This window comes from Mesorhizobium sp. P171375 (assembly GCF_057786075.1).
This window is the reverse complement of the sequence record NZ_JBYNWF010000001.1, coordinates 5120994-5234804: the sequence shown is the minus strand read 5'-3', so window position 1 is coordinate 5234804 and position 113811 is coordinate 5120994. Positions and strand designations below refer to the sequence as shown.

Sequence of the window (113811 nt, the reverse complement as noted above, 5' to 3'; positions counted from 1 at the left end):
GGATTGGTCTCGTCCAGCTCCGCCACGATGTGGGCGCCGCCGTTAAGCGGCAGGTTGTCGAGCGAGACCAGGCCGACCAGCTGCAGCCGGTCGGGCGCGATCAGGCCTTCGCGGTCCATCATCGCCGAGCCGATGAACGGCTTCTTCTTCGATAGCATCCAGTCGAGATGCAGGTCGCGCGCCGTGGTGCGGCCGTCGATCTCGGCGCCGGTGACGTGCCCCTTTTCGATACGCATCGTGCCCAGCGCCTCCAGCCCGTAGGTGACCAGGCCGAACGGCTTGCCGGCTTCGATCAAGGCTTCCCAGACATGTGTGCCGTAGCCTGCGCCGGAATAGACCTCGAAGGCCATCTCGCCGGAGAAAGACAGCCGGCAAATCATCACCGGAACGCCGGCAATCTGTCCATGCACGATGCCCATGAAGGGCAGGGTTGTGTTGTCGACGGCAGTGCCGGTGACGCAGGCGGCGAGGATGGCCCGAGCCTTCGGCCCACCGATCGCGGCACCTGCCCATTCGTCGGTCACCGAGGTGACGTGCACCTTCAGCTCCGGCCAGATGACGTCGAGGAAATATTCCAGATGCTGCATCACCTTGCCGGCATTGGCCGTGGTGGTGGTCATCAGGAAATCCTGTTCGCCCAGCCGCCATGTGGTTCCGTCGTCGAAGGCGAGCCCGTCTTCGCGCAGCATCAGCCCGTAGCGGGCCTTGCCGACGGCAAGCGTGGAAAACATGTTGGTGTAGACGCGGTCGAGGAATTCCGCCGCTTCCGGTCCCTGCACGGCGATCTTGCCCAGCGTCGAGACATCGACGATGCCGGCGCTCTCGCGCGTCGCCTTGGCTTCACGAACATAGGCCTGCTCGATCGTCTCGCCGGCAAGGCCGTAGATCATCGGCCGGAACCAGAGGCCGGCCGAATACATGGTCGCGCCATTGGCGAGGTGCCAGTCATGCATCGGCGTCAGCCGCTCGGGCTTCAGATCGCCGAAACGTTCGGCGGCGAGCGAGCCGATCGACACCGCCGAATAGGGCGGGCGGAAGCGTGTCGTGCCGACTTCGGGGATCGGTTTACCCAACGCCTCGGCCATGATGGCGAGACCGGGCACATTGGAGTTCTTGCCCTGGTCGGTCGCCATGCCGAGCGTGGTGTAGCGCTTCAGGTGCTCGACCGAGACAAAGCCTTCGCGATGCGCCAGCCGCACGTCTTCGGCGGTGACGTCATGCTGGAAGTCGACAAAGCTTTTGCCTTTCGCCTTGATCTCGAACACCGGCGCCGGATTGGGATCCCCAGGGGCTGCTTCGACATCGGGCAAGGCTGCCGGCGCGCTTGCGCCGCCTGCCGAGGACAGGCCGGCGGCGCGGCCCTCAGTGATGGCTTCGACGGTCGAAAAGCTGCCATTGAAAGCGCCCGCACCGATCCAGCGCTGCTGGGTCGGCTTCGGTGGCAGGAAGGCCTGGCGGGCAGGGTTCCATTCGGCCCTCGCGCCGGCCTGGCTGGCCAGGTGGATCGTCGGCGACCAGCCGCCCGACATCAGCAGGCAATCGGCGTGGATGCTGCGGGCGTCACCGCTGAGCAAGCCGGAGTTCATGTCGAAGCGCTGCACCTTGAGGCCGGAGAGCGCCTTGCCGCCCTCGGTGGCGACCACGGCATGGCCGGAGAGGATTTCGGCTTCGGCCTCGGTGGCGAGGCTTCGCATCTCAGAGGAAAGCTCGGGGCGCACGTCGACGATGGCGACAATGGCCGCGCCGGCCTTCTTCAGCGCCAGCGCCGAGCGATAGGCGCTGTCATTGTTGGTGAACAGCGCAATCCTGTCGCCGGGCAGCACGCCATAGTCATTGGCATAGCGCTCGGCCGCATGCGCCAGCATAACGCCCGGCCGGTCATTGCCTGGAAACACCAGCGGCCGCTCAAACGAGCCGGTGGCCAGCACCACCGTTTTGGCGCGGATGGCCCAGTAGCGATGGCGCGGTTCGCCCTTGCCAGGCACTTCCTTGTGATCGGTGACGCGCTCGAGCGCGGCCAGCGTGTTGCCGTCATAATAGCCCCACACCGTGGTGCGCGGCAGCAGGCGGACCGTGTCGTGGCCTTCGAGCTGGCTGACGGTGCGCGCCGCCCAGTCGGCGGCCGGCGCGCCGTCGATGGTCTCGCCCGACCAGTTGGCCGAGCCGCCAAAACGCGGCTCGAGCTCGGCCAGGATGACGCGCGCGCCCTGATCGGCAGCCGTCTTTGCGGCCGACAGGCCGGCCGGGCCGGAGCCGACCACCAGCACGTCGCAAAACGCGTTCATCCGCTCGTAGCGCGAGGTGTCGGCGGCAATGCCGGCCTTGCCGAGACCGGCGGCGCGGCGAATGAAATGCTCGCAGAACATCCAGAAGCGGGTGCCTTTGAGTGGGCCGAAGACCGGACCCATGAAGGTCTTGTAGTAGAAGCCGGCGGCCAGGATCTTGCCGCCGAGCTGGTTGATGGCGTTGACGTCCCAGGCGAGAGAGGGGAAACGGTTCTGGCTGACGGCCACCAGCCCGTCATAAATCTCGACCATGGTCGCGGCGACGTTCGGCTCGCGCACTTCGCCGCGCAGCACCGTCACCAGGGCGTTTGGTTCCTCGACGCCGGCCGACAGCAGGCCGCGCGGGCGGTGGTATTTGAACGAGCGGCCGAACAGCGTAACGCCGTTGGCAAGCAAGGCCGAGGCCAGCGTGTCGCCGGCATGGCCGGTGTAGGGCGTGCCGTCAAATGTGAAGCGGATGGTGCGCAGCCGGTCGATGCGGCCGCCGGTTTCAGTGCGGCGCGGACTCACGACTTGCCCCCCGCCTTGTGCCGGGCGGCGGCATTGTGGTCGCCGCGCGCGAAACCGGTGCTGGAAATCTCATGCGTGACCGTGTTGCGCACCATTCTCAGATGCGTGCGGCAGCCGCCGGAATGCTGCCAGATCTCATTGTGGTCGCCGGCCGGGTTCAGCCGGTCGTAGACATAGGCGTTCCAGGCGTCGAGATCCTGCGAGTTGGGCTGCGGGCGCTCGCGGTTGCCGTCGCCCTGATAGGTGAACTCGATGACGTCGCGCGGGCCGCAATAGGGACAGGTGATAAGCATCTTGTTCTTTCCCTAGTGCAGCCGAGGCGTCGCGCCCTGGCCCTTGTCGTCTATGACGAGGCCACGGTGGAAGCGGTCGAGGGTGAAGGGCGCGTTGAACTCGTGCGGCTCGTCCTTGGCGATGGTGTATGCAAAGCACCAGCCCGAAGCCGGCGTCGCCTTGAAGCCGCCATAGCACCAGCCGCAGTTGAGATACATGCCCGGCAGCGGCCCAGCGGTGATGATCGGCGAACCGTCCATCGACATGTCGCAGACGCCACCCCAGGAGCGCAGCATGCGCACGCGGGCAAGGCCGGGAAACAGCGCCAGCATCTCGCTCATCACCTCGTCGACGATCGGCAGGTTGCCGCGCTGGGCGTAGCTGTTGTAGCCGTCGATGTCGCCGCCATAGACGAGGCCGCCCTTGTCGGACTGTGACATATAGAAATGGCCCATGCCGAAGGTCAGCACCGTGTCGATGAAGGGTTTTAGCGATTCGGTGACGAAGGCCTGCAGCACATGGCTCTCGATCGGCATTCTGTCGACGCCGGCAAGCTGCATCACCCGTCCGGTGCTGCCGGCAACCGCCACGGCGACCTTCTTGCCGCGGATTTCGCCGCGCGTCGTTTGCACGCCGGTGATGCGGTCGCCGTCGCGCAGGAAGCCGGTGACCTCGCAATTCTCGATGATGTCGACGCCGCGCCGGTCGGCGCCGCGTGCATAGCCCCAGGCCACCGCATCGTGGCGGGCGGTGCCGGCGCGCGGCTGCATCAGGCCGCCGACGATGGGAAAGCGCGCCGAGGCCGAAACGTCCAGCGCCGGCACCAGCCGCTTGATCTCGGCGGTGCTCATCAACTCGGCGTCGACGCCGAGATGGCGCATAGCGTTGCCGCGCCGTGCATAGTCGTCGAACTGGGCCGGCGTATGGGCCAGGTTCAGGCAGCCGCGCTGCGAGAACATGACGTTGTAGTTGAGGTCGTGTGACAGGTTCTCCCACATCTTCATCGAATGTTCGTAGAAGCGGGTGTTGGAGGGCAGCAGGTAGTTGGAGCGCACGGCCGTGGTGTTACGGCCGACATTGCCGGAGCCCAGCCAGCCCTTCTCCAGCACCGCGACATTGGTGATGCCGTGCTCCTTGGCCAGATAATAGGCCGTCGACAGGCCATGGCCGCCGCCGCCGATGATGATGACATCATAGGAGGCCTTGGGCTCGGGCTTGCGCCAGGCCGGTTTCCAGTCCTGGTTTCCCTTGAGCGCGTTCGTGAGAAGCGAAAGGGCTGAATACTCCGCCATTCTTCATGCCATCCTTGGTGCGATGCGGCAGACTATAGAGCAGGCGGCGGGCGCAAAGCCAAGATTGCGCCATGGCTTTTCGACTGGCCGACGCCGCGATGCGACGGCTTGCCCCACGATATGGCCGTCTTTATCAAGGACAGGCTTTTTGAATGCCTTTGCCGCCCGTGAGTCACCAATAGTCATGCTTTTGAGATTGCTTCGCCTCATTTTGGTTTTCACGCTGATCATTTCGGCGTCGCCTTCGTTCGAGGCGATGGCGCAGGCGCTGGGCCAGGGCTCCGCCGGCTTGATCACCGATCAGCAGAAGGTCATCAAGGGCCTGACGGCCAAAACCGACGATCTCGAGAAGAAAATACAGCAGGACGGCGAGGACGATGCCTCCCTCGTCGATATCCGTCTGCAGCTGGAGGATTTGTCGCGGGCGGCGCTGACCAGTGCGCTGGCGTTCCGTTCGCGGCTCACCGACATCAACAATCGCATCGAGGTGCTGGGTCCTCCTCCGGCGGCGGGCCAGCCGCAGGAGCCCGACATCGTGACCGGCGAGCGCCAGGCGCTGGCATCGGAAAAGGCCGAGATCAACGCGGTTGTCGCCAGCGCTCAGAACCTGTCGATCCGCATCAGTGGGCTGATCGACAAGATCGGCAATATGCGCAGCGAACTGTTCCGCAACCTGCTGACCAAGCGCTATGTGCTGTCCGACGTGCTGAGCCCGCAGGTTTTTTCCGACGCCCGCGACGAATACGCCAACCTTTTCAGGGCGGTGTCGTCCTGGCTCACCTTTGCCTTCAAGTTCAAGTTCCAGGCGATGCTCGCGGCGACCTTCATGTCGTTGGGGCTGGCCGCGATATTGTTCGTCGGCGGACGCCGCCTGTTCGGGCGTATCTTCGAAGCCGATCCATCGGTCGAGGACCCCACCTATCTCAGCCGCCTGTCGGTGGCGTTCTGGTCGACCTTGCTGCCGACGCTGGCGGTCGGCGCCTTTCTCGCTTCGACGGTCTTCCTGTACAATTATTACAATGTGCTGCGCGGCGACATCGGCCTCTTCCTCAACGCGCTGGCTGGCGTCATCGCCGTCGTTTTCTGCGTCAACCGCCTGACCAATGCGGCGCTGGAACCGCGGCAGCCGAACTGGCGCCTGATCCAGGTTGAGACCGGCCCGGCGCGTTGGCTGGTGCGCCTGACGACAGCCATGGCGATTGTCATCGGCGTCCACTATTTCCTGGCGGTGGTCAACGACAGTATGGGCTCGCCGCTGTCGCTGACGGTCGCCAGAAGTTTTGTCGCCGCCATCATCGTCGGCGTCATCCTGATCCTGATGGCGCTGCTGAGGCCGTACAAAGGCTCCGATGGAAGCTGGCGTCCGTGGCCAACCTGGCTGCGCTATACCGCCATCGCGCTCGGCCTGGCCACCATTGTGGCAGCGCTGTTCGGCTATATCGGCCTGGCCATCTTCGTTTCGGTCCAGGTCGTGGTCACCGGCACCATCCTGGTCACCGCCTATATCGGCTTTCTGTCGGCACGCGAGATCGGCGAGGAGGGCGGTTTCGCCGGCACCTCGATCGGGCGCTGGCTGTCGGCCAATGCCAGCTACGAGGACACCGCGCTCGACCAGCTCGGCCTGGTCGTCAGCGTCGCCATCAACCTGATGATCGTGCTGGTGTTCCTGCCGCTGATCCTGTTTATGTGGGGGTTCCAGCCCGGCGACATCCAGGCCTGGGCCTACAAGCTGGCAACAGGCATCACCATCGGCTCGGTGACGATTTCGGTCACCGGCATCCTCAGCGGCATCGTCGTTTTCATCATCGGCTATTTCCTGACCCGCTGGTTCCAGGGCTGGCTCGACGGTTCGGTGATGGCGCGCGGCAAGGTCGATACCGGCGTGCGCAATTCGATCCGGCTGGCGGTCGGTTATGCCGGCGTCGCGGTCGCCGGTCTCGTCGGCATCTCGGCGGCGGGCATCGACCTCTCCAACCTGGCGCTCGTTGCCGGCGCACTTTCGCTGGGTATCGGTTTTGGCCTGCAGAATGTCGTGTCCAACTTCGTGTCCGGCCTGATCCTGCTGGCCGAGCGGCCATTCAAGGTCGGTGACTGGATCGTCGCCGGCGACACCTCAGGCACGGTCAAGAAGATCAGCGTGCGCGCCACCGAGATCGAGACCTTCCAGCGGCAGTCGGTGATCCTGCCCAACTCGAACCTGATCAACAACGCCGTCGGCAACTGGACGCACCGCAACAAGCTGGGGCGTGTGGAGATCAAGGTCGGCGTCGCCTATGGCAGCGACGTCAAGCGGGTGCACGCCATCCTCTTGGAGATTGCGCGTGGCCATCCGCTGGTCCTGAAGAACCCGGAGCCCTTCGTGCTGTTCACCAATTTCGGTGCGGCGGCACTCGAGTTCGAGATCCGCGTGTTTCTTGCCGATGTGCTGAACGGGGCCATCGTGCAGAACGATATCCGCTTTGCCGTGCTCGATGCTTTTGACGCCGAACATATCGAAATCCCCTCGACGCCGCGCGCCGAAGTCAAGGTCAAGCAGACCGAGGCATGGCCGCTCGACGACGACAAGATCGAAGTCGAATTCGCCGAGAAGCAGCAGGCGGAGGCCGAAGCCGCCGCCGAGAAGGCGCGCCTGGCCAAATCAGGCCGCAAGGCGCGCAAACCCGATCCCAGCTAGGGCCTGGGCTCCTACCAAACCAATTGCGGCATGAATGCGGCATTCAGTTGCGGTTCAGCTTGCATCTCATATAAGCTCACATGCAAAGGCGAGAATGCCTTGCGAAATGCAACAGAGGCGGTGTGGAAACACCGATATTGCAAAATGTGGAAGTCGCTCGTCGTCGCCATCGCTCTTACCGCAGCGAATGGCTCGGCCTTTGCCGCCAGCGCGGTCAACAAGGACGCTGAGACCCGTACGCTGATCGTGACGGAAGGCGGCGGCAAGACGGAGCTGGCGCTGGCCGCCGGCGAAACCGTGGAATTCTGCCCCAACGGCTGTTTCGTCACCTTACCCAATGGTGACCTCGAGGCCCTGACCGGCTCGGAAACGGTCGAAATTTCGGGTGGCGTCGCTCGCATCAAGTAAAGTCGGCGGGCAGCTCTTGCAAAGGCCGGGCAATGCCCGGCCTTTTATTGTTCGTGGTATTGATTGCTTAACAATGACGCGGGAAATATCGTCGCGCCTACCGGCTGCAACCAGGCGTTTTAACGTTCACTACGCCGTTCCGCCGCTATACCCTTGGGAAGACGCCGAAGCAGGGCGCGACGGGTTTATGAGCAGGACAGGACAGACATGGATGCGCGGTCGGACAAGAACGCAATCCCGCTTGCGGTCGACCTCGACGGCACGCTGATTGCGACCGACCTTTTGTGGGAAGGCCTGTTCATCCTTCTCAAGAAGAATCCGCTCTACATCTTCCTGGTTCCGTTCTGGCTGGCCGCCGGCCCGGCGCGGCTGAAGCAAGCCATCGCCGACCGCATCGACATCGATCCGGCCTCGCTACCCTATCGCGAAGCGCTGCTGCAGCGCCTGCGAGCCGACCATGTGGACGGCCGCAAGATCGTGCTGGCGACAGGAACGCCACGCAAGTTCGCCGAGGCGATCGCCGCCCATCTGGGCATCTTCGATTATGTGCTGGCGACCGACGGTCCACACAACATGACCTCGGGCCGCAAGCGCGACGCGCTCATCGCCGCCTATGGCGATGGTGGTTTCGACTATGTCGGCAACAGCCGCCACGATCTCAAGGTTTTCGAAGCCGCGCGCGACGCCATCGTCGTGGCGCCCGACCGCCACGCGAAGCGCTGGCAGGCCGCGCATAGCGCCGAAATGGTGCCGGCGCCAAAAAGGACATTGAAGACATTCGTCAAGATGCTGCGGATGCATCAGTGGCTGAAGAATTCGCTGATCGCGGTGCCGATGGTGCTGTCGCACGAATACTTCAACGCCAACATGATCTGGCAATGCATGCTGGCGTTCGTCTCCTTCAGTGCGGTGGCTTCGGCGATCTACATCCTCAACGATTTCTTCGACCTAGCGCTCGACCGCAAGCACCCGACCAAACGCAACCGGCCGTTCGCCAGCGGCGCGCTGTCGATCCCGTTCGGCCTCGGCGCGATGGCCGGCCTGTTGGCGATCGGCATTGCAGCTGGGTTGCTGTTGCCGATCGAGTTCCTGGGTGTGCTCGCCGGCTACATTGTGGTGACCACGGCCTATTCGCTGTCGTTCAAGCGCATGCTTCTGGTCGACGTGCTGACGCTGGCCGGCCTCTACACGGTGCGCGTGCTGGCAGGCGCCGCGGCAACCGGCGTCGAGGTCTCGTTCTGGCTGCTCGCCTTCTCGATTTTCTTCTTCCTGTCGCTGGCGCTGGTGAAGCGCTATGTCGAACTGCGCACCACGGCCATTCCGGTGGGCGAGCGTATTGCAGGCCGCGGCTACCGCATCGAAGACCAGGAGATCGTCGCCCAGGCGGGCATGGCGTCGGCCTTCTCCTCGGCGCTGGTGCTGGCGCTCTATATGGACAGCGCCGCCGTGCGCGAACTCTATCCGCATCCCTGGCTGGTCTGGCCGCTGGCACCGATCGTGCTGTATTTGACCATGCGCGTCTGGATCCTGGCGCGCCGCGACGAGATGAACGACGATCCGGTCGTCTTCATCATCCGTGACTGGCGCAGCCAGATCATCGTGGCTATCGGCGCAGCACTGCTGGTCGCCGGAGGCTGGTAGCATGGCGGACGAACGGTTCCAGAGTTTCGGCCGCGCCACGCCGGCCGCAAAGCGGACCATCGCGGCCGATACGGCTGTCGAGCTGATGAAAAGCGGCAAGGCGAAGGCAAACGGCTTGCTCGCCTATGGCAACGGTCGCTGCTACGGTGATTCCTGCCAGAACGAGGCGGGCGCGGTCGTCGATATGCGGCCGCTGAACCGTATCGGCGCCTTCGACGCCGAGACCGGCCTGCTTGAGGCCGAAGCCGGCGTACTCCTGTCCGACATCATTGCGCACGCCGCACCCTACGGCTTCTTTCCGGCGGTGGTTCCGGGTACCCAGTTCGTCACCCTTGGCGGCGCCATCGCCAATGACGTTCACGGCAAGAACCATCACCGGCGCGGTACCTTTGGTTGCCACGTCGAATCGCTGACGCTGCTGCGCTCGGACGGTCGAACCTACATTTGCTCGGCAACCGACAATGCCCGGCTGTTTGCGGCGACGATCGGCGGCATGGGGCTGACCGGCCTGATCCTGTCGGCCTCGATCCGGCTGATGCGGGTGCCTTCTCTCGACATCGTCGAGACGGCGACGCGGTTTGCCGATCTCAGTGAATTCTTCGAACTGGCCGAGGCCGCCGACCAGGCCAATGAATATGCCGTCGCCTGGATCGACCAGCTGGCCGGCGGCCATGGCCGCGGGCGCGGCCTGTTGCTGTCGGGCAATCACGCCGAGCATGGCTCGCATGCGGCGTCTCGTGCCGGCTCCCGCCTTTCGGTACCGATTCAGCCGCCGTTCAACGTGCTCAACCGGCCGTTCCTGACTGCTTTCAACGCCGCCTACCGGTGGAAGAAAGGGCGCTCGGCGGCGCCGCACCAAACCGGCTATCAGGGCTTTTTCTTTCCGCTGGACGGTGTCGGTGACTGGAACCGGCTCTATGGCCCAAAAGGTCTCTACCAGCACCAGAGCGTGGTGCCGGAAAATGTCGCGCGCCAGGCTGTGCCGTCGCTGCTCGACGCGGCGCGGCGGGCCGGGCAGGGCTCCTTCCTCACCGTGCTGAAACGCTTCGGGTCGATCCGCTCACCGGGTCTGCTGTCCTTTCCGCGGCCCGGCTTCACGCTGACGCTCGATTTCCCCAATCGCGGCGGCAGGACGCTGGCACTGCTTGGCGAACTCGACCGCATCACGGTCGCGGCCGGCGGCGCGGTCAATCCCTACAAGGATGCGCGGATGGGGCCTGAGACTTTCGAGGCATCCTTCCCGCAGTGGCAGCGGCTGGAGGCGCTGCGCGACCCTGCGTTCATGTCCAGTTTCTGGCTGCGAACAGCGAAAAAGCTCGGCATGAGGCCGGGGCGCGTCGAGGCGGCGGAATAGGTAGAGTTCGAATAGTTTATGGTAAATAGACCGTAAATCCCAGGGTAGTTCAAACATTGTCGTGGCTTCACGAAATGTTTGCAGGTTAGTAGTAGGACCGTCGCAAGCGGCGGGTGGAAAATATGAAATATATCGTCTTCATTCTGTTCACAGTCATGACCAATGCCGCGGCGCAGCTGATGCTGAAGCAAGGCATGATGTCGCTCGGCCCGATTTCGTTCGAAGGCACCAACCCGCTTCTGAAGCTCCTGCAGATCGTCTTCAGCCCATGGGTGTTCCTCGGCCTGTGCACCTTCGTCATCTCGATGGCCTCGCATCTCTATGTGCTGTCCAAGGTCGAGCTCAGCTTTGCCTATCCGTTCCTCAGCCTTGCCTATGTCGCGGTGGCGATCTTCGCCTATTTCATCTTCCGCGAGGACCTCAACGCCTGGCGCATCGCCGGCATCGCCTTCATCTGTGTCGGCACCGTGCTGATCGCGCAAAGCGGGCGCGGACATGACAACCAGACGGCTTCCATTGACCCCGACAAGATCCAGACAAACGAGATCGTTCGATGAGACATATAATTTTCGGCGGTGACGGCTTCGTCGGCCGTCATCTTGCCCCGAAGCTTGTGGCCGACGGCGAAGAGATTGTCGTTGCCGACATCGTCAAGAGCGACCTGCCGCATTATCGTTCGGTCCGTTTCGTCACCTGCGATGTCACCGATCCGGCCTCGGTGGCCAAGGTCGGTTTGAAGGCCGATGACATGGTCTACAATCTGTCGGCCAAGATGCTGTCGCCGATCCAGGTGCGGGCCAAGCGCCACGACTTCTTCTTCCCGGTGAATTTCCACGGCACCGAACACATCATGCAGGCCATGGGCAAGGCCGGCGCACCGAAGCTCGTCCACTACACCACCGACATGATCTACGGCCACACGGTGACCCAGCCGATGACCGAGGAGCATCCGGTCGCGCCGCTCGGCGAATATGGCTGGTCGAAGCAGAAGACCGAGGAGCTCGCTGCCGAATGGCGCAAGCGCGGCATGTCGATTTCGCTGTTCCGGCCGCGCCTGATCATCGGTCCCGGCCGTCTCGGCATATTGGAAAAACTGTTCAAGCTGATCGACTGGAACCTTCCAGTGCCGATGATCGGTTCAGGCAAGAACCCATATCAGTTCATTTCTGTTTTCGATTGTGCGGAAGCTGCGCGCGCAGCCTGGAAGGCCGGCGTGCCCAACGAGGCCTATAATCTGGGCTCGCTCAATCCGCCGCCGGTGAAGAAATTGCTCGGCGACCTGATCAAGCACGCCGGGTCGAAATCGCTGCTGATCCCGACGCCGGGCTGGGCGGTCAAACGCACGCTCGACCTGCTCGATCTCATGAACATGCCGATCATGGATCCGGAACAATATCTGATCGCCGATGAGGAGTGCGTTCTCGACGTGTCCAAGGCCGAGCGCCAGCTTGGCTGGGTGCCGCAATATCGCGACGAGGACATGCTGATCGCCGCCTACAGCGAATACCGCGCCAAGAAGGACGGCCTTGCCGTCACCGCCAATCATGTCCCCGCTGAATAATGGGACGACCAGGAGAACTCCGAGATGACCGTCATGGCCAAGCCTGAGCAGACGAACGGGCGCACCATGGTCAGCGCACCGTCGCTGTCGCCCACCACTATTGCCAAGCCCGATCTGATCAGCGTCGAGCAGGCGAAGTCGATGGATGTCGCGCGCATGACCGACCTGTTCAAGGCGCATCTCAACCCGGGCCAGCTGCATTTCATGAAGCTGCTCGGCTTCCACAAGATCAAGATCGAACGCGCCGAAGGCATGTTCTATATCGACCAGAACGGCCGCAAGATTCTTGACTTCTTCGGCGGCTTCGGTTCGCTCGCCTTCGGCCACAACCATCCGCGCATCCTGGAGGCCCGCCGCAAATTCCAGGAGGAAAAGCGCCAGGAAATCGCCATCGCCTTCATGTCGCAATATGCGGCGGCACTCGCGCACAACATCGCCAAATGCTCGCCCGGCGATCTCGACATGGTGTTCTTGGGCTCGTCCGGCTCGGAAGCTATGGAAGCAGCGGTGAAGCTCGCCGAGCGTGCTGCCGGTCCCAAGCGTCCCAAAATCGTCTATGCCGAGAACTCCTTCCACGGCAAGACCAAGGGCGTGCTGGGCATCACCGATGGCCAACTCTACCGCGCCGACTTCAAGATGGCGGAGAACACGGTTCGCATCCCGTTCGCCGATATCGACGCGGTCGAGCGCCTGTTCCGCTCCGACCCGGAGGTCGGTGTCATCGTGCTGGAAACCATCCAGGGCGGCGGCGGCATCATCCAGGCACCTGCCGAATACTGGCAGAAGCTGCGCGCGCTTTGCGACCAGTTCGGCGTGCTGTGGGTGGCCGACGAAGTGCAGTGCGGTTATGGCCGTTCCGGCCGCTTCTATGCCTTCGAGCATTACGGCGTCGTGCCTGATGTGACCGCGCTGGCCAAGTCGCTTGGCGCCGGCAAGGCGGCGGTCGGCGCTATGATCGCGCGGCGCGAGGTCTATATGAAGGCCTATGGCACGCCGAAGACGGCGATGATCCACGCCATGGCCACTTTCGGCGGCATGGGCGAGGCCTGCATCACGGCGATCGAGGGCATCAACGTGCTCTATGACGAGAGGCTGATCGACAACGCCGCCTCAACCGGCGATTACTTGCTGCAGCGTCTGCAGGCGTTGAAGGAAAAATATCCGAAGATCATCAAGGATGTGCGCGGCAAGGGCTTCATGGTCGGGCTCGAGTTCCACGACTTTTCGCAGACCTTGCCGATGGTGCTGCGGCCGATCGTCAGCGTGCTCGACGACAAGCTGAAGGGTTCGCTGTCGGGTTTCGTCGGCGCGCTTTTGTTGCGCGACTATGACGTGCTCGTCGCCTTCACCGAATACAACCGCAACGTTATCCGTCTCGAGCCGCCACTGATCTGCCAGCGCGAGCATGTCGACCGCTTTGTCGATGCCTTCGACAGCCTGTTGTCGCGCGGCATCGTTTCGATCGTTAAGGATTTCGTCAAAAGCCAAGTCCGTTAAGTCCTGAGCCAGACGATGCTGAGCAAGTCTCCCGCCTCGCAAAACACACTCGACCGGCTGACGGCGGCCGCTCTCGCGTGGGGCGAGGGGGCTTATGCGCGATGGGCGGCGCCGATCGGCGCGATCGCGTTTTCGCTCTACATCCTGCTCACGGCTTTTACCGCCTGGACGATGCCCGACGCCAATTGGGACATGCTGCCCTACCTCGCGATTGCAGAAGAGGACTCCTATCCCGACGGGCAGGCGCTGCATGACTATGCCTACAGCACGGTCCAGGCCGGTGTGTCGGCCGCCGACTACAAGGCGCTGACCGATGATGGTGGCGGCTTCCGCAGCCATATGGCTGAAAATGCCGCTGACTTCCACTCGCTACTTGGCATGTACCGGATCAAGTTTCTCTACGCCGAAATGCTGTCGACGATGAGCGCGGTGATGTCGCCGGTCGAGGCGATGGGGGTGCTGCAGGTCGTCTCGGTGCTGCTGTTCGGGATGATCACACTGTTGTGGCTGCGAATCGAAGGCGCGCTGGCGCTGGCGCCCGTGGTCGGCGCGGTGCTGATCATGGCCGATTTCGGCGGCACGGCACGCGCCTCGACGCCGGATCTGTTGTGCTCGGCGCTGTTCCTCGGCGGTCTGCTCGCCTATGTGCGCGGCCGCGAAGCAGCGACTGCAATCCTGCTCTTCTTCGCCTTCATGGCGCGGCCGGACAATATTGTTTTCCTTGCCATCTTCGCCGTGTTGCTGGTGGTGTTCCGGCAGCGGACATGGGGGGCACTGGTCGGCTTTTCCGCCTCCTTCATCGCCTATTTCGCCATCTCGCACTGGGCGCAACATCCCGGTTGGTGGCCGCATCTGTGGTTCTCCAGCATCGAGCAGCACTACAATATGGATGGTTTCGAGCCGCCGTTTTCGGTTGGCGCGTATCTCAAGGCGTTCGCCGCGTCCTTCCTTCGCGCCATCAGCATCAACAGCTGGGTCGGCGTCTCAGTGCTCGCGCTGGCCGGGTGGTTTGCGCTCAGCCGCGCCGGCTTTAGGCTCGATCGCCGCGCCGGCATTCTGCTGGCAGCACTTGTACTGGGCGTGCTGGCCAAATTCACCGTCTTCCCGATCCACGACACCCGTATCTATTTCCCCAACCTTTTGCCGCCGTTCCTGCTGCTGGTGGGGCCGATCATGGCACTGTGGACGTCGGCAAGCCCAGGTGGAAGGCGGCCCATCGCCTTGCAGGTCATACCAGGAGATAAGCCTTGAGTTCTGTATCCGGCCTGGCTCGCATTGCCCTTTCGCTCGGCCTGCCCGCCGGCCTGCTCGATCGCGGACCGGCGCTGCGCGGCACGAAATTCCTGGCCAAGGCGGCGCTGAAGGCGCGCTTTAGCGGCGGCGGGCAACCGTTCCAGATGGTCAATGTCGGCGCCTGCGACGGCGCGCTGTTCGACGACGTCACGCCGTGGCTGCATCGCATCCCGCGGGCGCGGGCCGTGCTGGTCGAGCCGATCCCGTACAATCAGAAGCGGCTGCGCGCCAACTATCCCGACACGACCCGATTCATCATCGAGCCGGTTGCGGTGACCAAAACCAAGGGCACGATCACCGTCCACACTTTCGATGCAGCAGCGCTCGAGGCCGGCACATTGCCAATCGAGTTCATCGGCTGCTCGTCGGTCACCGACACCAATTTGATGTCGGGCAAGAATGCCTGGGGTGAGGCCGATGCCAATTTCAACAAATTCGCCCCGCACCTCAGGGATATCGAGGTGCCGTCTGAAACGCTGCAGACGCTGCTCGACCGCAACGGCGTCACGCATATCGACGCCTTCCTCGTCGATTGCGAGGGCGCCGACTGGATCGTCTTCGAACAGCTCGACCTCAAGCGTTACCGTCCCGGCATGATCAAGGTCGAGGTCGGTGCGCTGCCGGCCCCGGAAATCGGCCAGGTCGTGGTCAAGCTGAAGACCGCGGGCTACCAGGTCGGCTTCCAGGCAGAGGACATCTGGGCCTTCGCCTGAGACGGATCGCCACTGAAGACACGCGGGCGCGCTGGTCGCGCCGCATCTGCGACGTGTCGCAAACAGGCGGTAGCTCCATCCGCGTCGTCTGCATATTGTGCGCCATTCGAACGGGCGCGGACGCGCCCGCTTTATCCCCTTGGAGTCGCGGGCAATGGCAGAGTTTCCGAAACAGGCGAAGGTCGTCATCGTCGGCCTGGGTGGTATTGTCGGCGCATCGATCGCCCATCACCTGATCGAACGCGGCTGGACCGACATTGTCGGCATCGACAAGTCGGGCATCCCGACCGATATCGGCTCGACCGCGCATGCCTCGGACTTCTGCTACACGACGAGCCATGATTTCCTGTCCTGCTGGACGACGCTCTATTCCATCGATTTCTACGAGAAGATGGGCCATTACGCGCGCATCGGCGGCCTCGAAGTCGCCCGCGTCGGCGACGACAGCCGCATGGACGAGATCAAGCGCAAGATCGCTTCGGCCAAATCCTTCGGCACCCGCGCCCGGCTTATCGAGCCGGCCGAGATCAAGGAAAAATTCCCGCTGATCGAAGAGTCCATGGTGCAGGGCGGCCTGTGGGATCCGGATGCCGGCCTCGTCATTCCGCGCTCGCAGACGGTCGCCGGCAAGCTGGTCGACCAGGCGGAAGCGTCGGGGAAACTCAAATCCTTCGCCAACACGCCGGCCAAATCCCTCATCGTCGAAGAGGGCCGCATCAAGGGCGTCGTCACCGACCGTGGCACCATCATGGCCGACTATGTCGTGGTCTGCGCCGGTATCTGGGGCCGGCTGATCGCCGAGATGGTCGGCGAAGACCTGCCGGTGATGCCGATCGACCATCCGCTGACCTTCTTCGGCCCCTACAACGAGTTTGCCGGCACCGGCATGGAGATCGGCTGGCCGCTGCTGCGCGACCAGGGCAATTCGGCCTATATGCGCGACACCGGCGATCCCAAGACGGCCGAGGGCGGCCAGATCGAGTGGGGCTATTACGAGGAGACCAATCCGCGCCTCTGCCATCCGCGCGACCTCCTGGAAAAGGACCAGGCACGGCTGTCGCCGTCGCAGCGCGACCTCGACATGGAGCAGATCCTGGCGCCGCTGGAACGCGCCATGGAACTGACGCCGATCCTGGGCGAGCTCGGCTACAATGAAAGCCATTCCTTCAACGGCCTCTTGCAGGTGACCGCCGATGGCGGCCCGTCGATGGGCGAGAGCCAGAAGGTGAGGGGCCTGTGGTATGCCGTCGCCATCTGGGTCAAGGACGGGCCCGGCATGGGCAAGCTGATCGCCGACTGGATGACCGACGGCCGCACCGAGATCGACCATCACGCCATAGACTATGCGCGTTTCTACCCGTACCAGACCAAGGAACAGTTCATCTGGGATCGCTGCACCGAAACGGCGATGAAGGTCTACAATCCGGCGGTGCATCCGCGCGAGCCGTTCTCCAAGGGCCGCAACATCCGCCGCTCGCCGTTCTGGGAGCGCGAGAAGGAGCTCGGCGGCTACTTCATGGAGCTGGGCGGCTGGGAGCGCGCGCATGGTTACGCCGCCAACGAGCACCTGCTGGAGAAGTATGGCAACCGGGTTCCCGTGCGCGAGAACGAGTGGGACAACCGCCATTTCTGGCGCGTCTCCAATGCCGAGCACCTGGCGATGAGCGAGGATTGCGGCATCGTCAACCTGTCGCATTTCTCGATGTATGACATTGAGGGTCCCGATCATGTCGCGCTGCTGGAATGGCTATGCGCAGCCAAGATCGGCGGCGACAACAACATCGGCAAGGGCATCTACACCCACTTCCTCGATGAGGAAGGCATGGTGCGTGCCGACTTCACCGTGATCCGCATGTCCGACCGCTGCCGTCTGATCGACGGCGCCGACGCCGGCCCGCGCGACTTCCGCTACATGCAGCGCACCGCGCAGGACAAAGGTTTTGATGTCACCATCACCGACGTGACGGAGAAGTTTGTCACCATCGGCATCTGGGGTCCGAACGCCCGCACGACGCTGCAGAAGGTGGTCGAGAATCCGGACGGCCTGTCGCTCGAGAATTTCCCGTTCGCGGCGATCAAGCCGGTCAGGATCGGCGGCAAGGATGTCACCGCCTTCCGCATCTCCTATGTCGGCGAGCAGGGTTGGGAATTGCATATGCGCTACGAGGACGGTCTCGCCGTCTGGGACGCGCTGCGCTCGACCGGCGTGATGCCGTTCGGCGTCGAGACCTACGCCAACACGCGGCGTATGGAAAAGAGCCTGCGGCTGCAGAACGCCGACCTCCTGACCGAGTACAATCTGCTCGAAGCCGATCTCGCGCGTCCAAAGGTCAAGGAGAACGATTTCTGCGGCAAGGCGAAACACGTGGAGTACCGTGCCCGTGAGCACCAGCCGGCGATCCTGTGCACGCTGGTGATGACCGAGAACGTCGATTCCAAAGGCGTCGCCCGCTATCCCGTCGGCACCATGCCGGTGATGGATCCGAAGACCGGCGAGACGCTGGTCGATGAACTCGGCCGCCGCTCCTTCACCACCTCCGTGGCCTATGGCCCGACCATCGGCAAGAACATCGCGCTCGCCTATCTGCCCCGGGCCTATGCCCAGGAAGGCCGTAAGCTCAGTGTCGAGTATTTTGGCGAGACCTATCCCGTCGAGGTTGCTGGTGTCGGCTACAAGCCGCTCTACGATCCGGAGAATTTGAAGCCGAGAAGTTGAGCGGACGCCGCAATCGCGGAAGTATGAATGCAAAGCCCGGCTCATAGCCGGGCTTTTTCCTTTGTCAGTCGCCGATTCTCGCTTACCTTGGGGCATGTCTGCATTTTCGCGCGCACGACATCTCCTTTCAGGCAGCGCCGGGCTGGCGCTGGTGGTTTGGCTGACACCACCGATTGAGGCCGCCGAGCCGGTCGATGTCGAACTGGTGCTGGCTGTCGATGTGTCACTGTCCATGTCGCCGGGTGAACTCGAAATTCAGCGTCACGGCTATGCGGCTGCGCTGACACACGACAATGTGCTGCAGGCCATTGCCGACGGCGCCTATGGCAAGGTTGCCGTCACCTATGTCGAATGGGCGGGAGCGACCGCGCAGCAAGTCGTCGTGCCGTGGACGGTGATCGCCAGCCGGGCCGACGCCGAGCGGGTGGCGGCGCAGCTTTCCGCCCATCCGCCGGCCAGCGCCCGGCGCACCTCGATTTCCGGCGCGCTCGAATTCGGCAGCGATCTTTTTGCCGAAAGCGGCTTCCGGGGGACAAAGCGCGTCATCGATATTTCCGGCGATGGCCCCAACAATCAGGGCGCGCCCGTCGACATCACCCGCGACGCGGTGGTCAAGCAAGGCATAATCATCAACGGCCTGCCGCTGATGACGCGCGGCGGTGGGTTTGCCGGCGCCTACGACGTCAACAATCTCGATCGCTATTATAGCGACTGCGTCATCGGCGGTCCCGGATCCTTCATGATCCCGGTCAATGACTGGACGCAGTTTCCCGAAGCCATTCGCCGCAAGCTGGTGCTGGAGCTTGCCGGCCCCGCTTCGCCGCAATGGGCTCGGGAGGAAGCCACTCATCCGCCGGCGGTGCTGGCGCAGGACCGGCCCACTGACTGCCAGGTCGGCGAAAAGATGTGGCGCGACCGCAGCTGGATGTTCGACGCTCACTAGGGACTCAGGCGGCCAGCAACTGCTTGCGGTCGACGCGCTCCTGTTGCGGCGAGCGGGCGTAGAGCTCGCGGTAGCATTTGGAGAAGTGCGAGGCCGAGACGAAGCCGCAGGCGACCGCTACCTCGACCACCGGCATCGACGACTGGATCAAGAGGTGCCGGGCGCGGTCGAGGCGGATTTCGAGATAGTAGCGGGCAGGAGACCTGCCCATCTCGGTACGGAACAGGCGCTCGATCTGGCGGCGCGACAGGTCGACATGGTCGGCGATCTCGATCAGCGACAGCGGCTCGGAGAGGTTGCCTTCCATTAGCTCGATGATGGTCAGCACCTTGGAGTTCTGCACGCCGAGGCGGGCGCGCAGCGGCAGGCGCTGGCGGTCGGTCGGGCTGCGCACGCGGTCGGTCAGCACCTGCTCGCAGACGCGGTTGACCAGATTGTCGTCGAAGTCGTCGCCGATCAGCTTCAGCATCATGTCCAGTGCTGCTGTGCCGCCGGCGCAGGTGTAGATGTTCTGGTCGATTTCGAAGAGGTCGGCAAAGACGTTGGCCTTCGGGAAGGCCTCGGAAAAGCCCGGCAGGTTTTCCCAATGGATGGCGCAACGCTTGTTGGAGAGCAGGCCGGCGGCGGCAAGGATATGCGCGCCGGTGCACAGGCCGCCGACGGCGACGCCTCTGTTATACTCCTCGCGCAGCCAGGCGAAGGCCGACCTGTTCTGGTAGCGCTCGACATTCACGCCGCTGCAGACAATGGCCATGTTCGGCCGGTCCGGTCCGGCCATCTTCTTGCGCTCTTCCTCGAGCGAGGTGTTGACCGCGCATTCGACGCCATTGGAGGCGCGCACCGGCTTGCCGTCGATGCTGGCGAGGCGCCAGCGATAGGCCTCATAGCCAAGCATGCGGTTGGCCGAGCGCAGCGGGTCGAGCGCCGTCGCAAAGGCAATCATGGTGAAGTCGGGGACGAGGAAGAATACAAACGATCGCTTGATCGGATGCTTTACGGCGTTCAAGGGAACCTCACGCAGCCATGGCGCGAACAGGATGTCGCGAACAGCATAGCGACATCAGGAAAAACCATTCCTGTCAATCGGCTAGGCGGCCAAGTGGCAACTAAATTTGCGACATGGGTCGCAAATGGGCAATTGTCCGGGATGACGGGCAAAGGCTGCCGCCGGAATGAGCATCGCTATCCCGCAACATCGGCTTCAGAACGAAAAACGCCGCCTCGGTCAAACCGAAGCGGCGCTGTTATCGACTGTCGACAGCGGCAGGGAGCGCTGCGCGGTAGTCGTGATCTCAGGCGACGAAGCCAAGGCGCACCGCGTTCATAGCGCCGGTCTGGCCGGGCATGGTGTTGGCAAGGCGCTGGCGCTCGAGAGCGGTGGTCAGGTTCATTTCGCGGCGGGGGAAAAGGCGGGCAAAAAGCTTCATCATCATCTCCTATCGGTTGCTCAGACGGGTCGCCTTCGCTTGATGGAGTGGGGCAGCTCGTTTGCTGGCACTGATATAGGCTTGTGTGAGCAGAAACTAAATCGCAAATGCGAAGCGCTTGATATGAAAAGCGACATCAATTGCGACATTTTTGGGCAGATTGCCTTGGATTTGTGATTACTTACAAGGCGTTAATGCAGAAATTGGGCCGGTATGCAGCTTGCTCATATGCGCCATGCAAGGGCGACATGGCTCTGAAATTCATTTGAGTGCAAATAAGTTAGAGAAGGTCTGGGCTAAAACAGAGAAGGCCTGCCGGGCTGGTTCTGCGCGGCAGGCCTTCAGCACATGGTACACAATGGTTTACTTTGCTCCAGCCCAGGATCCGACGCCGTAGCGTGCACCGGTCTTGGTGTCGGCAGCTTCAGGCCAGCCGATATCCTTCTGCAGTTCGATCGGCAGCGAGCGGATCGCACGTTCGGTCTGGAAGCGGGCGCGGGCCGCGCTGAACTCGGTCGCAAGCCGACCGATGGATGACAGGATAGACATTTCATTCTCCTTTGGTTGTGGCACGTCCCGCATGAACGCGTTCTGTAACCGGGATATTCCGCATCGAATGCAGTTTTGTGTCAGGAGCGTTTGAAACCGTGGCACGTCCTGCCTTCGATGGAGTTGACTATCCTCCCAATCTGATGTTCAATCAAACGAAATGGAATGATACTTCACATCAGAAAAATTGAAGGTCGATCCCGATGAACGCCCCACTCAATCACCCGCTGCCGCTGCTCGATCTCGACGTTTTGCGCACCTTTGTGGCCATTGCCGAGACCGGCAGCTTCACCACCGCGGCCAATGCGGTTTTCCGCACGCCGTCGGCTGTCTCCATGCAGATCAAGAAGCTCGAGGACATTCTCGGCCGCTCGGTCTTTGCGCGCGATGCGCGCTCGGTGACGCTGACCACCGATGGTGAGATGCTGCTCGGCTATGCCCGCCGGCTGTTGTCGATCAACCGCGAGGTGGTGTCGAAATTCATCATCCCCGAGATCGTCGGCGTGGTGCGGCTCGGATCGCCGGACGATTATGGTGAGCGCGTGCTGCCGCATGTGCTGAAGCGTTTCGCGCAATCGCATCCGTCGATCGCCGTCGACGTCACCATCGACCAGAGCAGCAATCTGCGCCGGCGCATGGACGATCGGGCGCTCGACATCACGCTGTTGACCAATTCCTACAAGACCAGCGCGCGTGGCGCCGAGGTGTTGCTGACCGAGCCGATTGTCTGGGCCGGCGCCAAGGGCGGCAGCGCGCATCTGCGCGAGCCTTTGCCGGTATCGCTGTGGGAAGAGGGCTGTGCCTGGCGGGCCGGCGCGCTCGATGCGCTCAGCCGTGAGGGCCGCAACTACCGCATCGCCTATATGAGTGCGCATACGGCCGGCCAGCGCGCCGCCATCATGTCGGATCTCGCCGTGGCGCCGTTGCCGAAGTCATTCCTTGGCAACGACATGGTCGAGCTCTGCCCGAAGGACGGCATGCCCGATATCGGCACCTACAATCTGGCGATGGTGGTGTCGCCGGACGCCAGCGCGCCGGTCAAGGCCGTCGCCGACCATATCCGCGCGACCTTCGAACTGTTCCGGGAAACCGGCAAGTTCTGAGTTATTCCGCTGCCTCGGCAGGGCGCGCCGCGAAGGCGGTTCGCGCTCTGCGCCGCGCAGTTGCGCGCCGCCTGGCGGGCTCACCTTCAAGGAAGGTGACGATGCTGTTCCTGGCGCGACGCGCCTCCGGCATCTCGATCAGCGGCCAGACGTGGAACATCCCTTCCTCGTAGACGACGTCGATATCGACGCCGGCAGCGCGCGCCTTTTTGGCGAAGATCAGATTGTCGGGGCTGAGCAGGTCGTGTGAGCCGGTCAGAAGCAGGGTCTGCGGCAGCACCGAGAGGTCGCCGTAGAGCGGGCTGATATGCCAGTCGCTGCGATCGATGCCGGCGCTGTACATGCGGATCGCTTCCAGCCCGCCTGATATACCCAGCCACGGATCGTTGCGTTCCGCCTCGAACACTTCCGGGTTGGAAAGCGACATGTCGAGGCCGGGTGAAATCAGCACGTGGCGCGACGGCAAGGGCAGGCCTTCTTCGGCCGCCATCATGGTCAGCACCACGGCCATGTTGCCGCCGGCGGAATCGCCCATGAAAACGATATCTTCGGCGTCCGTCTTGTCCAGCATCTGCCGGTAGACGTCGCCGACCATGCCGAACATGGCGTGGAAATCGTGTTCGGGCGCGATCGGGTAGATAGGTACGGTGATGCCGAAACCCAGCCGTTCGGCCATCTCGCCGATCAGCCCCCAATGATAGGAGGTGATCTGGAAGACATAGGCGCCGCCATGCATGTAGAGGATGCGCCTGCGCTCGCCGGCCTTCGGCGCGATCTCGTAGACGGGGAAACCATCGACGCTACGCTCGGTGATATGGAGGCGCTCGCGCAGCGATGCCGGAGGATGGTGGTCCTCGGTCTTGCGCGCATAGGCGATCCAGCGCTGCAGGTTTTCGGGGCTGGCAAATGCCTTCTTCCGGCTGTGCCGGAGGATGAAGGAAACGACGTGGCTTTTGAAACTGGGCATTCGAATACACAAGCTCGGCAGCAGCCGACTAAGAGAATTCCCCTACTATTTGGAAGATCGCGCCTCCAGCCGAAATGTCAAGAATCTGGACCAACGCAACACGGTTGTTTGATCGACCGAGTTTGCGGTTTTCCCGCCAACGGCCTCAGCGCCGGGGCAGTAGCGCGGCGCGCAGCTTGATGTCAGGCGCAGCCGGGACCACGCGGCGGCCCCGGCGTTTTGTCAGCAATTTGCATTTGTCGGCGAAGGTCATTAGCGGCCCGAGCCCAGGATCAGGCGCGTCAGGTTGGCCTGGGCGTCGATGCGCGGCGACACGGGCCAGCCAATGTCCTTCTGCACTTCAGGCGGCAGGCTGTTCATGGCCCGCACGGACTGGGCATGCTTGATGGCCGCACGAAAACGGCCGAAACTGTCGAACATCGACATCTTCATTCTCCTTTTGAAGCGTTGTGACGGCGCAATAGTCCGGCCCGCCATTCGGTGTCCGTTAAATGCTTCACGTCTGTATCGGGTGGATTGCGCGAAAACAGCGCTTCGGTTTCCAGATCGGAGCGATCTGGAAACATTTGCATACAAACGAAATTGAAGACTGGCGGCCGGCTTACTCGCGGCTGCGCCTGGCCGCGTGGCCTTCGCGCGAACGCCGGCGTGGGGCAGCGTCGCCGGCGACGCCGTCCTCGCTGACGGTCTTGCGTGGTGGTAGCTTTACCGCCGCCGACAGTTTCGGGAACGGATCGACCTTGTTGGGCAGCGCCATGGCGTAGACGAAATGCTCCTGGAATTTCGGTTCCAGCGCGGTCTCGATCTTCTCGATATGGCTGACCGTGTCCTCGATCTCGCGGCGATAGCCGCGGTTGAGCAGCGCCATGCGCGCGCCGGCGCCGGCTGCGTTGCCGACGGCCGAGACCTTGTCGAGGTCGCAATCCGGGATCAGGCCAAGCACCATGGCGTATTTCGGGTCGATGAAGGAGCCGAAGGCGCCGGCGAAATGGATGCGGTCGACGTGCTCGGTGTTCTGCTTTTCCATCAACAGCTTGGTGCCGGCATAAAGGGCCGCCTTGGCGAGCTGGATGGCGCGCACGTCGGTCTGGGTGATGGTGATCTTGGGTTCGCCTTCCTTCAGCACATAGGAGAAGGTGCGGCCATTGGCGGTGACACGCGGCGAACGCTCGGCGAGCGACCCGTCGACAACGCCATCCTCGGAGATGATGCCGGCGAGATACATTTCGGCCACGATCTCGATAATGCCGGAGCCGCAAATGCCGGTGACGCCGGTGGCTTGGACGCTGTCGAGGAAGCCTGGCTCGTCGGACCAAAGTTCCGAACCGATGACACGGTATTTCGGCTCCAGCGTGTCGGGATCGATGCGCACGCGCTCGATCGCGCCGGGCGCTGCGCGCTGGCCGCCGGAGATTTCCGCGCCCTCGAAAGCCGGGCCGGTTGGAGATGAAGCAGCCACGACCCGCGCACGATTGCCGAGCACGATCTCGGCATTGGTGCCGACATCGACGATCAGCATCATTTCATCCTGGCGGTGCGGACCTTCCGACAAAGTCACGGCGGCAGCATCCGCGCCGACATGGCCGGCAATGCAAGGCAGCATGTAGAGACGCGCGCCCTGGTTGAGTTTCAGGCCGATATCGGAGGCTTTGATGCGCACGGCGCCCGAGACGGCGAGCGCGAAGGGTGCGCCGCCGAGCTCGGTCGGATCGATGCCGAGGAACAGGTGGTGCATGATCGGATTGCCGACGAAGACGCTGTCCAGAATGTCATTGCGCTGGACATTGCCTTCGGCGCAGACCTTGTCGACCAGGCCGGAGATCGCCTCGCGCACGGCGACCGTCATCCCTTCGCGGCCGTCCGGGTTCATCATCACATAGGAGACACGGCTCATCAGATCCTCGCCGAAGCGGATCTGCGGATTGGACGTGCCGGACGACGCGGCGACGCGGCCCGACAGCAACGACACCAGATGCATGGCGATGGTGGTCGAGCCGATGTCGCAGGCCAGTCCATAGGCCTCGTTCTTGAGGCCGGGCCAGAGCGCTATGACGCGGGCAATGTCGCTTTCGGCATCCTTGTGGATGGCGGCGGTAGCGGTCCAGTTGCCCTTGCGCAAAATGCCTTGCACCTGCGGCATCAGGTAGAAATCGAATTCGAGGTTTTTGAAGCCCCAATCCTTCATCAGGGCGATCTTCAGGCGGTCGAGATCGCCGAGCGGCTTGTGCATGTCGGGTTCTTCGATCTCGACATAACACATGCGGATTGCCGCATCGCGGGCGATGACGCGGGTGTCGGCATCCTTGCGGATGGTCTGCGCGTTGATGACCGTGTCCTGCGGCACGTCGATGACGAGGTCGCCGAGGATCTGCGCCGAGCAGGAGAGGCGGCGGCGTTCGGGCAGGCCGCGCACGCGCTCGTAGCGCTCTTCCTTGGCGCCCTTCTGCGAAATATGGTCGTTGGAGGAGACGATCTTGTGTTTGGCGAAATTGCCTTCCTGCACCTCGATCTGGCAGCGACCGCAAGTGGCGCGGCCGCCACAGACGCTTTCGACATAGACGCCGAGCTGGCGCGCGGCGTCGAGCACCGATGTGCCAACGGGAAACCGCCCGCGCTTGCCTGACGGCATGAACAGCACGAGCGGATCGGTAATGTTTGCAGGCGAGTTCACGATTGCGCGCTTATCCTCGAGCCATCCGGGCTTCGCGTCCGCCACGGCGGCGGCCACCATTGGCAGCGCCATCGCCCGGCGCGTTGACCTGCGTCGGCGCGGCAACCGCCTGGCCGCCTTCGGCCGGCTTGTAGTCCTTGTAGGTCCTGATCCAGTTGGTGCAGTTCTCGTCAGTGCCGTTCAGCACATTGGCGCCGCGCACGGCTTCCATTTCCTGCGGGCGCACGGGGTTCATGATCGCCGAGGTCATGCCGGCGCCGATCACCATCGGGATGAAGGCGGCGTTGATGCCGTGGCGGTGCGGCAGGCCGAACGAGATGTTGGACAGGCCGCAAGTGGTGTTGACCTTGAGCTCTTCGCGGAGCCGACGCAGCAGCGCAAACACCTGGCGGCCGGCATCGCCCAGCGCGCCGATCGGCATGACCAGCGGATCGACGACGACGTCATGCGCCGGAATGCCGAAATCGGCGCAGCGCTGCACGATCTTCTTGGCGACGGCGAAGCGGACGTCCGGATCCATCGAAATGCCGGTCTCGTCATTGGAGATGGCGACGACCGGTACATTGTACTTCTTGACCAGTGGCAGGATGGCTTCGAGCTTTTCTTCCTCGCCGGTGACGGAGTTGACCAGCGGCCGCCCCTTGGCGACCTTTAATGCGGCTTCGATTGCGGCGCTGACGGAGGAATCGATCGACAGCGGCAGGTCGACCAGACCCTGGACGATCTCCAGCGTCTGCACCAGCAGCGCCGGCTCGGTGGCGTTGGGGTCGACAGCGGTAACGCCGGCATTGACGTCAAGCATGGTGGCGCCGCAGGCGGCCTGTTCCAGCGCATCCTTGATGACGGTCTCGAAATTGCCGGCCACCATCTCGGCGGCCAGCTTCTTGCGACCGGTCGGGTTGATGCGCTCGCCAATCACGCAGAAGGGCTGGTCGAAGCCGATGATGATCTCGCGTGTCGCCGAGGCGACGATGGTCCGGGTCATGAAGTCTCTCCGCCTGATATAAAGTGCTTCTTTATATCGTGTCTGGTTTCGTTCCAGGGTCTGGTGCTTGGCCGGGCTTAGTGCGCGGTCTTTACCATGTCCACCTGCGTTTCGGTAATCTCGTCATGCAATATGTGGTCGAGCCGGTCGGCGACCATCTGGTCGTCGCGGCGGATCTCGCGTTTCCACGGCTGGCGGCCCTTCAGCACGCCCGATTCATCGACGATCTCGGCGACATATTCCTCCTGGCGATAGGCCATCACATGGACGCCGGCGACGCCGGCGATGTCCTTCACCTCGTTGATGATGTCGATGCAGAGCTGCTTGCCTTCCTTCTTCTGGTCCTGGGCGCCTTCCAGCCGCTTGATGATGGCGTCCGGGATATGGATGCCGGGCACGTTGGAGCGGATCCATTTGGCCGTCTTGGCCGAGGCCAGCGGGCCGACGCCGCACAGGATGAAGACCTTTTCGGTATGGCCGAGATCGCGCGCCTTCTGCATGAAGGTTCTGAACATCGGCACGTCGAAACAGTACTGCGTCTGCACGAACTGCGCGCCGGCGGCGATCTTCTTGCCGAGATGGATCGGACGGAAATCGAAGGGCGGCGCAAACGGATTGACGGCGGCACCGAGGAAGATCTGTGGCGGTGTCGTCAGCTTGCGGCCGGACAGGAACTTGCCGTTGTCGCGCATGATGCGGCAGGTTTCGAGCAGCGACATGGAATCCAGATCGAACACCGGCTTGGCGCCGGGCTGGTCGCCGGCCTGCACACCGTCGCCGGTGAGGCAGAGCATGTTGGCGACGCCCATCGCCGCACCACCCAGCACATCGCCCTGGATGGCGATGCGGTTCCTGTCGCGGCAGGCGATCTGCATGATCGGGGCATAGCCCATGCGGGTCAAAAGCGCGCAGATGCCGACCGAGGACATATGGCAGTTGGCGCCGGAGGCATCGACGGCATTGATGGCGTCGACCCAGCCGTCGAAAATCTTCGCTCTGTTGTAGACGTCTTCCGGATCAGCGCTGTCGGGCGGGTTGAGCTCGGTGGTGACAGCGAATTCGCCGCGGCGCAGCACGCGCTCCAGCCGGCCCCGCGAAGAGTGGCCGGGCAGGGGATCGAGCGGCAGATGGATGCCGGCCGGATTCTCGTCGCGCTGGCGGGCGATCATGCGGCGGCTCCGGTCTTGGCATTGGCCGCAGCTTCGCGGGCTGCTGCCGACTGCGCAGTCACCCGCAGCCAGGCTGAGGTTTCCCGCAGCGACTGGTCGACGGGCTTTTGCACGTCGAGGATCTTGTCGCCATGCACCATGTTCTTGGAGCCTTCCCAGGCCTTGACCCAGACGCAAGGCATGTCGGGCTCGACCTCGCAATTGCCATTGGCGCGCACGCCGCCGCAGGGGCCGTTGCGCAACTGCTTCGGGCAGTTCATCGGGCACGACATGCCGGTCGAGGACAACACGCACTGGCCGCACATGCGGCAGTCGAACATGAAGCCTTTGACGCGTTTTTCGACAAACTTGACCGGGGCCTCGACCCGCCCGTAGCCAATGCCTTTCCACAAAGGATGGAGAAGCAGGAACATGTCGGCGAATCTGGAGTAGAACCATTCGAGCAGGCGCGAATGCCGGATCGACCACAGCCTGACTGCAAACGAGCGCTGCACGCGCCGCTGCGGCGACACATCGGCCGGCTTGTAGTCGGATTTCGGCGCTGCCTTCTTGACCAGGGTGGCCTGGGTAACCGCCGGGCCTTCTTTGGCAGGAGTGGTTTCAGACATGTTCTTTCCCGCCCGCCTTGACCAGAGCGACCAGCCGCTCGCGGTCATATTTCGCGTCCATGTCGTTGAATGCCTTCTCGACCTCGGCTTCAAGATCGTCGCCGACCGGAACCGGATCGGCCTTGCGCCACTCGGCGAGATAATCGTCGGTGCCGCCGGCGCCGGTGCGCATGGCGCACATATCGATTGCCTCGGTGAAACGCAGCGGCAGTTCGCGCTTGGCGTTCTGCCGGCCCTTCTTGACGATCACCTGGGCGGGTATGTCGCGCCAGTAGACGACGATCAGATCGGCCATGAATTCTCACTCCCTGCCGAGCGCAGTGCGTCCGCTTGGACGCACGAAGGACGCTCGACCACTCTATTCAGCAGGTGCGAGCATTGCCGGATGCGCAGTGGGGCTGCTTGTTATGGGACGACGCGCGCGCATTCAAAAGCGACGCTATTGGGAGTCGCAAAAAGAAAGGCGAGATTTCGGGGAATTGCCGGCTACCAGACCCGCCTGGTAAGGCCGGTCCAGAGATAGAACCAGATCGTCGGGTGGTACCATTGTTTCGACGGCAGATCCGGCTTGATGGTCGCCAGCTTGCCGTCCAGCGCATCGCGGACCGCCTCGACACAGATGTCGCGCGAGAATGCCGCCTGCCGCAGTGCATAGCTTGAAATGGTGTCGCCGGTCTCCGGCTTGCCGCGCGCCTGTTTCAGCACGCCGCCGGTGTCGACGCCGGCATCGACCAGATGAACGGTGGTGCCGAAATTTTGCAGGTCGCCAGAAGCCAGCGCCCAGTAGCCGCCATTCATGCCGCGGTATTTCGGCGCGATGCCGGCGTGATAGTTGAGCACCGGGCAAGGCATTTTCGCCAGTGTCTGCCGGGACAAGAGCCGGCAGCCGGCGAGCAGCACCACGCCCGGCCGGATATCGGTGATCGCCTGCAGGCAATCCGGCGCGTTGGCCGAAGACACGTGGACGATCTTTTGTTCCGGCTTCGGCTCGGTCTGCAATTTCTGCCCGGCAATCAGCTGCGCCGCATGGCCGGCAAAGAAGCGTTTGCCCAGCCTGGTCAGCACCATCGTACCGAGCTGGCCGATGGCAGAAAACCAGCCTTGGCGGCGGGCGCGGCCGAGCAGCAATTGCTTTTTGGATTCAGGGTTTTCCAGGATGACGCTGAGAGGGCCTAGACGGTCGGCGATGGCGTTGACGATGGCCCAGATGTGCGGGCCGCCTTCCGTGACGACAACGATCGCAGCACTGTTCTTGTCAGCTGAAGCCATGGCGCGCCTTCTTGCCGGCGCGCAACCGTCTTCCCGTGCGCTGCCTGGCTCAATTCTGTGCCAGGCGGGGTTAAATCTTGATGACCGCCCGGCCGGTGAGAGGCCAGCGGGATCAGCGCTTCAATTCCATGATGTCGAGATGCGATTCGTAATAAGGCGCCGGGAATTCGATGCGCCATGCATTGGCGCTGTTGCGGAACGCGTAGCCGACCTGGTCGCTTTCCGGACCGCTGCCATAGCGCTTTGGTTTGTTGTCATTGACATAACCGGAACCGAGATAGATGGCGCGCTTTTCGCCATCATCGAAGAAACGGCCCGTGGTGCGCTGCGAGCCGCTGATCTTTTCCAGCCGCCAGCCGGAGCCGTCGTCGCTCACCTTGCATTTGAACCAGCCATAGATGACCAGCGGGCCGATGCCGCCGACCTTGATGGTGCGGCATTGCCAGTTGCCGGTCAGATCCTTGTCGGAAAAGGCGACCAGCGGCTTGGCCAGAAGTGCGTTGAGCTCACTGACCTCGGCCGGGTCGCCGGCCTTCGCCTCCTCGAGGGCAGCTTTCCGGGTCTCGCCATATTTGTCGAGGCGCACCTTGTCGGCCGGCGTGATGATCTTCTGCACCTCGCCGTCGGCGCGAGCGGGCAGAGAGAGGCAGAGGAGGCCAAGAGCGGCGAACAGGAGGCGAGGGGTCATCCGGACGTTTCCGTGTTCTGATGGCTGAATCAGCCCATTGCTTGGGCGCACAACTTACCCGTTCGCGGCGGTCTGTCATCCATATTTGACAGCATCGCGGGTCAAGAATCGCTTCAGGCGTGTGCTGCCACCCGCGCGAGTTCGCCTGTGAGGTCGCCATAGCCGGTCGAGCGGCGCTCATAGGCGAGACCGAGCAGGGCAGCGGCCTTCTCGGCAACCTTGTCGAGCTCCGGGTCGTCGGTCTGGGCGATGTAGACCAGTTTCTCGTAGTTGCCGAAATAGTCCTTGATCAGCTCCGGATGCTTGTCGAGGCCGAGCGGCTTCATGAAGAAGGCGTCGAACTGGCGGCACAGGAAATCGGTCATGTAGAACGACATCATGTCGTCGTCGGCGACCTTCGCGTAGGCATCCATGCCCTGATAGAAGGCAAAGCAGTGCGGGCCGGCCATGCGCTCGACGCCGTGCTTCTCCAGCACCCGGTCGAGCAGGCCGCCGGTGCCGCAATCGGCATAGCCGACGAAGATATGCTCATAGCCTTCCGCCTTGGCCTTTTCGATTGCCTTGTCCATCGCCGGGGCGATGCGGTCGGGGTAGAAATGGAACTCCGCCGGCAGGCAGGTCAAGTCGAGATGGTCGAGCTTGAGCTGCTCCTTGACGGCCAAAACTTCGCGCGCAATCATTCCGCAGGCGATGACCAGCAGCCTGTCGTCTTGATTCGGTTTCGTTTTTTGTTTCCTGGCCATGGAACCCGGTCTAAGCGGCCTTCGTTGCTGTGGGGCGAATCTATCGAGAGAGGGATAAACCGTCCATGAAACTGTTACGCGTTGCGCCGATTGCAATCCTTGCCTGCGCCCTGGCGCTTACGGCCTGCGCCAACACCGTCCGCGGCATCGGCCGGGATCTCAAATCGACCGCGAAAGCCGTCGACGACACCGTCACCAAACCCTGACACGCGGACCCTCTGTCACCAACATCTGGTAACAAAAAAGCCGCGCTGCAAGGCGCGGCTTTGATTCTGGCCAGACGCCTTGCTGAAGAAAATCAGGCTGAAGCGCGCACGTTGTGCTTGCGCTTCATGAAGTCCTTGGCGGTCTCGACCGCCACCGCCGCGTCGCGGCAATAGGCGTCGGCGCCGACGGCCTTGCCGAATTCCTCGTTGAGCGGCGCACCGCCGACCAGCACGACATAGTCGTCGCGAATGCCCTTTTCCTTCATCGTGTCGATGACGACCTTCATATAAGGCATGGTCGTGGTCAAAAGCGCCGACATGCCGATGATGTCGGGCTGGTGCTGCTCAATGGCGTCGAGATATTTCTCGACCGCATTGTTGATGCCGAGGTCGATGACGTCGAAGCCAGCGCCTTCCATCATCATGCCGACCAGGTTCTTGCCGATGTCGTGGATGTCGCCCTTGACGGTGCCGATGACCATCTTGCCCTGCTTGGGCGCGCCGGTGGCGGCGAGCAGCGGGCGCAGGATGAACATGCCGGCCTTCATGGCGTTGGCCGACAGCAGCACTTCGGGAACGAACAGGATGCCGTCGCGGAAGTCCTCGCCGACGATGCGCATGCCCTCGACCAGCGCCTCGGTCAGCACCTTGTAGGGCGCCCAGCCGCGCTCGAGCAGGATGTTGGTGCCTTCCTCGATTTCTTCCTTCAGCCCGTCATAGAGATCGTCGTGCATCTGCTGCACCAACTCGTCGTCGGAAAGCTCGGAGAGGATGATCTCGTCGTCGGACATTTTTCTCAGGCTCCTTGCCGCGCGGGATGAGATCGCGGCGGCTCAAATTTATCGCGTCAATACCTAACCCGGCGGGGGCGTGTATCCATAGCTGATTTGCGACTTCCCGCAAAAGGAAAGCGACCGCAAATCTATTGGAATTCTTGTCGATTTTGCGACAGGCGTTGGCGCTGGCGGGCCGTTTCGAATAGGGTGCATGGCTACGATCCGGGCGAGAAGCTGCGATATGCGGCCGCAAACGGTTTTTAGGGAAAACGATCATGAGTGAGAACGCGTCAGTCGACCAGGAAGCGTCCAATGCGCGACGCGGGCGTGCGGCCAGCGGCGGCGCGGCGGCAAGGCGCGCGGCGCGCTCGGGCGGCGGACCGGGCACCCAGCTCACCTACATCAAGCGCAAGATCAACATCTATGAGGTCCTCAACGAGGAAGGTCTGGCGATTATCGAAAACAACACCGATACGGTGCTGGAAGAGATCGGCATCATCTTTCGCGACGACGCCGAGGCGCTGCAGCTGTGGAAAGAGGCCGGCGCCGACGTCAAGGGCGAGCGCGTGCATTTTCCCAAGGGTCTCTGCCGTTCGCTGCTCAAGACCGCGCCGCCCATCTACACCCAGCATGCGCGCAACGCCGAGCGTTCGGTGCAGATCGGCGGCAACGCCACCGTCTTCGCGCCCGTCTACGGCCCGCCCTTCGTGCGCGATCTCGACGGCGTCAGGCGCTACGCGACGATCGAGGATTTCCAGAATTTCGTGAAGCTCGCCTACATGGCGCCATCCATCCACCATTCGGGCGGCACGGTGTGCGAGCCGGTCGACGTGCCGGTCAACAAGCGCCATCTCGACATGGTCTATTCGCACATAAAGTATTCCGACAAGCCGTTCATGGGTTCGGTGACGGCGCCGGAGCGGGCTGAAGACACGGTCGCCATGGCCAAGATCGTGTTCGGCGATGATTTCGTCGAAAACAACACCGTGCTGACTAGCCTGATCAACGCCAATTCGCCGATGGTGTTCGACGAAACCATGCTGGGTGCGCTGAAAGTCTATTCGCGCCACAATCAGGCCTGCATCGTCACGCCGTTCATTCTCGCCGGCGCGATGAGCCCGGTGACGGTCGCCGGCACGCTGACGCAGGTTCTGGCCGAGGTGCTGGCCGGCGCGTCGTTCACGCAGCTGATCCGACCCGGCGCGCCGGTGCTGTTCGGCACCTTCGCCTCGTCGATCTCCATGCAGTCGGGTGCGCCGACCTTCGGCACGCCGGAACCGTCGCTGGTCTCGTACGGTGCTGCACAGCTTGCCCGCCGGCTCGGCCTGCCGTTCCGCACCGGCGGCTCGCTCTGTGCCTCCAAGGTTCCGGACGCACAAGCGGCCTATGAGAGCGCCAATACGCTGAACTCGACCATTCTGGCCGGTACCAATTTCGTGCTGCATTCGGCCGGCTGGCTCGAAGGCGGACTGGCATCCTGCTACGAGAAATTCATGATGGATATCGACCAGCTCGGCATGCAGCAGAAGTTCGCCGAGGGTGTCGACCTGTCGGAAAATGGCCAGGCGATGGATGCCATCCGCCAGGTCGGCCCGGGCAGCCACTATCTCGGCTGCGACCACACGCAGGCGAATTTCCAGACCGCCTTCTACCGTTCCAGCATCGCCGACAACAATTCCTACGAGCAGTGGCTGGCCGAGGGCGAAAAGACCGCGCCGCAACGCGCCAACGAGCTCGCCCGCCGCTGGCTGGAAAGCTACGAGGCGCCTTATCTCGATCCGGGCATCGACGACGGGTTGAAGGACTACATCGCGACGAAGAAGGCGTCGATGGCTGACGCCTTCACTTGAAAGGAGCCCGAGTCAGGCGGGGCTAAAGTCGCCAACATCATCCACAAGGAAGTCTGGCGGAGCGCTTTCTCTGACCCGGACCAAAAGGGATGATTGTGCGCGGCACCGCTGACGAGATAGCGGCCGCGCTTTCCGCCAACGGCCTCATCCTGCGCGGCTGCCTCACATTCGCCGAAGCCGAGGAGGCACCCTCTGGCCTTTCGGGTGCTTCCGCCAAATCAGCCATTTTGGTCGGGCAGGCGGGTGCCGAGCCGTGGCCGCATTTCCTGCGTTGGCGCGAACGGCAACCGCAAGCCATTGCCAATCCGCTCGACACCTGGTCACACCAGGTGATCGGTGCGGTGGCGGAAACATTCGGCGCACGGGCGGTTTCGCCATCCGACAGGCCGTATCTGCCGTTCCAGCAATGGGCGATGCAGGCGGAGGGGCTGAAACCGTCGCCGCTCGGCATTCTCATGCATCCGAAGTACGGGCTTTGGCACGCCTATCGCGGCGCTTTGCTTTTCGAGGACGAGATCGGGGTCGAGGCGTCTCAGGCATCGATTCACCTTTGCGACACATGTGTCGAAAAACCCTGCATGAAATCCTGTCCGGTCGACGCCTATTCGAAGGATGGCTTTGCCTATCAATCCTGCCTCGCGCATGTTCGCGGAGCGAACGGCTCGCCTTGCCGGACCGGCGGCTGCCTCGATCGCAACGCCTGTCCCTATGGCACGGCCTATCGCTATCCCCCTGACGTACAGGCCTTTCACATGGCGGCATTCGCGCGCTGAGTTTCCGTTCCAGCGGCCGGGCGATACGGATTTGTGAACGCGGCGCGCCTTCGATTGACTTGCCCAGCCGTCCGTCCCGGATATGTATCGCGCGACACTCAAACGGAGCGGGCCATGGCCAAGCAGGATATCGAGATCAAGACCGCGGACGGCTTGGCCAAAGCAGGGCTGTTTCGCCCGGCTGGCGCCGCCAAGGCCGGCGCGATCCTCTATATGGACGCCTTCGGGCCGCGCCGTGTGCTGGATGCGATGGCTGAGCGGCTCGCCGGTCATGGCTATGCCGTGCTGGTGCCGGACCTGTTCTACCGCAATGCTCCCTACGGCACGTTCGACGTCAAGACGGCTTTTGCCGTGGAGGAGACGAAGGTGGCGCTGATGGCGCTGGTCACCGGCACGACGCAGGACATGACCATCCGCGACAGCGGCGCCTTTCTCGACGCGCTGGCTTCTGAAGGCATCACCGGGCCGGTTGGCGTCGTTGGTTATTGCATGGGCGGCGGCCGAGCGCTGAATGCGGCGGCCACCTATCCCGATCGGATCGCTGCCGCGGCGAGCTTCCATGGCGGCAATCTGGCGAGCGAGGCTCCCGACAGCCCGCACCGCAAGGCGGCCTCGATCAAGGCGCGTGTCTATGTCGGCACAGCCGGCGTCGACCGCAGCTTTCCGCCGGAGCAGTCGGCGCGGCTGGCGGAAGCGCTCAGGGTCGCCGAGGTCGACCACGTCATCGAGAATTATGTCGGCTCCGGCCATGGCTGGTGCATACCGGACCACGGCTCCTATGATGAAGCCGGCGCCGAACGCCACTGGAAGCGGCTGCTGGCGTTCTTTGCCGAAACGCTGGCTTGACTTCTTACCGTTGGTGGCCTGCTAGAACACCGCAGGTCGAGCGGGAACGAACAGCCTGATGCAATCCTATGATGTCGTGGTGATTGGCGCCGGCGCGGCCGGGATGATGTGCGCCATTGAGGCAGGCAAGCGCGGCCGCTCGGTTCTGGTGCTCGATCACGCGGCAAAGCCCGGCGAGAAGATCCGCATCTCGGGCGGTGGGCGCTGCAATTTCACCAACATCCATACCAGCCCGAAGAATTTTCTCTCGGGCAATCCGTATTTCTGCATCTCGGCGCTCAGCCGCTACACGCAGCGCGACTTCATCGCACTCGTGGAACGCCATGGCATCGCTTATCACGAGAAGACGCTGGGGCAGCTGTTTTGCGATGGGTCTGCGCGCCAGATCATCGACATGCTGGTTTCCGAAATGCAGGACCGGGGTGCGGAACTAGCGGTGTCGACCGAGGTGAGGGATGTCAGCCGGACCGCGGAAGGGTTTACCCTGAGCCTCTCCAGCGGCACCGTCGCCTGCCAATCGCTGGTCGTGGCTTGTGGCGGCAAGTCGATCCCCAAGATGGGCGCGACGGGGTTTGGCTACGAGCTTGCGACGCAATTCGGCCTGGCCGTGGTGGAGACGCGGCCGGCGCTGGTGCCGCTCACCTTCGACGCAAGAACGCTCGAGCGGCTGGCGCCCCTGGCCGGCAATGCCGTCGATGCTGAAGTCGGCTGTGGCAAGACACGGTTTTCGGAGGCGATGCTGTTCACGCATCGCGGCTTGAGCGGGCCGTCCATTCTGCAGATATCGTCCTACTGGCGCGAGGGCGATGAGATCCGCATCGCCATGCTGCCTGGGATGGATGTGGCCGAACAGCTGCGCGCCGCCCGGCGCGTCAATGGCAGGCAAGCGGTGCAGACGGTGCTGGCAAACCATCTGCCGAAGCGTCTGGCACAAGCGGTGGCCGAGCGCACCGGGATTGACGGCAATCTCGCTAATTTGACGGATGTTCAGATGAAAACCGTCGAAGCCGCCGTCAACGACTGGCGCATCAAGCCGGCCGGTTCGGAGGGCTATCGCACCGCCGAAGTAACGCTTGGCGGCGTCGATACCAACGGGCTCGACCAGAAGACGATGCAGGCGAAATCCGTGCCGGGACTGTTTTTCATCGGCGAAGTCGTCGATGTCACGGGCTGGCTTGGCGGCTACAATTTCCAGTGGGCGTGGTCGTCCGGTTGGGTGGCAGGACAAGCCGTCTAGCTTCAAAAAGCGCCTGCCTGAAAAAAATCTTTCCATAACCCCAAGGATTGGCCATTAGCCTTCGTCCAACAGGCAAATGATGGCGATGATGCTGGATGAGAGCGAAGCCTCCGACGCCGAATTGATCGGGCGGGCGAAGGGCGGAGACAGGGGTGCCTTCGGCAAATTGCTGGAGCGGCACTACGACTTCGTCTATCGCGCCGCCTATCGCTGGTGCGGAAAAAAGGCCGATGCCGAAGACATCGCCCAGGAAGTCTGTGTCCGTCTCGGCAAGGCGATCCGCGACTATCGCGGCGGCGGCGCGTTCACGACATGGCTCTATTCCGTGACGATGAACGCGGCGCGCGACATGATGCGCAAGACCTCGCGCGAGAACGTCAAGACCGAGGCCTACGGTGCCTACAGCATGATATCGGGCGAGGCCTCGGCCGAACCCGAAGATCCCACGGAGGCGCTCTGGGCAGCGGTGCGGCAATTGCCGGACAAGCAGCGCGATGCAGTACTTCTGGTCTATGGCGAAGGTTTGAGCCATGCGGCCGCCGCCGAGGCGATGGCAATCTCGGAGACGACGGTTTCCTGGCACATCCATGAAGCGAAGAAACGGCTGAAGACGTTGATGCGTTCAGCCGGGGAAGTGTGACCATGGTCGACGACAACGAACTCAACAGGCTGCGCGATGCAGCAGTACCGGCGCCGGGCGAGAGCGCGAAGGCACGCGCCTTCGAAGCCGCCATGCGCGCCTATGATCAGGAAAATATTTCTGCCGCTACCCAAGGATCGGCCGGCGGGCTTCGTCTCACAGAGCGAGCACAAAAGCTCTGGAGCGAGATCATGCAAAAGAAACTCATTGCCACGCCGGCCATTGCCGGGCTCGTCGCCCTGCCGATCGCCGGATACGCCACCTTTCACATGCTGAGGGAACAGCCGTCGCCGTTCGGCGGCGACGAGAAGATCACCGAAACGTTGGCCGACAAACCGGCAACCAGTGGGCCGGCGATCAACGCACCGGGAAAAGACAAGCAGGCGCCCGAAGGCGACCTGAAGAAGGCCGATGCCGACGCAGAAGTGCGGAGCCGCGACGTCACCGATGCGCTTGTTACGCCGACCGCGCCCCCGAAGACCGAGGCTCCGGCGACGGTGAACCAACGCGAGAACGGCACTTTGCAGACTTACCAGCAGGCGCCTGAGCCTGCGCCAAGCACCGAGGCCGCACCATCGGGTGGCAGAGTTACCATGGGATTTTCACCAGCTGCGCCAGCGGCAGATGGCGCACGGGCCAGCCGTGTCCAGGGGACGGCCGAATCCAAACTGATGGCGCCGCAGCAGCCTTCGACGATGCCGGCCGACCAGATTGCGCCGCAGGAGGAAAACCGCGACCGCGTCGAGGATTTCAAGACCAATCCGGTGCATGCAGCACTTCAGGACCCGGTCTCGACCTTCTCGATCGACGTCGACACGGCCTCCTATTCCTTTGTGCGCGGTTCGCTGAAGCAGGGCTACCTGCCGCAGGCCGACACGGTGCGGGTCGAGGAGATGGTCAATTACTTCCCCTATGACTGGAAGGGTCCGGATTCGGCCTCGACGCCGTTCAACTCGACCGTCAGCGTCATGCCGACGCCGTGGAACGGGCACACCAAGCTGATGCACGTCGCCATCAAGGGTTTCGACGTCAAGCCGGTCGAGCAGCCCAAGGCCAATCTGGTGTTCCTGATCGACGTGTCGGGTTCGATGGACGAGCCGGACAAGCTGCCGCTGCTCAAGTCGGCGTTCCGGCTGCTGGTCAGCAAGCTGAAGGCGGACGACACCATCTCGATCGTCACTTATGCCGGTGATGCCGGCACAGTGCTGATGCCGACCAAGGTCACCGAGAAGGACAAGATCCTCAATGCCATCGACAATCTGACGCCCGGAGGCTCGACAGCCGGCGAGGCGGGCATCAAGGAAGCCTACAAGCTTGCCCAGCAATCCTTCGTCAAGGACGGGATCAACCGTGTGATGTTGGCCACAGACGGCGACTTCAATGTCGGCCAGACTGATGACGAGGATCTGAAGCGATTGATCGAGCAGGAGCGCAAGACGGGTGTCTTCTTGTCGGTGTTCGGCTTCGGACGCGGCAATCTGAACGACCAGATGATGCAGACCATCGCCCAGAACGGCAACGGCACCGCCGCCTATATCGACACGCTGGCCGAGGCCGAGAAGGTTCTGGTCGAGGATGCCTCCTCGACGCTGTTCACCATCGCCAAGGACGTCAAGATCCAGGTCGAGTTCAACCCGAACAAGGTCTCGGAATATCGGCTGATCGGCTACGAAACCCGCGCCTTGAACCGCGAGGATTTCAACAACGATCGCGTCGATGCCGGCGATATCGGCTCGGGCCATTCGGTCACCGCCATCTACGAGATCACGCCGAAGGGCAGTGGCGGTGAGACGATGGATCCGCTGCGCTACGGCGAGGCCACCGTCAACAATGGCGGCGTCGCCAATGCCGACGAATATGCCTTCGTGAAGATCCGCTACAAGCTGCCGAACGAAGACGTCTCGAAGCTGATCACCACGCCGGTGACCTCGGCCAACGAGGTCGAGTCCTTCGACCAGGCCAGCACCGACCAGCGCTTCTCCGTCGCTGTCGCCGCCTTCGGCCAGAAGCTGCGCGACGAGGATGCGACCGCGAAGTTCGGTTACGACAAGATCATGGAGATTGCCACCGCCGCCCGAGGAGCCGACCCGTTTGGGTACAGGTCCGAGTTCCTTTCGCTTGTGCGCCTTGCCTCGGCGCTGGGCGGTAACCGGTAGTGGCAATACAGCCGGTTCCTTTCAGACGGGGGTCGTTCTGATACGGGGGAACCGGCTACGGGCGGGTGAGGCAGGCCGGCGAGGGATCTTTCCCTTGCCGGCCTTTTTTCGGGCCTGGTGGTATTTGGGTGAGCGCCTCGAACAAAGGGTGATGTGCCGGATCGTTAAATTGTGCGGCAATTCCGGAACCGGATCGCAATTTCCTCTTGTTACGAAGAGCTAATACAGGGCTTTGGGGGCCGAATTGCAGATCAGATACATTGCGACTTCGATGCCGGCAGCAGGGGACGTTCAGTCGACCGCTTCGCAGGCGCCTTCGGCGGAAAGTCGGCGCATCATGAATGATGTGGCCGCGGCCAGGACCACGGCGATGTCGGCGCTGAACAACGACCGCTTCCGCGTCATGCTGGAGCAGATCACCGATCCCGGCGCATCGGGTACGCTGATGACCATGGGCGGCGGCGCCGGCAGCACCAGCACGGATTTCAAGACGGCGCTGTCGCGCTACACTGAAAACAGCGAATAATTCCAGATCGATATCAGGCTCGGCTGCGGCGACGTTCGCGGCGGGCTTCGCTGGTCTCGGCGGTGTTTTCCGTCGCCACCTTGTTGCGCATCGGGCCGATGCGTTCGACGATTGCCGCGACAGTCGGGCGATCTGCCTTGGTGTGCGCGTCGAGCGCCTTGCGCATGGCGGCAAGGTGCTGGAATGAGGTGCCGCAGCAGCCGCCGACGATCTTGGCGCCGGCATCGACCGCCAGCCTGACATAGTCTGCCATCAGTTCCGGCGTGCCGGAATAGTGGATCTCGGTGCCGCGGAATTCCGGGATGCCGCAATTGCCCTTGACGATGATCGTCGCCTCCGGCTTGGCCTCGGTCATGTCGAGCAGCGACGCCAGGATGTCGGAGGCGCCGACACCGCAATTGGCGCCAACGCCGAGCGGGTTTTGCGACAGCCCATCGACGACGCCATGAATATCCCTGGGCAACAGCCCCATCATGGTGCGGCCGGCAGTGTCGAAGGAGCCGGTATAGGTATAGGGCAGGCCGACGCGGATGGCGGCTTCGGCGGCAGCGCGGATTTCGTCCGGCGCCGACATGGTTTCGATCCAGGCGACTTCGGCGCCGCCTTCCTTGAGACCCTCGATCTGTTCGGCGAAGGCCTCGACCGCCTCGTCATAGGTCATGGCGCCGAGCGGCACCAGAAGCTCGCCGGTCGGGCCGACCGAGCCCGCCACGATGACTTTCCGGCCGGCCTTGTCGGCGACAGCGCGGGCGATCTCGGCGGCGCGCTTGTTCAGCGCATGCACGCGGTCCTGCGCATGATGCAGCTTCAGCCGGTGGCGGGTGCCGCCGAAGGAGTTGGTGAGGATGATGTCGGCGCCGGCATCGACGAAATTCTGGTGCAGGCTGGTGATGGTGTCAGGCGCTGTCTCGTTGAGCAGCTCGGGCGCTTCGCCGGCCTCCAGACCCATGGCGAACAGATTGGTGCCGGTGGCGCCGTCGGCCAGCAGCACGCCCTTTTCGGCCAGCAATGCGTCGATGGGATTGGTCGCGGTCATCGGATCGGCTTTCAAATCTTCGAATGGAATAAGGATATAAAGAAGTCTTTATGTCCAGTCAATGTGTTTGCGGCCCGCGGTCGCCGCGCTGCGAACCTTTCGATAGCGTCTCAGTTTGAATTTCGGCTACTGGCGGAGCGTTGCCATTGGTCTCGCCGATCGGATCGAGCAAGGAGCGCAATTTGCACCGCTTCAGGCAGCGCGTGCTTTCACTCATTCCGCAGGCCTGCCTTGCGCAAGTTCTCGCGAAAATGTTCCAAGTCACTTGAATTCTTGTATGGCGCCATGTCCGAGGTCGTTCTCATCGTGATTGTGGCTCGTGGCTCCAGCCGCAAAACGTTCTTAATGGCTTGGTGCGCTTCGTCTTCACTCCCTAAAGCCGCGTAGCTCGCTGCCAGGTATAAGTGTTGGTATACGGTGTCGAGGGTTCGTAGACCTTCCAACGCCGCAATCGCTTCATGATATCTGCGAACGTCGTAGTAAATCTGGCCAATCTGTAGAATGTACCACTCGGGGCAGTGAGGGTTGAGACGCATGGCTTTTTGCGCCGTCTCAAGGCCTTCCTGTGCCTTCCCGCAATAGCTTAGGCAGGAACCAAAATCCATCAGCACGTCGGCATCATTTGGATTGAGGTCAAGGGCGCGTTGATACTCGATGATAGCGCGTTCGTATTGTCCGCAAAATAGGCAATGCCCTGCGAGCGCATAGTACCCCCATGCCTCGGCGTCGTCGCGTTCGATCGCCAAATTGGCGTATTTCAGGCCATTTGCCAGTGAGACGTCGGCGTTATCGCTCCACCCGTCGTTGGCGTCGATCATGTACGTCCAAGCAAGCTTCGCAAACGCTTTCCCAAACTTCGGATCGAGTTCGCCCGCCTTCTCAAAGAGTTCGCGGGCACGCAAGTTGTCCTCTTTTGTGAAACGGTTGAGAGACTCCATGCCGCGCACGAAATAGTCTAGGGCTTCAAAGTTCCGTGTGCCCGCTGCCTCTGGCCGCTCGCGCCAGACCTTTAACAGTCGCCCGCCATAGGCGGTGGCGAGACTGCCAACAATCCTTTCGGTCACGTCGTCTTGTACGGCAAAGATGTCATTAATGCCCCGGTCATAGCGTTCTGCCCAAAGGTGCCGCCCAGTCTTGCCGTCAATGAGCTGGGCCGTAATCCGGACGCGGTCCTTCGACCTCTGTACGCTGCCCTCAAGGATATAGCGGGCACCCAGCTCTCGGCTGGCATCCTGGATCTTTATGGCTTTGCCCTTGTAGGCGAACGTCGAATTGCTCGCGATGACGAAAAGATCGCGAAACCGCGACAATCCGGTGATGACGTTCTCTGTGATCCCATCCGCAAAGTAGTCCTGCTGACGGTCGTCGCTCATATTGACGAACGGCAGCAAAGCGATGGAGGGCTTGTCAGAAAGCGAGGTCGGCGAAGTGGGGGGCGCGCCGGGGCCGTCGAGACGCACCGCGTAAGCTCGCACGGGGCGCTCAATATTTTTAAGTATCTGCTCACCGTTGTCGTCGAATTGCAGGTCAAGCCGGTTTCCGAGGTGATCTCGCACCGTGCCTGAAACTATGACACCTCCAACGGGAGCGATGCCTTCGAGCCTCGCGGCCACGTTCACGCCATCACCGAACAGATCGTCATCCTCGACGATTACGTCGCCGAGGTTGATCCCAATGCGGAATTGTATCTTTCGGTCCTCGGACAAGTCTGCGTTGCGACCCGACATGGCCCGCTGGATGTCGACGGCACAGGCCACGGCGTTCACGACACTTGGAAACTCGGCGAGGACACCATCGCCCGTCGTTTTGAAAATACGGCCTTTGTGCTCGGCGATCTTCGGGTCGACCAACCCGGCCCGGATTTCCTTCAGTGGGTCAAGCGTGCCGACCTCATCCTTGCCAATGAGCCGAGTGTACCCCGCCACGTCAGCGGCAAAGATGGCCGCGAGGCGGCGTTGGACGCGTCCTTCGGGCATGTAGTGCATTGCCTTCAAGAGCAACAGGACAAGGATTGTACGAGCGACCGCCGACCGAGTCCACGAGCCGGAACGTCGAGTATGGGTCGTCGTATCTGGAATTCAAACTGAGACACTTGCCCCCTTTCCGGGGCGTTGACGATCAGGCAGAACCCGACGGGAACCACGCGCCGGCCAGATTGCGCGCGAAGGCGGCTGCTTCGTGCGGGTTGACGTCGGCGGCGCGGATCAGATTGTCGAAATGCCGGGTCAGCGCCTGCACCGGCTGGGTGGCATTCAGCACCACATACATGTCGCCGACATAGATGGCGGCGCGATAGGGGCCGAAGATGGTCAGCGGGATCGAGTAGCGCATGCGGCCGTCATAGAGAAACAGGCGGAAGGTCGGGTAGAGATCGTCAAGCAGCGTCGCCATATGGGCGAGCTGCTGCCGCCGGTCTGCCTCAGGAAAGCGATCCCAGACGCCGAGGCCGCGGGCAAAAATCTCCAGCGTGTGGCGCGGCATGCAGACCTCCATATCGGTCTCCGGGCGCCTGTTATACTCGATGCGGTACTGGGTCTCGCTGGCCTGCGCTAGACGGCTGCGGTTGGTGATGTTGGCTTCGTAGTCGACCAGCTGGCGTGTGCGCAGGAGGTCGGGAATGCCGGCCGGCACATAGCGGATCTTGGTGCCCGCGGCTTCCGCAAACCATTTGGCCAAGAGCGTGCGGTCGAAACCGTCGGGCGCCTCCTCGATCTCCAGGCTTTCGCGGATTTCGCCGGTGACGCCTTCGTCCTGGCTCAGCCCAAGCAGCCAATCCAGAGACACTTTGAATTCGGCGGCGATGTTGAGCAGCGTTTCGGCGCGCGGCAGCCGCGTCGAAGCGCCGGACATCAGTTGCGACAGCGCCGACCGATCGATGCCGACCGCTGACGCGAAGGCCGACTGGTTAAGGTCGGATCGTGTCAGGAGCAGCTTCAGACGCTCCCGAAAGATGGCTGACAGATCTCGTTTGTCCACTGTTCGTTCTCTAGGCTATTTGAGGAAAAAATTGCGCCAGAGCCGTCGAATCAGGGCTCCAGGCGTAAATGAATCCCTAAGGTTGTTTACAATGTATAACATGTGCGGTCAAAAATGCGCAGTCGCAACATTTTGTACACTTTGTCTCGTTGAGTGGAATCGCTTCTCCTGACACTATGCTGTCAGGAACCAATTGGGGCTCCGGCGACTGAAGGACAGTGGTCGATAGCATGGCAGGCAAGAGCATCAAGCGACGCAACGCAGCGGCCATCGAATGGCCGACCGTGGTCCTCGCTTTCTTCTGTTACGGAACATGGCTTGGCGTCGGTCTGCTGTTCTGGCCCTCTTATCCGATCCTGGCTCTCATTCTCCTCGGCTTCATCCTGGCCCTGCAGTCGTCAATCATGCACGAAGTGCTGCATGGCCATCCGACGCGCAGCGCGCTGATCAATGAAGCCTTCGTCTTCCTGCCGATCGGCCTGGTCTGGCCGTTCCGTCGCTTCAAGACGCTTCACTTGCGCCACCACGCCGACGAGCGACTGACCGATCCGCTCGACGATCCCGAGAGCTATTACCAGGCGCTGTGGATGCATGACGATCTGCCGCCGACGATGAAATTCCTGCTCAAGATCAACAACACCATGGTCGGCCGTTTCTTTCTCGGCCCCTGGCTGTCCTGCATCGGTTTCTTCATCGACGACGCCAAGCACATGATTGCCGGTGACAAGGTGATCGGCAAGGCATGGCTGCTGCATGCGATCGGTCTCGCCATCGTGCTGCCGGTCGTGCAGTTCGGCTTCGGCATCCCCGTATGGCTCTACATCCTGGTGCCGGTCTGGCTCGGCCAGTCGCTGATTGCTGTCCGCACCTTCGCCGAGCATCAGTGGTCCGAGCATCCCGAGGGACGCACGGTGATCATCGAGCGCTCGCCGCTGTCGTTCCTTTTCCTCAACAACAATCTGCACTTCGTCCATCACAAGACCCCGACGGTGGCCTGGTACAAGCTGCCGAAGCTGTTTCGCGACCGCCGCGACGAGTGGCTGCGGATGAACAATGGCTATGCCTACCCGAATTATTTTGCGCTGATCAAAGCCTACGCCTTCAAGGCCAAGGAGCCGATCGTTCACCCGGTGCTGCGCCGCCAGGCCGAGCCGGGCAGGGCGTTCAAGCCGCGCGTCAGGGCGCGCAGTATTAGCGGGCTCGGCAGCGCGCCGGTTCCCGCCGAGCCGCCCAAGGAATAATTTCGGGGCATCCGAGGCGCAGTGTCGGCCAATTCTGATTGGACGCCGCGTTTTTGCGATCCTTTCCTGAGGCATGATGATTGAGTGTCGGCATGAGTGACTTGGTTGCGGCTTTGCCGATGTATGACTGGCCCGAATTGCGCGACGAGGTCGACGCGCAATGGGCCGGGTTGCGCGAGGCTTTCAGGCAAAAAGGCATCGATGCGCCGCAGGCTATCGTGCGCCGCAATGGCGACCTGCCGCAGGTGCCGGGCGGCATCCACGACGCCGAGGGCAGACTGATCGCGCCCGATCCGGTAACGCTGCCGCCGAACGAACTCGACTATCACCAGCTCTGGCTGCATCCGGCGCTGCTGTTCGCGCAGACCTGCTGGGGGCCGATGGAGCTGGGCCTATCCAGGCAGGTGCAGGTGGTCGGGCAGCCGAGCTACGACGCTTACGAGGGCGGTCAGGGCGAACTCTATTCGAGCGCGCTGGTGATGCGGACGGGCGAGGGGCCACAGGTTCGGTCGCCTGCGGACGGCAAAGCCTTGCTGCCGCTCGATCTCATGCGTGGCAAGCGCTTCACCTTCAACAGTCTCGATTCGATGTCGGGCGTCATTGCGCTGATGCGAGACCTGCAAGCGGCCGGCGAAAGTCTCGATATCTTTTCGTCGCGCAGCGAGAGTGGCGGCCATCGCGGTTCGATCGTCGCGGTTGCCGAGGGCAGGGCGGATATCGCCGCGATCGATTGTGAGAGCTGGGCGCTGGCGCAGCGTTTCGAGTCAGCGGCACGCAAGGTCGCTGTTGTCGGCTGGACGGCGCGGCGCAAAGGTTTGCCATACATCACTGCCAGGATGACGCCGAAAAAAACAGTCAGGGCGCTGCGCGAAGCCCTGGCCGGTCTAGCCGAGCAGCCTCGCATCCAACGGGTAGGTTGAAAGCTGCTCGTTGCCGGTCGCGGTGATCAGGATCTGCTCCTCGATCTTGACACCCTCATGGCCGCCAAGCCTGCCGATATAGCTTTCCACGCACAGCACCATGCCCGGCTCCAGCACGCCGTCGGGCGTGCCCGGCGTCCAGTCGCTGGCATGCGGCAGGGTCGGATATTCGTCGGCCAGACCAACGCCGTGATAGAGCACGCCGTATCGGGTCGGGAAGCAATCTCCCGGAGGCACCACGGAGCGTTCGACCAGGTCACGGAAGGAGATGCCGGGCTGCATCAGTTGCGTGTTGTGGGCGATCTGGTCGGCCGCGATGCGGAAGAGGTCACGCTGCTCGTTCGACGGCCTTTCGTCGCCGCAAAGGAAGGTGCGTGAGAGATCGGCGCAGAAGCCGTAGGGGCCGATCAGATCGGTGTCGAAGGCGACGAGGTCACCTGCTTCGATGACGCGTGACGAGCATTCCTGGAACCATGGATTGGTGCGCGGCCCCGACGCGAGCAGCCGGGTTTCGATCCATTCGCCGCCGCGCGCAATGTTGCCGCGATGCAGCTCGGCCCAGAGTTCGTTTTCGGAAATGCCCGGCTTCAGCGCCTTCTCCATCTCGCCCATCGCCGCCTCGCACGCGACGATGGCGCGGCGCATGGCGAGGATCTCGTCGGGCGACTTGATCAGCCGCGCGTTTTCCATCACCGCTTCGCCATTGCCGATGGCAATACCAAGCCGAGCGAGTTCCTCGACGCCTTCCGGATTGATGTGGTCGACGGCGATGCGGCTGTTGCCGCCGCCATGTTCCCTGACCAGATCGGCGATGCCGGCGGCCCAGCGGCGGACCTTCTGTTCGGTCAACTCGCCGCCGTAGAGATACATCCACGACACTGCCGGTCGCACCTCGTCGACGACGCCGGAATGGTCGGAGAGATGCTCGCAGGAGAAATAGTCGAACAGCACCACCGGTCCCTCAGTGGCGACGAAGCAGTGGCGGGTCGGATTGTGCGCCACCCACAGCTGCATGTTGGTCGAATCGGTGGCGTAGCGGATGTTGACGGGGTCGTAGAGCAGGGCGCCGGCATAGCCGCGGCGCTTCAGCTCAGCGCGGATGCGCTCGAGGCGGTATTTACGCATCGCGGGCAGGTCGGGTGCTGCGATGCCTGCCGCTTGCCATTCGGACTCAGCCAGCGCGCCATAGCCCAGCACGTGCTGGTTGAGCGAAGCCGCCTTCTGGCGCGAGGCGTCGCGCAAAGCCTCGACCGAGCCCGGCTCGAACGGCATGATCTTGCGGTGACGACCGAACCCTTGCTTCTCCACCCGAGGCCTCCCTGCCGATGCTATTGTGGCGCCGCGCCTGCCGCGGCCGCCACCTTCTTCAGGCGCGTGACGGTTACAGTGCGGGTGGGCGGGTCGCTGCCGAACAGCATGGGCACGGCCAGCTGCTGCGGCGGGCCATCCGCTGCGTAGCCGGCCTGATCCAGCAATTTGAGGATAGTTTCGACCCCCACCCTGTCGTCTGCCGTGACGAACACCGCCGGCTCTTTCAGCAATTGGCCGAAGTCCGGCAATTCTCCATCGAGGACGACGAGATCGGGGTCGACCAGGCGCAGATTTCCCAACCAGTGCCAGCTCGACACGGTGGTGCGGATCGGTCCGTTTGCCGTCAACTGGCTGTAGAGCGAATTGTAGTCGACGCGCACGATGCTGCCGCGGCTGTCGCCGCCATTGAGGTGCGCGTACCAAGTCACCGGCAGCACCAGGATGGCGAGCGTCGCGCCGACAAAGACGATGATGTCCTGCACTTTCCTACCCTTGTCGCCCCTGGCGTCCATGCGAAGGGCGAGTGCGACAGGCAGCAAGACAAGGATGGGGAGCATCCAGCGATCGCGAAATTCCGTCGCGCCGCTCGCCAGGACGAGCACGATGGTGATGGCAAGGGCAAAGGCGATGGTGCGCCACACCAGTCTTTCGGTCCAGGGGGCCGGTTGCGGGGTCGGCGCGGGCCTCTTCCATGCGATGAGGAAAGCCACTGCGAATATACCGACCGGCAGCAGGGCGAAAAACAGGATCGCCCTGCCCAGTCCGCTTATTCCGTCGAATGCGGTCTGTAACACCCCGCTTTCCCTGGCCGCGCCGAAGAAACCGCCGCTATGCGACAGCAGTTGGTCGGTATGCGTCAGGCTCCAGTAGAGTGTCGGCAGGCAAAGCACCACAGCCACCGCGACACTGATCAAAAACTGGCGATTCAGCACGACGCTGCGTATTTCGCGCAGCGAAAGCGTCGACAGGATCAGCGCGGCGAGGAAAATCACATTGTTGTATTTCGACAGGATCGCGGCAGCGATAGCCACACCGAAAAGCACATAAGCTAAGAGCGATCGGCGTTGCACAAGTTCGACGAGCGCAAGAAACAGCACCACTGAAGAACAGAAGGCGGCAATCGAGTGGGTGAGGGCATGCTGCATCTCCCACACCATCTGCGGAAACAACAACAGGCCGAGCATGGCGGCGGCGCCGGCCCGGCTGGAATAGCCGAGACGGCGGACAGCGATGAAAGCCGACGCCAGCGCCACGCCGATCAGAAGATACTTCACGATCTTGAGCGCAAGTATATTCGTCCCGACCACGCCGGCGACGAGGCGGGCAAGCCACGTATAGAGAGGCGGCTGCGAGCCGCCATAGCCGGCCCAGAGGTAATGCATGTACATCAGCTGTTCGGAATCGTCGACGCCGACGCCGGTTCCAACGATGTGGGACAACAGCGCCATCACCACGATCTGGACAAGGCAATAGACCGCGAGACAGACCAGCGCGGCGTTGAAGGGACCGACCTTGCCTTCGCACAGCCAGTCCGTCCATTTCTCTAGATACTGCAAGGGGATCGTCTTCTCATCGAGGGAAAAGCCTGCGGCCACCGCCGATGGCCCCTTACACGATCTCACACACGCTGTCGCCTTTTTAGGTCCGCATCTTCTCGCCGCTGGGGTCGAAGGGCGCCTCGACATTGATGCGGGCGGAACGCCGATGGCCGAGGATCTCGATCTCGAACAGGCCAGCACTTTCGTCCTCGGCAAGCGCAGCCGGCACATAGCCTTGCGCCATCGATTTCTGCACAGAATGCGCATAGCCGCCCGAGGTGACCCAGCCGACCACCCGCCAGTCGCCATCGACGATGCCGCGCACGGCCGAAGCCCCTTCCGCCGCTTTCGAGCCGCGGACTTCCTTGCCCGCTGTGTCGAAGCGCGGCGCGCCGTAACCATGCGGCTTTTCAACCGTGCCGTAGTCCTTGCTGACCTTGGCCCAGATCGGCTCGTCGCCCATCACATCCGCATCGGTCGCATCGACGATGAACGAGACGCGGCGCAGCTTCGGCCCTTCCGCCTGTTCCTTGGCGGCGGCCTCGCGGCCGATGAAGTCGTTCTTCTCGAGCTTGATGAAGCGGTCCATCGAGCCTTCGAACGGCCCGTAGATCGGGCGCAGCTCGCGGAACCAGGTCGGGAAGTTCTTTTCCAGGCGCATGGAGAGCAAAGCGCGCATACCGAAATCGACCAGGCCGAACTCCTCGCCGGCGTCCTTGATGGCCTTGTAGACCAGACGCTGATAGGCCGGCGCCATCCAGATCTCGTAGCCGAGATCGCCGGTATAGGTGATGCGGTTGACCATGCAAGGCGCGCCGCCGACCGCCATCTCGCGGAAATCCATGAAGCGGAAGGCCTTGGTCGAGATGTCGACATCGACCAGCTTCTGCAAGAGGTCGCGCGATTTTGGACCGGCGATCGAGAGACCGACCAGCGTCTGGTCGAAGCGGTGGATGCGCACCGAACCGTCCTTCGGCAAATGCTTTTCGAACCAGCGCATATGGTATTTCTGCGCGGCGGACGAACCCCAGATCATGAAGCGGTCTTCACCGGCCTTGGCGATGGTGAAGTCGCCGATCAGCTTGCCGAACTCGTTGATCATCGGCGTCAGCACGATGCGGCCGATCTTCGGCATGCGGTTGGTCATCAGCCGGTTGAGGAAATCCTCCGCCGCAGGCCCCGACACTTCGTATTTGGCGAAGTTGGCGATTTCGGTGACGCCGACCTTCTCACGCGTGGCGCGCACCTCCTCGCCGATCGGGCCGAAATCGTTGGAACGGTGGAAGGAGACGATGTCCTTCGGCACCTTGCCCTTCGGCGCGAACCACAGCGGCGTTTCGAGACCCCAGCTATCGCCCATGACGGCGTTGTTGGCGAGCATGGTGTCGTAGAGCGGCGTCGTCTGCGCCGGGCGAGCCGCCGGCAATTCCTCATTGGGGAAGCGAATGGAGAAGCGGCGCGAATAGTTTTCGCGCACCTTGGCGTTGGTGTAGCGCAGGCCGGCCCACTCGCCGAAGCGGGCGACATCCATGCCCCAGACGTCGAAGCCGGGATCGCCATGCACCATCCAGTTGGACAGTGCGAGGCCGACGCCGCCGCCCTGGCTGAAGCCGGCCATGACGGCGCAGGCGCACCAGAAATTGGTCAGGCCCTGCACCGGTCCGACCAGCGGGTTGCCGTCGAGCGCGAAGGTGAAGGGGCCGTTGATGATCTGCTTGATGCCGGCCTTCTCGATGCCGGGGAAATGCTTGAAGCCGATTTCGAGCGATGGCGCGATGCGGTCGAGATCCGGCGGCAGCAGTTCGTGGCCGAAATCCCACGGCGTGTTGACCGGCGACCACGGCTTGCAGGCCTTTTCATAGGTGCCGAGCAGGATACCGTTGCGCTCCTGGCGGGTGTAGATCTCGCCCTTGAAGTCGAGCACGCCGATCATCTCGCGGCCGGTCGACTTGTTGAATTCCTCGACCTCCGGCATCGGCTCGGTGAGCAGGTACATATGCTCCATCGCCAGCACCGGCAGTTCGACGCCGACCATGCGGCCGATCTCGCGCGCCCACAGCCCGCCGCAATTGACGACATGCTCGGCATGCACCGTGCCCTGCTCGGTGACGACGTTCCAGGTGCCGTCGGGTTGCTGCGTCAGATCAACAACGCGGTTGCGCAGCACGATCTCGGCGCCGAGTTTCTTGGCCGCCTTGGAATAGGCGATGGTGGTGCCGGAGGGGTCGAGATGGCCTTCGACCGGATCCCACATGGCGCCGACGAAATTCGTCTCGTCCATCAGCGGGAACATCGCCTTGGCTTCGGACGGGGTGATCAGTTCGGTGTCCATGCCGAGATAGCGGCCCTTGGCATGGGCCAAGCGCAGAAAATCCATGCGCTCGGGCGTATCGGCCATCATCACGCCGCCGGTCAAATGCAGCGAGCAAGACTGGCCGGAGATCTCCTCGATCTCCTTATACAGCTGGACTGTGTAGGCCTGCAGCTTGGCGACGTTCGGGTCACCGTTCAGCGTGTGGAAGCCGCCCGCCGCATGCCAGGACGAGCCGGAGGTCAGCTCCGAACGCTCGATCAGCATGATGTCGGTCCAGCCGGCCTTGGCCAAATGGTAGAGAACCGAGCAGCCGACGACGCCGCCGCCAATGACAACTGCTTTGACGTGAGATTTCATACAGGTAGATCCGTTTTTGCGTAAATTGAATCAGGTGTTGGTCAGCGGCGTGACATACGCCACGCGGTGTGGCGATCAGAAATCGGTTGGCGCGCCGCCTTCGGAGCGGCGCTTTTCGACGAAGTCGTTGAGCTCTTCGCGGATCGCCGGGTCCATATAGGGTTCTTCGTAGGACGCCAGCCGTTCCTTCCAGACTTTGTTGGCCTTTTCCAGTGCGGTCGGCGAGCCGGCTTCCGCCCAGGTTTCGAAATTGCGCCAGTCGGAGAGGATGGGCGAGTAGAAGGCGTTCTTGTAGCGGTCTTGCGTGTGCTGGGTGCCGAAGAAATGGCCGCCGGGGCCGACAGACTGGATGGCGTCGAAGCCGAGCGCCTCTTCGGAGAGGTCGAGCGGGGTCAGGAACTCCGCCACCATCTGCAACAGGTCGATATCGAGAATGGTTTTTTCGTAGGAGCAGCGCAGGCCGCCTTCGAGCCAGCCGGCGCCGTGCATCATCAGATTGCCGCCGCCCTGGATGGCGCCCCACAGCGAAAACACGCTTTCGTAGGCGGCCTGCGCGTCGACCGTGTTGGCGGCGCAGGTGTTGGAGGTGCGGTAGGGGATCTTGTAGCGGCGGGCAAGCTGGCCGCCGACCAGCTGCGCCTTCATGTATTCGGGTGTGCCGAAGGCCGGTGAACCGGACTTCATGTCGACATTGGAGGTGAAGCCGCCATAGCCGACCGGCGCGCCCTTGCGCACCATCTGGGCGAAGGCGATGCCGGACAGTGCCTCGGCATTCTGCTGCACCAGCGCGCCGGCGATGGTGACCGGCGCCATCGCGCCCGACAGCGTGAAGGGCGTGACGACGACGACCTGGCCCTTGCTCGACATCTGGATGATGCCTTCCATCATCGGCACGTCGAGCTTGAGCGGCGAATTGGTGTTGATGATGGTGAAGACGGACGGCTCTTCCAGCATCTGCTCATGGCTGATGCCGCGCGCGATGCGGGTGATCTCGATGCCGTCGACATTGCGTTCCTTGCCGAGCGAATAGATGTGGAACACCTTGTCGGTCAGCGTGGCGAGGTCGCGGATGCATTCGAGGTGGCGCACCGACGGGTGGATGTCGGTCGGCTCGACCGGATAGCCGCCGGTGCAGTTCAGGATGTTGTGCATCTGCGCCAGGCGCAGGAAGTTGCGGTAGTCCTGCTGGTTGCCCGGGCGGCGGCCTCGATCGAGGTCGGAGCAGTTCGGCGCCGAGGCCATCATCGACAGGATCACATTGTTGCCGCCGAAGCGGACATCGTGCGCCGGGTTGCGGGCATGCAGCGTGAATTCCGACGGGCAGTTCGAGATGAGATCGAGGATCATGTCACTGTCGAAGCGCACGCGCTCGCTGCCCGCGGTCACGTCGGCGCCATGTTCCTTCATGATGCGACGGGCTTCGTCATGCAGCACGTCGACGCCGATTTCCCTCAAGACGCGCAGCGAGGCGAGGTGGATCGATTCCAGCTCGTCGTCGGAGACCAGCTTGGTCGGCGTCAGCGGGTTTCTCAATTGCCGGAAAGCCGGCTGTTCGAAGGCGGCCGAGCCGCCGGCGCGCTTGCCCGCACGGCCGCCGCGACGAGCGCGATCGGTTGCCAAAGGCGGTTCGGCTGGGTGCAGGGCGGCGGTCATGATGGTCCTCGTACGATGCGGGTAGCGGGCGGCATAATGGACCGGCCGCTGTCCGGCCATTGCGGAGGCGGCGACCACTAGGACGAGGGAAGCGACATACCGGAACGGCAGTTTGCGACAGATAGGACGCGTCCACTGGCCCTTGGCGCAAGGGGATTTCGGCGGCGGCCCTTCCTTTCGCGAATTCGAACCGCTAGCTCATGGTTTGCCGCTGAATGGTCCGGCAGTTCACTTGGAAAGCAGCATGGCCGCGACCGGTTCGAGCGATGGCGAAGCGGGGACGCAATGGGCAGCGCTTGCCGGTGTCACCGCGGCGCTTGCCATGTTTGGTGCTGCGCAAGGCTTGAGCTACCCGCTGTTTACGCTCTTGATGCAGCGGCAAGGCATGTCGCCGGCGCTGATCGGCCTTTCGGCGGCGATGATGCCGGTCGGCCTTATCCTGTCGGCGTCCTTCGTGCCGGCCGCGGTGCGGCTGTTCGATGGGCGCGGTCGGCTACGGCGTCTACACCATGGCGCTGGTCGAACTCGGCAGCCGCTTCAAGGGAACGGTGCTGGTCGCCGGCAACGCCGCCTTCGCCTTGATGTGGGGCGCTGACGGCATTGTCGGCCCGCCCGGCGCCGGCGCGCTGATGCAATTCATCGGTCCGCTCGGCCTGCCGGTGGTCATCGCCGGCCTCGACGCACTGCTGGTGAGCTTCGCGCTCTACCGATCCTTCAAGCGCCAAAACGCCTGACGGGGGTTGTCTGGAGCAGGGGCTAACCCAATCAGTCTCGATGACCCGACGTCACCATCTTGAATAAAACCGCCTGGGACGCGATGTAGGCAGGGCCGCCCGCCAATAGCTTGGAGACCATGCGTGACCCAATCGACGACAAAACGCCAGACCGAGACCGCCGCCGAGGATAATTTCCTCTGGCTGGAAGATCGGACCAGCAAGCAATCGCTCGACTGGGTGCATCGCCAGAACGAGGTCACGGTCGGCGAACTGCAGGGCGATCCGTCCTATCAGCCGGCGTTCGAGACAGCGCTCGACCTGATGACGGCCGAAGACAACATCGCGGTGGGTGCCGCGCTCAACGGCCATGTCTATAATTTCTGGCAGGACAAGACCAATGTGCTCGGCCTCTGGCGCCGCACGACGGTCGTCTCCTACAAGACCGAAAAGCCGGATTGGGAGACGATCATCGACTTCGACGTGCTGTCGGCCAAGGAGGGCGTGAAGTGGGTGTTCAGCGGCGCCAGCCGGCTCTATCCCGACTTCAATCTATGCCTGGTGGCGATGTCGCCGGATGGCGGCGATGCCAGCGAGATGCGCGAATTCGACATTGAAGCCAAATCCTTCGTCGAGGGCGGCTTCCGGGCTCCCGCCTCCAAATCCGGTTTTTCCTGGCTGGACAAGGATACCGTCCTTGTCTCGGCCGCCATCGAGGAAGAGGACAAAACCCAGTCCGGCTATCCGCGCGTCGTCAAGCTGTGGAAGCGCGGCACCCGCCTGGAAGACGCGACGCCGACCTTCGAGGCGGAGAAGCAGGATCTCGCGGCCGGCGTCGGGGTCGAATATGACGGCGATAGGCAGTATCTGTTTCTGGCCCGCGCGATCGCCTTCTTCTCCTCGCACAGTTTCCTGCGCCTGCCATCGGGCGAAAACCGGCGCATTCCGCTGCCGGACGATGTCACCGATACGGCACTGTTCAAGGGTCGGTTTGTGTTCAGCGTGCGCAGCCCGTGGACGGCGCCTGACGGTACCGAGTGCCAACCTGACGGGCTCTATTCCCTGGATTTCGAACGCTGGATCGACACCGGCGATTTGGGACCTATCGAAACCATGCTTGCGCCGGCGCACCGCGTGTCCATCGCAGGCATTGCCCGCACGCAGGACCGGCTGTTCATCAACCTGATGGACAATGTGCGCGGCAAGGTCATCGTCGCCGAGCGCAGTAGGGAAGGCTGGTCGCTCAAGCCGGTCGCGCTGCCCGAAAACGGCAATGTCGGCATCGCACACGCCGAGCATTTCGGCTCCAGCGTTTCCTTCTCCTTCACCGATTTCCTGACGCCGAGCTCGATCATCTGGTCGGACGACGATGGTGAGACGCTGACCACCGTGAAGTCGCAGCCGGCGCGTTTCGATGCCTCGCCGCTGATTTCCGAACAGTTCGAGGCGCGGTCGAAGGACGGTACCATGATCCCGTATTTCGTCGTCAGGCGCCGCGACCAGAAGGGTCCGGTACCGACGCTGCTTTACGGCTATGGCGGCTTCGAAGTGCCGCTGCTGCCAGGCTATGCCGGCGTGCGCGGCAGGCTGTGGCTGGAAAAGGGCAATGCCTATGTGCAGGCCTGCATCCGCGGCGGCGGCGAGTTCGGACCGGCCTGGCACCAGGCGGCACTGAAGGGCAATCGCCAGACTGCCTTCGACGATTTCGCCGCGGTGGCTAAGGATGTCGTCAAACGCGGCATCGCCACGGCCGGCTCGCTCGGCATCCAGGGCGGTTCGAATGGCGGCTTGCTCACCGGTGTTTCGCTGACGCAGCACCCCGAACTGTTCGGCGCCGTTATCATCGAGGTGCCGCTGCTCGACATGCTGCGCTACACCGACCTGCCGCCCGGTGCCTCGTGGATGGGCGAATATGGCGATCCGTCGAAACCGGAAGAGGCCAGGTGGCTGGGCGCCTATTCACCATACCAGCATGTCTCAGGCGATGCCGCCTATCCGCCGGTGCTGTTGACGACGTCGACCGCCGACGACCGCGTCCATCCCGGCCATGCTCGCAAGATGGCGGCGCGGCTTCAGGAAGCTGGGCACGACAGGACTTTGTTCTTCGAGGAGACCGAGGGCGGCCATGGCGGGCGCGGCGACCGCCGGCCACAGGCTGCACAAACGGCGATGAAATATGTCTTCCTGCAAAGGGCGTTGTCCGCCAAGGCCTAGACCCCTCGTGGGCCAAGCAAAGGGTGGTTCACCTCGACCAGCCTTTGCTCTAAGGTGCGGCCATGGCTCTCGTCAGGATCTTGGTTAGCGCCTTTGGGGCTCGCGTATTTCGGGTCGCGGTGACGCCGTCGCCGCGCACGCTGCGCGCCGAGCTTTTGCGGCTGTGCGCCCGCATCGGTTATTCACCACCTGCCGTCCTCTGACGAATTCGCCCCGGCATCGCCGGAATGATTTCAGAGGAAAGACCCAGACATGACCTATCAGAATTATTCGCTGAAGCAGCTTCAGCAGATCGACGCCGCGCATCATCTGCATCCGTTCACCGACCACAAGGAATTGCGAGAGGCCGGCTCGCGCATCATCACCCATGCCAACGGTCCGTTCATCTACGATGCCGAGGGTACGGAAATCCTCGACGGCATGGCCGGGCTGTGGTGCGTCAATGTCGGCTATGGCCGTGACGAGCTGGCCGACGCTGCTTACGCGCAGATGAAGGAATTGCCCTACTACAACTCCTTCTTCAAATGCTCGACGCCGACGCCGGTGCTGTTGTCGAAGAAGCTGGCCGAACTGGCGCCCAAGGGCGTCGCCCAGGTATTCTACGGCTCCTCTGGCTCGGAGGCCAACGACACGGCGCTGCGGCTCGTGCGCCACTACTGGGCGCTGGAGGGCAAGCCGGAGAAGAACCGCATCATCTCGCGCAAGATGGGCTATCACGGCTCGACAATCGCCGGCACCTCGCTGGGCGGCATGGACCTGATGCACAAGCAGCTCGGTGGGGCCGTTCCCAACATCGTCCATGTGATGATGCCCTATGCCTATGAGCTGGCTCTGCCTGGCGAAAGCGACCATGATTTCGGCCTTCGCGCCGCCAAGGCGGTCGAGGACGCCATCCTCGAAGCCGGCGCCGACAAGGTTGCCGCGTTCATTGGCGAACCGGTGATGGGAGCAGGTGGGGTAAAAATCCCACCGATGAGCTACTGGCCGGAAGTGCAGCGCATCTGCCGCAAATACGATGTGCTGCTGATGCTGGACGAGGTCATCACCGGCTATGGCCGCACCGGCGAATGGTTCGCCGCGCAGACCTTCGGCATCGAGCCCGACACCATCACCACGGCCAAGGCGCTGACGTCGGGGTACCAGCCGCTTTCGGCACTGCTGGTCGGCGACCGCATCGCAGCGACACTGGTCGAAAAGGGCGGCGAGTTCTATCACGGCTATACCTATTCGGGTCACCCGGTGGCCTGCGCGGTGGCGCTGAAGAACCTGGAAATCATGGAGCGGGAAGGTCTGGTCGACCGCGTCAAGAACGACACCGGACCTTACTTCGCCCAGGCGCTGCAGGAGCGCATTGCCGGCCACGAGCTGGTCGGCGAGGTGCGTTCGATCGGGCTGATGGGGGCGATCGAGATCGTCAAGAACAGAGCGACCAAGGAACGCTTCCTGCCGGCGGGCAGTGCCGCCGTTACCGTCCGTGACCACGCCATCGCGCAAGGCATGATGCTGCGCGCCACCGGCGACACAATGATCCTGTCGCCGCCGCTGATCTGGACACGCGAGACGATCGACATGGCTTGCGAACGCATCGCCAGGGCGCTCGATCTGGCGCTGGCGGATTTGCGCAAGAAATAGGCGAATCGATCGCAGGGGCGCGCTGCGATCAGGGCGCCCCTGGCAACTTCGTGATGTCAGGGAACGATAGCCGCCGTCACGCGTAGTGTTCTCAGCCGGCAGGATCGGCTGCAGTTGAGGGGTTCATGAAAAAGATCACGAAGACACTGCGCACGCGAGGAGCGGGCGCCATAAGAGCCGACCTGATGCTGGCGCCATTGGTGATGGCCATGCGCCTGCCTCTGATGGCAGCCGACGCACAAAACGGCAGAGGCCTTGGCTCCGAGACTGCACGCGCCATCAATGAGAAAGCCACGGCTGTTGCCGAAGGTGCATTTGCCGCGCAAATGGCGCTGTTCCAATCGGCGGCGCGCTTCTGGCCGGAGGTTTTTTCCGGCCGCACGCCGTCGCTGTTCAATGGCATAGCCGTGGAACGGTCGATCAGTGCGGCGCTGAAGCCTGCCAGCCGCGCGGTGAAGGCGAATTTTCGTCGCCTTTCGTCAAAGGACTGATTGAGGCTTCGCGCCCGATGACATCTTCTGTCCGATCTGGTGGCGGCGAAAACCGGTTTCCGGTTTTATTGCGCCTACGCTAGACTCCCATGCGGCATATGGCCGATGGGGGGACATGATGGCCGTACAACCGCTCAACCAGCCCGCTGAAATTCCGCCCGAACTCGACCGTTGGAACTGGGGCGCGTTTTTCCTCAACTGGATTTGGGGCATCGCCAACAACACGTTCATCGCGCTGCTGATGTTCGTCCCTCTGGTCAACATCGTCATGCTCTTCGTGCTGGGCGCCAAGGGCAGCCGCTGGGCGTGGCAGAATGTGTCCTGGCGCGATGCCGAGCATTTTCGCAGGGTGCAACGCAACTGGGCGATTGCCGGGCTCAGCCTGTTCGCGGTCTCGCTTGTCAGTATCGCCGCCGTGGCCCTCGTCGTTCCTCGCATGATGAAGAACAGCGACGCCTACCGGCTGACCATGGAGACGGTGCGCGCCGATGACCGCGTCAAGGCCGCGCTGGGTGAAGATATTGACGCCGGCTATTGGGTGGTCGGCAGCGTCCAGGTCGTCGGAGACGGCTCGGGCGACGCCCAGCTCAGCGTTCCCGTCCATGGCAGCTATGGATGGGGCTGGGTGATGTCGCATGCCGTGCGCAGCGCGGGAAAATGGAACCTGCGCCTGCTTGTCGTCATGGCCGGAGGGGCGCCAATCGTGCTGGTTGACGAGGATCACATCGGCAGTCCAGGTGCGGCAACCAAAATATAATCGGACGACGCAGCAATAGTTCCTAGAAACGCAAAAACCGCGCCCCATCGGGAACGCGGCTTTGCCAGATACGCATGGCGTTTCGCCAACAAAACACTTGCGAAACTTACGGGCTCCGGTACGCGAGACCTGATCCGGAGCGCCGGGCGGATGCGATATGTCCGCCTCGCCATCCGTTGTATAGGCACATCGTTACCGTCGGGTTATCGAGAGCTTAAGCAAATCTAAATTTGCAATTTTTCCAATACGAGAAAAATCGATAAAAACGCTGCAAAATTCGAAACTTATAGAGAATTGCCGCGCAGGAAATTTATGATCCCGGAAAAATCGGCGCCGCCATTTCCCTGCGCGTTGAACAGCGCATAAAGCTGGGCTGCTTCGGCCCCCATCGGCGTCACCGCGCCGGCACTTTGGGCAGCCTCCTGCGACAGTTTCAGGTCCTTCAGCATGAGTGCCGCGGCAAAGCCCGGCTTGTAATCCCTGTTGGCCGGCGATGCCGGCACCGGGCCGGGCACCGGGCAGTAGGTGGTCAGCGACCAGCACTGGCCCGACGAGGTCGAGGCGACGTCGAACAGCGCCTGATGCGAGAGGCCCAGTTTTTCGGCCAGCACGAAGGCCTCGGCAACGCCGATCATCGAAATGCCGAGCATCATGTTGTTGCAGATTTTTGCCGCCTGGCCGGCACCGTCGTCGCCGCAATGGACAATGCGGCCGGCCATCGGTTTCAGGATCGGTTCAGCGGCAGCAAAAGCTTCGGTCGACCCGCCGGCCATGAAGGTGAGGGTGCCCGCGGCAGCTCCGCCGGTGCCGCCGGAGACGGGGGCATCGATCGAATGCAGACCGTGCTTCTTTGCAGCGGCATGGGCCTTGCGGGCTGATTCGACGTCGATGGTCGAGGAATCGATGAACAGCGCGCCTTGCTTGGCCTTGGGCGCGATGTCCTCGTAAACCGAGAGCACATGCTTGCCGGCCGGCAACATGGTGATGACGACATCGGCGTCTTTCACCGCGGCAACAGCATTGGCCATGACGGTGACACCATGCTCGCGCGCTACCGCAAGATTCTCCGGCATCAGGTCGAAGCCGTTCACAACATGCCCCGCCTTGACCAGATTGGCGGCCATTGGATTGCCCATATTGCCGAGGCCGATGAAGGCGATCGTCGTCATTATCTCTCTCCCGGTATTGCTGGCTTCAGCGGCCGATCAACGCACGCGCGATGATGACGCGCATGATCTCGTTGGTGCCTTCGAGGATCTGGTGCACGCGCAGGTCGCGCACCAGCTTTTCGATGCCGTAATCGTGCAGATAGCCGTAGCCGCCATGCAGCTGCAGCGCCTCGTTCGCGACGTTGAAGCCGATATCGGTGACGAAGCGCTTGGCCATGGCCGACCATTTGCCGGCATCCGGCGCCTTGCGGTCGAGTCTCGAGGCGGCGGCGTAGAGGAAAATGCGGGCCGCCTGCAGCTCGGTCTCCATGTCGGCCAGCCTGAACTGCAACGCCTGGAACTGGTTGATCTTTGAGCCGAAGGCCTTGCGCTCGGCGGTATAGGCCAGCGCCTTGTCGAGCGCCGACTGCGCGCCGCCGAGCGAGCAGGCGGCAATGTTGAGGCGGCCGCCGTCGAGCCCGGCCATGGCAATGCCGAAACCGGCGCCTTCGCCGGACAGCAGGTCTGCCGCCGGCACCTTGCAGTCTTCAAAAATGACCTGGCGGGTCGACTGCATGTGCCAGCCCATCTTGTGCTCATTGGCGCCGAAGGAAAGGCCGGGCGCATCCTTGGGCATGACGAAGGTGGAAATACCCTTGGGACCGTCGGCGCCGGTGCGCGCCATCACGACATAGAGGTCGCTGTCGCCGGCGCCTGAAATGAACTGCTTGGCGCCGTTCAGCACATAGTCGTCGCCGCTCTTCACCGCGCGCGTTTTCAGCGCCGCCGCGTCGGAACCCGAGCCGGGCTCGGTCAAGCAATAACTTGCCAGCCATTCCATCGAGGTCAGCTTCGGCAGGAAGCGCTGGCGCTGCTCGTCGCTGCCGAAGCGGTCGATCATCGAGGCCGCCATGTTGTGGATGGAGATGAAGGAGGAAAACGCCGGATCGGCGTGCGCCAGAGCCTCGAAGATCAGCACGGCGTCGAGCCGGCCGAGCGCCGAACCGCCGACATCGTCCCTGACATAGATGCCGCCGAGGCCAAGCGGGCCGGTCTCGCGGATCACATCGGCGGGAAAGTGTTTTGCCCGGTCCCATTCGAGTGCATTGGGCGCGACGCGATCGGCGGCGAAGGCCTGCGCCATCTCCTGGATGGCGCGCTGCTCCTCGTTGAGTTCGAACTGGCTGGTGCTCGCATCGACCGCGGCGTCCATGGCGTGCTCCCTGTGTTTCCCCTTGCTGGGGGTTGGCTTGCTGGCCTGTTGTTTTTGGCTTTGCGCGCCGCCCAATCTAGACCAATGATGGCGCCGCGCAACCCGGCCTGCCGCGCAGCCGCTGTGCATGAATGGATCAACGGAGCATTGCGTGCCGACATATCTCAGTGAGCTGCTCGACCGTTTCCACGGCTATCTCCGAGGCGTGGACAATGCACTGGTGCGGGACGCTGTCGCCCGAATCGACTGGACAATGCCGGCCCGTGCGCTCGAACCGCATCCGCTGCCTTGCCTTTCTCAACTCGACCTCATCGCCGAACTGGCGCCGCCGGATGCGCAGCCTCTGGTGCAGCTGCTGGCGGAGCGCCGCAACGATCTGTATTGGGGGCAGACCTACAATGCGGCGGATTTCGGCTCGGCGTTCCTGCAGAAATACGGCTGGCTGGAGGTTTTTGGGCTACGCGGCCATTTCGCCAACGACGAGGTCGCGGCCGGCCTGCTGATCCTCGGACCTGATATCACTTATCCCGATCATCATCACGTTGCCGAGGAGATCTACATTCCGCTTACCGGCGGTACCGAATGGCGCATGGGCGAGGGCGGCTTTCACGTCCGCGAGGCAGGCGAGGTGATCCACCACGCCTCCAATGTCAGCCATGCCATGCGCACCGGCGACGAGCCGCTGCTGGCGCTCTACATCTGGCGCGGCGGGCCGCTGGCGCAGAAGTCGACCATTCCCGGCGCGCAGGGCAGGGGCTGAGCCATGGCCAAAGCGATCATGCTGCAAGGCACGGGCTCGGATGTCGGCAAGACCGTGCTGGTTGCCGGGCTCTGCCGCGCCGCAAAAAAACGCGGACTGAAGGTCAGGCCGTTCAAGCCGCAGAACATGTCGAACAATGCCGCCGTCGCCGACATTCCCGGCGACAACCGCGCCGGCGGCGGCGAGATTGGCCGTGGGCAATGGCTGCAAGCGCTGGCCTGTGGTGTTCAGCCGACCGTGCATATGAATCCGGTGCTGCTCAAACCCCAGAGCGACATCGGTTCGCAGGTGATCGTGCAGGGCAAGGTGTTCGGCGAGGCGCGAGCGCGCGACTACCAGGCGATGAAAGCGGGGCTGATGGACGCCGTACTGGACTCCTGGGGCAAGGTCGGTGAGGGCGCCGATCTGGTCATCGTCGAGGGCGCCGGCTCGCCGGCCGAGATCAATCTGAGAAACCGCGACATCGCCAATATGGGCTTTGCCACGCGCGCCAATGTGCCGGTCATCCTGGTCGGCGACATCGACCGCGGCGGCGTCATCGCTTCGGTCGCCGGCACGCATCTGATCCTGCCGGAAGAGGATCGCCGGATGATCGTCGGCTACCTCATCAACAAGTTTCGCGGCGATGTCTCGCTGTTCGACGACGGCATCAGGGCGATCGACAACTTCACCGGCTGGCGCTGTTTCGGCGTCGTGCCGTGGCTGAAGGCAGCGGCGCGGCTGCCGTCGGAGGATTCGGTTGTGCTCGAACGCCTGGCCTCCGGCGAGAAGCGGGCGTTGAAAGTCGCGGTGCCGATGCTTGGCCGCATCGCCAATTTCGACGATCTCGACCCGCTCAAGGCCGAACCGCAGGTCGAAGTGGTGTTCGTGCCGCCGGGAAAGAAACTGCCGGAAGATGCCGGGCTTGTGGTCATTCCCGGCTCGAAATCGACGATCGGCGACCTCCTGAAATTTCGCGAGAATGGCTGGGATCGCGATCTCCTCGCCCACCGCAAGCGCGGCGGCCACGTCGTCGGCATATGCGGCGGCTTCCAGATGCTGGGTCGCATGGTGCGCGACCCCGCCGGCATCGAAGGCAGCGTGACCGAGGCGGAAGGGCTCGGCCTGCTCGACATCGAGACGGTGATGGAACCGGAAAAGACGGTGCGCAATGTCAGCGCCCGCTCGGTGCCGTTCGGCCTGCCGCTCGAGGGTTACGAAATCCATCTCGGCCGCACCACCGGGCCCGATATGGCGCGGCCATCCGCAGTGATCAACGACATCGATGACGGCGCCATTTCCGCTGACGGCAAGGTGTCGGGCACCTATCTGCACGGCCTGTTTTCCGCCGACGCCTTCCGGGCAAGATTCCTGGAGAGCCTCGGCGTCAAAGGCGGCGGCATCGACTATCGCGCCGAGGTGGAAAAGGCCCTGGACGAGGTCGCAGCTGAGCTGGAGAGGCATCTCGACTGCGATGCCATTTTCGGGCTGGCCCGTTAGCCGGCTTCACCCGCCTTCGGCCAATATGTTCCGAACGACCAGACATTGCCTTCCGGATCGCGGCAGATGAATTCGCGGCTGCCATAGTCGCGGTCGGTCAGTTCCTGAATGATCGTGGCGCCGGCCTTTTTGGCCCTGGCATGGGCGGCATCGGCATCGTCGACGGCGACATAGATCGACTTGCCGCCGCCGGAACCGGGCTCACCGACCATCTTGCCGTAGTCGTCGCTGCGCGCTGTACCCAGCATGATCATCGAGGAGCCGAACACCAACTCGGCATGGTGCACGATGTCGCCCTCGCCATAGCGGGCGCGGACCTCGAAGCCGAAGGCCGCGCACAGCCAGTCGATCATTTTTCCTGCATTCTTGTAGCGCAGCGCGGGGTAGAGCCGGGGTGCTTCAGCGGTGGCTGGCATGAAAATCTCCTTCAATCGGGTTGGTCGATAACCCACTCTGTTCGAAGGCCGCTCGCCCGTCTTGAAGAAATGTTACCTCAGCGCTGTGGGGGGATCGCCGGCGAGTTGGCGAAAGTCGCGCACCAGATGCGCCTGGTCGGCATAGCCGCAATCGGCGGCGATATCGGCCCAGTCGCTTTGGTCCTGCCGAGACAGGCCGAGCGCCCGGTTGAAACGCACGATGCGCGACAGCGTCTTGGGGCCGATGCCGGTCGCATTGGAGAACTTGCCGGCAAGATGTTTGCGGCTCCAGCTCAGTTTCTCGGCGATGGTTGAAATGCGGGTCCGGCCGCCAGATGTGACGATGCGGTCGTAGGCCCAGGCAATTTCAGGCGACGTATCGGCGGCATGCCCGAGACGGGTGGCGACGAAGGCCTCCGCAAGGTCGAAACGCGCCGCCCAGTCCGGCGCGTTGCCAAGCCGTTCACGCAACGCCATGCCCTCGGCGCCAAGCACATCGTCGAGCACGACCATGCTGTCGGTCAGCTCGCTCATCGGGAGGCCGAAGAAGCGGCGGGCGCCGAGCGGGGTGAAGTTGATCTGCACGCAGCAGGCGGCGCCAAAGGATTCGATGATTACAGGGCCGGCAAACAGGCCGGCGGCGAAACTGGCGAAACGGTCATTGTCGCCGGGATTGCGGCCGAGGCCGATGGCGAAGGGTTCGGCGAAGCTGACCACCAGCGGCACAGTCAGCGATGCGTATTCGATGTTGCGGAAATGGCCGGGCGCGGTTTCGCGATAGCCGCAAATGTCCGACACAATGCCCTCGAGCGCGGGCGGCGGAGCCCGCCGGCGCATCTCGAACCGCCCGGCGATGGAGAGGTCCTGTTCCTTGCGGCGCTGCATCTCGATCGGCATTGGCCATCCTTTGCCGATCAAATCTAGCAGACGCCCTGATCTGAATCAAAACGGGCCGAGAGCAAAAGCGCCCGGCTTTTGGCCGGGCGCTTCGGTTGCCTGAGATATGCGTGCTTAGGCGCCGCGCATCATGCAGCCGGCGGCAAGCACGATGTAGGCGATGAGCATAATCCAGACCGATGCCAAGGGAATAAACGCAAGAACGCCAAGTGCGGCGAGAACGCCGATGATGGCGATGACAAGGGAAATAATGAAAATAAGCTGAGTGGGTGCACTAAGATTCATGTGTGGTCCCTCCAACATGATTCGTACGGCTACATTCTATCAGGGCGTGGGCTCATACACCAATTAGCTGGCGTAGTGGGTTTGCCGGATCGGCCAGCAGCTTGATCGCCAGCGCCAGGCAGATGATCACCAGCAGCGGCTTGATCAGCCTTGCGCCGATGCGGATGGCAAGGCTGGCGCCGAGACGCGCGCCAAGGAACTGGGCGACGCCCATCATCAGCCCGATCTTCCAATAGATGACGCCGGCGACGGCAAAGACGATGAAGCCGCCGATGTTGGAGGCAAAATTGAGCAGCTTGGTGTGCGCCGTCGCCTTCAGCACGCCAAAGCCGGCGAGGCTGACGAAGGCGAGCATGTAGAACGAGCCGGCTCCCGGTCCGAACAGGCCGTCATAGAAGCCGACTAAAGGGGCGATGATCAGCCCGAACAGGAAGGGAGACAGGCGCTCAGAGCGGTCGACATCGTTCATGTTGGGTTTCACCGCGAAGTAGAGCGCAATGGCGATCAACAGTAGCGGCAGCAACGCCCGCAAGAGATCGCCGGGCACGAAGGCCGCCAGCAAAGCGCCGACAGCACTGCCGGCAAGGGCGAGAATCGCGGACGGCAGCTGGCGCCGGAGATCGACATGGCCATTCATGGCGTAGTGGATGGTCGCCGAAGCGGTGCCGAAGATGCCCTGCAGTTTGTTGGTTCCAAGTGCTGCGACCGGCGGGAAACCGGCAAGCAGCAGGGCAGGGATGGTGATCAGGCCGCCGCCACCGGCAATCGAATCGACAAAGCCGGCGGCAAAGGCGGCGAAGGCCAGCATGATGACGGTCTGGGTGGCGAGGTCGAACATCGGGATTTTCTGGGTATTCCGGCGGGAAAAGAGATGCCGCGCCTTCGATCATGGCGACCTGGTTTGCGCAAGGCCGAATCCGCGCACCTCTATCCAGGCACGTTGCGCTTGGATTTCCTGTAGTGCATGTCATTATCCCAAAGCCGCTGCGCACTTTTGGGTCATAGGCACCGGGCGGACTAGCAAAAGGGGACGTTGTTGGCGATGGCATTGCTCGATCAGATACGCTCGATCTTCGATGGCGACCCCGGCGTGCGCAAGGTGGCCGACGACCCTGTGCTGTCGGCGGAACTGCTGATGTTGTTTCGCATGATCCTGGCCGACGGCTCGGTGTCGGAGAGCGAGATGGTCGCCTTCCGGCGCATCTGCAAGGAGGCCTTCGGCATCCCGGAAACCAGCATCGACGCGGTCATCGAATACCTCAACGAGTTCGGCTACGAGACCAACGGCTCGCAGGCCATCGCGCTGTTTCGCGATCTCGATGTCGAGCGGCGCAAGCTGCTGGCACGCCACATGGCGGAGATCGCCAAGGCCGATTCAAAACTGGCCGGGAGCGAGGTGCGGCTGCTGCGCCGCACGCTCGACCTGCTCGACATCAGCCCGGTCGATGTGGTGAAGCCGGAAGAGTGAAGCCGGAAGAGTAAGGCAGACCTGCCTGCTCACCCCTGTTCCTGCATGCGCCGTGCGATCGCCCGGTGCAGGTCGGGAGCAGCCGCCACCAGCGCCTTTGCCGCCTCCGACTGGGGATGGTCGAGCACATCACTAGTCTTGCCGCGCTCGACGATCCTGCCGTCATGCATCACCAGCACCTCGTCGGTGATGGCGCGGGCGACGGTCAGATCGTGGGTGATGAAGAGATAGGCGATGCCGAGCTTCTGGTTGAGCTCGGCGAACAGATCGAGGATCTGGGCGCGGATCGAGACGTCGAGTGCCGAGACCGGCTCGTCGGCGACCACCAATTTCGGGCGTGTGATGATGGCGCGGGCGATCGACAGGCGCTGGCGCTGGCCGCCGGAAAATTCATGCGGATATTTGTCCATGTCGCTGGCGCCGAGGCCGACTTCGTGCAGTGCATGCGCCACCATCTCGCGGCGCTCGGCAGGCGTCGGCCTTTTCTCCAGCACATGCAGCGGCTCGGCCACCAGTTTCTCGACCTTCTGGCGCGGGTCGAAGGAACCGTAAGGGTCCTGGAACACCACCTGCATGTCGCGCCGCGCTGGCTTCAGCTCCGCCTCGCTCCTGCCGGTGATGGTTTTGCCGCGAAAGCGGATCGTTCCCGAGGTGGATTTGTCGAGCGCCAGGATCATGCGGGCCAGCGTGGACTTGCCGCAGCCGGAGCGTCCGACCAGCGCCACCGATTGACCGGGCGCCAACGACAGGGAGACGTCATCGACAGCGCGGATTGGCGTCGGGCGTTGGAACAGGGAGGTGCGCCGGCCGGAATAATCCCGCGTCACGCCTTCGACCTCAAGCAGTGGCTTGGCCGATCCCGCGGCATGGGTTTTGGCGCGCGCCGGCACATGCATCGAGGCCAGTGCCAGCTGGCGCGTGTAGGGATGCAGCTGTTCCGACAGGGTGCGTGCGGTGTCGCCGGCCTCCATCACTTCGCCATGGCGCAGGATGGTGATGCGGTCGGCCATCTCTGTCACCACGGCGAGGTCGTGCGAGATCAACAGCAGGCCCATGCGGCTTTCGCTGACAAGGCCGCGCAACAGGTCGAGGATCTGCGCCTGCAGGACGACGTCGAGCGCCGTCGTCGGCTCGTCGGCGATCAACAGTTTTGGCTTCAGCGCGCAAGCGATGGCGATGACGACGCGCTGGCGCTGGCCGCCCGACAGTTCGTGCGGATAGCGCGACAGCGGGAATTTCGCTTCGGGCAGGCCGACGCGGTCGAGTATTTTGCGCGCCCGGTCCTCAGCTTCGGCTCGGCTTGCCTTGGTGTGCCAGCGTATGCCTTCGGCGACTTGCTCGCCGATGGTTTTTACCGGATTGAGCGCCGTCATCGGCTCCTGGAAGACCATGCCGATGTCGTCGCCGCGCAGTGCGCACATTTGGTCCTCGGCGGCCGCAAGGATGTCGATGCCGTCGAAAGAGACGCGGCCGCTAGCGCGCGCGGCGTGCGGCAGAAGCTGCATGATGGTCAGCGCCGTCATCGATTTGCCGGAGCCGGATTCTCCGACCAGCCCCATCACCTCACCGGGCGCGACTGAGAGCTCCACCCCCTTCAGGATCGGCGTGTCGCCGATCGCCAGCGACAGGTTTTCGATCTCCAGCAGGCTCATCGCTGCCGCCGCGATTTCGGGTCGAGTATGTCGGCAATGCCATCGCCCAGCAGGTTGAGGCCGAGCACGGTGATGACGATGGCCATGCCCGGGAAAATCGCCATCCATGGCGCCACCACCATGCGCGTCTGGGCGTCGAACAGCATGCGGCCCCAGCTCGGCATTGGCGGCTGTGCGCCGAGGCCGACATAAGACAACCCGGCTTCGGCGAGGATGCCGAGCGCGAACTGGATGGTGCCTTGCACCAGAAGCAGCGTGGCGATGTTGGGCAGCACGTGTTCGATGCTGATCTGGGTCTTGCTCTTGCCGGCAGCACGCGCGGCGAGGATGAATTCGCGCGGCCAGATCGCCAGCGCGCCGGCGCGGGCGACGCGGGCAAACACCGGAATGTTGAAGATGCCGATGGCGATGATGGCGTTGATCGCGCCCGGCCCGAAGATGGCGGTGATCATGATCGCCGACAGCAGCGCCGGGAAGGCGAAGACGAGATCGTTCAGCCGCATCAGCGCCTCGTCGACAAATCCGCCGCGCGCCGCGGCAAAGGTGCCGAGCGGCACGCCGACGCCCATGCCGATGCCGACCGCGACCAGTGCCACGGCAATCGAATTGCGGGCGCCGACCATGATCATCGACAAGATATCGCGGCCGAAATGATCGGTGCCGAACCAGTGCGCCGAAGAGGGCGCGAGCGTCTTGTCCGAGATCACCAGCTTGGTCACGTCGTAAGGCGTCCAGACGTAAGAGACGAGCGCCATTGCCACCACCAGCACAGTGATGGCGAAGCCGATGAGGAAGGAGCGGTTGCGGAATGCCTTGGCCAGGATGCTGCCAAACGTCTCCTCTGGGATGTCGATGTGCAGCGTCATTGCCGGCCTCGAAGGCGGGGGTCGACGATGGCGTAGGAGACATCGACGACGAGGTTGACTGCAATGACGGCGACGACCAGCAGCATGACGATGCTTTCGACGACAATCAGGTCGCGCTGGGTGATTGCCTGGAACACCAGCCGGCCGAGGCCGGGGAGATAAAAGACGTTTTCGATGATGATGGTGCCGGCGAGCAGGAAGGCGAATTGCAGGCCCAAAATGGTCAGCACAGGGATCATCGCATTGCGCAGCGCGTGCCGCCACAGCACAGCGCGGTAGGGCAGGCCCTTGGCGCGAGCGGTGCGAATATAGTCCTCGTTCAGCACTTCGATCAGCGCCGAGCGGGCGACGCGAGCCAGGATCGCCGCCTGCGGCAGAGCGAGTGCTACGGCCGGCAGCAGCAGCGATTTCAGCGCCGGCCAGACACCGGCACCCCAGCCGGGAAAGCCACCGGCCGGCACTAGCCGCAGCCAGACGGCAAAGAGGTAGATCAGCATCAGCGCGAACCAGAAGTTCGGCACGGCAACGCCGAGTTGGGCCGCGCCCATGGCGATGGTGTCACCGGCCCGGCCGCGCCGGCTGGCGGAATAAAGCCCGACCGGAATGGCAATGATGGTCGACAGCGCCAGCGCGATCAGCGCCAGCGGCAGGGAAACCGCCATGCGTTCGCGCACAAGGTCGATGACCGGCACCGAATAGGTGTAGGAGCGGCCGAAATCGAGGCTGAGCAGGCCGCCCACCCAGTGGAGGTAGCGATAGGCCAGTGGCGCGTTGAGCCCCATCTGGTTGCGCAGCAGCTCGACCTGCTCGGCGCTGGCGTTGAGGCCAAGCATCAACCGTGCCGGATCGCCGGGCAGGATTTCGAGCACGGCGAATACCACCATCGAGGCCAGGATCAAGGTCGCGATGGCGATGGCGAGGCGTTTGAGGAGGTAGGCGGTCAATCCGTCCACTTCACCTTGGTCAGGTCATTCGCCTGGCTCGGCGCGTTCTCCCACAAGCCTTGCAGCTTGGCATCCCAGACGCCGACCTTCGGCAGTTCGTAGAGGAAGCCGACCACGGCATCGTCGGCCAGGATCTTCTGCGCTTCGCCGAGCAGCGTGTTGCGCTTGGCGTCGTCGGAGGTGAGGTTCAGCTCGGCGATGATCTTGTCGAAGGCCGGATTGTCGTAGTTGAAGTAATAATCCTTGCGCGAATAGATATCGATGTCGTTGGGCTCGGTGTGGGAGACGATGGTCAGGTCGTAATCCTTCTTGGTGAACACCTGATCCAGCCACTGCGCCCATTCGACCGGAATGATCTCCAGATCGATGCCGACATCGCGCAGTTGCGAGGCGATGATCTCGCCACCGAGGCGGGCATAGGAGGGCGGAGGCAGTTTCAGCGTCGCCTTGAAGCCGTTCTCAAACCCGGCCTGCTTCAACAGTTCCTTCGCCTTGTCGACATTGTGCGGATAGAGGCCGGTGAGGTCGACATAGGCCTTGCTGGCGGGCGACATGTGCGAGCCTATCGGCACGCCGAGGCCGGCCGAGGCGCCGTCGATGATCGCCTTGCGGTCGAGCGCGAAGGCAATCGCCTGCCGCACCTCGAGCTTGTCGAAAGGCGGCTTCTTGTTGTTGATCGCCAGAATGGTTTCGCCCTCGGTCGAGCCGATCACCACCTTGAAACGCGGGTCATCCTTGACCTGCGCGACGCTGTCGGGATCGAAAAAGGGGAAGGCCTGGATGTCGCCAGAAAGCAGCGCCGGCACGGCAGCCGCGGCATCGGGAACGATGCGGAACTCGGCCTTGTCGAGAGATACCGGAGCGCCCCAGTAATTGTCCGATTTGACCAGCGTGATCGACGAGCCCTTGGCCCAGCTCTGGAACTTGAACGGGCCGGTGCCGATCGGCTTTTCCTTGTTGCTGTCGGCGCTTTCCGGCGCCACGATCACCGCGTCGCCCCAGCCCATATTGTAGAGGAACGACCCTTGCGGGTTCTTCAGCGTGACCTTGACCGTCGCCGGATCGACGACATCGACCGTGTCGATGGCCGCGAACAGGCCCTTTTGCGCGTTGACGGAATTGTCGGCGCGGGCGCGGTCGAGCGAGAATTTCACGTCGCTGGCGTCGAAATCGGTGCCGTCATGGAATTTGACGCCGGTGTGCAGCTTGAAGGTGTAAACCTTGCCGTCGTCCGAGATAGCCCAGCTTTCGGCGAGGTCGGGTAGGACTTCGCCGTTCGGGCCGATGCGGGTCAGGCCCTCGAAGACGTTGGCGTAGAGCACCTCGTCGATCGCCGCGGCGGCACCTGCGGTCGGATCGAGATGCGGCGGTTCGAGCGGAATGCCGATCACGAGGTCGGTGCGCGCGGCAAATGCCTGGCTGCCGGCGGCCAGCGCCAACACCGCCGCGGCAAGAATGGTTTTCCACAATTTCATCGTGCAACTCCCAAATGCTCGAACCCTGGTGTGATAGAAGCGTGATTTCGAGGTGGAGTAAATTGCGTTTCGTGCTCTGCGGCGGCGCCGGGAGGAATGTTTTTTCGGCTGATGTCGACGGATCAGCCAGTAGCCGTTCCTCTGAGCAGCACATTGAGCCCGATCGCCATTACTTTGGCCGACTCCACCATGTCCGATATGCCGACCCATTCGTCGGGCCGGTGGGCGAGATCGAGAATGCCCGGACCATAGGCGATGCAATCGTAGAGGTGGCCAATGCGGGCAATGTGCTTCTGGTCGTAAGTGCCTGGCGAAATAATATAATCCGGCTCGCGGTCGAAGATCGCCATGATGCCTTGCGCCACCGCCTTGACCACCGGCGCATCGCGCTCGGTCATCAGCGGCAGAACCTCCATCAGGTCGCGGATTTCGTAGTCGAACTTTTTGCGCTCGCGCTTAAGCCGGTCGAGGATATCGGTCACTTCGCTTTTGACCGTGGCAAGGTCCTCCTCGAGCAGGAAGCGGCGGTCGATGGTCAGCCGGCAGGCATCCGGCACGTTGGGCGAGGGCAGGCCCGGGCGGAAATCCTCGGTCTGGCCGCCATGGATCGAATTGATGTTCATGGTCGAGCGCTTTGCCCCTTCAGGGACGACAGGCATGCGCGTCACCTTGCGGTCGAGCGCCGGAAACAGCTCGTCCTCGAAGGCCTGCAGCACGGCGCCCATATGGCGCACCGCATTGTCGCCGAGGAACGGCATCGAGCCATGCGCGATCTCGCCCTTGGTCTCGATCTCCGCCCACCAGACACCGCGATGGCCAAGGCAGATGCGGTCCTTGTTCAGCGGCTCGGGAATGATGACGTGATCGACCTTGGGTTTCGAGAAATAGCCAAGTTTCGCCAGGTGAGCGACGCCGCCGAAGCCGCCTGACTCCTCGTCGACGGTGCCCGAGATTTCGATGGCGCCGGGAAAATCGGGGAAAACCTCCATGAACGCTTCGGCCGCGATGATCGAGGCGGCAAGGCCGCCCTTCATGTCGCAGGCGCCGCGGCCGTAGACCCTGCCGTCCTTCACCACGCCGGCGAAGGGATCGACGCTCCAGCCTTCGCCGGCTTCGACGACATCGATATGCGAGTTGAAATGGACGCAGGCGCCGGGCGAGCGGCCGTCGAAGCGGGCGACGACATTGACGCGCGGATAGCGGTCGGTATCGCCGGGCGTGCCCTCGGCGCGGATGAATTCGGTTTCGAAGCCGCGCTTGCTTAGCCGGGCAGCAATATATTCCGCGCAGGGGCGATAGGCTTCACCCGGCGGGTTGATGGTCGGGAAGCGGATCAGGTCGGCGGTAAGCTGGACCAGTTCATCCGAACGGTCGTCGATCGCTTTGAAGAGTCGTTCGTTCATCAGCGGAGTTGAGCAACGAACGGGTGGTTTTTGCAAGTGTCACGCCGCTAGCGCCGAAACTACGTGTTGCAGCGGCAACCATAGCGGGAAAATCGTTCAAATTCGCTGCTTTAGATTGGCCATTTTATCAAGGAGTGTGTGTTAGTTCATTCACCTGCCGTTAAAAAGATGAAAAATCGCGTGATGGCAGAGCAGGCAAGGGCATCAAAGGGGTTTGATCTCATGACTAAAATCGTTCTCATGGCAGCAGCTTTTGCTGCGATGCTGTTCGGCACGTCTATCGAAAGCCGGGCTGCTTCGCTGGTCGCCAGCATCGACGTCTCATCGCAGACCATGACCGTCAGCCAATATGGCCAGGTGCTTTACCGGTGGAACGTCTCCACCGCGCGCAGCGGCTATTTCACACCGCGCGGCACCTATCGGCCACAGCGGACGGCACGGATGTGGTATTCGAAAAAGTACCACATGTCGCCAATGCCTTATTCGGTGTTCTTCCATGGCGGCTACGCCATCCACGGCACCAATGCGGTGAGGCAGCTCGGGCGCCCGGCCTCGCATGGCTGCGTGCGGCTGCATACGGCCAATGCCGCGGCCTTCTATTCGATGGTGCGGGAAGTCGGCTTCGGCAACACCCGGATCGTGGTTACGAACTGACGACCTAAGATTGACGCTGCCGCTGGCCGGCAGCGTCCTTGGACTGTCCGCGCCGGCGGCGACGCCGGCCCGAGATTCCCCACCTCTTGTGGAACCACATCCACTGTCCCGGGTCCTCGCGAACCCAGCGCTCGACGACGTCTGCGAGCAGTTGCGTGGTGGCTGGGACGTCGACACTGCCGCTCTCATTGCGCGGTAGAGTGAGCTTGTCTTCGATCTCGAGCCGGAAGCGATTGCCGGGCAGCCTGACGCAGCGCGCCGGATAGACATCGCAATCATAGTGGCGGGCGAGCATGCCCAGAACCGGATTGCTCTGGCACGGGCGGCCGAAGAAGGTCGTCTCCAGCCCGCTGGAGAATTTCTGGTCGACCAGAACGCCGATATTGCCGCCATTCTCGAGAATGGACGCCAGCGCGAAGGAGGCGCCGGTGGAGGAGGGCAGCAGAGCGCCCATGCTCGAACGGCGGGTCGAGTGGATGTAGTCGGCGAGGTACGGGTTGTTGGGCGGGCGAAACAGCGCCGTGATCTTCATGCCGAAGGTGGCGGCCGCCACAGGCAAAAGCTCGAAATTGCCGAGATGGCCGGTGAACAGGATGTGCGGCTTCTGCTCGGTGGCGATGTGCTTGAAGTGATCGGCGCCACCGACTTCGACGCGCCCGGGCGTCGTCGCGTTCGGGTCATAGTCGAACAGCGCATCGAGGAAGATGTATTCAGTGGCGAGGCGGGCCATGTTGCCCCACATGTCGGAGGCGATGGCTTCGATCTCGGCGTCGCTCTTGTCGGGGTAGGCGAGACGCAGATTGTTGACAGCGACGCGGTGGCGTCCGACCCGCGGGCCGATGCGGCGGGCGGCGCGGTCGGCGAAATTGAGCGCGCTGTCGGCCGGCAGCAGACGCATCAGCGAGATGATCGTCATCGCCGCACGCGCCACCAGCCAGTGCTCCATCTGGCGCAGTCTTCGGCCATAGCGGAACATGAAGTCCCGACGGGCTTTCTTGAACACCTTGCCGACCATTGTCCTAGGAGACGCGCAGGATGATCTTGCCGAACACGTCGCGGCCTTCCATGCGCTTCAGCGCGGCGTCGATCCCATCGAAGTCGACTTCGGTGTCGATGACCGGGGCGACCTGACCCGCCGCCATCTTCTGCATGGCGTTGGCCATGTTCTCCATGCGGCAGCCGAAAGAGCCGAGCAGCTTCAGCTGCTGCTGGAAGAGCTGCATCAGATTGATCTGCGTCGACACGCCCGAGGTCGAGCCGCAGGTGACCAGGCGGCCGCCGCGCTTCAGGCACAGCATCGAGGCGGCAAAGGTGTCGGCGCCGACATGTTCGAAGACGACATCGACGCCCTTCTTCTTGGTCAGCTTGCGCACAACGCCCTCGAAACGGTCGTCGCGGTAGTTGATGACATGATCGGCGCCGAGCGCCTTGGCCTTGTCGATCTTGTCGTTCGAGCCGACCGTGGTGATGATGGTGCAGCCCATGCGCTTGGCCAGCTGGATCGCCGCCGAGCCGATGCCGGAACCGCCGGCATGGACGAGGATCGTCTCGCCCGGCTGCAGCTTCGCATTGTCGAACAGCATGTGCTCGACCGTGCCGAAGGTGACGGGCGCGACCGCCGCTCCGACATCGGTCACGCCGGGCGGGGCAGGGACCAGCAGCCGCGCCGGCAGGTTGATCTTCTCCTGGGCAAAACCGTCGAGATGGAAGCCGTGCACGCCCGATACATGTTCGCAGAGATTGTCGCGGCCTTCGCGACAGGCACGGCAGAGGCCGCAGGTGCGGGCGCCATAGATCGACACCAATTGCCCGGGCAGCAGGCTGGAAACGCCGGGACCGACGGCCTCGACTTCGCCGGAGGCTTCGGCGCCGACGACCAGCGGCAGCTTGCGCTTGGCAAAGGCCATGCCGCGCCAGCCCCAGACGTCGATGTGGTTCAGCGCAACCGCCTTGATGCGCAGCGTGACCTCACCCAGTGCGGGCGGCGGCGGGGGCGGCAGGTCCACCGTTTCAAGACGGCGGTCCTCGATAAGTTGCAGTGCGCGCATAAGGCCTGTCGGTTCTGTTTGAGCGGAAAGCGCTCGCTTAGACCGGTTCCCGCGCCATGACAAGGCAGGTGTTCTGGCCGCCAAAGCCGAAGGAGTTCGACAGAACGCTGCGAACCTCGGCATTGCGCTTCTTGTTCGGCACCACGTCGAGCACGATTGCCGGGTCGGGATTGTCGTAGTTGATGGTCGGCGGAATGACGCTTTCGCGCATGGTCATCAGCGAAAACGCGGCCTCGACGGCACCGGCTGCCGACAGCGTGTGGCCGATCATCGACTTGTTCGACGAGATCGGCATCGAGCCGATCCGCTCGCCGAACACCGTCGACAGCGACAGATGCTCCATCTTGTCGTTTTCCGGCGTGGAGGTGCCGTGGGCGTTGACATAGTCGATCTCGTCCTCGCTCAAACCGGCGTCGGCCAGAGCGGCGCGTACCGCCGCAATCGCCGGCGAACCATCGGGCTTGGAGCGGGTGCGGTGGAAATCGTCGGCCTTTTCGCCGCAGCCACGCAGGATGCCGAGGACGCTGGCGCCACGGGCAAGGGCAGCCTCAAGCGATTCCAGCACCAGCGCGCCGGAGCCTTCGGCCAGCACAAAGCCGTCGCGGTCCTTGGAGAAGGGTTTTGAGGCCTTTTCCGGGATGTCGTTGTGGGTCGACAGCGCCGACAGCAGCGAGAAACGGATCAGCGCCTCGGCGGTTGCAGAGCCATCGGCGCCGATCGACAGTGCCCGGTCGCATTCGCCGCGGCGGATTGCCTCGACGCCCAGCTGGATGGCGGTGGCGCCCGACGCGCAGGCGGTCGACAGCGTTATCGGCAGGCCGCGCGTGCCAAACCGGTCAGCCAGCCGGTCGGCGATGGAGCCGAACTGTGTTGTTTCGAATATGTCCAATTCCTTCAGGCCGCGCGCGACCCTGAGCAGCCTCTCGGCGCCGGCGTCCTTGTTGTCGGAATTGTAGAGCGAGAAGCGATCATGCCAGTCGAGCTCGACCGGCGGCGAGGCAAGGAAGAGCGGCCCGCCGAAATCAGAGGAATCGAGGCCGGATTCGGCCACGGCCTCATTCGCTGCGGTTTCGGCCAGCTCGTAAGTCAGCAGGCTGGCGCCCTTAGAGCTCGAATCGAGGAAGTCGACCATGCCGGAGATGCGGGTGTTGAGGTGGTCGACGGGAAAGCGAGTGATCGGGTGGATGCCCGACTTGCCGGAGGTCAACGCCGCCCAATTGTCTGCCTTGCCGACGCCGAGCGAGGTCACCACGCCGATGCCGGTGACGGCGACGATCGGCCTGCCCATATGATCTCTGAGATTGGCCATCCGGAACCTCTTAACTTTGCAGCATGATCGCGCAGCGCCGCCTTAGGCGGCGTTGACCAGCGCCATGCCCTCGAATTGGTGATAGCCGATCGCCGTTGCAAGCGCGGTTTGCGGAATGCCTTCGAACGGCTTCTCGGTCGCGGCGTCGAAAACGGGGTAGGCGGCCTTGCGGTCAACAGCCAGTGCGGCGAGCGCCACAGCGAACGGAAACTGCGCTTCCTTCATATGCCCGGTCAGCGTCGCGAAACCGCGCGCCGATATCGCCGGATTGGCATCGAGCGCAGCCTTCTCGGCTGATGTTGCCGTATGCGCGCCGGAAGCGCCGGATATGGCAAGCAGCTTACCGTTCGGGAGTGCTGCCTGTTTGAGCAAGGCCGCGATCTCGGCGTCGAGTTCGCCGCGCGAGCGCCGGGCGCGGCCGGAGACGACGGGTCCGAGCTCGGCATAGATCTTGCGGCCACGGCTTGTCGCGTGTTCGCGCTGTTCCAGCACCAGGAAGGCGCCGCCGGAGCCGGAGACCACGCCGCCACCCTCGGCACCCTGTCTTTGCCAGACCGGCTTCCACGGGCCGCGATGCAGATAGCCGGCCAGTTCATAGCCGAGCAGCATGTCGGAATGTTCGGTCTGGAAGGCGCCGCCGACCAGAATATGCGTCGACTGTCCCGAGCGGATACGCGCGGCAGCCGTCTCGACGGCGGCGACACCGGCACCTTCCTCGCCCATGAAGGTCCTCGACGATCCGGTCACCTTGTGGACGATGGAGATGTTGCCGGCGAGCAGATTGGAAAGCTGCGCCAGGAAGAGCGTCGGCCGCAATTCGGTGGTCAGCTTCTCGTTCAGCAGCACGTCGCGGTCGTTGCGGCTTTCGGAAGCGGCGAGGATGGCGGCATCGACCGCCTCGTCGCGCTCGCCGCCGCCGGCGGCGACAACCATGTCCATGGTCGTGCAGAGCTCGTCATTGCCCTTGATGCCGGCATCGTCCAGCGCCAGGCCGGCGGCATAGGTGCCGAGCCGCTGCCAGGTTTCCATCTGCCGCTGGTCGCCGCGCTTGGCGATCTGCAGGTTCCAGTCGATCTCGGGCAGCGGATGCACGGTATAGGGTGCAAAGCGCGCGGCTTCGAGCACCGGCTGCAGGCCTGGCCGCGCCAGCTTCTGCCAGTGGGCGTCAGGGCCTTCTCCCAGCGAAGAGACAAGGCCAATGCCAGTGATGACGACGTCGCGGGGGCTGTTCATGAGCGGCTTTGTGGGTCAGGCGGCGCAGCCCGTCAAGGCCGCGCGCTTGCCCGATATCAGGCGTTCTTGGCGGCGACCAGCGCGTCGATCTTGGCGCACAGGTTCTTCATGACGAAGTAATCGTCGGTCGAGGCCTTGCCGTCATTGACTTCCTGGGTCCACTTTTCCAGCGGCACCTTGATGCCGAATTCCTTGTCGATGGCAAAGACGATGTCGAGGAAATCGAGGCTGTCGATGCCGAGATCGTCGATCGTGTGGCTCTCCGGGGTGATGGTGTCGATATCGATCTCGCTGGTGTCGGCAATGATCTTGGCGACTTTGTCGAACGTGGTGGACAAGGGCTCTTCCTTCGGTTGCGGGCGGAATCTGTCCGCATCTGGTTTGGGCGCTGTCTAATCGGTTTTTCCCGGCAGGAAAAGGCCTGATGCGCCGGGCGCAGATGGGGAGGGGTCTCAAGAAGCGCAAGAAGGGCCGCCGGCTGACCCGGCGGCCCTTTCCCTTTGACGTAACGTCAGCTCAGCTCTCGCGCAGCTTGACGATGTCGTTGAGCAGTCCGCCCGTTCCGTTGTGGACGGTCAGCCGCTCGACCTTGCCGGCGATGGTTTCCAGAGCCTCAAGCTCCTTCAACCGCAGCATTACCGGGTTCTCGGCCATCACCCTGGCTGTGTTGAGGAGCGAACGCGTGGCGTTCGTCTCTTCGCGGCGGCGGATGACGTTGGCCTCGGCCTGCTTTTCGGCCGAAACCACCTGGTTGAGGATTTCGCGCATCTCGCCCGGCAGGATCACATCCTTGAGCGAGATATCGCTGACCTCGACGCCGATCGCGGCCATGTCGGCACGGACCTTGGCCGCCGCCTCCTCGTCGACCGTCACCTTCTTTTCGAGGATCTGGTCGAGCGTCAGCGCGCCAAGCGTCTTGCGGAAGGCGTACTGCAGGGCGCGGTAGAGGGCTTCGGAGAAGTCCTTCACCATGCTCATCGCCTTGACCGGGTCGACGACCTGGTATTCGGCGGCGATGTTGACCCGGATCGTTACCCGATCCTTGGTCAGCACTTCCTGCCCGGCGACATCGAGCGACTGGCGCTTGAGGTCGACGACCTTCACCTGCACCATGCGTCCGACATTCCAGAACGCATGCACGCCCGCCGACAACGTGCGCACCAGTACACCGTCGACGAACAGCAGTCCGGCCTGGCCATCGACGACCGGATGGACGGACATCAATTCCGTCTTCCTGCTTTGGCCGAGCCGGCGCATCAGCGCCGGATCGATGGCAAGATCGACTGCGGTGTCGACCAGCGTCACCTTCCACGGGCCGGCATCCGTCCACAGCACCAGCTTGCGGTCCGGCGCCAGCGCAGCATGCAGATTGCCGTCACGCTCGATGACGGCGACCTCCGTGCGTCCGGTGCGAACCACGGTCAAATGACGCGCGGCCACATCCGGGAGCTTGTCGAACAACGCCTTCTCGTACGCCGAAACGAATTCCGGGTTCTTCAGATCGTGCCTGGACACTTCAAGGTTGCCGCGCCGGTTGGCGAGCGAATGCTCACCCGGCAGCAGGACAGCCTTGATCTCCCCCTTGTAGAGGGTGAGGGCACGTTCGTTTTCCCTTACGAGGACGCGCTCGCGTCCAAGAACCTTGTCGAGAATAGTCGTCATTGTCTTACTCCTGTCGGGCATGGCCCCATGCGAGGCGTCACGTCATGCGTCGATCTTCCCTTCGTTTCTCGTTTCACTTCGTCGTTCCCGGCACGAATGATCCGGGGACCGGTGGCGTCAATCCGTGGCGGGCCTTCGGGAGCGGATCGCGAGGCAGCGAAGCGGGCGCCGGAGGCCGAAGCCTCCATTACCGGCGACACTGCGCCTTGACCATCACCGCGGGCCTGGCCGCAAGTCGATGGCGTCAGACCGTTCGAACCGGCCTTGGCCCGTGGGCTTCGGCGGCTCGTCGGGTCTTCAGCATTCCGGTCCCCGGACCGTTTTTTCCGATAACACCGTGAAAGGGTGGTGGCCTGTCAGCCATTGGAGAAGGATTCGAACCTTCGACCGTCAGATTATGAGTCTGATGCTCTACCCAAACTGAGCTATCCGTGGTGCAGACAGCAGGATTCGAACCTGCGACCTCCGGACCCAAATCCGGCGCTCTCCCCCTGAGCTACATCCGCGATCCCAATCCCCAAAGCGGCGCCGTATACAGGGCGGCAAAGCCGCCTGCACGGGCGGAGACGAAAGCTCCAACCGTTGTGCTCGCTTCGGTTTTCGTGACCGGGAGCGCGCCTATAGACCCTGCGACGGGTTGTCGCAAGTGGCATTGTGGCGGCGAATTTACGGCTTCTTTCGGCGGTGGTATTTCGGCAACAGTGCGCGGGATGGCGGCCTTGTCAGAAAGTGACGCGGCCGAGCACGCGCAGGCCGTCACCTTGCGGCTCGACCACCACCGCTTCGCCTTCGCGCGGCGAGACGCCGGTCAGCGCGACGATGTTTTCGAGATGGGTGACCATGACCAGATTGTCGGAGCCGGAATAGGCACGGATCTCCTTCATGACCGCGTCGAGCTGCGCGGCCTTCTCGGTCGGATCGCTCTTCAGGAGATCGAGCGGTGCAAAAAGCTCCGGCTCTGCTTCGAAGGCGATGCGGGCGGTGTCGAGGCAGCGGCAGTAGCGGCTGGACAGCACGCGCTCCACGGGGGCGGAACGAGCGCCGAACAAGGCGCCAATCTTATTTGCTTGCTGCTTGCCGCGTGCCGACAGATTGACCTGTGTCGCACAGTTTCCGATGTCGAAATTGGCGGGGTCGGTGGTCCCGGTGACCAGCGCATGGCGAAGCAGCACGACACGGCCGCCGTCGCGCAGCAATGCCCAGCCGGCGTCCGTTGCATGGGCGACAGCGGGAACGGCAAGCAGGAACAGCGCCAGTAAAAATCGAATCATCTGTTACCTTCCGAGAGCCGGATGTCGGTCCCGGTCATTCGCATATAGGGATCGGAAAGCCGGCACAAAGACAAGCGAAAGGCGGGCGCTCCGTCCGCAACTTCACTTTTTCGCCATCTGCTTCTTCGCCAGATCGATCTTCTGGTCGGTGAGCGGGATGGGGATCGTATAGCCGGCTTCAGTAAAGCCCTGCTTGGCGTTCTCGAAGAATTCGATCGCCTTGAGATATTCCGGCTTGCCTGCGCCGTAGCTGGCGCGGTTCCAGTGGACGTCGCCGATATTGTTCTGTTCGAAGGCCCACTGCAGTGGCTGGGTTTCACGCGTAAACACCTTCAGCGCCGCCGTGAACGCCGCTTCGGCGTCGTTGAGATATTTGTCGGTCCGCTGGAGATTGCCGAGATTGAGCAGGCTCATACCGATGCCATTTTGAGCATTGGCCCAGTCAACCGGTGCTGCCTCGAGGGTGAGTATTTCGAGCGCTGCCCGCCGCGCCGCAATCGAATCCTGCAGGGTCTTGGGATCGGCATTGCTCATGCTCAACCAGTGCAGCGTCGAGCCCAGGCCGGCCTGGGCCAGTGCCCATTGCTGCGGGTTGGTCTCGCGCTTGTACTCGCGCAACGCATTGCCGTAGGCGTCGACTGCATCGCTATAGTGTTCGGGCTTGTCGGCCACGCCGCCCAGCAGCTGCAGCGTGTTGCCGAGATTGTAGTAGCTCATGGCCCAGTCCTGCGGGAACTTCCGCCTGACATAGACCTGCCGCGCCGCCTGGAAGGCTGCCGCCGACTGTTCCAGCTTGGCCGCATCACGCGTGCGCTGGCCGAGCGTCTGGTAGATCGAGCCGAGATTGTTCTGCGCCGAGGCCCAGTCCATCGGGAAGCGCTGGCGGGTGAACACAGTCAGCGCGTCATCATAGGCGGAAGCTGCTTCCTCAAGCGTAGCCGTGCCCATGTCGAAGCGGGCAACACCGCTCAGTGCATTTCCGAGATTGAGACGACTGGTGGCCCAGGACACCGGAAAGGTTTCCCGGGTTCGCACTTCCAGCGCGGCGCGGAAAGCGTCGGCCGCCTCATTGATCTTGGCCTTGTCGTTGAGCTGGATGCCAAGTGTGACCAGCGTGTTGCCGAGATTGTTCTCGACCATCGCCCATTCCACCGGCGTTTTGGCGCGTGTGTACTCCTCGAGCGCCAGCCGGTAAGCGGCTTCGGCCTGCTTCAGATGCTCGCCGACGGGTTCGCGTTCGGAGAGTGCATAGAGGGCGAGGCCAAGATTGTTGTGCGAAGATGCCCAGTCCAAGGGCAGCTTGTTGCGCGGGCGCTTCTCCAGCGTGGCGCGCATTGCTGCCACCGCATCGTTCAGGCGCTTGGGGTCGCTTTCGCGTTCCCCTATCTTCAGCAGCACATTGGCCAGGTTGTTCTGCGCAGCGGCCCAGTTGCGATCATCTTCCTCGCGCTCGAAGACGACAAGCGAATCGCGAAAGATCTGCGCCGCTTCTTCCAGATGCGCGGTCTCGGTTTCGCGTTCGCCGATGGTTTGCAGCACGACCGCCATATTGTTGCGAGTGATTGCCCAATCGCGGTTCTGTTCACCGTTGGGGATGAAGTTCAGAATGACATGATAGGCCTCGATGGATTGTTGCAGGGCATCGAGGTCGCCCGTGGCGTAGCCATAAGCGTTCAGCGCCTCGGCCTCCTGGTTCTTGTAGTTCCAGCGCAGCTTGTCGTCCCACTTCTCGACCAGCGAGAACGCCTTGGCATAGTCGTTGGCGGCGGATTTGTAGTCGAAGACCAGTGCGGCGGCGTCGGCGCGTTTGGCATAGATGGCGGCGTCGGCGATGCGCTTTTGCCTGACCAGATCCTCGGCCTCGTCGACCGCACCGCTGTTTTGCTCAACCCGGCCGACCGCGTCATCGAGGAATTTGCGCGCCGTCACCATGGCGCCCTGGTTGATGGCTTTGTCGGCGGACGCGACCAGGCGGCTGATCTCGGGATCGTCGGTGCGCAGCGCCGCGCGCTCGGCCATCATCTTCTTCAGGCGCTCGGCCTGGCCGTCCAGCACCTTCTGAAGGTCGTTCGGGTCCTCCGGGATCTTTTCCGTGCCGAGCGCCTTGAGCACGCCGTAGAGCGCGTCGAGCGGCACGCCGTCCTTGAGCGAGGCCAGTTCCACCTGCGCCCGCTTGGGGTCAGGCAGGTCGGAGATGGTCAAAAGCAATTGCCGCCGCTCACCAGTGATCAGCCCATCATCGCCGGTCGGCTCCGGCGGCGCGACACCGAAATAGAGCAGACGGCGCAGGCTCTCGCTGACCCAGGGGCGCTGCTTTGCCTTGGTGTCGAGATAGACCTCTTCGGTCACCATGCGCATGACCGAGCCGAATTCCGTACCCTTCATCGCCGTTAGGTGACGCAGAAGCGCCGCCGCATAGGGGCTGTTTTGGCCTACGGCGCCATCGAGCGCCGGGCGGCCCGGCTCCGCGGCAAAGCCGACCACCGTGCCGAGGCTGGCATCCTCCGCCGTTGCATTGCCGAGCGCCTTGGCGCCACGCACCGGTTCCAGCCCGCCGGCGCCGATGGGCTCGGCGGAAGCCGTCGGCGCCAGGCGTACGACCGCATCGGCCGGAAACGGATTGGTGCGGCAGGCGTCGAGCAGCACGATCGTCACCGGCACGGTCTTCTTCAACTCGTCCATGACGGCCGAAATCGGCACCAGCGCCTCACCGGCATTTTTCAGCGAGGAGACGTCGGCGTCGACCGGCACCAGATAGTTCTCGCCGCCGGCCTCGATGCCATGGCCGGAATAGTAGATGAAGGCGACGTCGGCGCCTTCGGCATCCTCGGTAAACCGCTCCAGGTCGCGCTTCAGCTTGGCGGCATCCCGATCGGTGACGTTGCGGGCATCGAAACCGAGGTCGGTCAGCATCTTGGCCATGTCGCGGGCATCGTTGGCCGGATTGGCCAGGGACGCGATATGGTCGTACTTCGACTGGCCGATGATCAGCGCCACGCCCTTGAGGCTTTCGGTCTCAGTGGCCTGAGCCACCGATACGGCAAGGCAAAGCAGCACGGCGACGAAAGCCGCCAGCCGCCGGACAAGATTGCCTTTCGAGGTGCCGACAAAGGCCATTTGTCGTGTCGTCCGCCCAATGATCCAAACCCTCTATAAGCCTGCCAGCCGACGATGATCAAATTCGGGCGCGATTGCGCCGCGAGCATGGCTCGCTTATCCCTCTGGAAATGTCGCCGCTTACCGAAACCGTCCTCTTCGTCTTCAGCCTTGTCGCGCTCGGATATGTCGCCGGGTGGACCGGCTATCTCCGGCCGGCGAGCGGCGAGGGCATCTCCGAATTCGCCATCAACGTGGCGATGCCGCTGCTGCTGTTCCAGACGATGGTGCGGTCCGACTTCCATGGTGTCGCGCCATGGCCGCTATGGGGCGCTTACTTCGCGGCCGTCGCCATCACCTGGGCCGCCGGCCATCTGGTCACCACCCGTGTCTTCGGCAGGGATTCTCGTGCCGGTGTCGTTGGCGGCGTGTCGTCGGCGTTTTCCAATGTCGTGCTGCTCGGCGTGCCCTTTATCCTCGGCATATTCGGTGCGGATGGCTTCGAGGTGCTGTCTCTGCTGGTCTCCGTGCATCTGCCGACCATGCTGATGGCCTCGATCGTGCTGTTCGAAGTGTTCGGCCGCGGCAGCGGCGAACCCGTGCATCCTTTGCGCGTTATCCGTAGCTTCCTCAGGCGGCTGTTCATGAATCCGTTGATCATCGGGATTCTGGCGGGGCTCGCATGGCGCATCACCGGTGCACCGCTGCCTGATGTCGCCATGCGCCTGGTCGATGCGCTGGCCGCTACGGCAGGGCCGGTGGCGCTGTTCGCCATGGGGCTCAGCCTGCGCCGCTTCGGCATTTCGGGCAATGTCCGGCCGGCGCTGGTGCTTTCGGCGCTGAAACTGTTCCTGATGCCGGCGCTGGTGCTTGTCTTCGTCTGGTTGCTCGGCCTGCCGCCCTTGACGGCCAAGGTGGCGGTGATGGTGGCCGCGATGCCATCCGGCGTCAATTCCTACCTGATCGCCGTGCAGTTCAACACCGGCCAGGCGCTGGCGTCGAACCAGATGACCATCGCCACGGCCTGTGCCGTTCTCACCACCACCTTCTGGCTGACGGTGGTGGTTCACGTCTTCGGCTAGGGCCTACATGACAACTTGCATGCGGCCCTCGTCTTGTGCTGGCCCAACCCCTATATGCCATCTTGCGATTGCTTGCGGGGCTTGCCCTAGGTTAAGAGCAGTGGCTTCAGCGTGCCGGCTCCGCAGCCTTTGCGCACGCTCATCGAAGAGATCCAGAAACCGGCCCGTCAGTGCGCCGAACGGAGGCTAGACCATGCTTCAGAAAACCAGCCATTTCATGCGCCAGGCCAATCTCATCAATGGCGAATGGGTGCAGGCCGATAGCGGCCAGACGGTCGACGTCAACAACCCGGCCACCGGCCTCAAGATCGGCACCGTGCCGAAGTCGGGCAAGGCGGAAACCCGCCGCGCCATCGAAGCCGCCGCCGAAGCCTTCAAGAGCTGGCGCAAGACCACCGCGCTCGAACGCTCGAAGCTCTTGCGCAAGCTGCATGACGCGATGATGGACAATCAGGACGTGCTGGCCGAACTGCTCACCATCGAGCAGGGCAAGTCGCTGGCCGAATCCAAGGGCGAGATCGGCTCGGCCGCCGCCTACATCATGTGGTTCGCCGAGGAAGGCCGCCGCACTTACGGCGATGTCGTGCCGTCGCCGTGGGGCGACCGCCGCATCCTGGTGACCAAGGAGCCGGTCGGCGTCATCGCCGCCATCACGCCGTGGAATTTCCCGTCCTCGATGCTTGCCCGCAAGCTCGGCCCCGCACTTGCCGCCGGCTGCACCGCCGTCGTCAAGCCGGCCTCGCAGACGCCTTACTCGGGTCTCGCCTGGGGCGCGCTTGCCGAGGAAGTCGGCTTCCCCAAGGGCGTCGTCAACATCCTGACCGGCTCGGCCGCCGAGATCGGCGATGAGATCTGCGCCAACCCGCTGATATCGAAAATCACCTTCACCGGCTCGACCGAGATCGGCAAGCTTCTGATCCAGAAGTCGTCGGTCACCGTCAAGAAAGTGTCGATGGAACTCGGCGGCAACGCGCCGTTCCTGGTGTTCGACGACGCCGACCTCGATCGTGCCGTCGCCGGCGCCATCACGGCGAAGTACCGCAATTCCGGGCAGACCTGCGTTTGCACCAACCGCTTCCTGGTTCAGGCCGGCATTTACGACAAGTTTGTCGAGAAGCTGGTCGTCGCCAGCAATGGCCTGAAGGTCGGCTCCGGCCTCGAAGAGGGCGTGCAGCAGGGGCCGCTGATCGATGTGAAGGCGGTGGAGAAGGTCGAGGAATTCATCACCGACGCCACGTCCAAGGGCGGCAAGGTCGTTGCCGGCGGCAAGCGCCACGCGCTTGGCGGCTCGTTCTTCCAGCCGACCGTCATCGCCAATGCCAAGCCTGACATGCGCTTCATGAAGGAAGAGATCTTTGGCCCGATCGCCCCGGTGTTCAAGTTCGAGACCGAGGAAGAGGCCATCGCGCTCGCCAACGACACCGAGTTCGGCCTTGCCGCCTATTTCTATACGGGCGATCTCGGCCGCGCCTTCCGCGTCATGGAAGGCCTGAAATACGGCATGGTCGGCGTCAATGAAGGCCTGATCACCACGCCGGAAGCGCCGTTCGGCGGCGTCAAGGAATCGGGCCTCGGCAAGGAAGGCGGACATCAGGGCATCGAGGATTATCTCGACACCAAATATGTCTGCATTGGCGGCCTCGGCCTCTAAATCACTGGCGGGCAGGGCTGGCCGCGCGCCTGCCCTTGCCAGACGACATTCAGCCGGCCTAGAGCGGTTCACCGTTTCACGGAAACGTCAAACCGCTCTATTTCTTTGTTTGGAGCAATTCCGAGTCGGAAAACCGTTTCACACTTTTCCTGGAATTGCTCTAAGTCCATGGATCAACGAACCGACGTTTGGGCATTGCGATGAAGGACGGCGAAGTCTTCGGCACGACGCAGGCGGGCGAACCCGTCCGCCGGTTCACCATCCGTGGCGGCGGCATCAGCGCCAACATCATCGGGCTCGGCGCCATCATCCAGGATCTGCGGCTCGCCGGCCACGATGCGCCGCTGGTGCTGGGCTATGACCGCTTCGAGCCTTACGAGACAGACCGGGCCTTCTTCGGCGCGGTCGTCGGCCGCTATGCCAACCGCATCCGCGACGGCCGCTTCACCATTGCCGGCCAGCGCTACCAGACGGAGCGCAACTTCCTCGGCAAACACACGCTGCATGGCGGTTCGCGGGGCTTTTTCCACCGGCCGTGGACGGTTTCGCTGCACGGCCGGGATTTTGTCACACTGACGCTGCACGATCCCGACGGTACGATGGGCTTTCCCGGCGCGCTGGACGTCACCTGCACCTACCGGCTGAAGATCCCTGGCACGCTCTCGATGGAGCTGACCGCCACCTGCGAGGAGCCGACGCTGTGCAATCTGGCGCAGCATTCGTACTTCAATCTCGACGATGGCGGCAGCAGTGACATTCTCGACCACCGGCTGATGCTGAATGCCGGCGCCTACACGCCGGTTGATGGCGAGATGATCCCGACCGGCGTGGTCAAGCCTGTCGACGATACCCCGTTTGACTTCCGCCAGGCGCGGCCGCTGCGCATGGAAACGGAAGGCGAGCAGCTCCCCTACGACGTCAATTTCTGCCTTGCGTCCAGCCGTGGTCCGCTTCACCAGGTGGCGTGGGCGCAAGGCGCCAATTCAGGCGTCGAGATGGAGGTCTGGACCACCGAGCCCGGCCTGCAGCTTTACACCGGCCAATATGTCACGCCGACTTCGGGCGGCCTGGGCGGGCGGCGCTACAAGGCGTTTTCCGGCTTTTGCCTCGAAGCACAGGCCTGGCCCGACGCGCCGAACCGTCCCTATTTCCCGCAGGCCACGCTGTGGCCGGGACAAATCTATCATCAGGTCACGGAGTATCGTTTCCGCTTACCCTGAGATTTCCTCAGCTGTTGAAAGCGGTTTTCAGCGTTTCGAACGGCGCCAGCGCGCCGCGCACCTGCACGACGGCGGCGGCGACACGGTGCGCGCGCTGTACGGCCTCGGCCGGCGCATGGCCGGCAAGCCGGGCGGCGAGATAGCCGCCATTGAAGGAATCGCCGGCGCCGGTGGTGTCGACGGGGGTGGCGACGTGCTGGGCCGGGACCGGCTGCAGGGTTCCGCCAGTGGCGATCAATGCCGGCTCCTCGCCATTCTTGACGACGACTTCGCCAACCAGTTTTCCAAACCGCGCTGCGGTCGCTTGCGGCGCGGTGTCGCCGAACAGCATCTGCTCGTCGGGAAAGGTCGGCAGCGCAATGTCGGTGACGGCAAGCGCGTCGAGGATCGCGGCTTGCGCCTCCTCGCGGCTCTGCCACAGCCGCGGCCGGTAGTTGGGGTCGAAGGCGACCAGTGAACCGGCTGCGCGCGCCTTGGCCACTTCTGCCAGCAGCGTCTTGCGCGCGGCGGCGTCCAGAATTGCCAAAGTGATTCCGGAAAAATACACAAGCGCCTGGTTTTCCAGGCTTTTTGCCAGGGCGGCCGGGTCCGACGCAAGCCGCTTTGCAGCCGCATCGCTGCGCCAATAGGTGAAGGCGCGTTCGGCGCCGGTCAAGGTGATGGCATAGAGGCCGGGCCGTGCACCCGGGATGACCGGGCTGGCGCCGATGCCGATGCCGTTTTCGGCGAAGAACGAGATCTGACCCTGCGAGAACGGGTCGTCGCCGAAGGCAGAGACGTAAGTGGCGGGCCTCTCGCCGCTCAGCGCATGCAGCGCCCACAGCGTGTTGAAGGTGTCGCCGGCAAAGCCCATCCGCCAGTTCGGCCCGGCCTGACCGGACAGTTCGAGCATGCACTCACCGATCGAAGCGACGCCGTCTGCTGCCATAACTCTCCCTCAGGGTTTGGTTTCGGTCCTGTAGCTTTTTGCGGCCGGCAGCGCCATGCTTGGCGGCGGCGGATTTTTGCGCCAGAAGCGTTTTCCCACAGAAGCGGCGGGACGCGAATTGCTTCCCGAGACGTTATGGTTGGAAGAGGAACCGGTTTGGCATCGATATGGCGTTATCTTCTTGCGGGCCTTGGTCTGGCCGCCTTGCTGGCTGGCATACTGGCGATCGTCTATCTGACCGCGCCGCAATCGGCGCCGGGTCCCGATATTTCGCGCTCGAAGAAAACCGCGAACGGCTTGTTTGTCGCCAGTTTCCAGCCGGAGCGGGGCGTTATCAAACAAGGCGAGTTGCAATCCTGGTTGCTCACCCTGAAGACGGTCAAGGGCAATCCCGTGGAGGGTGCTGCGATCTCGGTCTCCGGCGGCATGCCGCAGCACAATCACGGCCTGCCGACCAGTCCGCAGGCCACCGATTATCTGGGCGAGGGGCGCTACCGCATCGAGGGGCTGAAGTTCACCATGAGCGGCGTGTGGCAGTTGCGCTTCGCCATTTCAGCCGCGGCCGGTTCCGACAACGTCGTCTTCAACGTGGTGCTGTGAGCCGCCGATGAACCGCGTGTTGCGCCTTCTGGCATTGGCGGCGGTTCTGCTGGTTGCCGGCTGCGGCAAGCCGGATTTTTCCGACGCCGAGAAGAAGACGATTGCGTCACTGGCGCTCAACGCCTTGCCGGCGCTGAAGCCCGACACCACCAACCGCTTCGCCGACGTGCCGGCGGCTGCGGCCCTGGGCTCCACTTTGTTCTTCGACCAGGGCATGAGCCATGACGGCACCGTGTCGTGCTCGACCTGTCACAAGATCGACCGGCAATTCCAGGACGACCTGCCACAGGCCGTCGGCGTCGGCCGCACCAACCGGCGCTCGATGCCGCTGGCCGGTGTGGCGCGCAATCCGTGGTTCTTCTGGGACGGAAGGCGTGACAGCCTGTGGGCGCAGGCGCTGACGCCGCTGGAAAATCCGCTCGAGCAGGCGGGAAACCGCGCCGCCTTCGCGCACTACATCCAGAAGCGCTTCGGCGAGCGCTACGAGCGGATCTTCGGGCCGCTGCCCGACCTTTCCGCCGTTCCCGCCAACGCCAGCCCGCTCGGCAACGAGGCCGAGCAGGCGGCGTGGAAGGCGATGAGCGCGGCCCAGATGGACGACGTCAACCGCGTCTTTTCCAATATCGGCAAGGCGATCGCGGCCTTCGAACGGTCGATCGAACCGGCGCAGACGCGCTTCGACCGTTTCGCCATCGACCTCGCGTCCGGCGCCAAGCCGAAAGCCGACGATGCGTTTTCGCCGGAGGAAGTCCTCGGGCTGAAACTGTTCATCGGCAAGGCCAATTGCGTGACCTGCCATAATGGTCCGCGCTTCACCGACAACTCTTTCCACAATACGGGCGTGCCGCCGGTCAAGGATTTGCCGCTGGATCGCGGCCGCTTCGATGCGGTGGCTCAAGTCCAGGCCGATCCGTTCAATTGCTTCGGCGCCTTTCGCGATGGCGACGCCAGCGCCTGCGGCGAACTGCGCTTCATGGTCAAGGACGCGCCCGAACTCATGCGCGCCTACAAGACGCCGTCGCTGCGGGGCGCGGCGACGCGGCCGCCCTATATGCATGCCGGCCAGTTCTCCTCGCTGGAGGAGGTGGTGGCGCATTATTCGGCGGCACCCGCTGCTGTCGAGGGCACCTCCGAGGTGCACCCGCTGCAGCTGTCGGACCGTGAACGCGCTGCGCTGGTGGCATTCTTGAAGACGCTGTCGGAGTGAGTCAGCGGTCCTTCACCGTCTCCATTGCCACGAAGGTCGAGGTCTGGGCGACGTGCGGGAGCGCCGAGATGCGCTCGCCGAGCACGCGGCGGTAGGCGGCGATGTCGGTGGTGCGGACCTTCAGCAGATAGTCGAAGCTCGACGCCATCATGTGGCATTGCTCGATTTCCGGCACGGCCTGCACCGCGCGGTTGAAAGCGTCGAGGGCGGCCGAGCGCGTATCCGACAGTTTGACCTGGACGAAGGCGACATGGCCTTCGCCCATGCGCTCGCGATCGATGATCGCCTGGTAGCCTCTGATGTAGCCGTCCTTTTCCAAGCGCTTTACCCGCGCCTGCACCGGCGTCTTCGATAGGCCGACCTTGCCGGCCAGTTCCGACATGGACAGCCGCCCGTCGCGCGCCAGGGACGACAGGATGTTTTTATCGATGCGGTCCAATTGGTCTTCTGTCACTGATATTGCAGTCCAATTGATGACAGCGTGAGCACAATGATAGTTCATTCGGCCTGCAATGTCGATTTCTTTGGACCGGTTGAAAATGCGGCTCTGTGCTAGCTTGCGCCATTCGGTCCGGCGACCGCCGGCCCGTTCCCTGATGCTCGCTCCGCAGGACCGCCATGCCGCTCGACACCATCCGCCAGCAGATCCGCGCCAACTACCTGCCCGACGAAGACGCGGCGGTGAAGAGGCTTGCCGAAGCAACCGGGCTTTCCACCGAAGACCGCGATGCGATCTCGGCTCGTGCCGCCGATCTGGTGCGGGCGGTGCGCGGCTCGTCCGACCCGCGGCTGATGGAGGTTTTTCTTTCGGCCTACGGCCTCTCCACCAAGGAAGGCGTGGCGCTGATGTGCCTGGCCGAGGCGCTGCTGCGCGTGCCCGACACCGAGACCATGGACGACCTCATCGCCGACAAGATCGCGCCGCATGACTGGTCGGCGCATTCGGGCGGTTCGAGTTCGATCTTCGTCAATGCCTCGACCTGGGCGCTGATGCTGACCGGCCGCGTGCTCGACGAGGGCGAAGGCGGCATCGAAGGCACGCTGCGCTCGATGGTGCGAAGGCTGGGCGAGCCGGTCATCCGCAAGGCGGTCGCCGCCGCCATGCGCGAAATGGGCGAGCAGTTCGTGCTCGGCCGCACCATTGCCGAGGCGATCAAGCGCGGCCGTCCGATGATCCAGAAAGGCTATCTCTATTCCTTCGATATGCTGGGCGAGGCGGCCCGCACCGAGGCCGACGCGCTGCGCTATCTCAAGGCCTATGCTGACGCCATTTCCTCGCTCGATTCCGGTTCCAACGGCCCGGATATCCGGCAGAACCACGGCATCTCGGTCAAGCTGTCGGCGCTGCATCCGCGCTATGAAGAGGCGCAGAAGGAAAAGATGCTGCCTGTCATGGCTGAGCGGCTGCTGTCGCTGGCGCTGGCCGCACGCCATTCGCGCATGGGCCTCAACATCGACGCCGAGGAAGCCGACCGCCTAGACCTCTCGCTGGATGTGATCGAGCGGGTGCTGGCCGAGCCGGAGCTTGCCGGTTGGAACGGGTTTGGCGTCGTCGTCCAGGCCTACGGTCCGCGCGCGGCCTTCACCATCGACTGGCTCTATGCGCTGGCGAAAAAGTACAACCGCAACATCATGGTGCGGCTGGTCAAGGGCGCCTATTGGGACACCGAGATCAAGCGAGCGCAGACGCTCGGGCTTTCCGGCTACCCCGTCTTCACCCGCAAGGCCAACACCGACGTTTCCTACATGGCCTGCGCCAAGAAGCTGCTTGGCATGACCGACCGCATCTATCCGCAATTCGCCACCCACAATGCCCATACCGTCGCCGCCATCCTGTCGATGGCCGACAATCGCGATGCCTTCGAATTCCAGCGCCTGCACGGCATGGGCGAGGCGCTGCATGAGACGGTGCGCCAGGCCGAAGGCACGCGCTGCCGCATCTATGCGCCGGTCGGCGCGCATTCCGACCTGCTTGCCTATCTGGTTCGTCGTCTGCTGGAAAACGGCGCCAACTCCTCTTTCGTCCATCAGCTGACCGACGAGGATGTCGAGCCGGAAGATATTGCGCGCGATCCGCTCGAAACGGTCGAGAGCCAAGGGCCAGCAGCCAATTCGGCGATCGCTCGCCCGGCGACGATCTTCGGCGCCGGGCGGCGCAACTCGAAGGGGTTCGACATCACCGATCCGGTGACGCTGGCTGCGATCGACAAGGCCAAGGCCGCCTTCGCCGGGCCCGAGCGCTGGCATGCAAAGCCGATCACGCGTGCGGCCGGCTACGGCAAGCAGCGCCCGGTGGTCAATCCGGCCAAGCCTGCCGAAGTCGTCGGCACAGTCGCCGAAGCCGCCGCCAAGCAGGTCGCGACCGCGGTGCGCTTTGCGGTGGAAGCGCAGCCGGCCTGGGCGAAGCGCCCCGTTGCCGAGCGAGCCGCCATTCTCAACCGCGCCGCCGATCTCTATGAGGCCAATGCCGTCGAGTTCTTCGCGCTCGCCACAAGGGAAGCCGGCAAGTCGCTTGCCGACGGCGTGGCTGAAGTGCGCGAAGCCGTTGACTTCCTGCGCTACTACGCCGCCGAAGCGGCCAACAACGAAGCGGGCACCGAGGCGCGCGGCGCCATCGTCTGCATCTCGCCATGGAATTTTCCGCTCGCCATCTTCACCGGTCAGATCGCGGCCGCACTCGTCACCGGCAATTCGGTTATCGCCAAGCCGGCCGAACAGACACCGCTCATCGCCTTCCGCGCCGTCGAACTCTTGCGCGAAGCCGGCGTGCCGGAAGATGTCATCCAGCTTCTGCCCGGCGACGGCCCGTCGGTCGGCGGACCGCTGACCGCGGACCCACGCATTGCCGGCGTCTGCTTCACCGGCTCGACCGAGGTCGCCAAGCTGATCGAAAAGCAGTTGGCCGAGACGGCAGCGCCCGACGCCATGCTGATCGCCGAGACCGGCGGTCTCAATGCCATGATCGTCGATTCCACCGCACTCCCCGAACAGGCGGTGCGCGACATACTGGCGTCTGCCTTCCAGAGTGCCGGCCAGCGCTGCTCGGCGCTGCGCGTGCTCTACGTGCAGAAGGACGTCGAGAAGAAGATGCTGGAGATGCTGAAAGGCGCCATGGAGGCGCTCACCATCGGCGATCCTTGGGCTATTTCGACCGATGTCGGTCCGGTGATCGACGATGAGGCACAGGCTTCGATCCGCGACTATTGCACCACGATGGGCCTGCAGGGCCGCCTGATCGCCAAGCTCGAAGCGCCGAAGGACGGCCGCTTCGTCGCGCCGCATGTGTTCCGGGTCAAGGGTATCGAAGATATGGAGCGCGAAGTGTTTGGCCCGGTACTGCATGTCGCGACCTTCGACGCCGATGGGATCGACGCCGTCATCGCCGCTATCAACCGCAAGGGCTATGGCCTCACCTTCGGCCTGCACACCCGCATCGAGGGCCGCGTCCAGCATTTCGTCGACGGCATCCATGCCGGCAACATCTATGTCAACCGCAACCAAATCGGCGCAGTGGTCGGTTCGCAGCCCTTTGGCGGCGAGGGGCTTTCAGGCACCGGGCCGAAGGCCGGCGGTCCGCATTATCTCCGGCGGTTCCGCAAGGCGCCGGAGGCCGGCACCGAGATTGCGGAGGGCCACAAGGTGACGGCGACCGAACTCGCCGACAATCTGCCCGAGCCGACGCTTGGCGGCTGGTCGACGCGGCCGGACCGCATCGCCATTTTGAGAAAACATCTGCGCGGCAAGGGCGCAGCGGCGATCGGCGCTGCCGCTGCAATCGATTTCGGCCAGGTCGACCTGCCCGGGCCGACCGGCGAGGCCAACACGCTGTCGCTGTCGCCGCGCGGCCGGGTGCTGTGCCTCGGGCCGGACGCCGACACGCTGCTTGCCCAGACGATCCAGGCGCTTGCCGCCGGCAACGCGGTGCTGGCCGTGGCGCCCGGCGCGCCGGCAGCCCTCTCCGCATTGACCGGCAAGGGGCTGCCGTTGGCAGCCATAGATGGCCGGCCCGACCCGGTCGAGGCGCGTTCGCTGCGCGTCGATGTTGTCGCCTTCTCGGGCAAGCCGGAAGCAGCCCGCATCGTGCGCAAGGTCATCGCCAACCGGAGCGGCCCGATCGTGCCGCTGGTCAGCGAAGTGCTCAACCCGGCGGCCTATGCGCATGAACGCGCCGTCTGCGTCGACACCACGGCGGCCGGCGGCAATGCCAGCCTGCTCGCCGCGGCGTAGGGAACTTTTCGCGGCTCGCTTGCCTGTGTCTGGTTGCAAGGATATGCGCTGATAGAGAACAGTAACCCGAGCGGGCGCAGCCGAGCCGATGGAAGACACGTCCCTACCGTTCGAGCTGCCGCGCGTGGCCGTGGTCATCACCTGCTATAATTACCGGTCTTATGTCGAGCGTGCCATACGCTCTGTGCTGGCGCAGACCTACCGGAATTGGGATTGCGTCATCGTTGACGATGCCTCGACCGACGGCTCGGGCGACCATGTCCGGCAGCTTCTCCAGATCATGGACGATCCGCGCCTGCGCCAACTGGTGCGCCAGGACAATGGCGGGCAGATCGCGGGCTTCCGCGATGGCTTTGCCGCGACCGATGCGCCTTTCATCGCATTTCTCGATGCCGATGATGTCTGGCTGCCGGACTTTCTCCTCGCGCATCTGTCGACCCATCTCAACACCACGCATTCGGCCGCGCTGTCCAGCTCCGACGTTTTTCTGGTCGATGGCAACGACACCTTGCTCGCCGGTACTTTCCTTGCGTTGCGCAAACCGCGTTCCGGGCCGGAACGCAATGGCGTCGCCATTGGCCCCGGCGGCCAGCTTTCCGGCATGGCGCCAGGGATCTCCTATGCATCGCAGCATCCCGTAACCTATTTTGCTCCGAACGTGTCGGGCTGGCTGTGGTCGCCGTGCTCGGCCATCCTCTACCGGCGTGGTGCGCTGGAGCCGGTATTGTCCTTCCCTTTCAAGGCCAAAGTGGGGACCGACTACCTGGCGGCAACATGTGCACATATGGCCGGTGGCAGCCTCATCTTGTCCGAATGCCTCGGTCTCTATCGCCTGCACGGGTCCAACCTATCTACCAGCACTGCCTTTGCCGGTGGTCCTGTGCTGCAAACGCCTGGCTTCAGAACCTACAGGAGCGTCCTGGCTGCGGATGTCGTCGATTATGTGCTGGCGAATTCAACCTGGCTCAGCGATGTCAACGGGCGCAATTTCATACCCGCATTCCTGAAGCAGCATGTGCGCCAATTCAGGGAGATCGCCCGCGATCCGCGCCTTGTGCGTTATCTGACCCGCGGACAGCCTTTGCAACGGCTGCGCCTGCACATTGCCGGATGGTTGCGGCGGCTGGGCGGCCGCGGCTCGATGCGATAAATGACAAGAGCGCCTGAGGTTCTCACGCTCGAGTCGCGTCAAGCGCCTTCGACGACCGAGAAGCCTTCGAACTGCGGATGGCCGAGATAGTGCACCTTGGAGGTGCCGGCGTTGCGGTGGGCGGCGCGGAAATTCTCGGATTTGGTCCAGGCGACGAAATCCTCGTGACTTGCCCACACCGTGTGCGAGGCAAACAGCGTGTAGCCCTCGGTCTCGTTGACCGGGCCGCGCAGCAAGTGGAATTCCCTGAAGCCTTTCATCTCCGAGAGGCTGGAATCGCGGTTCTTCCAGACATCCTCGAAGGCGGTCTCCGAGCCGTTCTGGACCTTGAAGCGGTTCATGGCGATGTACATTGGCTTCCTCTTGAATTGGCGGACGACATTTGGCGAAGGTCTACGAGCTGCTTAAAACGGGCCGATCCGCGCCCTGAACACCCAGCTTGACATGCCGGTCTCGGGTGGAATGGGCGGGAACGGGGCCTGCTGGCGTACCAGTTTCAAAGCGAATTGGTCGAGTTCTGCGGATCCTGAACTTTCGGCAAGCTGCAGGTCGCTGATGCTGCCATCGGCCATGACGACGAAAACGACCCTGGCATTGTTGAGAGCCTTTTCCTGAATCTCTTTCGAAACACGGCGGTTGGCGCGGGCAAGCTTGTTCTGAACTTCAACGCTGTAACCGGATTCCATCGCATTGCCGGCTGCGCCCTGTTTTTCACCCTTGCTGGCCGCCGCCAGCGCGTCACGTTCCTCGCCATCTGTCGCGCCAGCGTCTACCGATTCTGATGGGCTAGGCCTCGGGCTCGGGACCGGAGCCTTGGCATCAGGCAAATCAACAGGAGGCTCGTCGGCGGGCGGCGCCTCTGAACTTTGGGGTTGAACGGCTGACGATGTCGGCTTCTCAGCCGCTGGGGCGACACTTTGATCATTCGGGATCGCGGCCGTCAGTGTATCTGGAGCGACGATTGCCTGTTTGGCGGCTTCCGGCGCAGGCTTGGGTGCCGGCGGGTCCTTGACGGGTTGGGCCGCCTCGGTTGACGGCGCGGGTTGAACGGCCTCGGGCTTGGCCGGCTGCGGATCGGCTACCAGGGCAACATCGATCGCGTCAGGCGGCAGGTTTTTCAAAGCGGTGCCGACGACGTCGGCGCCGGATTGTTGGGAGCCTTCGGCTTGTATCGCATCTCCGGTATCGAACGTTCCGGCGGGTGCGACCAGGAAAGCGGCCGCTGCCGCCGCGTGCAGCAGGCAGGAGGCAACGATCGCCCCCGTCCATTTGCGATCGGCCGCCGGCCGCGCAAGCGGCACGGGCGGCGCAATCGCCAGTTCGTTGCCGGCGTCGTCGGGGAGGGGGCTGATGTCCTGCATGTCTCGCGGCGAGACCTGCCGCGAGCCAGGCGGGATTGTCAAATCAAGATCGGTTGCCGGCCATGACGGCGGACCGGAGACAGGCCAAGCCGCGCTGTCCTGCGGAAGGCGGGATGCAGTCCCACCTCAGACGCCGAAAGCGATACCGGTCTTGGTTTCGGTCTTCAGACCGCGCATGCAGGCTCCCGGCTCCACGCCAGTGCCGGCGCATTCGGTGGCGCTGTTGATCAGCACGCGGCTGAGTTTGGTGCAGTTGGTGCCGGCGAGGTCGAAGCGGGTCACCTTGGTCTTGCCGGCGGGCAGATCCTTGAAGTCGAGCACGCTCAGACGGTCGACGACGCCGGCCTCGTTGAACAGCGCGATCTCGAAGGCCGCCTTGGACAGATCGGCGCCGAGCGCATTGTTGACGACGAAAGTCAGGCGGCAACCCTTGTCGGAGGGCTGCGCGGCATTGAGCTCGAGGCTGAGTTGCGGCGTCGGCGCGGACTGAGCCCAGGCCGGCGCCGAGCCAAGCGACATCGCCAGCGTCGCGGTCAACAGACGGAGCGATGTCGTCAAGCTTATCATTGAAGTCAGCCTCCGAAGCGCATGGTTGCGGCCAGCTTCAGCGTGATGCCGGGCTCGTAGATGACGGCGGTCGTGCCGCCGTTCAGCGGGTTGGTGTATTTGACATCGAACAAATTGTCGGCGCGGAAGTCCACCTTCAAATTGTCGGTTGCCTGGTAACTGGCGAAGGCGTTGACCAGCGTATAGTCCTTGGCAACGGGATTGCCCTTCGGCTTGCCGTTGTACTGCACCTCGCCGCCGACGGTCAGCTTGTCCTCGAGGAAACGGAAGCCGAGCTGCCCGGTGACCTGCGAGGACGGGATGGTGGCAAGGTCGGCCCGCTCACCTTCATAGGAGATGGTGTGGCCGTTGATGATCGAGGCCGAGAGCCCGGCATAGCCCCAGCCGGCATCGTAGACGCTTTCCAGTTCGAAGCCGTTGATCTTGGCCTGGGCGAAGTTCTGGTATTGGAAGCAGATCGGAATGCCGGGGCCAAACGGGCAGCCGCTGGTCGGGTCGAACGGCGACAGCGTCACGCCCTCGATGTAGTCGTCGACATTGTTGTGGAAGTAGGCGGCCTTGAGCCGAAATGCGTCGCCGGCCTCGATAACGTCGTTCAGCTTGTAGTTGACGCCGAATTCGGTGGTCTTGCCGGTTTCAGGCCGCAGGTTCGGGTTGGGCAGGAACGGGAAGGTGACGCCGGCCGGATGATTGCCGCTGATCAGCGTTTCGGTCAGCGACGGAGAGCGGTAGCCTTCGGCGTAGGTGCCATAGAATTGCAGGCCAGCCAGGCTGGCGCTTTCGAACGGCGAGAGGCCAACGGTGATGCGCGGCGACAGCCTGTCGCCTGAGGTTTCGTTGTCCGAGTCCTTCAGGCTGTAATTGTCGTAGCGCAGACCGGTGATGATTTCGAGCCAGTTCCAGCTCAGCCTGTCCTGGATGTAGGCGCCCGAGACGTCGCGCTTGCCCGACGGCGTATAAAAACTGTCGCCGCCCGACGTGCCGCCGGTCTCGACATCGTCGCCGACCCAGTCGCCGCCATAAGTCAGCTCATGCGAGATGCCGGCGGTCTCGAAGCGCGACGTGTTCCAGATGTCGATGCCGGTCGTGCCGACATCGAAGGTCGACGTCGAGCCTGCCGGAAGCACGACGGGAAGACCGGTGACCGGATCGAAGCGGTTTTGCGGCACGAGCGTGGTCAGGTCGAGATTGGTCTTGTTGTAGGAGGCGTTGATGTGGAGATCGAGCCAGCTCCTGGCGTCGTCGGTGATGTTGTAGCGGGCGGTAAAAGTGCTCGACTTCAGGTCGACGTCGTTGGCCGGCACGCCGCCGCTGGTTTCCGTCCAGCCGTCGCTCGAACCGACCCAGCCGAGCTTCAATTCGCTGTTTTCACTCGGGCGGATGGTGGTCTTGAGCAGGCCGCTCAGCACGTCGAAGCCGGTGCCGGCGACGGTGTCGCCGCTGCCATTCTTGTAGTCGTCGTAGTCGCGGTAGACGATGTTGCCCAGGACATCCCAGTTTTCGTTGAACTTGTAGGCGCCGGTCGCGCTGGTGGTCCAGCCCTTGCCGTTGCTCTCATAGCGTCCGGTGACGGAGCCGGCCCAGGTCTCACCCGGCCTCAGGAAGTCCTCGGCATCCTTGGTGTCAAAGAAGACGACGCCGCCAATGGCGCCGGAGCCATAGGTGTTGGCGGTGGGACCGCGAATGACGTCGACGGACTTGATGAGTTCGGGATCGACATAGAAGGTCGACTGCGTGCCGTGGTCGGAGCGCTGGAAATTCTGCCTGGCGCCGTCGACGATCACCGCGACGCGGCCGAAATCCTGCAGGCCGCGAATGTTGATGCTGGAACTGACGCGCCGTGCATCGGCCTGCATGGTGACGCCCGGCACGCCGAGCAGCATCTCGTTGGGTGTCGTCGCCATGCGGCGGTCGAGCTGTTCCTGGTCGACATGGCTGGCCGAGGCCAGCGACTCGATCGCCGTCTCGCCGGTGCGGCTGATGACGAGGATCTTGTCGAGCAGCGTCACGCCGGCAGGCGCAGGCTTGGTGTCCTCGGTTTTCTTGCTCGGATCAGTCTGCTGCTGGTCGGTAGCTTGCTGCGCGCCGGCCGGCGGCGTCAACAACGCGATCGCTGCTGCCCCCGCAAGCAAGGCTGCCATTGTCTTTGCCATAGGCCGATGCACCGGATCGGCGTTTGCCAGATCCAGTCGTCCACGATTTGCCAACCCCATTGCCCCAACTCCAAATCCAGGTTCGATGCTGGCTGGCGGCGGCGCTCGCTGGCATTTTTCATTTCGTCCGGCGTCTTAAATGTTGACTCATTTGGTCCGGTAATGCACTGACTAATAAACATGATTATTCGAGTCAAGAAATGAATCGGCATTTTTGCAACGCCTAGCCAGACGCCCGGCACAGGAAAGGGATAGACAGAAATGAACACCCACAATCCCAACGACTTCCGTTACCGCGTCCGCCGTTCCGAGGAGACGCCGACCCGCTTCGACCGGGTGCCGCTGGCGGTGAGGACCTTGTCGTCCAACATGCTGTTCCAGGGCGAGCACGAGATCGGCATCGAGCACCATGGCGCGCTCTACCGGCTCAAGATCACTCGCCAGGGCAAGCTGATCCTCAACAAGTGACGAACCAGACAGGGCAGACAGGTAAGCAGGACATGGACCAGCGCGTAAAACCCGCCCCGCATGAAATCCGGCGGGCGCGGGCAGACAATCCGAAAGCGCGCGAGCGCGATCTTGCCGCCGAACTCGGTATTTCGGAGGCCGAACTGGTCGCCGCGCATTGCGGCGAGGGGGTCGTGCGCGTCGAGCCGCGCGTCAACGATCTGCTGACCGGCCTCGACGCCGTCGGCGAAGTGATGGCGCTGACCCGCAACGAAAGCGCGGTGCACGAGAAGATCGGCGTCTACGACAAGGTCGTGCCGGGCACGCACAATGCCATGGTGCTCGGCGAAAACATCGACCTGCGCATCTTTCCCAAAGTCTGGGCGCATGGTTTTGCCGTGGAAAAGCGCGACGGCGGCGACATCCGCCGCAGCCTGCAATTCTTCGACGCGGCGGGCGATGCGGTGCACAAAGTGCATCTGCGGCCGGCGTCCAATCTTTACGCCTACCAGAAGCTGGTGGCTGGGCTCGAATCGTCGAACCAGGAGCCGACCGTTTCTGTCGCAGGCTTGGCCGAGGACGACGCTGAAACGCCAGGCGTCGCCGCAAGCATCGATGATCTGCGTGACCGCTGGAGCCGGCTGACTGATGTGCATCAGTTCTTCGGCATGCTGAAGGCGCTGAAGCTCAGCCGCCGCCAGGCCGTGCGCATGGTCGGCCAGGACTATGCCTGGCTGCTCGACAATGACGCCGTCAGCGCCATGTTCCATCATGCGGCTGCCGACGGCATGCCGATCATGTGCTTCGTCGGCAACCGCGGCTGCATCCAGATCCATTCCGGCCCGGTCAAGTCGATCAAGCCGATGGGTCCGTGGATCAACGTGCTGGACGAGACTTTCCACCTGCATTTGCGCACCGATCACATCCAGGAGGTCTGGGCGGTGCGCAAGCCGACCAAGGACGGTCATGTCACGTCGCTCGAAGCCTATGGCGCCGACGGCAAGATGATCATCCAGTTCTTCGGCAAGCGCCATGAAGGCGAGGGCGAGCGCGATGATTGGCGGTTCCTCGCCGAAAACCTGCCGCGTATTCCAAGCCCGACCGCTGCCTGAGGATCACGACGATGATTTCACTGTTCAGGCGCCCGACGCTTGCGATGGCGATGGGCCTATCACTGCTTCTTGCGGCACCCGCTCCGGCCACCGAAAACCTCGCCATGTTTGCCGATACGTCGCGGATCGCGGCGATCGGTGGCTCGATCACCGAGATCGTCTACGCGCTTGGCGAAGAGGGCCATCTCGTCGCCCGCGATTCGACCAGCCGTTACCCCGCAGCCGCGATGGCGCTGCCCGACGTCGGCTATATGCGCCAGTTGTCGGCGGAAGGTGTTTTGTCGGTCAATCCGTCCGGCATTCTGGCGCTGCATGGCAGCGGCCCGAGGGAAGCGGTGGACGTGCTGAAAAAGTCGAGCGTTCCATTCATCGACGTGCCCGAACACTACAGCCATGACGGCATTCTGGAAAAGATCCGCATCGTCGGCAAGGCGCTTGGCGTCGACGCCAAGGCCGAGACGCTTGCTGCCGAGACCGACGCCAAGCTGAAGGCGGCCGAAAAACAGACGGCGTCAATCAAGAAGCGCAAGCGCATCCTGTTCGTGCTGTCGATCCAGGGCGGCAAGATTCTGGCCGCCGGCAGCGACACTGCCGGCGACGGCATTATCAAGCTTGCCGGCGCGGTCAATGCGGTCGAGGGTTTTTCCGGCTACAAGCCGATGTCCGACGAGGCCATCGTTACTGCCAGGCCGGACGTGATCCTGGCGATGAAGAATGCCGGACAGCCGGTTAATGAAGACGAGCTGTTCGCCATCCCGTCGATCACCTCGACGCCGGCGGGTGAAGGCCACAAACTGATCCTGATGGATGGCAGCTACCTCCTTGGCTTCGGGCCACGCACGGCCGATGCCATCCACGATCTGGCCGTCTCGCTCTATGGCGGTCAGGTCACGGACTGAGCCGATGGTGGATCAGTCGATCGCCGGCGCGGCGAGCAAGGTGGCGGCCGAGGGCGATCGTTCGGGGCGCGCTCGCCTGGTTATTTTGCTCCTGTGCGTGGTTCTTGCCCTTTCCATGTTCCTGTCGCTGACATCGGGCGCCTCCGATGCATCGGCCGTCGGCGTCATCGGGGACTGGCTAAGCGGCACTGTGCCGGCCGACGCCGCGCTCAGCGCTCGCGACCGGCTGATCGTCTACGACATCCGCATGCCGCGCGTGCTGCTCGGCGTGCTGATCGGGGCGGCACTCGCCGTATCGGGCGCGGTCATGCAGGGCCTGTTTCGCAATCCGCTCGCCGATCCCGGCCTGATCGGGGTGTCCGCCGGATCAAGCTTCGGCGCGGTCGCGGTCATCGTGCTCGGCACGACCTGGCTGGCGCCGCTCACTTTGGCGTTCGGCAGTATGGCCTTGCCGCTCGCCGCCTTTTGCGGTGGCCTGGCGGTGACGCTGGTGCTCTACCGCGTCGCCACGCGGCAGGGGCGCACCTCTGTCGCCACCATGCTGCTTGCGGGCATTGCGCTCGCCGCCCTTGCCATGGCGCTGACCGGCATCCTGATCTTCATGGCCGACGACCGGCAATTGCGCGACCTGACTTTCTGGCAGTTGGGCTCGCTCGGCGGCGCGACCTGGCCGAAGATCGCTTCCGTCGGCCCGATCATCGTTTTGGCGCTGTCGGCAATGCCGTTCATGGCCCGCGGCCTCAATGCGCTGGCGCTCGGCGAGGCGACCGCCGGCCATCTCGGTATCCCGGTGCAGCGGCTGAAATACACCGCGATTGTCAGCGTCTCGGCCGCGGTCGGCGCCTCTGTCGCGGTCAGCGGCGGCATCGGTTTCGTCGGCATCGTCGTGCCGCATCTGCTGCGGCTGCTGATCGGCCCGGACAATCGCTATCTCTTGCCGGCATCGGCACTGCTCGGCGCCTCGATGCTGCTTCTGGCCGACGCAGTCGCCCGCGTCATCGTGGCGCCGGCCGAACTGCCGATCGGCATCGTCACGGCGATCGCCGGCGCGCCGTTCTTCCTCTGGATACTGCTGCGCAAGCGCGGCGTAGTCGACTTGTGAGATTTGAAACCTGTGAGGCGGGCATGATCGAAGCACGCGATGTCTCGGTGGCGATCGGCGGCAAACGCATTGTCACCGACGTCGACTTTACCGCGCGGCCCGGCGAGGTCGCGGCAATCGTCGGGCCCAATGGTTCGGGCAAGACGACTTTCTTGAAGGCCCTGTCGGGCGACCTGGCGTTTACGGGAACTGTTGCTGTCAACGGCCGTGACCTCACGTCGATGAGGCCGGTGGAGGCCGCGATAGTGCGCGCGGTGCTGCCGCAGGCGACGACGCTGTCCTTTCCCTTCACCGTGCGCGAAGTGGTCAGGCTCGGCCTTGTCGGCGGCCGTTCGGGCGTGCTGCCGGGCGAAGACGACAGGCTGCCGGAGCGGGCGCTGGCGCGCGTCGACCTCGACGGCTTTGCCGGCCGTTTCTATCAGGAGCTTTCAGGCGGCGAACAACAGCGCGTGCAGCTGGCGCGGGTGCTGTGCCAGGTCTGGGCGCCGGTGCTCGACGGCAAGCCGCGCTATCTGTTCCTCGACGAGCCGGTTTCCAGCCTCGACATCAAGCACCAGCTGATCATCATGAACATCGCCCGCGACTTCGCCCGGCGCGGCGGCGGCGTGATCGCCATCCTTCACGACCTCAATCTGACGGCCATGTATGCCGACCGGATCTTCGTCATGCATCGCGGTCGGCTCGCGGCTGACGGTTCGCCGCAAGAGGTGCTGAGCGACGATCTGATCGAAAAAGTGTTCGATTGCCGGCTCAAGGTCGGCGTACTGCCGACGGGAAATGTGCCGTTCGTCCTGCCGCAGTCGGCAGCCTAGAAAATTCAGGCGGCCGGGGCTCGCTGCACGAGCATGTCGATGCCGAGCAAATGGCGTACGTTCGGCCGCGCGGCCACCATATCGGCGATCGTGTAGCGGGAAAGTACAGCGAAGAAGGCGTTGAGCGCCTCACGCAGCGCCGAGTTCAGCGCACAGCTGTCGACCAGCGGACATTCGGCGGCGTCGTTCTCGAAGCACTCGGCCATGGCGAAGCTCTCTTCGGTCACCCGCACGACGTCGAACAGGTTGATCTGCTCGGCGGGACGGCCAAGCCTGACACCGCCATTGCGGCCGCGCACCGTCTCGACCAGACCATGCTCGACCAGCGGCTGCAGGATCTTGAACAGGAAAAGCTCCGACACCGAATAAGCGGCCGCGATCTCCGGAATGCGGCTCAGCCGTTCGGTGTTGGCAGCGCAATACATCAGGATGCGCATGGCGTAGTTGGTCTGGCGCGTTAACCGCATTTCATTCCTCACCCAAGTGCTGGCGCATTGGAACTGCACCAGATTTTAGATTTGTGCTGGTGCGGCTTTCTCATCCGGAACTTCGGATTCGCCCCACACTGGCCTAGCCGGAATATGGCCTATACCTTGGAACAATTCCAGACTGGGATTGCATGATAGATGAATATTTTTGTCAACTTTGCTGCGAAATCGGCAATTCCCAGACGAAATCGGCCCATCCGATCATGCTACGGGCCGAAACACTCCCTAAATAGCCCAGACCAGATAGCCAAGAGATCGATGAGGAGCGGCGTATCATGTCCCAATCGGCTTCGTCCCTGGCGTCCGGCGGTTTCGATGCCGAGGCGGGCGCCAAGCTTTTCGCGCTGCGGCGAACAAAGTTCCTCGCCACGGCTGCGCTGGTGCTTTGCGTCGTGGTCTTTGCCGTCGCCAAATCGTTCGAGGGCACTTATCCGTGGCTGGGCTTTGTTGCGGCCTTCGCGGAGGCGGCGACCATAGGCGGGCTGGCCGACTGGTATGCGGTGGTGGCGCTGTTCAAGCGGCCGCTCGGCCTGCCGATCCCGCACACCGCCATCATCCCGGAGAACCAGAACCGCATCGCCGACAATCTCGGCCGCTTCATCGAGGTCAATTTCCTGGCGCCCGGGCCGGTGCGTGAGAAACTCGCCGAGGTCGATTTTGCAGTGCTGGTCGCCGACTGGCTGACTGACGCCGAACGCTCTGCCGGCCTGTCGCGCTTTGTCGTGCGGCTGGTGCCGCAGACGCTTGCGGCCATCGAGCAATCCGGCCTGCGCGGTTTCGTCACCAGCCGCATGCTGGAGCAGATCGACAAGGTGCCGCTGGCGCCTCTGGCGGCCGAACTGTTGTCGGCGCTGACCGACGACCGCCGCCACCAGAAACTGTTCGATGAGTTCACCCGTGTGATCGGCCGGTTTCTGAACGACGAAGAGGCGCTGGCGACCATGCGCGAAAAAATCCGCGAGGAATTGCCGTCGCTGTTCAACCTGTTCAGGGCCGACGCCTATCTGTTGAAGAAGATCGTTGCCTCCGCCGGTTCGCTGCTCGATGAGGTCCGTGCCGATCCCGATCACCCGATGCGCGCTGAGTTCGATCGCTTCGCGCATAGCTTCATCGAGCGGCTCAGGACCTCGAAGCAATATGCCAAGCGGGCCGAGAAGCTGAAGCGCGATTTTCTGGCGCGGCCGGAGGTCAGGGCGCTGGCCGGCGACATGTGGGAGAGTCTGCGCCTGTTCATCGAACAGGACGCCAAGGCGGAGAATTCGATTGTTCGCGACCATCTCGCCAACATGTTCGTCGAGGTCGGCCGCCATCTCTACGGCGATCCGCAGATCCGGGCCGACATGAACCAGGGCTTTGTCGTGGCGCTGGCCTCGTTCGTGGAGAGCCAGAAGAGCGGCGTGTCCAAGTTCATCGCCGACCAGGTCAAGCGCTGGGACCTTGCCCAGCTGACCAGGCTGATCGAGATGAACATCGGCAGGGACCTGCAATATATCCGCTTCAACGGCATGATCATCGGCGGCCTTGCCGGCCTGGTGCTTTACACGGCTGAGCTATTGTTCCTCGCGGGTTGAAGCGGGCGCTTCGCCTTTGCACCGCAAAATTGCGTTGCGCGGGCGAATGGACACGCGGCGCGCGAGTGCTATTGTCCACAACAGGGTTCCAGCATTTGCGCAAACTGGGGAGCAAGCGAGCAATGGCCAAACAACCCGAATCCGATTCGTTCCTGGACATGTTCAGCCGGTTCGGCCGTGATCTGAAGGTGCCCAATGTCGATGTCGAGGCGATCCTTGCGCATCACCGCAAGAACCTCGAGGCGCTGGAGAAATCGGCGCGGGCGGGGGCTGCCGGCGCGACCTCGCTTCTGTCCAGGCAGCGCGAGATGCTGCAGGACACGCTGCGTGAAGTCAGCGACATGGCGCAGAGCTACAGGGCGCCGGGCAATCCCCAGGAGCTGATGTCGAAACAGGCGGAGTTCGCCAAGAAGTCCTTTGAAGCGGCGCTGAAAAATGCCAGCGAAGTGGCCGAGCTGGTCAAGAAATCCGGCACCGAATCCGTCGAAATCCTGCGCGAGCGCATCAAGGAAGCGATGGAGGAAATCCGCTCCGGCTATGAGAAGAGGAAGTGATGTCAGGCACGGCCTGACCGCTGCCCGCTCTCTGTACAGGCGGGCCGTTTGCGGTGCATGGCCATGGACGAGGCGTGCCGTTTGGCGGAAAATGACGGAACGGAATCGCAACAGGCGAATTGACAGGGGCTGTCGGTTCGTGGTCCGAGGCGTTGGGAGCCATCGGGAAAGCAGGAATGACGGAACTACGGCCGAAAACGCCGCCGACCTTTGAGCAGCTAAGGGCGATGGCCGGGCAGGAGCTCGGCGTGTCGGAATGGACGACGATCGACCAGAGCCGCATCAACCAGTTCGCCGAATGCACCGGCGACCATCAGTGGATTCACGTCGATCCGGAGCGCGCGAAGCGGCAGAGCCCATTTCGCACCACGATTGCGCATGGCTATCTGACGCTGTCGATCATCGGCGCATTGGCGCTCGATCTGGGCATCGTGCCCGAAAACACCCAGGCTGCCTTCAATTACGGCTTCGACAAGGTGCGGTTCCTGGCGCCGGTCAGGGTCGGCGCACGCATCAGGCTGCGCTCGACGCTGTTGTCGGTCGAGGACAGGGGGCCGGGCCAATACCTGATGAAGGCCGCCAACACGGTCGAGATCGAGGGCGAGCAGAGGCCGGCTTTGACCGCCGAAACGCTGGTCATGCTGTATGAGCGCCGCAAGCGGGCCGCAACGTAATCTTCCGACCTTCGGTCACGATGACCTGCCGGCGGCGCGGGCCGAGAGCAGCGCCAGGAACAGTGCAGCCACTGCGAGCGCTGTCGCCGTCTGAAAGGTGACCTGCATGCCGTGGGCGGCTGCCGCTGAGGTCAACTGACTTTCCCGCCCTCCGGCCGAGGCAACCGCAAACACCGCCCCCATCAGCGATGCGCCGGTGATCAGGCCGAGATTGCGTGACAGATTGAGCAGGCCGGATACGACGCCGCGCTCGGCCGAGGCGACACCGCTCATCACGGATGCATTGTTGGAGGTCTGGAACAGGGCGTAGCCGAAGCAGGTGACGGTGATCGGCATGACATAACTGGCAATGCCGAGTGCCGTCATGGCGAGTGACAAAAGGAAAGTGCCAATGGCAAGGCTGAACAGTCCGACAACCATCATCCTGTTCGCGCCGAAGCGATCGGTGAGGCGGCCGGCGATCAGCGCCGAGAGCGCCGACACCAGCGGACCTGTCGACAGCGCCACACCGACCATCGCGGCATTGAGCCCAAGCCCACGCGACAGATAGAACGGCGCGACCACCAGGGTCGCCATCATCACCGTGGCGACGACGAGGTTCATGGCGAGGCTGGTGGTGAGCCGGATGTCGTACAACCGGGCAAGCCGGATCAAGGGATTCTTCGCCCTCGTCTGCACAACGCCGAACAGAACGACGCCGGTGCCGGCGGCGGCCAGCAGGCCGATGTTGAGCGGGCCGAAGTTGCCCCGGCCGAGCGTCATGGCCAGCGCATAGGCAGCGAGCGTCAGGGCGAGCAGGGCGGTGCCCAACACATCGAAGCAGCCTCGATCGGCTTCGGCAGCCTTGCCGCGAGCGGGCAGGGCCAGCCAGGCGAGCGCGAAGGTCGCAACGCCCAGCGGGACATTGATGAGGAAGATCGCCCGCCAGCCGAAGCCGGCAATCAGCAAGCCACCAAGCGAGGGGCCGAGCGTCGTGCCGATCGCCGACATGGCGCCGAGCAGGCCCATGGCGCTGCCGGTTCTCTCCTTGCTCACGGTCTCCGCGACAAAGGCCAGCGTCAGCGCCATCATCAACGCCGCGCCAAGTCCTTGCACGGCGCGTGCGGCGATAAGCAGCCACAGCGTCGGCGCCAGGCCGCACAGCACCGAGGCCAGCGTGAACAGAGTAATGCCGCCGAGCAGCAAAGGCCGGCGGCCGAACATGTCGGCCAGTCGTCCGGCGCTGACAATCAGGGCGGTGATGGCGAGCAGATAGGCGAGCACTACCCATTGCACCGACTGGAAGGACGCGTCGAAGGCCTGCGTGAGGGAAGGCAGGCCGACGCTGGCAATGCTGGTTCCGAGCGACGACAGCAGCGTGGCGAGCGACAAGCTTGCCAATGCCAAGACAGGAGATTGGGCCAGAACTGCGGACTGGACCTGCTGCGGCGCCGATGCGCGCTCGTTCTGCTCAGCAATTGCCATGGCGATCTCCTTCTCATCCGTCCGGGGAACGGACCTGTCGGAGATCTAGTCGCCAAGATGATATGGCGGAAGGCGCAGCATTTGCATCTTATTCGTGCGTCAAACGCCATGTTATGTGTTACAACCCGGTGATGACATCGCCTGATCTCAACTTGCTGTTCGCGCTCGACGTCCTTTTGGCCGAAGGCAGCGTGGCGCGCGCCGCCGCCCGGCTGCGGCTCAGCCCTTCGGCGATGAGCCGCACACTGGCGCGGCTGCGGGAAGCGACCGGCGATCCGCTGCTGGTGCGCGCCGGCCGCGGCCTGGTTCCGACGCCGCGGGCGGAGGAACTGCGGCAGCAGGCTGGACGCGTCGTTGGGGATGCCGAGGCGTTGCTGCGCCCTGCCAGGCTTCTCGATCTCGCGAAGCTGGACCGGATCTTCACGTTGCGTACCAATGAAGGGTTCGTCGAGGAGTTTGGACCGCGTCTCGTCGCCCGCATTCAGGCCGAGGCGCCCGGCGTGCGGCTGCGCTTTGCGCCCAAATCCGACAAGGATGTTGCCTCTCTGCGCGACGCGGCGATCGATCTGGAGATCGGCGTTGCCGGCGAGACGGGGCCGGAAGTGCGGATACAGGCGCTGTTTCGCGACCGTTTCGTCGGTGCGGTGCGAACGGGTCATCCCTTGAGCGAGGGTAGGGTTACGCCGGAGCGCTATTCGGCGGGAAGGCACATCAGCGTCTCCCGGCGTGGCCGGGAGAGAGGACCGATCGACGAGGCCCTGACGCAGCTTGGCCTGCAGCGGACCGTGGTGTGCATGGTTTCGGGGTTCTCGGCAGCCCTTGCCATGGCACGGGCCTCCGACCTGATCGCCAGCATCCCCGAACGGCATACAGAGAGCGGACGGGCCGGCATGGTCAGCTTTCCGCTGCCGGTCACCACGGTAGAGGTTACCATCTCGATGCTGTGGCATCCGCGGCTCGACGCCGATCCGGCGCAGCGCTGGCTGCGCGATTGCGTGCGGGAGGTCTGTGCAGCTCGATAGTCTGCGACGTCAGCGCGCCATTGCCGCCTCGAGCACCCTGAAAATCCGCTCGTCCTGGCTCTGGGCAACGTTGAAGCGCAGGAAGCGGCCGGCGGTTCCCGACAGGCTGAACGCGTTGCCGGGCGCCAGCACGATGTTGTCGGCCAGTGCGCGGCGGGCGACGTCGGCGGCATCGACGCCATCGGGCAGGCTGCACCACAGGAACAGTCCGGCGGGCTGGTCGATCCATGGTGTGATGCCGATCGCCTTCAGGCGCGTGCCGGTTTCGCTCATGGCGCGGGCAAGCTTGGCGCGCAGCAGATCCATGTGCTTGCGATAGCTGCCATCCCTGAGCAGCGCCAGCACCAGTTCGGCCGCCAGCCGGCCGCCGCCGAAGGTGGTGGCGATCTTGAGGTCGGTGAGCTGTTCGACCCAGTCGCGCGGTGCTGCGATGAAGCCGCAGCGCACCGAGGCCGACAGCGTCTTGGAAAAGCTGCCGATATGAACGACGCGGTTGAGGCCGTCGAATGCCGCCAGCCGGGGCGCCGGCGCATGTTCGAAATCGGCGAAAATATCGTCCTCGACGATGGTCAGGTCCGACTGGTCGGCGAGCTTCAGCAGCCGATGCGCGGTGACCGGCGACAGGATCGCGCCGGTCGGATTGTGGATGGCGGAATTGGTGATGTAGAGGCGCGGTCTGTGCTCGGTAAGCGCCTGCGCGAACAGCTCGATGTCAGGCCCCGTTTGCGTGTAGGGAACGCTGACGACCTTGGCACGGTGGGCGCGCAGCAGCGCGTGAAAATTGAAATAGCAGGGGTCGTCGACCAGCACGGTATCGCCGGGTTCGATCAGGAAGCGGCACAGCAGATCGATCGCCTGCGTGCCGGATTCCGTCAGCATGATCTGGTCCGGCGAGACCTCGATGCCATGCCCGGCCATGCGCCGTGCCAGCAATTGCCTGAGCGGCGGCAGGCCGAGCGGCGTGCCGTAGTCGGCCAGCGCGACGTCGTCGGCGCGCGCCACTGTCCGCAGCGCCCGGCGCAGAGCGGATTGGGGCATCCACGAGGCCGGCATCCAGCCGCAGCCGGGTTTGAGCATCTCGCCCCCCGCCTCCAGCGACTGGCGCGAGACCCACAGCGGGTCGACTTCACGGTCGAGCCGGGGGCCGATCTCGGCCAGCGACAACGGCGCCAGCGAGCCGGCGGCATAAAAGCCCGAACCCGGCCGGGACCGGATCGCGCCTTCGGCGGCAAGCCGCTCATAGGCTTCGACCACGGTGGATTTCGACACTTGCATGGCTTTGGCGAAGGCGCGGATCGAGGGCAGCCGAGCGCCGGGTGTCAGGCTGCGGGCGGCAATCCGCTGGCGGATGGTCGCCATGACAGTTTCGACAAGCGTGGTACCAGCAAGGGTGGGCGCAGCGTCTGTTTTGAAAGCCAGTTCGGTCATCTGTATTGCTCAATCGGCCATTACAGTTTCGCGAAATTGTACCTCATTGTCTCTGGCAGTTCCATACCCTCCGGCCGATAGAGGGTGAAAGCAATGGAGCCTGGAATGGACAAGAGCGCGAGCGGCTGGGTGAACGGATTCGTCGGCGTGCTGATTTTCAGCGGTTCGCTGCCGGCAACGCGTGTGGCTGTGGCGGATTTCGATCCGACCTTTGACCTCGGCCCGCGCGGCGATTGCCGGACTGCTCGGTCTGGCGATGCTCGTCCTGTTCCGGCAGAAACGCCCTGAGCGCAGCGATTTTCTGTCGCTGGTGATCGTGGCCCTTGGCGTGGTTGTTGGCTTTCCCTTGCTCACCGCGCTGGCGCTCAAGCACGTTACCTCTGCCCATTCCATCATCTTCGTCGGCCTGCTGCCGCTGGCCACCGCGATCTTCGGTGTGCTGCGCGGTGGTGAGCGTCCTCGGCCTGCCTTCTGGCTGTTCTCGTGCATCGGCAGCGCGCTGGTTGCGGGCTTTGCCCTGATGCAAGGCGTGACGGCGTCACCGGTCGGTGACGGCCTGATGCTGGCCGCCATCATCGTCTGCGGACTGGGCTACGCGGAAGGAGCCGCGCTGTCGCGCCGGCTCGGCGGCTGGCAGGTCATTTGCTGGGCGTTGGCGATCTCGCTGCCGATCATGCTGGTGCTGACGTTCGCGACGCTGCCGCAATCCTTTGCCGCCATCGGCTCCGGCGCTTGGGCAGGCTCGCCTATGTCTCGCTGTTCAGCATGCTGATCGGCTTCGTGTTCTGGTACCGCGGCCTTGCGCAAGGCGGAATCGCCGCCGTGGGACAATTGCAGCTGCTGCAGCCTTTCTTCGGCCTCGCTTTGGCGGCGACGCTGCTGCACGAGCAGGTCAGCCCGCTGATGGTGGTCGTCACGCTCGGCGTGGTCGCCTGTGTGTTCGGGGCGAAGAAGTTCGCGCGGTAGAGGGCGGCTCCGCGCCTAAAACTTCGTCACAACCCCGATGCCAATCCCCTCGAAGCCACCCATCGCCATCAGTGCTGCCGGCGCCTCGTCGAGGCTGATCTTCTTGCCCACTAGCAGCTCGGGCTTGAGCTTGCCGGTGCGGATCATCTCCATCATTGCGGGATAGCGGTAGGCCTGCATGCCATGGCTGCCGAGGATTTCGAGCTCGAAGGCAATCACCTTGTCCATCGGCACTTGCGGCCGGGCATGTTCGCCCAGCATCAGGCCGACCTGCACGTGGCGGCCGCGCCGGCGCAGATTGGAAATCGAGTTGAACGACGTGGTGGGGTGGCCGAGCGCATCCAT

At 63.3% G+C, this 113811-nt stretch carries 99 protein-coding genes, 2 tRNA genes and 2 pseudogenes (2 of these 103 running past the window's edge); 49 read left to right on the top strand and 54 right to left on the bottom strand.

Going from position 1 to position 113811, the window contains the following annotated elements; translation table 11 throughout:
* The 3 genes in view from ACYHH6_RS25515 to ACYHH6_RS25505 are tightly spaced (at most 12 nt apart) and all read right to left on the bottom strand, a layout consistent with a single transcriptional unit that may run on beyond the window.
* A protein-coding gene (locus ACYHH6_RS25515; RefSeq protein WP_352587916.1) for a sarcosine oxidase subunit alpha crosses the window boundary here: on the bottom strand, nt 1-2795 show its 5' portion. 202 nt of this gene lie to the left of the window's left edge; the window shows 2795 of its 2997 coding nt (coding positions 1-2795); its start codon is at nt 2793-2795; the stop codon falls past the left edge of the window.
* A complete protein-coding gene (locus ACYHH6_RS25510; protein ID WP_023670367.1) occupies nt 2792-3088 on the bottom strand; it encodes a sarcosine oxidase subunit delta in 297 nt (98 codons plus the stop codon). The genes ACYHH6_RS25515 and ACYHH6_RS25510 overlap by 4 nt, the downstream gene beginning before the upstream one ends.
* A gap of 12 nt (nt 3089-3100) precedes the next feature.
* Nucleotides 3101-4360: a sarcosine oxidase subunit beta gene (locus ACYHH6_RS25505; protein WP_352587919.1), complete on the bottom strand. Its 1260-nt coding sequence runs from the start codon at nt 4358-4360 to the stop codon at nt 3101-3103.
* 184 nt (nt 4361-4544) lie between these two features.
* Here ACYHH6_RS25505 and ACYHH6_RS25500 point away from each other — a divergent pair, with 184 nt between their 5' ends.
* From ACYHH6_RS25500 to ACYHH6_RS25450, 11 genes are all read left to right on the top strand, one after another.
* Complete coding sequence (locus ACYHH6_RS25500) at nt 4545-7034, top strand: mechanosensitive ion channel family protein (RefSeq protein WP_352587921.1); 2490 nt, start codon at nt 4545-4547, stop codon at nt 7032-7034.
* A 144-nt stretch (nt 7035-7178) separates the two neighbouring features.
* Nucleotides 7179-7442 (top strand): hypothetical protein, encoded by a 264-nt coding sequence (locus ACYHH6_RS25495; protein WP_112565226.1) that lies wholly within the window; start codon nt 7179-7181, stop codon nt 7440-7442.
* A gap of 207 nt (nt 7443-7649) precedes the next feature.
* Nucleotides 7650-9083 carry a UbiA family prenyltransferase gene (locus tag ACYHH6_RS25490; protein WP_352587924.1) on the top strand — a complete coding sequence of 478 codons (1434 nt, stop codon included), beginning with the start codon at nt 7650-7652 and terminating at the stop codon, nt 9081-9083.
* Nucleotide 9084: 1 nt separating this feature from the next.
* Nucleotides 9085-10437 (top strand): FAD-binding oxidoreductase, encoded by a 1353-nt coding sequence (locus ACYHH6_RS25485; RefSeq protein WP_352587927.1) that lies wholly within the window; start codon nt 9085-9087, stop codon nt 10435-10437.
* Nucleotides 10438-10559: 122 nt separating this feature from the next.
* Complete coding sequence (locus ACYHH6_RS25480) at nt 10560-10994, top strand: EamA family transporter (protein ID WP_352587930.1); 435 nt, start codon at nt 10560-10562, stop codon at nt 10992-10994.
* On the top strand, nt 10991-11998 hold the full coding sequence (locus ACYHH6_RS25475; protein WP_352587933.1) for an NAD-dependent epimerase/dehydratase family protein: 1008 nt from the start codon (nt 10991-10993) through the stop codon (nt 11996-11998). The genes ACYHH6_RS25480 and ACYHH6_RS25475 overlap by 4 nt, the downstream gene beginning before the upstream one ends.
* Nucleotides 11999-12064: 66 nt before the next feature.
* Nucleotides 12065-13495 carry an aspartate aminotransferase family protein gene (locus ACYHH6_RS25470; RefSeq protein ID WP_352588213.1) on the top strand — a complete coding sequence of 477 codons (1431 nt, stop codon included), beginning with the start codon at nt 12065-12067 and terminating at the stop codon, nt 13493-13495.
* 15 nt (nt 13496-13510) lie between these two features.
* The gene (locus tag ACYHH6_RS25465; protein ID WP_352587936.1) at nt 13511-14746 is read left to right on the top strand and encodes a hypothetical protein; all 1236 of its coding nucleotides are present in this window, start codon (nt 13511-13513) and stop codon (nt 14744-14746) included.
* Nucleotides 14743-15501 carry an FkbM family methyltransferase gene (locus ACYHH6_RS25460; protein WP_352587939.1) on the top strand — a complete coding sequence of 253 codons (759 nt, stop codon included), beginning with the start codon at nt 14743-14745 and terminating at the stop codon, nt 15499-15501. The genes ACYHH6_RS25465 and ACYHH6_RS25460 overlap by 4 nt, the downstream gene beginning before the upstream one ends.
* Before the next feature lie 154 nt (nt 15502-15655).
* A complete protein-coding gene (locus ACYHH6_RS25455; RefSeq protein ID WP_352587942.1) occupies nt 15656-18217 on the top strand; it encodes a GcvT family protein in 2562 nt (853 codons plus the stop codon).
* Nucleotides 18218-18311: 94 nt separating this feature from the next.
* Complete coding sequence (locus tag ACYHH6_RS25450) at nt 18312-19160, top strand: DUF1194 domain-containing protein (RefSeq protein WP_352587945.1); 849 nt, start codon at nt 18312-18314, stop codon at nt 19158-19160.
* Nucleotides 19161-19164: 4 nt separating this feature from the next.
* Here the strand turns inward: ACYHH6_RS25450 and ACYHH6_RS25445 are convergent, their stop codons facing one another.
* Entirely contained in the window at nt 19165-20103 is a 939-nt protein-coding gene (locus tag ACYHH6_RS25445; RefSeq protein ID WP_352560327.1) for a GlxA family transcriptional regulator, read from the bottom strand.
* A gap of 229 nt (nt 20104-20332) precedes the next feature.
* Here ACYHH6_RS25445 and ACYHH6_RS25440 point away from each other — a divergent pair, with 229 nt between their 5' ends.
* On the top strand, nt 20333-20764 hold the full coding sequence (locus tag ACYHH6_RS25440; protein ID WP_352588225.1) for a hypothetical protein: 432 nt from the start codon (nt 20333-20335) through the stop codon (nt 20762-20764).
* Nucleotides 20765-20950: 186 nt separating this feature from the next.
* Here ACYHH6_RS25440 and ACYHH6_RS25435 read toward each other — a convergent pair whose 3' ends face one another.
* Nucleotides 20951-21136 carry a hypothetical protein gene (locus ACYHH6_RS25435; protein ID WP_352587948.1) on the bottom strand — a complete coding sequence of 62 codons (186 nt, stop codon included), beginning with the start codon at nt 21134-21136 and terminating at the stop codon, nt 20951-20953.
* Nucleotides 21137-21339: 203 nt separating this feature from the next.
* On the opposite strand from ACYHH6_RS25435, the gene ACYHH6_RS25430 reads away from it, so the two are divergent.
* The gene (locus ACYHH6_RS25430; RefSeq protein ID WP_352587950.1) at nt 21340-22239 is read left to right on the top strand and encodes a LysR substrate-binding domain-containing protein; all 900 of its coding nucleotides are present in this window, start codon (nt 21340-21342) and stop codon (nt 22237-22239) included.
* A 1-nt stretch (nt 22240) separates the two neighbouring features.
* On the opposite strand, the gene ACYHH6_RS25425 is transcribed toward ACYHH6_RS25430, so the two are convergent.
* The 10 genes from ACYHH6_RS25425 to ACYHH6_RS25380 form a co-directional block, all read right to left on the bottom strand.
* Nucleotides 22241-23206: an alpha/beta hydrolase gene (locus tag ACYHH6_RS25425; protein ID WP_352587952.1), complete on the bottom strand. Its 966-nt coding sequence runs from the start codon at nt 23204-23206 to the stop codon at nt 22241-22243.
* 252 nt (nt 23207-23458) lie between these two features.
* Complete coding sequence (locus ACYHH6_RS25420) at nt 23459-23632, bottom strand: hypothetical protein (RefSeq protein ID WP_352587954.1); 174 nt, start codon at nt 23630-23632, stop codon at nt 23459-23461.
* Nucleotides 23633-23807: 175 nt separating this feature from the next.
* The gene (locus tag ACYHH6_RS25415) at nt 23808-25937 is read right to left on the bottom strand and encodes an ASKHA domain-containing protein (RefSeq protein WP_352588216.1); all 2130 of its coding nucleotides are present in this window, start codon (nt 25935-25937) and stop codon (nt 23808-23810) included.
* Entirely contained in the window at nt 25888-26862 is a 975-nt protein-coding gene (locus ACYHH6_RS25410; protein WP_352587956.1) for a methyltetrahydrofolate cobalamin methyltransferase, read from the bottom strand. The genes ACYHH6_RS25415 and ACYHH6_RS25410 overlap by 50 nt, the downstream gene beginning before the upstream one ends.
* A gap of 77 nt (nt 26863-26939) precedes the next feature.
* Entirely contained in the window at nt 26940-28031 is a 1092-nt protein-coding gene (locus ACYHH6_RS25405) for a methylenetetrahydrofolate reductase (RefSeq protein ID WP_112565255.1), read from the bottom strand.
* Complete coding sequence (locus tag ACYHH6_RS25400; protein WP_352560236.1) at nt 28028-28639, bottom strand: methylenetetrahydrofolate reductase C-terminal domain-containing protein; 612 nt, start codon at nt 28637-28639, stop codon at nt 28028-28030. The genes ACYHH6_RS25405 and ACYHH6_RS25400 overlap by 4 nt, the downstream gene beginning before the upstream one ends.
* On the bottom strand, nt 28632-28934 hold the full coding sequence (locus tag ACYHH6_RS25395; protein WP_352560238.1) for a virulence factor: 303 nt from the start codon (nt 28932-28934) through the stop codon (nt 28632-28634). Before ACYHH6_RS25395 ends, ACYHH6_RS25400 begins: the two co-directional genes overlap by 8 nt.
* 191 nt (nt 28935-29125) lie before the next feature.
* The gene (locus tag ACYHH6_RS25390; RefSeq protein ID WP_352587958.1) at nt 29126-29908 is read right to left on the bottom strand and encodes a formyl transferase; all 783 of its coding nucleotides are present in this window, start codon (nt 29906-29908) and stop codon (nt 29126-29128) included.
* A gap of 112 nt (nt 29909-30020) precedes the next feature.
* A complete protein-coding gene (locus ACYHH6_RS25385; protein ID WP_352587960.1) occupies nt 30021-30596 on the bottom strand; it encodes a DUF4893 domain-containing protein in 576 nt (191 codons plus the stop codon).
* 113 nt (nt 30597-30709) lie between these two features.
* Complete coding sequence (locus ACYHH6_RS25380) at nt 30710-31339, bottom strand: DUF1638 domain-containing protein (protein WP_352587963.1); 630 nt, start codon at nt 31337-31339, stop codon at nt 30710-30712.
* Between the two features lie 65 nt (nt 31340-31404).
* Here ACYHH6_RS25380 and ACYHH6_RS25375 point away from each other — a divergent pair, with 65 nt between their 5' ends.
* A complete protein-coding gene (locus tag ACYHH6_RS25375; RefSeq protein WP_352587966.1) occupies nt 31405-31545 on the top strand; it encodes an EncA/B family entericidin in 141 nt (46 codons plus the stop codon).
* Nucleotides 31546-31637: 92 nt separating this feature from the next.
* Here the strand turns inward: ACYHH6_RS25375 and ACYHH6_RS25370 are convergent, their stop codons facing one another.
* A complete protein-coding gene (locus ACYHH6_RS25370) occupies nt 31638-32336 on the bottom strand; it encodes a corrinoid protein (RefSeq protein WP_013531175.1) in 699 nt (232 codons plus the stop codon).
* 260 nt (nt 32337-32596) lie between these two features.
* On the opposite strand from ACYHH6_RS25370, the gene ACYHH6_RS25365 reads away from it, so the two are divergent.
* The 7 genes from ACYHH6_RS25365 (at nt 32597) to ACYHH6_RS25335 (ending at nt 40349) form a co-directional block, all read left to right on the top strand.
* Nucleotides 32597-34171, top strand: a complete 1575-nt coding sequence (locus ACYHH6_RS25365) for a trimethylamine methyltransferase family protein (protein WP_352587969.1) — start codon at nt 32597-32599, stop codon at nt 34169-34171.
* 89 nt (nt 34172-34260) lie between these two features.
* Nucleotides 34261-34944 carry a hypothetical protein gene (locus ACYHH6_RS25360; protein ID WP_435053380.1) on the top strand — a complete coding sequence of 228 codons (684 nt, stop codon included), beginning with the start codon at nt 34261-34263 and terminating at the stop codon, nt 34942-34944.
* A 114-nt stretch (nt 34945-35058) separates the two neighbouring features.
* Nucleotides 35059-35790 (top strand): dienelactone hydrolase family protein, encoded by a 732-nt coding sequence (locus ACYHH6_RS25355; protein ID WP_352587972.1) that lies wholly within the window; start codon nt 35059-35061, stop codon nt 35788-35790.
* Nucleotides 35791-35848: 58 nt separating this feature from the next.
* Nucleotides 35849-37027: a BaiN/RdsA family NAD(P)/FAD-dependent oxidoreductase gene (locus ACYHH6_RS25350; protein ID WP_352587975.1), complete on the top strand. Its 1179-nt coding sequence runs from the start codon at nt 35849-35851 to the stop codon at nt 37025-37027.
* Between the two features lie 79 nt (nt 37028-37106).
* A complete protein-coding gene (locus ACYHH6_RS25345; RefSeq protein ID WP_352587978.1) occupies nt 37107-37667 on the top strand; it encodes an RNA polymerase sigma factor in 561 nt (186 codons plus the stop codon).
* Nucleotides 37668-37669: 2 nt separating this feature from the next.
* Nucleotides 37670-39823 (top strand): vWA domain-containing protein, encoded by a 2154-nt coding sequence (locus tag ACYHH6_RS25340; RefSeq protein WP_352587981.1) that lies wholly within the window; start codon nt 37670-37672, stop codon nt 39821-39823.
* Between the two features lie 337 nt (nt 39824-40160).
* Nucleotides 40161-40349, top strand: coding sequence for a hypothetical protein (locus tag ACYHH6_RS25335; protein ID WP_352587984.1), 189 nt, complete (start codon nt 40161-40163; stop codon nt 40347-40349).
* Between the two features lie 13 nt (nt 40350-40362).
* On the opposite strand, the gene bmt is transcribed toward ACYHH6_RS25335, so the two are convergent.
* The 3 genes from bmt to ACYHH6_RS25320 form a co-directional block, all read right to left on the bottom strand.
* On the bottom strand, nt 40363-41385 hold the full coding sequence (gene bmt / locus ACYHH6_RS25330; RefSeq protein ID WP_352587987.1) for a betaine--homocysteine S-methyltransferase: 1023 nt from the start codon (nt 41383-41385) through the stop codon (nt 40363-40365).
* Between the two features lie 209 nt (nt 41386-41594).
* On the bottom strand, nt 41595-43361 hold the full coding sequence (locus ACYHH6_RS25325) for an adenylate/guanylate cyclase domain-containing protein (protein ID WP_352587990.1): 1767 nt from the start codon (nt 43359-43361) through the stop codon (nt 41595-41597).
* Nucleotides 43362-43503: 142 nt separating this feature from the next.
* Nucleotides 43504-44361, bottom strand: a complete 858-nt coding sequence (locus ACYHH6_RS25320; RefSeq protein ID WP_352587993.1) for a helix-turn-helix domain-containing protein — start codon at nt 44359-44361, stop codon at nt 43504-43506.
* A 230-nt stretch (nt 44362-44591) separates the two neighbouring features.
* On the opposite strand from ACYHH6_RS25320, the gene ACYHH6_RS25315 reads away from it, so the two are divergent.
* Both ACYHH6_RS25315 and ACYHH6_RS25310 read left to right on the top strand, forming a co-directional pair.
* Entirely contained in the window at nt 44592-45602 is a 1011-nt protein-coding gene (locus tag ACYHH6_RS25315) for a fatty acid desaturase (RefSeq protein WP_352587996.1), read from the top strand.
* Between the two features lie 92 nt (nt 45603-45694).
* Nucleotides 45695-46522, top strand: a complete 828-nt coding sequence (locus ACYHH6_RS25310; protein WP_352587999.1) for a phosphate/phosphite/phosphonate ABC transporter substrate-binding protein — start codon at nt 45695-45697, stop codon at nt 46520-46522.
* Here the strand turns inward: ACYHH6_RS25310 and ACYHH6_RS25305 are convergent.
* The 4 genes from ACYHH6_RS25305 to ACYHH6_RS25290 all read right to left on the bottom strand — a co-directional run bounded on the left by ACYHH6_RS25305 (nt 46487) and on the right by ACYHH6_RS25290 (nt 53695).
* Nucleotides 46487-47794: a M24 family metallopeptidase gene (locus ACYHH6_RS25305; RefSeq protein ID WP_352588222.1), complete on the bottom strand. Its 1308-nt coding sequence runs from the start codon at nt 47792-47794 to the stop codon at nt 46487-46489. The genes ACYHH6_RS25310 and ACYHH6_RS25305 overlap by 36 nt on opposite strands.
* Before the next feature lie 56 nt (nt 47795-47850).
* Complete coding sequence (locus ACYHH6_RS25300) at nt 47851-49428, bottom strand: ArnT family glycosyltransferase (protein WP_352588002.1); 1578 nt, start codon at nt 49426-49428, stop codon at nt 47851-47853.
* Between the two features lie 43 nt (nt 49429-49471).
* Nucleotides 49472-52042 carry a GcvT family protein gene (locus ACYHH6_RS25295; RefSeq protein ID WP_352588005.1) on the bottom strand — a complete coding sequence of 857 codons (2571 nt, stop codon included), beginning with the start codon at nt 52040-52042 and terminating at the stop codon, nt 49472-49474.
* Nucleotides 52043-52117: 75 nt separating this feature from the next.
* Nucleotides 52118-53695 carry a trimethylamine methyltransferase family protein gene (locus ACYHH6_RS25290; RefSeq protein WP_352588008.1) on the bottom strand — a complete coding sequence of 526 codons (1578 nt, stop codon included), beginning with the start codon at nt 53693-53695 and terminating at the stop codon, nt 52118-52120.
* A 244-nt stretch (nt 53696-53939) separates the two neighbouring features.
* Between ACYHH6_RS25290 and ACYHH6_RS25285 the strand changes: the two are divergent.
* The 5 genes and pseudogenes from ACYHH6_RS25285 to ACYHH6_RS25265 all read left to right on the top strand — a co-directional run bounded on the left by ACYHH6_RS25285 (nt 53940) and on the right by ACYHH6_RS25265 (nt 59502).
* Nucleotides 53940-54429: pseudogene (locus ACYHH6_RS25285) on the top strand (hypothetical protein).
* Between the two features lie 123 nt (nt 54430-54552).
* On the top strand, nt 54553-56622 hold the full coding sequence (locus tag ACYHH6_RS25280; protein WP_352588011.1) for a prolyl oligopeptidase family serine peptidase: 2070 nt from the start codon (nt 54553-54555) through the stop codon (nt 56620-56622).
* Between the two features lie 252 nt (nt 56623-56874).
* On the top strand, nt 56875-58254 hold the full coding sequence (locus ACYHH6_RS25275) for an aspartate aminotransferase family protein (RefSeq protein WP_352588013.1): 1380 nt from the start codon (nt 56875-56877) through the stop codon (nt 58252-58254).
* Between the two features lie 125 nt (nt 58255-58379).
* Complete coding sequence (locus tag ACYHH6_RS25270) at nt 58380-58745, top strand: hypothetical protein (protein WP_352588016.1); 366 nt, start codon at nt 58380-58382, stop codon at nt 58743-58745.
* 115 nt (nt 58746-58860) lie between these two features.
* Complete coding sequence (locus ACYHH6_RS25265; protein WP_488500480.1) at nt 58861-59502, top strand: cytochrome c oxidase assembly factor Coa1 family protein; 642 nt, start codon at nt 58861-58863, stop codon at nt 59500-59502.
* Between the two features lie 284 nt (nt 59503-59786).
* On the opposite strand, the gene mmsB is transcribed toward ACYHH6_RS25265, so the two are convergent.
* Both mmsB and ACYHH6_RS25255 read right to left on the bottom strand, forming a co-directional pair.
* Entirely contained in the window at nt 59787-60671 is an 885-nt protein-coding gene (gene mmsB, locus ACYHH6_RS25260; protein ID WP_352588021.1) for a 3-hydroxyisobutyrate dehydrogenase, read from the bottom strand.
* A 25-nt stretch (nt 60672-60696) separates the two neighbouring features.
* Nucleotides 60697-61863, bottom strand: coding sequence for an isobutyryl-CoA dehydrogenase (locus tag ACYHH6_RS25255; RefSeq protein WP_352588023.1), 1167 nt, complete (start codon nt 61861-61863; stop codon nt 60697-60699).
* A 127-nt stretch (nt 61864-61990) separates the two neighbouring features.
* Here ACYHH6_RS25255 and ACYHH6_RS25250 point away from each other — a divergent pair, with 127 nt between their 5' ends.
* On the top strand, nt 61991-62623 hold the full coding sequence (locus ACYHH6_RS25250) for a dimethylsulfonioproprionate lyase family protein (RefSeq protein ID WP_435053383.1): 633 nt from the start codon (nt 61991-61993) through the stop codon (nt 62621-62623).
* 3 nt (nt 62624-62626) lie between these two features.
* Nucleotides 62627-64102 carry a cobyric acid synthase gene (locus tag ACYHH6_RS25245; RefSeq protein WP_352588028.1) on the top strand — a complete coding sequence of 492 codons (1476 nt, stop codon included), beginning with the start codon at nt 62627-62629 and terminating at the stop codon, nt 64100-64102.
* Here the strand turns inward: ACYHH6_RS25245 and ACYHH6_RS25240 are convergent.
* From ACYHH6_RS25240 to ACYHH6_RS25225, 4 genes are all read right to left on the bottom strand, one after another.
* Nucleotides 64099-64518 (bottom strand): VOC family protein, encoded by a 420-nt coding sequence (locus tag ACYHH6_RS25240; protein ID WP_352588031.1) that lies wholly within the window; start codon nt 64516-64518, stop codon nt 64099-64101. The two genes, ACYHH6_RS25245 and ACYHH6_RS25240, sit on opposite strands and share 4 nt — an antisense overlap.
* 72 nt (nt 64519-64590) lie before the next feature.
* Nucleotides 64591-65415 carry a helix-turn-helix domain-containing protein gene (locus ACYHH6_RS25235; protein ID WP_352588033.1) on the bottom strand — a complete coding sequence of 275 codons (825 nt, stop codon included), beginning with the start codon at nt 65413-65415 and terminating at the stop codon, nt 64591-64593.
* Nucleotides 65416-65529: 114 nt separating this feature from the next.
* A complete protein-coding gene (locus ACYHH6_RS25230) occupies nt 65530-65700 on the bottom strand; it encodes a hypothetical protein (RefSeq protein WP_112565466.1) in 171 nt (56 codons plus the stop codon).
* 52 nt (nt 65701-65752) lie between these two features.
* Nucleotides 65753-66538, bottom strand: coding sequence for a TSUP family transporter (locus ACYHH6_RS25225; RefSeq protein WP_352588037.1), 786 nt, complete (start codon nt 66536-66538; stop codon nt 65753-65755).
* A gap of 198 nt (nt 66539-66736) precedes the next feature.
* Between ACYHH6_RS25225 and ACYHH6_RS25220 the strand changes: the two genes are divergently transcribed.
* Complete coding sequence (locus ACYHH6_RS25220) at nt 66737-67168, top strand: TerB family tellurite resistance protein (protein ID WP_352588040.1); 432 nt, start codon at nt 66737-66739, stop codon at nt 67166-67168.
* Between the two features lie 29 nt (nt 67169-67197).
* Here the strand turns inward: ACYHH6_RS25220 and ACYHH6_RS25215 are convergent, their stop codons facing one another.
* The 5 genes from ACYHH6_RS25215 to ACYHH6_RS25195 all read right to left on the bottom strand — a co-directional run bounded on the left by ACYHH6_RS25215 (nt 67198) and on the right by ACYHH6_RS25195 (nt 73508).
* Entirely contained in the window at nt 67198-68820 is a 1623-nt protein-coding gene (locus tag ACYHH6_RS25215; RefSeq protein WP_352588043.1) for an ABC transporter ATP-binding protein, read from the bottom strand.
* Nucleotides 68817-69686 carry an ABC transporter permease gene (locus ACYHH6_RS25210; protein ID WP_192257462.1) on the bottom strand — a complete coding sequence of 290 codons (870 nt, stop codon included), beginning with the start codon at nt 69684-69686 and terminating at the stop codon, nt 68817-68819. Before ACYHH6_RS25210 ends, ACYHH6_RS25215 begins: the two co-directional genes overlap by 4 nt.
* Complete coding sequence (locus ACYHH6_RS25205) at nt 69683-70630, bottom strand: ABC transporter permease (protein WP_112565321.1); 948 nt, start codon at nt 70628-70630, stop codon at nt 69683-69685. The genes ACYHH6_RS25210 and ACYHH6_RS25205 overlap by 4 nt, the downstream gene beginning before the upstream one ends.
* Nucleotides 70627-72105 carry an ABC transporter substrate-binding protein gene (locus ACYHH6_RS25200; RefSeq protein WP_352588047.1) on the bottom strand — a complete coding sequence of 493 codons (1479 nt, stop codon included), beginning with the start codon at nt 72103-72105 and terminating at the stop codon, nt 70627-70629. The genes ACYHH6_RS25205 and ACYHH6_RS25200 overlap by 4 nt, the downstream gene beginning before the upstream one ends.
* Before the next feature lie 122 nt (nt 72106-72227).
* Nucleotides 72228-73508, bottom strand: a complete 1281-nt coding sequence (locus tag ACYHH6_RS25195) for an acetylornithine deacetylase/succinyl-diaminopimelate desuccinylase family protein (protein ID WP_352588050.1) — start codon at nt 73506-73508, stop codon at nt 72228-72230.
* Between the two features lie 222 nt (nt 73509-73730).
* On the opposite strand from ACYHH6_RS25195, the gene ACYHH6_RS25190 reads away from it, so the two are divergent.
* Nucleotides 73731-74162, top strand: coding sequence for a L,D-transpeptidase (locus ACYHH6_RS25190; protein WP_112565327.1), 432 nt, complete (start codon nt 73731-73733; stop codon nt 74160-74162).
* A 4-nt stretch (nt 74163-74166) separates the two neighbouring features.
* On the opposite strand, the gene ACYHH6_RS25185 is transcribed toward ACYHH6_RS25190, so the two are convergent.
* The 10 genes from ACYHH6_RS25185 to ACYHH6_RS25140 form a co-directional block, all read right to left on the bottom strand.
* The gene (locus ACYHH6_RS25185) at nt 74167-75177 is read right to left on the bottom strand and encodes a lipid A biosynthesis lauroyl acyltransferase (RefSeq protein ID WP_352588054.1); all 1011 of its coding nucleotides are present in this window, start codon (nt 75175-75177) and stop codon (nt 74167-74169) included.
* 4 nt (nt 75178-75181) lie between these two features.
* Nucleotides 75182-76210 (bottom strand): zinc-binding dehydrogenase, encoded by a 1029-nt coding sequence (locus ACYHH6_RS25180; RefSeq protein ID WP_352588057.1) that lies wholly within the window; start codon nt 76208-76210, stop codon nt 75182-75184.
* Nucleotides 76211-76247: 37 nt separating this feature from the next.
* Nucleotides 76248-77519 carry a beta-ketoacyl-ACP synthase gene (locus tag ACYHH6_RS25175; protein WP_352588060.1) on the bottom strand — a complete coding sequence of 424 codons (1272 nt, stop codon included), beginning with the start codon at nt 77517-77519 and terminating at the stop codon, nt 76248-76250.
* Between the two features lie 42 nt (nt 77520-77561).
* Nucleotides 77562-78752, bottom strand: a complete 1191-nt coding sequence (locus ACYHH6_RS25170) for a beta-ketoacyl-ACP synthase (RefSeq protein ID WP_352588063.1) — start codon at nt 78750-78752, stop codon at nt 77562-77564.
* A 56-nt stretch (nt 78753-78808) separates the two neighbouring features.
* On the bottom strand, nt 78809-79090 hold the full coding sequence (locus ACYHH6_RS25165; protein ID WP_006335407.1) for an acyl carrier protein: 282 nt from the start codon (nt 79088-79090) through the stop codon (nt 78809-78811).
* A 178-nt stretch (nt 79091-79268) separates the two neighbouring features.
* The gene (locus tag ACYHH6_RS25160) at nt 79269-80414 is read right to left on the bottom strand and encodes a slipin family protein (protein ID WP_352588066.1); all 1146 of its coding nucleotides are present in this window, start codon (nt 80412-80414) and stop codon (nt 79269-79271) included.
* Nucleotides 80415-80778: 364 nt separating this feature from the next.
* Nucleotides 80779-80845 (bottom strand) — tRNA-Met (locus ACYHH6_RS25155).
* Between the two features lies 1 nt (nt 80846).
* A tRNA-OTHER gene (locus ACYHH6_RS25150) sits at nt 80847-80920 on the bottom strand.
* A 216-nt stretch (nt 80921-81136) separates the two neighbouring features.
* A complete protein-coding gene (locus ACYHH6_RS25145; RefSeq protein WP_352588069.1) occupies nt 81137-81685 on the bottom strand; it encodes a histidine phosphatase family protein in 549 nt (182 codons plus the stop codon).
* A gap of 102 nt (nt 81686-81787) precedes the next feature.
* Nucleotides 81788-84802 carry a caspase family protein gene (locus tag ACYHH6_RS25140; RefSeq protein WP_352588072.1) on the bottom strand — a complete coding sequence of 1005 codons (3015 nt, stop codon included), beginning with the start codon at nt 84800-84802 and terminating at the stop codon, nt 81788-81790.
* Nucleotides 84803-84912: 110 nt separating this feature from the next.
* Here ACYHH6_RS25140 and ACYHH6_RS25135 point away from each other — a divergent pair, with 110 nt between their 5' ends.
* The 3 genes from ACYHH6_RS25135 (at nt 84913) to ACYHH6_RS25125 (ending at nt 88734) form a co-directional block, all read left to right on the top strand.
* Nucleotides 84913-85863, top strand: coding sequence for an AEC family transporter (locus ACYHH6_RS25135; protein WP_352588075.1), 951 nt, complete (start codon nt 84913-84915; stop codon nt 85861-85863).
* 193 nt (nt 85864-86056) lie between these two features.
* Nucleotides 86057-87514 carry an NAD-dependent succinate-semialdehyde dehydrogenase gene (locus tag ACYHH6_RS25130; RefSeq protein WP_352588078.1) on the top strand — a complete coding sequence of 486 codons (1458 nt, stop codon included), beginning with the start codon at nt 86057-86059 and terminating at the stop codon, nt 87512-87514.
* A 194-nt stretch (nt 87515-87708) separates the two neighbouring features.
* Nucleotides 87709-88734 (top strand): aldose epimerase family protein, encoded by a 1026-nt coding sequence (locus tag ACYHH6_RS25125; RefSeq protein ID WP_192257688.1) that lies wholly within the window; start codon nt 87709-87711, stop codon nt 88732-88734.
* A gap of 7 nt (nt 88735-88741) precedes the next feature.
* On the opposite strand, the gene ACYHH6_RS25120 is transcribed toward ACYHH6_RS25125, so the two are convergent.
* Complete coding sequence (locus ACYHH6_RS25120; protein ID WP_352588081.1) at nt 88742-89662, bottom strand: sugar kinase; 921 nt, start codon at nt 89660-89662, stop codon at nt 88742-88744.
* A gap of 156 nt (nt 89663-89818) precedes the next feature.
* Between ACYHH6_RS25120 and ACYHH6_RS25115 the strand changes: the two genes are divergently transcribed.
* Both ACYHH6_RS25115 and ACYHH6_RS25110 read left to right on the top strand, forming a co-directional pair.
* Entirely contained in the window at nt 89819-90262 is a 444-nt protein-coding gene (locus ACYHH6_RS25115; protein WP_352588084.1) for a FixH family protein, read from the top strand.
* Between the two features lie 7 nt (nt 90263-90269).
* A complete protein-coding gene (locus ACYHH6_RS25110) occupies nt 90270-91469 on the top strand; it encodes a cytochrome-c peroxidase (protein WP_352588087.1) in 1200 nt (399 codons plus the stop codon).
* Nucleotide 91470: 1 nt separating this feature from the next.
* Here the strand turns inward: ACYHH6_RS25110 and ACYHH6_RS25105 are convergent, their stop codons facing one another.
* Entirely contained in the window at nt 91471-91923 is a 453-nt protein-coding gene (locus ACYHH6_RS25105) for an Lrp/AsnC family transcriptional regulator (RefSeq protein ID WP_112565348.1), read from the bottom strand.
* A gap of 164 nt (nt 91924-92087) precedes the next feature.
* On the opposite strand from ACYHH6_RS25105, the gene putA reads away from it, so the two are divergent.
* Complete coding sequence (putA, locus tag ACYHH6_RS25100) at nt 92088-95696, top strand: bifunctional proline dehydrogenase/L-glutamate gamma-semialdehyde dehydrogenase PutA (RefSeq protein WP_352588090.1); 3609 nt, start codon at nt 92088-92090, stop codon at nt 95694-95696.
* A gap of 88 nt (nt 95697-95784) precedes the next feature.
* The gene (locus ACYHH6_RS25095; RefSeq protein ID WP_352588092.1) at nt 95785-96846 is read left to right on the top strand and encodes a glycosyltransferase; all 1062 of its coding nucleotides are present in this window, start codon (nt 95785-95787) and stop codon (nt 96844-96846) included.
* 38 nt (nt 96847-96884) lie between these two features.
* Here the strand turns inward: ACYHH6_RS25095 and hmuQ are convergent, their stop codons facing one another.
* The 4 genes from hmuQ to ACYHH6_RS25075 form a co-directional block, all read right to left on the bottom strand.
* Nucleotides 96885-97199: a heme-degrading protein HmuQ gene (gene hmuQ, locus ACYHH6_RS25090; RefSeq protein WP_112565354.1), complete on the bottom strand. Its 315-nt coding sequence runs from the start codon at nt 97197-97199 to the stop codon at nt 96885-96887.
* 51 nt (nt 97200-97250) lie between these two features.
* Nucleotides 97251-98207 carry an energy transducer TonB family protein gene (locus tag ACYHH6_RS25085; RefSeq protein WP_352588095.1) on the bottom strand — a complete coding sequence of 319 codons (957 nt, stop codon included), beginning with the start codon at nt 98205-98207 and terminating at the stop codon, nt 97251-97253.
* A gap of 126 nt (nt 98208-98333) precedes the next feature.
* The gene (locus ACYHH6_RS25080; protein ID WP_352588098.1) at nt 98334-98774 is read right to left on the bottom strand and encodes a hypothetical protein; all 441 of its coding nucleotides are present in this window, start codon (nt 98772-98774) and stop codon (nt 98334-98336) included.
* Nucleotides 98775-98779: 5 nt separating this feature from the next.
* Complete coding sequence (locus ACYHH6_RS25075) at nt 98780-100915, bottom strand: TonB-dependent hemoglobin/transferrin/lactoferrin family receptor (protein ID WP_352588101.1); 2136 nt, start codon at nt 100913-100915, stop codon at nt 98780-98782.
* Between the two features lie 273 nt (nt 100916-101188).
* On the opposite strand from ACYHH6_RS25075, the gene hemP reads away from it, so the two are divergent.
* The 5 genes from hemP to ACYHH6_RS25050 are packed head-to-tail and all read left to right on the top strand — an operon-like array spanning nt 101189 to nt 105299.
* Nucleotides 101189-101395 carry a hemin uptake protein HemP gene (hemP, locus tag ACYHH6_RS25070; RefSeq protein ID WP_352588104.1) on the top strand — a complete coding sequence of 69 codons (207 nt, stop codon included), beginning with the start codon at nt 101189-101191 and terminating at the stop codon, nt 101393-101395.
* A gap of 32 nt (nt 101396-101427) precedes the next feature.
* On the top strand, nt 101428-102486 hold the full coding sequence (locus ACYHH6_RS25065; protein ID WP_352588107.1) for a hemin-degrading factor: 1059 nt from the start codon (nt 101428-101430) through the stop codon (nt 102484-102486).
* Nucleotides 102487-102497: 11 nt separating this feature from the next.
* On the top strand, nt 102498-103385 hold the full coding sequence (locus tag ACYHH6_RS25060; protein ID WP_352588110.1) for a heme/hemin ABC transporter substrate-binding protein: 888 nt from the start codon (nt 102498-102500) through the stop codon (nt 103383-103385).
* Nucleotides 103386-103389: 4 nt separating this feature from the next.
* Nucleotides 103390-104487 carry a FecCD family ABC transporter permease gene (locus ACYHH6_RS25055; protein WP_352588113.1) on the top strand — a complete coding sequence of 366 codons (1098 nt, stop codon included), beginning with the start codon at nt 103390-103392 and terminating at the stop codon, nt 104485-104487.
* Nucleotides 104488-104510: 23 nt separating this feature from the next.
* Entirely contained in the window at nt 104511-105299 is a 789-nt protein-coding gene (locus tag ACYHH6_RS25050) for a heme ABC transporter ATP-binding protein (RefSeq protein ID WP_352588116.1), read from the top strand.
* Nucleotides 105300-105304: 5 nt separating this feature from the next.
* Here ACYHH6_RS25050 and rirA read toward each other — a convergent pair whose 3' ends face one another.
* Entirely contained in the window at nt 105305-105766 is a 462-nt protein-coding gene (gene rirA / locus ACYHH6_RS25045) for an iron-responsive transcriptional regulator RirA (protein ID WP_112565484.1), read from the bottom strand.
* Between the two features lie 296 nt (nt 105767-106062).
* Between rirA and ACYHH6_RS25040 the strand changes: the two genes are divergently transcribed.
* From ACYHH6_RS25040 to ACYHH6_RS25030, 3 genes are all read left to right on the top strand, one after another.
* A complete protein-coding gene (locus tag ACYHH6_RS25040) occupies nt 106063-107358 on the top strand; it encodes a DUF445 domain-containing protein (RefSeq protein ID WP_352588119.1) in 1296 nt (431 codons plus the stop codon).
* Nucleotides 107359-107480: 122 nt separating this feature from the next.
* Entirely contained in the window at nt 107481-107912 is a 432-nt protein-coding gene (locus tag ACYHH6_RS25035; protein ID WP_352588122.1) for a phasin family protein, read from the top strand.
* A 176-nt stretch (nt 107913-108088) separates the two neighbouring features.
* Complete coding sequence (locus tag ACYHH6_RS25030; protein WP_352588125.1) at nt 108089-108586, top strand: MaoC family dehydratase; 498 nt, start codon at nt 108089-108091, stop codon at nt 108584-108586.
* A 15-nt stretch (nt 108587-108601) separates the two neighbouring features.
* On the opposite strand, the gene ACYHH6_RS25025 is transcribed toward ACYHH6_RS25030, so the two are convergent.
* A complete protein-coding gene (locus tag ACYHH6_RS25025; RefSeq protein ID WP_352588128.1) occupies nt 108602-110050 on the bottom strand; it encodes an MFS transporter in 1449 nt (482 codons plus the stop codon).
* A gap of 131 nt (nt 110051-110181) precedes the next feature.
* Between ACYHH6_RS25025 and ACYHH6_RS25020 the strand changes: the two genes are divergently transcribed.
* Nucleotides 110182-111072: a LysR family transcriptional regulator gene (locus ACYHH6_RS25020; RefSeq protein WP_352588131.1), complete on the top strand. Its 891-nt coding sequence runs from the start codon at nt 110182-110184 to the stop codon at nt 111070-111072.
* 9 nt (nt 111073-111081) lie between these two features.
* On the opposite strand, the gene ACYHH6_RS25015 is transcribed toward ACYHH6_RS25020, so the two are convergent.
* The gene (locus ACYHH6_RS25015) at nt 111082-112500 is read right to left on the bottom strand and encodes an aminotransferase-like domain-containing protein (protein WP_352588134.1); all 1419 of its coding nucleotides are present in this window, start codon (nt 112498-112500) and stop codon (nt 111082-111084) included.
* Nucleotides 112501-112605: 105 nt separating this feature from the next.
* Here ACYHH6_RS25015 and ACYHH6_RS25010 point away from each other — a divergent pair.
* Nucleotides 112606-113466, top strand: a pseudogene (locus tag ACYHH6_RS25010) (DMT family transporter).
* Nucleotides 113467-113481: 15 nt separating this feature from the next.
* On the opposite strand, the gene ACYHH6_RS25005 reads toward ACYHH6_RS25010, so the two are convergent.
* A protein-coding gene (locus ACYHH6_RS25005) for a zinc-dependent alcohol dehydrogenase family protein (protein ID WP_352588137.1) crosses the window boundary here: on the bottom strand, nt 113482-113811 show its end. 711 nt of this gene lie beyond the right edge of the window; 330 of the gene's 1041 nt are visible here — the last part of the coding sequence; the start codon falls outside the window, past its right edge; it ends in the stop codon at nt 113482-113484.

Coding starts and splice junctions, on each gene's coding strand:
- ACYHH6_RS25510 (WP_023670367.1), bottom strand. CDS start 3,088: ATGCTTATCACCTGTCCCTATTGCGGCCCGCGCGACGTCATCGAGTTC.
- ACYHH6_RS25505 (WP_352587919.1), bottom strand. CDS start 4,360: ATGGCGGAGTATTCAGCCCTTTCGCTTCTCACGAACGCGCTCAAGGGA.
- ACYHH6_RS25500 (WP_352587921.1), top strand. CDS start 4,545: ATGCTTTTGAGATTGCTTCGCCTCATTTTGGTTTTCACGCTGATCATT.
- ACYHH6_RS25495 (WP_112565226.1), top strand. CDS start 7,179: ATGTGGAAGTCGCTCGTCGTCGCCATCGCTCTTACCGCAGCGAATGGC.
- ACYHH6_RS25490 (WP_352587924.1), top strand. CDS start 7,650: ATGGATGCGCGGTCGGACAAGAACGCAATCCCGCTTGCGGTCGACCTC.
- ACYHH6_RS25485 (WP_352587927.1), top strand. CDS start 9,085: ATGGCGGACGAACGGTTCCAGAGTTTCGGCCGCGCCACGCCGGCCGCA.
- ACYHH6_RS25480 (WP_352587930.1), top strand. CDS start 10,560: ATGAAATATATCGTCTTCATTCTGTTCACAGTCATGACCAATGCCGCG.
- ACYHH6_RS25475 (WP_352587933.1), top strand. CDS start 10,991: ATGAGACATATAATTTTCGGCGGTGACGGCTTCGTCGGCCGTCATCTT.
- ACYHH6_RS25470 (WP_352588213.1), top strand. CDS start 12,065: ATGGTCAGCGCACCGTCGCTGTCGCCCACCACTATTGCCAAGCCCGAT.
- ACYHH6_RS25465 (WP_352587936.1), top strand. CDS start 13,511: ATGCTGAGCAAGTCTCCCGCCTCGCAAAACACACTCGACCGGCTGACG.
- ACYHH6_RS25455 (WP_352587942.1), top strand. CDS start 15,656: ATGGCAGAGTTTCCGAAACAGGCGAAGGTCGTCATCGTCGGCCTGGGT.
- ACYHH6_RS25450 (WP_352587945.1), top strand. CDS start 18,312: ATGTCTGCATTTTCGCGCGCACGACATCTCCTTTCAGGCAGCGCCGGG.
- ACYHH6_RS25445 (WP_352560327.1), bottom strand. CDS start 20,103: ATGATTGCCTTTGCGACGGCGCTCGACCCGCTGCGCTCGGCCAACCGC.
- ACYHH6_RS25440 (WP_352588225.1), top strand. CDS start 20,333: ATGAGCATCGCTATCCCGCAACATCGGCTTCAGAACGAAAAACGCCGC.
- ACYHH6_RS25435 (WP_352587948.1), bottom strand. CDS start 21,136: ATGTCTATCCTGTCATCCATCGGTCGGCTTGCGACCGAGTTCAGCGCG.
- ACYHH6_RS25430 (WP_352587950.1), top strand. CDS start 21,340: ATGAACGCCCCACTCAATCACCCGCTGCCGCTGCTCGATCTCGACGTT.
- ACYHH6_RS25425 (WP_352587952.1), bottom strand. CDS start 23,206: ATGCCCAGTTTCAAAAGCCACGTCGTTTCCTTCATCCTCCGGCACAGC.
- ACYHH6_RS25420 (WP_352587954.1), bottom strand. CDS start 23,632: ATGTCGATGTTCGACAGTTTCGGCCGTTTTCGTGCGGCCATCAAGCAT.
- ACYHH6_RS25415 (WP_352588216.1), bottom strand. CDS start 25,937: ATGGTGGCCGCCGCCGTGGCGGACGCGAAGCCCGGATGGCTCGAGGAT.
- ACYHH6_RS25410 (WP_352587956.1), bottom strand. CDS start 26,862: ATGACCCGGACCATCGTCGCCTCGGCGACACGCGAGATCATCATCGGC.
- ACYHH6_RS25405 (WP_112565255.1), bottom strand. CDS start 28,031: ATGATCGCCCGCCAGCGCGACGAGAATCCGGCCGGCATCCATCTGCCG.
- ACYHH6_RS25400 (WP_352560236.1), bottom strand. CDS start 28,639: ATGTCTGAAACCACTCCTGCCAAAGAAGGCCCGGCGGTTACCCAGGCC.
- ACYHH6_RS25395 (WP_352560238.1), bottom strand. CDS start 28,934: ATGGCCGATCTGATCGTCGTCTACTGGCGCGACATACCCGCCCAGGTG.
- ACYHH6_RS25390 (WP_352587958.1), bottom strand. CDS start 29,908: ATGGCTTCAGCTGACAAGAACAGTGCTGCGATCGTTGTCGTCACGGAA.
- ACYHH6_RS25385 (WP_352587960.1), bottom strand. CDS start 30,596: ATGACCCCTCGCCTCCTGTTCGCCGCTCTTGGCCTCCTCTGCCTCTCT.
- ACYHH6_RS25380 (WP_352587963.1), bottom strand. CDS start 31,339: ATGGCCAGGAAACAAAAAACGAAACCGAATCAAGACGACAGGCTGCTG.
- ACYHH6_RS25375 (WP_352587966.1), top strand. CDS start 31,405: ATGAAACTGTTACGCGTTGCGCCGATTGCAATCCTTGCCTGCGCCCTG.
- ACYHH6_RS25370 (WP_013531175.1), bottom strand. CDS start 32,336: ATGTCCGACGACGAGATCATCCTCTCCGAGCTTTCCGACGACGAGTTG.
- ACYHH6_RS25365 (WP_352587969.1), top strand. CDS start 32,597: ATGAGTGAGAACGCGTCAGTCGACCAGGAAGCGTCCAATGCGCGACGC.
- ACYHH6_RS25360 (WP_435053380.1), top strand. CDS start 34,261: ATGATTGTGCGCGGCACCGCTGACGAGATAGCGGCCGCGCTTTCCGCC.
- ACYHH6_RS25355 (WP_352587972.1), top strand. CDS start 35,059: ATGGCCAAGCAGGATATCGAGATCAAGACCGCGGACGGCTTGGCCAAA.
- ACYHH6_RS25350 (WP_352587975.1), top strand. CDS start 35,849: ATGCAATCCTATGATGTCGTGGTGATTGGCGCCGGCGCGGCCGGGATG.
- ACYHH6_RS25345 (WP_352587978.1), top strand. CDS start 37,107: ATGGCGATGATGCTGGATGAGAGCGAAGCCTCCGACGCCGAATTGATC.
- ACYHH6_RS25340 (WP_352587981.1), top strand. CDS start 37,670: ATGGTCGACGACAACGAACTCAACAGGCTGCGCGATGCAGCAGTACCG.
- ACYHH6_RS25335 (WP_352587984.1), top strand. CDS start 40,161: ATGAATGATGTGGCCGCGGCCAGGACCACGGCGATGTCGGCGCTGAAC.
- bmt (WP_352587987.1), bottom strand. CDS start 41,385: ATGACCGCGACCAATCCCATCGACGCATTGCTGGCCGAAAAGGGCGTG.
- ACYHH6_RS25325 (WP_352587990.1), bottom strand. CDS start 43,361: ATGCCCGAAGGACGCGTCCAACGCCGCCTCGCGGCCATCTTTGCCGCT.
- ACYHH6_RS25315 (WP_352587996.1), top strand. CDS start 44,592: ATGGCAGGCAAGAGCATCAAGCGACGCAACGCAGCGGCCATCGAATGG.
- ACYHH6_RS25310 (WP_352587999.1), top strand. CDS start 45,695: ATGAGTGACTTGGTTGCGGCTTTGCCGATGTATGACTGGCCCGAATTG.
- ACYHH6_RS25305 (WP_352588222.1), bottom strand. CDS start 47,794: ATGCCGTTCGAGCCGGGCTCGGTCGAGGCTTTGCGCGACGCCTCGCGC.
- ACYHH6_RS25295 (WP_352588005.1), bottom strand. CDS start 52,042: ATGAAATCTCACGTCAAAGCAGTTGTCATTGGCGGCGGCGTCGTCGGC.
- ACYHH6_RS25290 (WP_352588008.1), bottom strand. CDS start 53,695: ATGACCGCCGCCCTGCACCCAGCCGAACCGCCTTTGGCAACCGATCGC.
- ACYHH6_RS25275 (WP_352588013.1), top strand. CDS start 56,875: ATGACCTATCAGAATTATTCGCTGAAGCAGCTTCAGCAGATCGACGCC.
- ACYHH6_RS25270 (WP_352588016.1), top strand. CDS start 58,380: ATGAAAAAGATCACGAAGACACTGCGCACGCGAGGAGCGGGCGCCATA.
- ACYHH6_RS25265 (WP_488500480.1), top strand. CDS start 58,861: ATGATGGCCGTACAACCGCTCAACCAGCCCGCTGAAATTCCGCCCGAA.
- mmsB (WP_352588021.1), bottom strand. CDS start 60,671: ATGACGACGATCGCCTTCATCGGCCTCGGCAATATGGGCAATCCAATG.
- ACYHH6_RS25255 (WP_352588023.1), bottom strand. CDS start 61,863: ATGGACGCCGCGGTCGATGCGAGCACCAGCCAGTTCGAACTCAACGAG.
- ACYHH6_RS25250 (WP_435053383.1), top strand. CDS start 61,991: ATGAATGGATCAACGGAGCATTGCGTGCCGACATATCTCAGTGAGCTG.
- ACYHH6_RS25245 (WP_352588028.1), top strand. CDS start 62,627: ATGGCCAAAGCGATCATGCTGCAAGGCACGGGCTCGGATGTCGGCAAG.
- ACYHH6_RS25240 (WP_352588031.1), bottom strand. CDS start 64,518: ATGCCAGCCACCGCTGAAGCACCCCGGCTCTACCCCGCGCTGCGCTAC.
- ACYHH6_RS25235 (WP_352588033.1), bottom strand. CDS start 65,415: ATGCCGATCGAGATGCAGCGCCGCAAGGAACAGGACCTCTCCATCGCC.
- ACYHH6_RS25230 (WP_112565466.1), bottom strand. CDS start 65,700: ATGAATCTTAGTGCACCCACTCAGCTTATTTTCATTATTTCCCTTGTC.
- ACYHH6_RS25225 (WP_352588037.1), bottom strand. CDS start 66,538: ATGTTCGACCTCGCCACCCAGACCGTCATCATGCTGGCCTTCGCCGCC.
- ACYHH6_RS25215 (WP_352588043.1), bottom strand. CDS start 68,820: ATGAGCCTGCTGGAGATCGAAAACCTGTCGCTGGCGATCGGCGACACG.
- ACYHH6_RS25210 (WP_192257462.1), bottom strand. CDS start 69,686: ATGACGCTGCACATCGACATCCCAGAGGAGACGTTTGGCAGCATCCTG.
- ACYHH6_RS25200 (WP_352588047.1), bottom strand. CDS start 72,105: ATGAAATTGTGGAAAACCATTCTTGCCGCGGCGGTGTTGGCGCTGGCC.
- ACYHH6_RS25195 (WP_352588050.1), bottom strand. CDS start 73,508: ATGAACGAACGACTCTTCAAAGCGATCGACGACCGTTCGGATGAACTG.
- ACYHH6_RS25190 (WP_112565327.1), top strand. CDS start 73,731: ATGACTAAAATCGTTCTCATGGCAGCAGCTTTTGCTGCGATGCTGTTC.
- ACYHH6_RS25185 (WP_352588054.1), bottom strand. CDS start 75,177: ATGGTCGGCAAGGTGTTCAAGAAAGCCCGTCGGGACTTCATGTTCCGC.
- ACYHH6_RS25180 (WP_352588057.1), bottom strand. CDS start 76,210: ATGCGCGCACTGCAACTTATCGAGGACCGCCGTCTTGAAACGGTGGAC.
- ACYHH6_RS25175 (WP_352588060.1), bottom strand. CDS start 77,519: ATGGCCAATCTCAGAGATCATATGGGCAGGCCGATCGTCGCCGTCACC.
- ACYHH6_RS25170 (WP_352588063.1), bottom strand. CDS start 78,752: ATGAACAGCCCCCGCGACGTCGTCATCACTGGCATTGGCCTTGTCTCT.
- ACYHH6_RS25160 (WP_352588066.1), bottom strand. CDS start 80,414: ATGACGACTATTCTCGACAAGGTTCTTGGACGCGAGCGCGTCCTCGTA.
- ACYHH6_RS25145 (WP_352588069.1), bottom strand. CDS start 81,685: ATGATTCGATTTTTACTGGCGCTGTTCCTGCTTGCCGTTCCCGCTGTC.
- ACYHH6_RS25140 (WP_352588072.1), bottom strand. CDS start 84,802: ATGGCCTTTGTCGGCACCTCGAAAGGCAATCTTGTCCGGCGGCTGGCG.
- ACYHH6_RS25135 (WP_352588075.1), top strand. CDS start 84,913: ATGTCGCCGCTTACCGAAACCGTCCTCTTCGTCTTCAGCCTTGTCGCG.
- ACYHH6_RS25130 (WP_352588078.1), top strand. CDS start 86,057: ATGCTTCAGAAAACCAGCCATTTCATGCGCCAGGCCAATCTCATCAAT.
- ACYHH6_RS25120 (WP_352588081.1), bottom strand. CDS start 89,662: ATGGCAGCAGACGGCGTCGCTTCGATCGGTGAGTGCATGCTCGAACTG.
- ACYHH6_RS25110 (WP_352588087.1), top strand. CDS start 90,270: ATGAACCGCGTGTTGCGCCTTCTGGCATTGGCGGCGGTTCTGCTGGTT.
- putA (WP_352588090.1), top strand. CDS start 92,088: ATGCCGCTCGACACCATCCGCCAGCAGATCCGCGCCAACTACCTGCCC.
- ACYHH6_RS25095 (WP_352588092.1), top strand. CDS start 95,785: ATGGAAGACACGTCCCTACCGTTCGAGCTGCCGCGCGTGGCCGTGGTC.
- hmuQ (WP_112565354.1), bottom strand. CDS start 97,199: ATGTACATCGCCATGAACCGCTTCAAGGTCCAGAACGGCTCGGAGACC.
- ACYHH6_RS25085 (WP_352588095.1), bottom strand. CDS start 98,207: ATGCAGGACATCAGCCCCCTCCCCGACGACGCCGGCAACGAACTGGCG.
- ACYHH6_RS25080 (WP_352588098.1), bottom strand. CDS start 98,774: ATGATAAGCTTGACGACATCGCTCCGTCTGTTGACCGCGACGCTGGCG.
- ACYHH6_RS25075 (WP_352588101.1), bottom strand. CDS start 100,915: ATGGCAGCCTTGCTTGCGGGGGCAGCAGCGATCGCGTTGTTGACGCCG.
- hemP (WP_352588104.1), top strand. CDS start 101,189: ATGAACACCCACAATCCCAACGACTTCCGTTACCGCGTCCGCCGTTCC.
- ACYHH6_RS25065 (WP_352588107.1), top strand. CDS start 101,428: ATGGACCAGCGCGTAAAACCCGCCCCGCATGAAATCCGGCGGGCGCGG.
- ACYHH6_RS25060 (WP_352588110.1), top strand. CDS start 102,498: ATGATTTCACTGTTCAGGCGCCCGACGCTTGCGATGGCGATGGGCCTA.
- ACYHH6_RS25055 (WP_352588113.1), top strand. CDS start 103,390: ATGGTGGATCAGTCGATCGCCGGCGCGGCGAGCAAGGTGGCGGCCGAG.
- ACYHH6_RS25050 (WP_352588116.1), top strand. CDS start 104,511: ATGATCGAAGCACGCGATGTCTCGGTGGCGATCGGCGGCAAACGCATT.
- rirA (WP_112565484.1), bottom strand. CDS start 105,766: ATGCGGTTAACGCGCCAGACCAACTACGCCATGCGCATCCTGATGTAT.
- ACYHH6_RS25040 (WP_352588119.1), top strand. CDS start 106,063: ATGTCCCAATCGGCTTCGTCCCTGGCGTCCGGCGGTTTCGATGCCGAG.
- ACYHH6_RS25035 (WP_352588122.1), top strand. CDS start 107,481: ATGGCCAAACAACCCGAATCCGATTCGTTCCTGGACATGTTCAGCCGG.
- ACYHH6_RS25030 (WP_352588125.1), top strand. CDS start 108,089: ATGACGGAACTACGGCCGAAAACGCCGCCGACCTTTGAGCAGCTAAGG.
- ACYHH6_RS25025 (WP_352588128.1), bottom strand. CDS start 110,050: ATGGCAATTGCTGAGCAGAACGAGCGCGCATCGGCGCCGCAGCAGGTC.
- ACYHH6_RS25020 (WP_352588131.1), top strand. CDS start 110,182: ATGACATCGCCTGATCTCAACTTGCTGTTCGCGCTCGACGTCCTTTTG.
- ACYHH6_RS25015 (WP_352588134.1), bottom strand. CDS start 112,500: ATGACCGAACTGGCTTTCAAAACAGACGCTGCGCCCACCCTTGCTGGT.